Genomic DNA, 115,343 nt, shown 5'->3' with positions numbered 1-115,343 from the left:
AAATTCCTTTGGCAATTTTTTTGAAAAATATTTAGATTTCTTTTGGGATATTTTTCCTTTTCTGGTACAGTATAAGAAAAGCCAGAAAAATGAGTGCCTTCAAACCCGAGAAAGACTTAAACGATATTGTCAAACGCTATCTATCTGGCAGGGCAAGTGCTGAAGAGATTTCCTTTATTGATGAATATTATAATTTTCTTGGAAAAAGAGATGTTTCCGGACATCTGCCGAACGAAGAACTTCAATTTTTAGTAGATCAGAGCTTCAAGGCTATTCAAAATAAAATCGCTGCTGATAAAAAATCTACTCTAATTGCAGTTTATAAATACATTTCGATCGCCGCCGCATTGATATTGGTTTGCGGAAGCATATTTTTCCTGAGAGATCAAAAAATATTATCCGGTTCGAGTACAACGAAAGCCAAGGTAGAAGATTTAGATGTGCTTCCTGGTTCAGACAAGGCCATTTTAACATTAGCGAATGGGAAAAAAGTGGTCCTTGATGCCAATACAGCTGCAAACATCAGTGATACAAACGGAATTAGCATCTCGAAAACTGAAGACGGGAAATTGATTTATACTGTTCTTAACCGTGAAAGTTTTGATGAATCGAGTGTTTCTTTTAATACCATCGAAACCCCGAATGGTGGTCAATATCAAGTTGTTTTGCCCGACGGGACGAAAGTTTGGCTAAACGCTGCTTCCTCATTAAGATACCCAGAAGTGTTTGTTGGTGATGAGCGTTCGGTTCAATTAACGGGCGAAGCTTATTTCGAAGTGGCTAAAAATAAAACGAAACCATTTCACGTAAAAAGCAAAAACCAGGATGTGGAAGTATTGGGAACACATTTCAACATCAACAGTTATATGGATGATAAAACCATAAAAACAACACTGTTAGAGGGAAGTATTAAAATAACTAATCAAAAATCCAGCAAAATTTTACAGCCCGGCGAGCAGGCAATAGCGGGAATAGCAGAAAATGCTTTTATCCATGTATCAACTGATGTAGACCTTGATGACCAAGTAGCCTGGAAAAATGGACTATTCCGCTTTAACGATTCGGAGCTGCGGGATGTTCTGATTCAACTGGAGCGGTGGTATGATGTAAAAATCGACTATTCATCGCTTCCCAATAAAAGATACAATGGCATGGTGCCAAGAAAATCTAAGTTATCACAAGTTTTGGCCATGTTGGAGAAAACCGGTAACATCAAATTTCAACTCACCGAAGGGAAACGACTAAAAGTGATTTCCAAAACATAATTAAATACAATTAATGGCTTTGAAGCCAACCAAACAATAACTAATCAATTTAACCTTAAACCAAACTGAATGTATGAACTTTTACACTCGAAGTAGTAATCTCTTGTCAGAAAAAACAAAGGGCTTTACTGCAAACTATTTAAACCAAAAAATTATTAGAACTATGAAAATATTTGTTTTTCTAATGACTATTTTATGTGTTCAGGTAAGTGCGAATGCATTTTCTCAACGCATTAACATTAGCCAAAAGAATGTTCCATTGGTACGTGTTTTAAAAGAAATTAAACGCCAAACTGGTTATTTCTTTTTGTATGATACCGATTTGGTTCAGCAAAAATCAAAACCAGTTACAATCGATCTGAAAAATGCAGAGCTAAGTGAAGTATTAACGCAAACGCTAAAATCACAACCATTTGGTTGGGAAATTAAAGACAATACCATTCTGATTTTTCCTAAATCATCCAATAACGAAAACTTAAAAGCTATAGATGTAACCGGAAAAGTTGTTGATGAAAACGGAAACCCTATGCCAGGTGCATCGGTACGGGTTAAAGGACAATCGGCCAGTACCGTAAGTGATAGCAACGGTAACTTTACCATCAGAAATGTAGATGAAAACGCAGTTCTAGTAATTTCTTACATAGGATATACCGACAAAGAGATTGCGGCAAAATCGCAAATGGGTGCTGTTAAATTATCGCCATCTGCCGGAACATTGAGCGATGTAGTGGTAACCGGTTATACCAATTATACAAAAGCTCAGTCAGCCGCCGCAAGTTCTTTAGTTAGTGCAGATAAGATTAATCAAGTACCTGGCTTAACCCTGGATCAGATTTTACAGGGGCGTGTTCCAGGGATGAGTGTAATTTCTACATCCGGACAGCCAGGCCAAAGCGCATCGGTTGTAATTCGCGGTATTGGAACTGTTAACGGCGTAAGAGGTCCTTTGATGATTTTAGATGGAGTGCCGGTTGAACCAGGATATTTCCAAACCATCAACCCTGAAGATATCGAGAGCGCTACCGTGTTAAAAGATGCTTCTGCCACGGCATTATATGGCTCAAGAGGGGCTAATGGCGTAATCGTTTACACCACAAAAAAGGGTAAAGCAGGCAGAGTTGCGGTAAATTATAACTCGCAGTATGGTTTTTCTAATTTGAGCAGACCAAACTTCACTATGATGAATACTGATGAACGTTTACAATTTGAGGAGGAAATTGGTTTAACCGGCGTAAATATTGGCCCAGGATGGACTTATTCACCAAAAAATCCATCATATTCCGCCGGAACAGCAGCAACACGTTCCCGTGCAGATTATATTTTGGATAGCTTAAGACAAATTAATACTGATTGGAGAGATGTTTTCTTTCGTAATGGTAAGTTTCAGGAGCATCAGGTGAGTATAAGTGGCGGAAATGATAAACTGCGCTTTTATAATTCACTCAATTATTATGATCAGGAGGGTGTTGCGATCAATACCGGACTAAAGCGTTATGCACTACGCAGTAACGTTGATTTTAATGATGATAAATTCAGTGGTAATGTAAACCTATCTTTGGGCTATTCTCAGTCTACATTTATAAATGGTGAAGGTACAACCGGTGCGGGTACACCAATGTCGGCAGTTTATTATGCTTTACCTTACGAGAAACCATATGCCTCTGATGGAGTTCTGGTTCACCCCGGATTAAGTGGACTAGCTAAATACAATATTTTAGATCAGCGTGAAGGTACTCTTGCCTTGGAGCGGGTTTTAAATTCGAGTAATAAAACAGATCAGTTTAAATCGGTAATTAGTAGTGCATTTGCTTACCAAATTCTTCCTTATTTAAAAGCAACGACGCGTTTGGGTATCGACTACCGTAATTCATCTGATGAGAACTATATCAATCCCGATTCTTATTATGGATCGAGATCTAACTCCACTACCTTAGGGGGTAGAGGCCGTTTAGATGAGGCAAGTCGACGTAATCTTGGCATTGTTTCGACGAGTGGGTTAACATTTACTAAAATTTTTAATGATAAGCATGATGTAGAATTTTCAGGCTTTTACGAATATATCTACAACGATTATAAATCATTTGGTTATAGTGGCTTTGGTATTGATAGTCGCTTACCGGAAACGCCGGCAGGTATTACAGTGAACGCTACTTTTCTTCCATCATTATCAGGGGGCAAAACCAGAAATGCCATGGCCTCTTTTATGGGAATAGGTCGTTATACATATGATGGTAAATATACACTGACTGGTAGTTACCGTTATGATGGTTCGACAACTGTAGTAGAAAAAAACAGGTGGCATGGTTTTTATTCCTTAGGCGCAAACTGGAATGCGAAACGGGAGGAATTCTTAAAAGATGTTGATCTGATCGCTGATTTAAAAGTTAGGATCAGTTATGGTACTGCAGCCAGCCCTTTTGGAGGTAACTTCGAATATCAGCAGGCTTACGGAAATACCACCTATGGCGGAAATACCGGTATCAGGGCTACTGCAGCAGGCAATATAGATTACGATTGGGAATATACAAATGCGTTCAATGCGGGATTTGATATCAATTTATTTAAAAGCAACAGATTTCGTTTAACTGCTGATTTCTATAACAAAATCACCAGTAACATGTTCATAAATCAACCTCCATCTGCTGTTGCTGGCTATGCAACGTTGCCGCTAAGTTCGGGTAAAATGAGAAATAGAGGCGTTGAATTTGAGGTTAGCGGAGATGTAATTAAAACCCAAGATTTCATTTGGTCTGTAGGTGCTAATGCAGGTTATAATAAAAATATGATATTAAGGGTAAGTGATGTTACGGATTTCTTCCCTGATGGCGATTCACGCATTATTAAAGTTGGCCTTCCGTACGGAACTTATTTCGCTCCGGATTGGGCAGGTGTTAATCCTCAAACAGGTGAAGCGCAATATTATAACTTGGATGGGAGCATTACTACAACATATAATGCCAATACTCAAAGTACAACAAATTCTGGCAGTATGTTTCCAACCTTTACCGGTGGCTTTAATACTTCTTTAAGTTATAAAGGAGTTACGGCCTCTGCTCTATTTTCTTTTGTATCTGATGTAATGCGTTGGAACAATGAAGATTTTTATAATGAAAACCGTACTTACCGCACCAGTAATCAATCGGTAAGAATGTTGTACAACCGTTGGCAAAACCCGGGCGATTCAGGAGACGATGCAATTTTGCAACGTTTCGATATTCCCCGAAACTTTACATCAAAAGACATTCAGGACGCATCTTATCTGAGATTGAGAAACGTTACAATTGGATATGCGCTTCCTCAGAGCATTTTAAAGAAAACCAAAATTATGAAAGGCGTAAAAGTTTTTGTGCAAGGACAAAACTTATACACCTGGACAAGCTGGAGAGGCCTTGATCCTGAAAATAATGACGTGTTTGGAAGGTTTCAATATCCAAATACCAGAACATATACCGCAGGAATTAATGTTAACTTTTAATAATTACCGATATGATTAATAATATATTAAAGAAATATACCGTGTTGTTGTTTGCAGTGGCAGTCTCTGCTACATCATGCACAAAACTGGATTTCAAACCAACAGATTTGATTTTACCTGATCAGGCTTTCAGAAATATTTCAGATATCAATTTAGGTGTAATCGGTGCTTATGCCCCGGTTGATTATTCTACTTTAAGTTATAGTTCAATCGTTTCTGATGAAGCTATTTATCCACAGGAAAATACCGTTGGCAACAGCGACGCTTACAGGTGGTTGTATAACGGTTCAAATGGTTCGGTCACCAGTTTATATTATACCAATTATCAGGCTATTGATCGAGTAAACAGGGTTTTGGAAGCACTGAACAAATTAACTTTCACCGGAACCGATATTGCGTTGGCAGATCGTTACAAAGGAGAATTATTAGCATTAAGAGCCTATTTACATTTTGAGCTGCTTAGGGCTTATGCATCATCATATCAAACTGGTGCGCTGGGGATAACTTACATGGTGCAATCCGCAATTATCTATCCTGCAAGAGAAAGCTTTGAAGCGGTAATAGCTAAAGCTAAAACCGATTTAATCGCTGCCAAGGCTTTAATTCCGTCGACCTTTACTGATAAAACCAGAATTACAAAAACCGCCGTATCGGCCATACAGGCACGTGTTGCTTTGTATGAAAAAAACTGGGCTGATGCCGAAACATACTCAACAGAAGTAATTAATGCTGCCCCATTGGCAACAAAAGCTCAATTCCCTGGTATCTGGACAGATTTAAACGATGCCGAGGTGGTCTGGAAATTGAAACGCGTTAGCGGGGATTCCAGAACCGGGGATTTCTTTTTTAGACAGTCTGGAAGTTACGTACTATATGCTCCATCATTTAAATTGATCGCAACCTATGACCAGACAAACGATATTCGGTTTGTGCCTTATATCAAGTTTGATAATACCCGTACAGGTACAAAGTCTAAATATTTGGTTAATAAGTACATCGGTGGAACTTCATCAACCCCTGGGCTAGCAGATGTTAAACAATTCAGAACAGGCGAAATGTATTTAATCAGAGCCGAAGCAAGAGCAGAAAGTACGGGAGATGCGGCAGGAGATATTAATACGCTGAGGGCTGCAAGAATAAACGGGTATGTTAGTGCCACTTTTGCAGATAAAGCTGCATTAATTAATGCTGTATACGATGAACGTTATAAAGAACTTGCATTTGAAGGTCATCGTTATTTCGATTTAAGAAGAAGAAACCTGACTATCCAAAGAACAACAGCAGATGTTGCTGCGACCCAAAGCGCGCTCTCATTAGCACCATCCCAGGCACAATATGCATTGCCAATTCCCGCAACGGAAATCTCTGTTAATAAAAATATTGTGCAAAACCCTAATTACTAGGCCAATTACCAGAGGGATTCTTGCATCCCTCTGGATTAATGTACTTACCATGAAACAATCTTTTCTTATCATTTTAGTCGCTTGCTGTTTTTCTGTAATGGGCTGCAGTAAAACAACTGAAAGTCCAAAACCTCAACCGACAGGTGGCGGTACAGCCACACCGGTGGCTAAACGCCGATCCGCCTCAATCGGCATTGTTGGCGATAGTTCCAATGTGGTAAAATCTACAAATGGTGGAATGGTTTTAATGGGAGGCGGAGCCGACGTTGATGCCGCCTTTAAATGGATGATAGAAAGAAGTGGAGGAGGAGATGTGGTAGTTTTACGTGCTACCGGAACTGAAGCTTACAATCCATATATCAATGGTTTGGGCAGTGTAAATTCCGTTGAAACTTTGTTAATCAACACGAAAGAATTGGCGAATAATGACACAGTTGCTTACATCATCCGCAATGCTGAAATGGTTTTTATTGCCGGTGGCGATCAATCTGATTATATGAGAAACTGGAAAGGAACAAAAACCGAGCAGGCATTAAATTATCTGTTAAATGATAAAAAGGCACCAGTTGGTGGAACAAGTGCGGGTTGTGCCGTTTTGGGTGGCTTTTACTATAGTGGTGAAACGGGAGGCGTTATTTCTGCACAAGCTTTAGCAAACCCTTATAATGCCAACGTTACGCTTTACAACAACGATTTTTTGAAAGCGCCATATTTGCAGAATGTAATTACCGATCAGCATTATTTAACCCGAGATCGGGAGGGAAGATCGGTCGTGTTTTTAGGAAGGATAAATAAAGATTGGAAAACACCGGCTAAATGCATTGCTGCCGATGAGCGTACCGCGGTTTGTATTGATAAGGATGGAATGGCCAAAGTTTTTGGCGATTATTCGGTAACCAGACCTTACAGTTATGCTTATTTCATTTCTTCTGATGCTGGTAAACAACCCGAGCAAATGGAAGCATTTAAAAAGGCAATCTGGAACAATGGTGAAAAAGCGTTGGCAGTTTATGAAATTGCTGCCTCAGTTAATGGTGGAGGAAGCTTTAATGTTGCTAACTTTAAGGCAAGTGAAGCCACCGGTGGAAAATGGTATTGGTGGTGGATTGATAACGGAGTTTTAAATAAAAAAGATCAATAAAATAAAATGAGAACATTGAAATTATTTACGGTATTGCTATTCTCTGTGTTAGCCTTGAATGCTTCTGCGCAGCAGAAAAAATATGTAATGGTTATTCATGGCGGTGCCGGAACCATTTTAAAAAAGAATATGACGCCTGAAAAAGAGGCTGCTTATATTGCCGTTTTAACGCAGGCTTTGCAGGCAGGTTATGAAAAAATTAAATCGGGCAAAACCAGTTTAGATGCAGTGGAAGCAACTATTCATGTGATGGAAAACGACCCACATTTCAATGCTGGTAAAGGTGCGGTTTTCACCCACGAGGGTAAAAACGAACTGGACGCCGCCATTATGGATGGAAAAACATTGATGGCAGGAGCGGTTGCCGGAGTGACCACAGTGAAAAATCCAATTTCTGCCGCAAGAGCGGTGATGGAAAAATCCGAGCATGTAATGATGGTTGGCGCTGGTGCGGATCTATTCGCAAAAGACGCTGGTTTGGAAATTGTTGATCCAAAATATTACTGGACTAAAGAGCGTTGGGATGGCTTGCAGCAAGCGATTAAGGAAGATTCAACCAAAGCGGTTTTGGATCATGGAAGTAAAAAATCAGAATTATTAGGAAGTAAAAACCACGATTACAAATTCGGTACAGTGGGTTGCGTGGCGCTAGATAAAGCAGGTAATTTGGCTGCCGGTACTTCTACAGGCGGAATGACCAACAAAAAATATGGCCGTGTAGGCGATGCGCCAATTATTGGCTCTGGGACTTATTGCAATAATGAAACAGCTGGTGTCTCTTGCACTGGTTGGGGAGAGTTTTACATCCGGAATGTAGTAGCCAAAACCATTTCCGATCTAATGGAATACAAAGGTTTGTCTGTTGCCATAGCATCTAAAATGGCACTAGACAAAGTTGGTAAAATGGGTGGCGATGGTGGCTTAATTGCATTAGACAAAAAAGGAAATATTGCGATGCCTTTTAATACTGAAGGTATGTATCGCGGTGCAATTACTGCTGATGGAAAAATTGAAGTAAACATTTATAAATAATGAAAAAGTTATTTCTACTATTTGCTTTAGTTGGCCTTTCCTTAATGCTAAATGCACAAAGCAAAGCTGCAAAAGGAAATCTCTTTATCATCGGCGGAGGCAATCGTTCTGATGAATTAATGAAGCAAATGCTTAATACAGCCGAGTTAAAACCGAGTGATTACATTATTGTTCTGCCAATGGCCAGTGAAGTTCCTGATGTTGGTTTTGGCACACTTTCCACTCAGTTGCAAAAGCTTGATCCCAGAGTAATTAAAAACTTCAATTTCGCAAAGCATGATGTAAATGATAAAAAATGGACTGATTCTGTAGCTGGAGCAAAGCTGATTTATATCCTGGGCGGCGATCAAAGCCGTTTTATGAACGTGGTTTTGAATACCCCAATTTACACAGCCATTCATAAAGCCTATCGAAACGGCTCTACCATTGCCGGAACAAGCGCTGGCGCTGCGGTAATGAGCAAGTATATGATCACCGGAAAACAACTTTTAGATACAGTTTACAAAGAAACTTTTAACAAGCTTTGGGATAAAAACATTGAATTTTTACCGGGCATGGGTTTGTTGGAAAATACAATTATTGATCAGCATTTCTTAAAAAGAAACCGCTACAACCGTTTAATTTCTGCCCTTGCGGCCCATCCTGATTTGGTTTGCGTCGGTATCGATGAAAGTACAGCAATTATTGTTCATGGCAATAAAGCCACAGTTGCTGGCGAAAGTCAGGTTGTTAGATTGGCAAATCCAAAAGAATTAAAAAAAACAGATAAAGGTTTGATGAAATTTAAGCAAGCCGAATTTGGAATTTTTACCGCAGGAGATGTAATTGATATTAAACCTTAAAGCTTTTCAGAAAGCTCAACGTGAGAAAGATATAGGAGGTATATGTCCACTTTGTCATCCTGGGCTTGTCCAAGGACTTATTAAAACCATATTTGACGCTTCTCGAAAAAAGCTAAACAAATAAGCCTATTTGAATTTTCTTCAAATAGGCTTATTTGTTTTATAGGTTGTGCGTTTTAATTCTTAAACATTAACCGAAACAAAAAAATAAGTTATATTTCAATCCTCAAAATATAACAATGAAGGCAATCTTTTCCAATTTAACATTTCAGGTTATCATCGCAATTATCATCGGGATCTTTGTTGGGACCTACTTTCCTGAGTTCGCATCGACAGCCAAATTAATTAGCCAGGGTTTTATTAACCTGATTAGCATGCTCATTGCACCTATTATTTTCTTTACCATTGTTTTGGGGATTGCCCACATGGGTGATATGAAAAAAGTTGGCCGAGTGGGAGGAAAGGCACTGTTCTATTTTGAAATTGTGAGTACCGTGGCCATCGCAGTCGGTTTGCTGGTTGCAAATGTGCTTAAACCCGGAGCAGGTGTAATTGCGAAAACAGGCGACGCATCGAAAATTTCGGGTTATGCCGAGCAGGCAAAAGATATGAATTGGGCTGAGTTTTTCTTGCATATCATTCCCCATAATGTGATTGCTGCCTTTGCTGAAGGAAATATTCTGCAAATTTTGCTTTTTGCCATCCTATTCGGATATGGTTTAAACAAACTAGGAGGGGAGGGTACTTCTGTGTTAAATGCCTTCGATAAAATTTCAAAAGTGCTATTTAAAATCATGAAAGTGATTATGCGTTTGGCACCAATCGGTGCTTTCGGCGGTATGGCTTTTAGCATCGGCACACATGGTTTGCAAAGTATTTTCGGGATGGCTAAACTAATGGGTTCGGTTTATCTAACTTGCATTTTATTCATTTTTGTGGTGCTCAATGGCATCTGTAGGTATTATAAGTTCAGCTTATGGGCTTATCTTAAATTTATCCGGCAGGAGATTTTAATTGTTTTGGGTACCTCTTCTTCTGAATCAGCTTTGCCTAGTATGATGCAAAAAATGGAAGCCATTGGTTGCGATAAATCTGTGGTGGGTTTAGTTATCCCAACAGGATATTCTTTTAATTTGGATGGTACTGCAATTTACCTGGCCATGGCGGTTATTTTTCTTTGTCAGGTTTTTCATGTTGACTTATCTCTGGGTCAGCAGATTACTGTTTTGGGTGTGTTGATGGTTACCTCAAAGGGTGCTGCGGGCGTTACAGGAAGTGGTTTTATCGTGTTGGTTTCTACGCTTACGGCTTTAAAAATAATGCCCATCGAGCATATTTCTATTTTGATTGGTGTAGATCGTTTTATGAGTGAAGCACGAGCCATTACCAACGTTATTGGAAACGGTGTGGCGACAATCGTAATTGCCAAAAGCGAAAATCAGTTTGATCAGGCGAAGTATTTAAGAGCAATCCAGCCAGCAGCGATTGAGAAAAATGAGGAAAGTTAAAGTGTTGCGGGTTACCAGTTATCTGTTGCCAGCCTGGATTCTAGCACCCCAATCTTTCAGAGGTGTATTCATTAGACTTCTCGAGATGCTAATACCAAAGTGAGCGATAGCATCTTTTACTTTTTATTGGAACTATGACAGGTAACATGTAACAGGCAACTCACAATACATAAACCAACTATTTAACTTACCTTTGTGCCAGAAACATGCACACAGCATGTTTAGTTAAACCAGATCACATTGGCTCAAGAAGAACAAAATAACCGCAAAGAAAAAAGCGAGTTACATCCACGCAACAAACACCGTTCGCGTTACAATTTCAAACAACTTACTGCTGCATCAAAAGAATTGAAACGTTTCGTTTTTAAAAACGAGCATAATGACGATTCTATTGATTTTGCAGATCAAAATGCCGTTAAAGCACTTAACAGGGCTTTATTAAAATATTTTTATAATATTTCTCAATGGGATATTCCTCAGGATTTCCTTTGTCCGCCAATACCGGGCAGGGCTGATTACATTCACTATGTTGCCGATCTTTTAGGGTCGAGCAACAAGGGTAAAAATCCAAAGGGGGCAAATATAAATGTGCTTGATATTGGCGTGGGTGCAAATTGTATTTACCCAATTGTTGGTCATCAAGAATATGGTTGGAATTTCGTAGGTTCTGAGATTGATCCGCTTTCTGTTGATTCTGCCAAACGAATTATTGAAGCAAATAAACCGTTGCAGGGTGCGGTAGAAATCCGTCAGCAATCTTCTAAAATGGGTATTTTTAGAAATATTGTGGGTGCAAAAGAGCGTTTTGATGCTGTGGTTTGCAATCCGCCTTTTCACGCATCTTTAAAAGAGGCAGAGCAAGGAACCCGCCAGAAATGGCGTAACTTGGGTGGCAACGAAAAAGAAGTAAAACACGTTTTAAACTTCGGTGGAAACAAGGCTGAGCTTTGGTGCCCAGGAGGTGAACGAGCTTTCGTGGAGCAAATGATTATTCAAAGCGCACAAATTAAAAACCAAGTGTTATGGTTTACTTCATTGGTATCTAAAAGTGCAAACTTAAAAAGTATTTACAGTGCTTTGGTTAATGCAAACGCCTTTGAAGTGCGTACGGTGCAAATGAGCCAGGGACAAAAAATTAGCCGTTTTGTGGCTTGGACTTTTCAAGATGATGCTGCACAAGCAGAGTGGGCGAAAGGATGGAAGTAAGTTTTTAGTCGTTAGTCTGGAGTCGAAAGTCTTGGGTCTCTTGCCAGCGAGTTGAAATAAAAATTAACCAAAAGTCGGATAAATTCTCATTTATTCGGCTTTTTCTTTTCGTTAGGATTTTTGTTCCGAATCTGAAGCATTGCGATCCTTATATTTATTTTTTCTCGTAAACAATTAATATCGTTAAATCATTATCATCGTTTGGCTTAATGCCATGCGAACTCCCCGGACGCGTTAAAATCGCATCGCCAGGTTTAACCGGAAATGTTTTTCCATTCATTTGCATGGTGCCATTTCCACTGATCACGTAATATATTTCATCTTCTTTTTGCAAATGATAGCCGATGGATGAACCGGGTTTTAAAATCCTTTTACGGAAAGCCGTTTTAAGATTTTTGGCATCACCAAAGAAATTGTATCCAATGGTTTCGCCACCACCCTTGTGTGTGCCGGGTTCTTTTTTCGCCACTTCGATATCGTTTTGTAATATGTATTTCGACGTGTCGTTACTTTGGGCTTTGGCGCCAAAAGCAATGGTTGTCAATAATGTAAGAAGGATAAAAACCTTGTTTTTCATGTTACACTCTTTTTGGCTGTATTATTTTGCATCATGCTTTTAGCTTTAGTCTTTCTACTTTCAGCTTTAGGCTTAAGTAAAATTAGGCGTTTTGTTTCGGGTTGCCAAAGGCGAAGAAATTTTGTTAAATAAACCTGATAGCAAAGAACAGGGAGTGCAACGGAGTAAAGTGAATAGCAGGACCACAGCTGCCATAGGCGAACTCCTTACATTTTCATGAAAAAATGGGCTAAATAATCTATTTTTAAGCTTGACTTTCCAGTCAATAATATTAGCTTTGCACAAAAAAATATTGATACATGAGCGTTTTAGTAAATAAAGATTCTAAGGTTATCGTTCAGGGTTTTACCGGAAACGAAGGAACATACCACGCAGAACAAATGTTGGCGTACGGTACAAACGTAGTTGGTGGTGTTACGCCTGGCAAAGGTGGGCAATTACATTTAGAAAAGCCTGTTTTTAATACTGTTAAAGATGCTGTTGATAAAACAGGAGCAAATGTATCTATCATTTTCGTTCCACCGGCTTTTGCTGCTGATGCGATTATGGAAGCTGCCGATGGTGGCATTAAAGTGATTGTTTGTATTACTGAAGGTATCCCAACTAAGGATATGATTCAGGTTAAAGAATATATTTCTGACCGTGATGTTACGCTTATCGGCCCTAACTGCCCAGGTGTAATTACTGCTGATGAAGCTAAAATTGGTATCATGCCAGGTTTTATCTTCAAAAAAGGTCATGTAGGTGTGGTTTCAAAATCAGGAACTTTAACTTACGAAGCGGTAGATCAGGTTGTTAAAGCTGGTTTAGGTATTACTACTGCTATCGGTATCGGTGGTGACCCAATTATTGGTACGCCAACTGTTGAAGCGGTAAAATTATTAATGAATGATCCTGAAACTCACGGTATCATCATGATTGGTGAAATTGGTGGTGGAATGGAAGCTGAAGCTGCTCGTTGGATTAAAGAAAACGGTACTAAGCCTGTTGTTGGTTTCATCGCTGGTCAAACTGCTCCTGCAGGACGTAGAATGGGTCACGCTGGTGCAATTGTAGGTGGTGCTGACGATACAGCTGCTGCTAAAATGAAAATCATGCGTGAGTGTGGTATCCGTGTAGTAGAAAGTCCTGCTGAAATTGGCGCTGCAATGGCAGAAGAATTAGCAAAGTAAGATTTTAGAATTTTATATAAATGAGAGCGTTTCGATTAATTTCGGGACGCTTTTTTTTTGTCCTCACCCTGTGAAAGTTTGTGATTTGGCTAATTTTTGCTGTCCCTCTCCTGGAAGAGAGGGTTGACGGTTTAGGCGGTAATCCATTTGTTTAGGATCACAATCTTATGTTTCCCTCTCTTTCAGGAGGGATGGCACTACAAAACCATTATCACAAACTTTGATAGGGTGAGGTTTTATCATCGCTTTGTAAACACTATTCGAATGTATTAAACCTGTAAACCAAATTGCAATCTATCACGTATATTGATGTATGAAAACGATGTTAAATAAACTATTTTTGATCTCGGCTGTTGTTTTAATTGGAAGTCTTTCTGCTTGCGCACAAAAGCAAGAAAAGAAAGAAACAAAATCAGCGCAGTCATCAGAAAATATTATAAAAAAGAAAATGAACTGGAACACATTAACACCTGAAGAAGAAAGAGTAATTGTTAATAAAGGAACAGAATATCCTGGCACAGGGAAGTATGAGCATACCACAGATAAAGGAACATATACTTGTAAACGTTGCAATGCGGAATTGTACCGTTCGGAAAGTAAGTTTGATGCCCGTTGTGGTTGGCCGGCTTTCGATGATGAAATTAAGGGTGCTGTAAAACGGATTCCTGACGCTGACGGATCGCGTATAGAGATAGTTTGTGCCAACTGTGGCGCACACTTAGGTCACGTTTTTACAGGAGAAGGGTTTACTGCTAAAGACACTCGTCATTGTGTAAATTCTATCTCGATGAACTTTGTGCCAGACAAGAAATAAGGTGGGTGTAGTGAGGTTAGGTAGAGGCGTACAGCGACAAGTTGTACGCCTTTTTTGATGTTGAAAATCAGGCTGTTTTTCCACAAATTATTGATTATAAACTAAATGCTTATATTTGCAGGCTCGATATAAAAATTTTAGCCTATGAAGTATCTTCTGTTATTAAGTTTTTGTTTCCTGTTTTTACAAGGTAAAGCAAAGCAATCCGGTCCCTCAAATGAACCAGACAGCGTTAGCAAAACAGTTCTTGCAACTTACTATCACAGAAAATTCGAAGGCCGCCGCACTACTAGCGGCGCCAAATACAGAGCCAAAAAATTCACCGCCGCTCACCGCACTTTGCCATTCGGCACAATGATCAAAGTAACCAATCCCGACAACGGAAAATCGGTAACGGTAAAGGTAAACGATCGTGGTCCTTTCTCTAAGAGATTGGCAATAGATCTATCAGAAAGTGCTGCTAAAGAGATTGGTATCTATCGTAAAGGCATAGCTAAAGTAAATCTAAGTTATAGTGTGGAGTAATATTCCTTTTTGCTCTATTATGTACTTGCTATACACCTCAAATTTAAGTTATTAACACTTATTTTGGTTTGCTAAACCCTTGAAAAGAAACGATTAGCTTTTTTTTCGCTTGAAAATGATATTTAGCTGATCGTTTTCTCCACCAGATTCAGCGTAGTGTTAACAACTTTGGTTCACAAAAAAGCCCCCCGGTGTATATATTTGTTATAACAAAGTTCTTTAACTTCTTGCGTTTGAAAACAAATATAAAAGCTTAGTTTTTAGTAATTTACAGGTGTATCACTCTGATAACAAATCTAAATTTTCCCGACTAAAGACTCTGTTGTTTGTCATTCGCCAAGGGTTAGCACTTGCACTAGAGTTTTAAGACAAAACATTTCAATCACTATATAAATTGGTGGATGCGTGGTTTTGTTGGCTCTAACTAAATGGAATAAAATATTAAAGTATCAGATATGGAACAGGAATTATTACTACAAGAAAACAAAGATAGATTTGTGCTTTTGCCGATTAAATACCCGGCAATTTGGGAGATGTATAAAAAGACCGAAGCTAGTTTCTGGACAGCAGAAGAGATCGATCTTTCTGATGACCAAAAGCACTGGGATAGTTTAAATGATGGCGAAAGACATTTCATTTCTCATATCCTTGCTTTCTTTTCTGCTAGTGATGGTATTGTTAACGAAAACCTGGCGGTAAACTTCATGAGTGAAGTGCAGTTGCCAGAAGCTCGTTGTTTTTATGGTTTCCAGATTATGATGGAAAACATCCATGCCGAAACCTATGCTTTATTAATTGACACTTATATCAAAGATCCGGAAGAAAAAGATCGCTTATTCCATGCTATTGATACTGTTCCGGCAGTAAAGAGAAAGGCAGAATGGGCGCTTCGCTGGATTGAAAACGGAACTTTCGCTGAGCGTTTGGTAGCGTTTGCTGCTGTTGAAGGTATTTTCTTCAGCGGAAGTTTTTGTTCTATCTTCTGGTTGAAAAAACGTGGTTTAATGCCTGGATTAACTTTCAGTAACGAGTTAATTTCCAGAGATGAAGGTTCGCACTGCGAATTTGCTTGCTTGTTGTATAGCATGTTAAGCAATAAATTGAGTGAAGAGCAAGTTCATTCTATCATCAGCGATGCGGTTGAAATTGAAAAAGAATTTATTACCGATGCATTACCGGTTGCTTTAATCGGGATGAATGCGAAGTTGATGAGCCAATACATCGAGTTTGTTGCCGACAGATGGTTACAGGAATTGGGTTATAAAAAAATCTATAATGCAACCAATCCTTTCGATTTTATGGAAATGATTTCATTGCAGGGTAAAACCAATTTCTTCGAAAAACGTGTTGGCGATTACCAGAAAAGTGGTGTGTTAACTTCTGCTGATAACAATAAACAAGCGTTTTCTTTAGACGAAGACTTTTAGTTAAAATTTTGAATTAAAGAATGATAGAATGCTCTTTTATCATTCGGAAAAATAAATAAAACATTACGAGTTGGTTCGAAAGGTTGATAAGAAAATCACTCATTCAAAACTCACTCATTCAATCATTAAAGAAAAATCTCATAAATTATGTTCGTACTAAAAAGAGATGGCCGCAAAGAGGCGGTGCAATTTGACAAAATCACAGCCCGTATTCAAAAGCTGTGTTATAGTTTAAATTCAGACCTTGTAGACCCAATCGATGTTGCCAAAAAGGTAATCGAAGGTTTATATGATGGTGTAACTACATCAGAGTTGGATAACCTTGCTGCGGAAACTGCCGCATCGTTGACTACGAAACATCCTGATTATGCTTTGTTAGCTTCGCGTATCGCGGTTTCTAACTTGCATAAGAACACTACCAAGTCATTCTCGGGTACGATGAAAATGTTGTACGAATATTTCGACCCGAAAGCGCAGAAAGCGGCTCCGCTTATCGCTGATGATGTATACGAAATTATCGAAAAAAACAAAGATATTTTAGATAGCTCTATCATTTACGACCGTGATTTTGGTTTCGACTATTTCGGTTTCAAAACGCTGGAAAAATCATACCTTTTAAAAGTGAACGGTAAAATTGTTGAGCGTCCGCAACACTTATTCATGCGTGTTTCTGTTGGTATCCATAAAGAGGATATTGAGAGTGCAATTAAAACGTATAACTTAATGAGTGAGCGTTGGTTTACACATGCTACTCCAACTTTATTCAACGCCGCTACACCTAAACCCCAAATGTCTTCATGTTTCTTGTTAACTATGCAAGATGACAGCATCGAGGGGATTTATGATACATTAAAACAAACCGCTAAAATTTCTCAAAGTGCTGGTGGTATTGGTTTAAGCATCCACAACATCCGTGCAACAGGTTCATATATTGGCGGTACAAATGGTACGAGTAACGGTATCATTCCAATGTTACGTGTATTTAACGATACTGCCCGTTATGTAGATCAGGGTGGAGGTAAACGTAAAGGTGCTTTCGCTATTTATTTAGAACCATGGCATGCAGATGTTTTCGAATTCTTAGACTTACGTAAAAACCACGGTAAAGAAGAAATGCGCGCCCGTGATTTATTCTATGCGCTTTGGATTAACGATTTGTTTATGCAACGTGTTAAAGACAATGGCGATTGGACATTATTCTGCCCACACGAAGCTCCAGGTTTAGCAGATTGTTTTGGTAAAGAATTTGAAGATCTTTATGCGAAATATGAAGCTGAAGGCCGTGGACGTAAAACGATTAAAGCTCAAGAACTTTGGTTTGCTATTTTAGATTCTCAAATTGAGACAGGTACACCTTATATGTTGTTTAAAGATGCAGCGAACAGCAAATCTAACCAACAAAACCTCGGTACAATCAAGTCTTCTAACTTATGTACGGAGATTATTGAGTACACTTCTAAAGATGAGGTTGCGGTTTGTAACCTGGCATCATTAGCTTTACCACGTTTTGTAATCAATGGCGCTTTCGATCACCAAAAATTATACGATGTAACTTATCAGGCTACTTTAAACCTGAATAAAATCATCGACCATAACTATTACCCGGTGCAAGAAGCTGAAAATTCAAACATGCGTCACCGTCCGGTTGGTTTAGGTGTTCAAGGTTTAGCCGATGCGTTTATTTTATTGCGTTTACCTTTCGAAAGTGATGAGGCAAAACGTTTAAACAAAGATATTTTCGAAACGATTTATTTCGCATCGATGACAGCTTCTAACGATTTAGCGGTGAAACACGGCCCTTACCAAACTTTTGAAGGTTCGCCATTATCAAAAGGTAAATTCCAATTTGATTTATGGAACGTAACACCAGATAGCGGAAGATGGGATTGGGATGCTTTACGCAAGAAAGTAGTTAAAGATGGTGTATACAACTCTTTATTGGTTGCGCCAATGCCAACAGCATCTACTTCTCAAATTCTAGGTAACAACGAATGTTTCGAGCCATATACTTCTAACATTTACACCCGCCGTGTATTAAGTGGAGAGTTCGTAGTGGTGAACAAACACTTATTGAAAGACTTAGTAGCCCTAGGTTTGTGGAACAACGATATGAAAAACCAAATCATATTGGCTAACGGTTCAATCCAAGGTATTGCTGCTATTCCTGATTATATTAAAGAATTGTACAAAACTGTTTGGGAGATCAAGATGCGTAACATCATCGATATGGCTGCAGATCGTGGCGCATATATCTGTCAATCACAATCATTGAACTTGTTCGTAAATGCACCAAATACTTCGAAATTAACCTCAATGCACTTCTATGCATGGGAGAAAGGTTTGAAAACTGGTATGTATTACTTACGTACTCAAGCAGCATCTCAAGCAGTTAAATTTACTGTAGAGAACCAAGGTGGTAAAGCAATTGAAGCAGTTATTCCTGCTGAAATGACTCAAGACCAGGTTGCAGAAGAAATCATTGACGGACCAGTTTGTTCAATGGAAGAAGGCTGCATTAGCTGTTCAGGTTAAACCCCTAAATCCCCTAAGGGGGACTTTTAAAACGATCGTCTTGCTGAATTTATTTCAGCATCTGTTCGAATATTTCCTGAAATAAGTTCAGGATAATGAATCTAATAATATCGTAAGGTTTTGGGCAAACGCTCAAAACCTTATTTTTTGTCCTTACTTTTGGTTTTTAGTTTAATAGTTCATCTGTCAATGGTTCATTACTGTAATGCGCCAAATACCAATGAACTAATGACCACTGACCCAATGAACACCCAAAAACATAGCAAACACGAAATCATTCCCTGCGAAAGATGCGGAACGGCTATTGAATGCAAGGCAAACTCATACACTAAATGTCAGTGTAGCGTGGTGCAATTGAGCATTAACGAAGTTCAATACATCTCCGAGTTATACGATGGTTGTTTATGCGCTAAATGCCTTTTCGAGTTACAACAGGAGTACAGGGAAGAGATAGGAGTGTAATTAAATTGCGAAATCTTAAAAGCATCTGTGTATACTAAATTCCATCTGCTTCGATTTTTTTGAAAAGCAATGTTCTGCACTTTTGGCTATATCAGCCCCGCTTTTGTTGCTGCCATTTAGAAAAAAAATGGCATCCATTCAATCGGGTTTATCTTACTTAAGTAAATACGTAACCCCCAACAAAAGTAAACTGTCTATTTTATTAGTCAAATCACAAGGTCTGAAATAGGACAGCTTAAAGTAAGAAAAATTTAAGTTCTGCCAGGTTTTCATTGGAACAAATCACTCCATATCTAAACCTTAATTTTTGACTCTTTTTCTTTTGTCTATTCGGTCATTTTCCGAAATGTCAAGTTCAGGTGGTATTTTATCAATGCACTATCTCAAATCAGATCTGAGCCCTTAAAATGGAAAGAAATATATATTCTCGGATTGAGTGTTTTTTGCAAATAGTGCACTCCTTTTGATAACAATATGCTAGCTGATAAATGGTTTATCAACAGAAAAAATAGAAAATACATATTATTATGGAAGCGCTCATTTCTAATTACTGGTGGGTTTTAGTGGCACTGTTGTGCATCGTTTTATACAAATACATTTTGCGTTTCTTATTTGGGATGGTCAATGTTCCCGAAGATAGAATCGGGTTAATTACCAAAAAATTCGTGCTATTTGGTTCAGACAGAGAACTGCCCGACGGGCGCATCATTGCCGTAAAAGGCGAAGCGGGTTTCCAGGGTAAAACATTGGCGCCTGGATTATATTTTGGAATGTGGTTTTGGCAGTACAGCGTAACTATGGAACAATTTACCATCATTCCAGAAGGTAAAATTGGTTTAATCATGGCCAAAGACGGTTCGGAAATTCCTACCGGAAATATCCTCGGACAACGAGTAGAATCTGATAATTTTCAGGATGCTGTAAAGTTCCTGGAAAACGGCGGGCAGCGAGGTCGGCAGACTTCGTAAATCACTTCTGGCTCTTATCGTATCAACACGATGCTTTTTCAAGTTTCGGTTACCGATATGATTCGTATTCAGGAAAGTATGGTAGGTATTGTAACAACACTTGATGGTTTGCCGATTGAAGCTAACCAGATTGCTGGTAAATTGGTAGAAGGACATAACAATTTTCAGAACTTTGATAATTTTATCAAAGCTGGGGGAAATAGGGGTTTACAGCCACAAGTAATTTTGGCAGGTTCTTACAACCTTAATCCTTGGGCTATTCAGTTGGAGGAAATTCCGATGACTGAAATCGCGATTGGCTATGTTGGCGTGGTGATCTCATTTATTGGTACTGATGGAAACGATTTAACCGGTGCCGATTTTAAACATGGTAACATTGTTGGGAAAGGTTCGAAAGGGGTTTGGCTAGAACCACTTGGCCCAGGTAAATATCCAATTAACAAGTACATTATGAAAGTGGAATTAGTGCCTACAACAAACCTGGTTTTAAACTGGGCATCTGCAAGAAGTGAAGCACATAATTTGGATAAAAATTTATCTACCATTACAGTACGTTCCAAAGACGGTTTTCCCTTCAATTTGGATGTGGCTCAAATTATTCACGTTCCAACAACTGAAGCGCCAAAGGTAATTGCCCGTTTTGGTAACATGGTAAACTTGGTTTCGCAGGTTTTGGAACCAACTATTGGTAACTATTTCCGTAACTCGGCACAGGGAAGCGATGTGATCGCTTTCTTAAGTACGCGTAAAGAGCGTCAAGAATCTGCAAAAGAACATATCCGAAAAGTGCTTGATGAATATAATGTAAACGCAGTTGATACGCTGATTGGCGACATTGTTCCACCAGAATCGTTGATGAAAACCTTAACTGACCGTAAAATTGCAGAAGAACAAAAGGTAACTTATGAAACCCAGAAGCAAGCACAGGAAACACGTCAGGGAATGGAAAAAGAAACTGCTATTGCTGATATGCAAAAGGATATTGTTAAGGCGCAACAAAGTGTGGAGATTGCCGAGCGTACCGCAAGTGCAACGGTTAAAAAATCGGAAGGTGATGCAGCTGGTGTGAAATTAGCTGTTGGTGCAGAAGCAGAAGCAACCAAAATGAGAGCACATGCCGAAGCCGAAGCAACAAAAGCAAGGGCGCAAGCAGATTCTGAAGCGATTAAGTTAAGGGCTTCGGCAGAAGCTGAACAAATTTCTTTAACAGGTGGAGCCGAAGCTGGTAAAATTTTAGCTATCGGTAAATCTACGGCCGAAGCCTATGAATTAGCTGTTAAGGCTTTGGGTGGCGAAAACTTTACGCGTTATAAAATTACCGAAGAATTATCTAAAGGTAATGTAAAGCTAATTCCTGATGTGTTGATTGGTGGAAATGGGGGTAATAATGGCGGCTCAGCAATGGATGGTTTATTAGGCTTGAAGTTAATGGAGCTAATGGACCCGCAACAACGAAAAGAGGTGATAGCGGTTGCCGGAGTTGTAGAAACAAAACCGATACCTAAAAGGGATAACATTAATTCTTAATTTTATTTTAAAGGTGAAAGGCCTCGATGAAAATCGAGGCCTTTCTAATTATCCATTCGCTGAAGCCGAACGGCAATGTAATGCGATGTGGCTATTAGATTGACTGTTCATTGCAGGCTGCTTTAGCTGCATGAATAATGTAGAATTTTTAAAGGCTTCAGCCACATTTACACGCTATGCAACCCAAGATAGTAGCAAAAGATTCCCCACCTAAACGGGATAGGAGTGATATCCTTTTTGTTGCACTTCGACAAGGTTAATGTGTAGCAATCACAAAAAAGATTTAACGGATAGCCCGACCAACGATGATTTCGATACTGCCTCTGCTTTTCAAAAAACAATTACATAATTATGCCCTTCTACTTTTAAACAAAATAGTAACTTTGCAACCTAATTTAGAGTGAAGGAATTTTGTGCCAAAGGCATCCCTTTGGGAAATGGTTGAATGCTTTACAAATTCATTCATTCTATCATTCTTTCATCCAATAATTTTAAGAAATGAAGAAAGTAAAAGTTGGCTTGGTACAAATGACTTGTACTAAAGATAAGCAGGAAAATTTAGATAAAGCGATTGTAAAAGTAAGAGAGGCAGCCGCGAAAGGTGCGCAAATCGTATGCTTGCAAGAGCTTTTTACTTCTTTATATTTCTGCGATGTAGAAGATTACGACAACTTCGATTTAGCTGAAAAAATTCCTGGGCCATCTACTGATGCTTTACAGGAGGTAGCTAAGGAGCTTGGCGTTGTGGTAATTGCTTCTTTATTTGAGAAACGTGCTGAAGGTTTGTACCACAATACAACCGCTGTTTTGGATGCTGATGGTTCATATTTGGGGAAATACCGTAAGATGCATATCCCTGATGATCCAGCTTACTATGAAAAATTCTATTTTACTCCAGGCGATTTAGGGTACAAGGTTTTCGAAACCAAGTTTGCCAAAATTGGTATCTTGATTTGTTGGGATCAATGGTACCCAGAAGCATCACGGATTACTGCTTTGATGGGCGCTGATATTATGTTTTATCCAACAGCAATTGGTTGGGATACAACACAGGATGAAGAAACCAATAGAGACCAATATAATGCATGGCAAACCATTCAACGTTCGCATTCAGTAGCTAATGGCGTTCCTGTTGTGAGTGTAAATCGTGTTGGTTTTGAGCAGGATGGCAGAATGAAATTCTGGGGCGGAAGTTTTGCAACAAACGCACAAGGTAAGCTGCTTTATTTGGCTTCACACGATCAGGAAGAAACCGAAGTGGTGGAACTGGATTTAGATCAAAGTGATTTCATGCGTAAACACTGGCCGTTTTTGAGAGATAGGAGAATTGACTCTTATCAGCCGATTACGAAAAGATATATTGATAACGATTAAGCTGAAAGGTTAAAGGCCAAAGCTTAACCTATATTCCTAGGTGTCATCCTGAGCCCGTCGATGGACATAACATTTCGACAAGCTCAATGTGACACCTCTAATTTATAAGACAAAACGAAATGTCAAATTTCCCACCGAAAGAACATTTAAATATCAATCAATTCGATTATTCTCCGAAAAAACAGGGCTATGTTTTTCCTGCCGAATGGGCGAAACATGAAGCAACCTGGTTAAGCTGGCCGCATAAAGAGGCGAGTTGGCCGGGAAAAATCGAAACTATTTACAAGCCATACTGTGAATTCATTAAAGCTGTGGCAAAAGGCGAAATAGTTCGTATAAATGTTAAGGACGAGGAAATGAAAGCTTTTGCTGTTGCTGAATTAACAAAATTTGATGCAGATTTATCGCAGATTGAATTCTATTTCAATGAAACGAACGATGCCTGGTGCCGTGACCATGGACCTGCATTTGTGGTTAAAGGAAATGAAAAGGCGGTAGTAGATTGGGGTTATAATGCCTGGGGTGGAAAATATCCTCCTTTTGATTTGGACGATGTAGTGCCAACCAAAATTGCTAAACATTTCAATTTGCCTTTATTTATTCCTGATATCGTAATGGAAGGTGGTTCAGTAGAATTTAATGGTGCAGGAACCATTTTAACCACAACGGCTTGTTTGCTCAACGAAAATCGCAATCGGCATTTAACTAAAGAGCAGATAGAAAAATACCTGCTTGAGTATTATGGACAGGAGCAGGTTTTATGGTTAGGTGATGGAATTGTAGGCGATGATACTGACGGTCATATTGATGATATCACACGTTTCGTGAATGAAGATACTGTTTTAACGGTTATAGAAAGCAATCCTCTGGATGAAAACTATCTCCTGTTGCAGGAAAACCTGGAAGCTTTAAAGGCGATGAAACTGAAAGATGGTCGCTCGCTAAACATTGTGGAGCTTCCGATGCCATCGCCGGTAATTTATGAGGATACTCGATTGCCTGCTTCTTATGCTAATTTTTATATTGCAAATGCAGCTGTAATTGTTCCCGTTTTCGATGATGTGAATGACCAAAAAGCATTGGATATTATTCAAGGTTGTTTCCCAGACAGAAGGGTAATTGGCATCAATTCAGTAGATATTATTTGGGGCTTAGGCAGTTTTCATTGTTTGAGTCAACAGGAGCCAGCGGTTTAAGTCGTTAGTCTTAAATCGAAAGTCATTAGTCAATTTCGTTTTAAGTATTAACTTTACAACAGTTTAAATTTTTATACATTATATAAAAGTCCCCTTTAGGGGATTTAGGGGTTATGAAATTACTAGAAGGAAAAACAGCTTTAATTACAGGCGCATCGAAAGGTATTGGTCGTAAAATAGCTGAAAAATTTGCAGAGCAAGGCGCTAACGTTGCTTTTACATATTTATCATCAGTAGAAAAAGGGGAGGCTTTGGAGCAAGAACTGCAAAGCTTTGGCACAAAAGTAAAAGGTTACCGTTCTGATGCATCAAAATTTGATCAGGCGGAACAATTAATCAAGGATATTGTAGCCGAATTTGGAGCAATCGACATTGTTGTAAATAATGCCGGTATTACCAAAGATGGTTTATTAATGAGAATGAGCGAAGAGAATTGGGATGATGTCATCAACATCAACTTAAAATCGATCTTCAATGTAACTAAAGCTGCTTCTAAAGTAATGATGAAAGCCCGTAAAGGTGTTTTTATCAATATGAGTTCTGTGGTTGGTATTACTGGCAACGCAGGACAGGCGAACTATGCGGCATCAAAAGCCGGAATTATCGGTTTCACAAAATCAGTTGCTAAAGAATTAGGTTCAAGAAATATTCGTGCTAACGTGGTTGCTCCAGGTTTTATCCGTACCGAGATGACTGAGGTTTTAGACCCTGCGGTTGTTGCTAGTTGGGAGAAGGATATCCCATTAAAACGTGCTGGTGAAACGGAAGATATTGCAAATGTTTGTGTGTTCTTGGCATCGGATATGAGCGCTTACGTAACCGGGCAAACGCTTTCTGTTTGTGGCGGGATGCTGTAAAAGAAAGGCAGCGGGTTTAAAGGTTTAAGGTGGAGGGTTTACTTCCACCTTTTTTGTTCTCGGTAATTTTTATTTAGCTTAGTTCTATCAATTAAATCACATGAAACGCTTAATCTCAATATCGCTAATGTTATTTTTCTGTTCAATTGTTTTCGGGCAGCAAAATCAAAACGAGAGCCAAATAAAAATAACTATCATAGATTTCTTAAAGTGGTATAAAGAAAATGAAGCAAAATTGATGAGATATCCAATAGTCAATGGTTATAATGAAGATACTATCAAAAAAAATAGCGTATTGAGAATTGATATGAAAAGTGTTGATGAGTATTTGTCTAATTTTAAGAAGTCTAATTATGTTTCTGATTCGTTCTTAGGAAACTTAAGAGCGATATATAAAAATGTTTCAGATACATTAATAAAGCATCCTACTGTCGACTATTTTGGTCCAGTCCCTGGATTGGAATGTGATTTGCTTTTTGGCTTTGAGCCGGAAGAAATACTAGACCACATTGAAGAAGGCCACCTGTCAGAAATCTATTTGATTTACAATAAGGCACTGGTCAAATTTGATATTTCAAAATTTAATCAGCTGATTTTTTCTTTAACAAAGATTGATAATAAACGTTGGGTAATCGATAGTTTGGATTATGATGGGACTAATGCTGATAAAGCAATTAGTAAGAAATCACATACTTCCCCTTAACTTCCTTAATATTTACGGTAGTTTTATTTTTCTCAAAGGCCAAATAGCCTGGCTGTAAGATTTTCCAAAAGCTAAGCTGTGCAGGAAATTGAGCTAAATACTTTTGCATATTGGCATTTGTCATTTTAAACGGATAAATATTAACTGGAATTTTATTCTGTCCGTTATTTCTTGCCTCCACACCTAAAACATAAACTTCTTTAATTTTTTCATCCGTAAGCGGAATACAACCCACGGTTACGCAATTGCCATGGATGTAAATGTCGCCGCCAGTTTTTCTATTTTTGCCTGTCCTGGCTAAATCAACTGCATTTGGATAATTAATCCCGAGCGATAAATGGAAATTACTCATCGGATTAAAGACATTGATGTAATAAAAGCCTTCGGGTGTTTGTCCATCCCCTTCTATAACTTTCGGACCAAGAGTGCCAGAATGCGCACAGAAATCGTAAGTTCTGAATAAAGAATAGCTTTTGGCTGATTTAGATTTTAACCAAACTTCTAATTTTCCCTCGGTTTTATAGGCGTTGATGAGCATAGAAAAATCATTGCCAAAATCAGCAGCTTTCACGAATTTTTCTAAAGTTCCCCATTTCTCATTGTAGGCTTTTTCTACTCGTTCGAATTTAATTTGGGTCGCTTTGAAATTGTTTTGGGCACTGGCCATTATACCGATAGATAAAAGAAACGTTAAAAAGATTAATTTCATGAAATTTGGTTTGGCTAAAGCTAATTATTTATTCGTAAAGCATGCCACGGAAACACAGATTTACACGGAATGAAAACCATTCTTCCGTGCTTTCAGTATTTCCGTGGCAAAATTTGCAAACTTTAAATCTCCATGGTAAAAGCTTTCATACCTTTCTTTGCGGTTAAATACAAAATTAGCATCTTTATAAAATATGAACAGTTTTTTTGCCGGTACTTCTATTTTGTATTTCATAGGTTGCCTCGCTTTGGGATTTTTATATGCCTGGCTGCTATATCGGAGTAATAAAAATCTTGATAAAAAACTGAAATATGGGTTAACTGCCGTCAGAATTATTGCTGTTGCCGCTATTGCCTGGCTAATATTTGCTCCTTTAATCAAAACACTTAATTACAATTTAGATAAGCCTGTCATCATTATCGGCCAAGATAATTCACTTTCAGTCGGCCAGGTTAAAGCAGCTGGTTTCGACCAAAAATTATACGAACAAAACCTAAAGGCCCTCTACGATAAACTTTCAGATAAGTATGAAGTAAAAGCCTATAACTTTGGCGATTCTGTTGGCGACGGTTTCAATTTTAAGAACCAGGGGAAGCTAACCGATGCAAGTGCTTTTTTTCAAAAAATAAGAGATGAATATACCAACAGAAATGTTGGAGCAATCATTCTGACAACGGACGGGATTTTTAACCACGGCGGGAATCCTTTGTACAATATCAATCAGATCAATTCACCAGTATATACCATTGCTTTGGGCGATAGCATTCCGAAACGGGATATTTTAATTTCGAATGTAAACTATAATAATATTGTTTATTTAGACGATGATTTTACGATAGAAGTTCAGGTGCAGGCGTTCCAAAGCGATCGAGAAAATACGGCTTTAACGGTCAGTCAAAACGGTGCTAAAGTTGAGCAACAAAGTATTGTAATTACTGGAAATTCATTTGTTAAAACGGTTTCTGTTAAACTACATGCGGGTAAAATTGGTGTGCAAAAGTATACCGTTCAGGTTGGTGCACTGCCTAATGAAATTACGACGAAGAATAATTCACAAACGTTCTATGTAGAAGTAATTGATGGCAGGCAAAAGGTATTGTTAGCTGCTGCAGCTCCGCATCCGGATCTGGGGGTTTTAAGAGAAGCGATTTCTCTCAACAAACATTACGAGGCTAAACTCGCATTGGCGGATGATTTGAATGCGATAGATCCATCGAAATTTGATTTGATTGTGTTGTATCAGTTGCCGGATGCGCAGAATATTTCTGCTTCATTTTTGCAAAAAGTGACGGCTTTAAAGAAGCCAATATGGTATATTTTAGGTGCACAAAGCAATGTGAATGCTTTCAATCAACTTCAGAATCAAGTTAATTTAAGCGCTGCTAGCGGCTCTGTTCAAGAGGTTTATCCAGATTTTGCAAATGGCTTTACCAGCTTTAATTTATCAGAGGAAGATAAAAGGCAGTTTTCGGGTTTCGACCCATTGTTGATGCCTTTCGGGCGATTGACAGTAAATGCAAGCGCAACCCCAGTATTTAATCAGCGCATAGGCAAGGTGAGTACGCAACAACCCTTATTGTTTTTTACTAATGACAATGGTTTAAAAGCCGGTTATTTAATGGGTGAGGGCCTGTGGCGATGGAAGTTATCAGCCGCTGAAAATGAGATTGAACAATCAAGTATAAATAATTTAATTTCTCAAACCGTTCAATATCTTTCGGTAAAGGATGATAAGAGAAGATTTAAAGTTTTTACATCTAAATCTGCCTACGATGAAAATGAATCGATTCAATTCAACGGAACACTTTACAATGAAAGTTATCAGCCTGTAAACGAGCCTGAGGTGAACTTGCAAATAAAAAATGATGCAGGAAAGCTTTTTAACTACGTTTTCTCGAAAACAGACAAAGGCTATCTACTCGATGCAGGAGCAATACCTGCGGGGAATTATTCTTATGTAGCCAGTACCTCACTAGGCGGTCAAAAATTTACCGCTGCAGGAAGGTTTTATGTAAATGCGCTCATAGCAGAATATCAGCAAACAACAGCTAATCACCAATTGCTGAATACCATTTCAAAACAAAGTAATGGTAGACTTTTTATGCCAGCAGATTTATTAAAAATAGCCGATGAAATCCTGAAAAACGAGAATATTAAAACCATCAGCTACGAAGACCGTAAGTATGACGAACTCATTAATCTTAAATGGTTATTTGGGTTAATCTTGATTTTGCTAAGCGTTGAGTGGTTTTTACGGAAAAGAAATGGGGAATTATAAGTTCTGAATTGAGCGTTTGGAGTTTGAAGTTTTGGGTGTCAATGAACCGCAAAGTACACAAAGAAAGGGCGCAGAGGGTCACAAAGTTGGGTATCTAATTCACTCTTGTGCTGCTTTAGTTTTGCATAAATTTGGAGGGCCTTGTTTTAACTCAGAACTGATAATTACAAACTGAAACTAGTGCCATTCTTCCTTATATACGAATTTGGGCATGTGCCATTTATATTTTATCGAAAGTAATCTTAGCGTTAAACCTATTAAAGCTGCAAGGATGGTCGCTAGAATTTCACTTCCATGGAAATGTTCCACGCCGATATAAACTGCTCCAGTAACGATTGCCGCACTGGCGTAAATTTCTTTCCTGAAAAGAAACGGAACTTCATTACAAAGCACATCTCTCAGTACTCCGCCTGCACAGCCTGTAATCATTCCGCTGAATAAAACGATTAGATAAGGCAAATGCATTTGCTGTGCAACCTGGCAACCAATAATTGTAAACACAACCAAACCCATTGCATCGAGGTATAGAAATAGCTTTTTAAGTTTCGTCATTACTGATGCGATGAATGCAGCAAGCAATGCAGCGGCAGCGGTAATAACCAGGTATTCGGGATGTTCAACCCAACTCATCGGATAATGACCGAACAATACATTTCTAACTGTTCCACCGCCTAAGGCCGTAACCCAGGCAATAATACAAACACCAACCCAATCCATATCTCTTCTGCCAGCAGAAAGCGCAGCGGTCATGGCTTCGGCAGTAATAGCGATGATATATAAAATGTGGAGCATATCGGGAGAAATTTTAGTTACAATACCCCGTAAAAATTTTCTCGGAGATTATTGAAGAAAGGCGTCTGAATTAATATTGAAGGCAATTATTTTAATCTGGTTCTTTTCCATTACCAACCTAAAAGATTCTTTGGCTTCGAATTTATCATATTTATTGTCATATAACAAAGCATAATTTGACGAGGGATTGCTGCTCTCAATTCTTTTAGTTTCCCACTTAGCGAGTAGTTTAGTATTAAGCTTGCCAAGTTTTTCACTCTTTTTAATTAAGAGATTATGAAGTTTTTCTTTGGAAGTAACTTTCCAAAATTCTGAGCTAAAAAGCGCATCGACAGCTTCATATTTGCCTTCGGCAACCCGATCGTAAAACTGATCTACAACCTTTACAGCCTCCTGTTTATCTTCCTCCCGATTTAAGTAGGTTCGGCTAAAGTTACAGCTGGCAGATAAAATAATAAGGACAAGAGCGGAGGCAAGTAATTTAGAAGTGCGCATTGGTTGTTGTATAGGTTAATCCTTCTTTTCCTCACGAATAATAACAAAAACATCTTCGTTATCTTTTTTCATGAAATACTTTTCGCGGGCGAATTTTTCAGCGGTATTTAGATTGGTACTCAGTTCGTTTAGATCTTTTTTAACCTGAGCAGTTTCTTTTTCGAAATACTCCTTTTCTTCTTGTAATTTATTCGCCTGACTGCGGTATTCGTACTGCGACATCATGTCGTTTTTATCAAAAAACAGCATCCAAACCGCAAAAGCAGCCGTTGCAAGGAAATATTTATTACGGAAAAGGTCTATTAAACGTTTCATAATTCTCTGGAAAAAATCGTGATATAAGGCACGATGCAGTCTGTTATACTGGGGAGATTGCTTTCTACCTCACAATGACGTAAATGTATAAAAAAACATCCGAAGATTTTAAATCTCCGGATGTTCTATATATAAGTTTTTCAACTTGTTAATTCATTGCCGTCGGTTTTAACCGACGGAATATTATTTCTTAGCGTATTTGAATTTAGAACCGATGAAACGAGCGTTTTCGCCTAACTCTTCTTCAATACGTAATAATTGATTGTATTTTGCAATCCTGTCAGAACGAGATGCAGAACCTGTTTTAATCTGTCCGCAGTTTAATGCAACAGCTAAATCAGCAATGGTGACATCTTCAGTTTCTCCAGAACGGTGACTCATTACTGAAGTATAACCGTTGTTTTGAGCCAAAGTTACTGCGTTGATGGTTTCGGTTAAAGAACCGATTTGGTTTACTTTTACCAAGATTGAGTTTGCAGTAGTTTCGTCGATACCACGTTGTAAACGCGTAACGTTTGTAACAAATAAATCATCACCAACCAATTGTACGTGGTCGCCAATTTTATCTGTTAAGCTTTTCCAACCCGTCCAGTCGTTTTCATCCATACCATCTTCAATAGAGATAATTGGATATTTTGCTGAAAGATCGGCTAGATATTGCGCTTGCTCTTCGCTTGAACGAATTACGCCAGTAGCGCCTTCAAATTTAGTATAATCGTATTTACCATCTTTGTAAAATTCAGATGATGCGCAATCTAATGCCAAACAAATTTGAGAACCTGGTTTGTAACCAGCCGTTTCAATTGCTTTTAAAACCGTTTCAATTGCATCTTCAGTACCATCAAAAGTAGGAGCGAAGCCACCTTCATCACCTACAGCAGTTGATAAACCTCTATCGTGAAGAATTTTCTTCAAGCTATGGAAAACTTCAGTTCCCCAACGTAAAGCCTCTGAGAAAGATGGTGCGCCAACTGGCATAATCATAAACTCCTGGAATGCGATCGGCGCATCAGAGTGAGAACCACCATTGATGATATTCATCATTGGGATTGGCAAAGTGTTTGCATTAACGCCACCAATGTAACGGTATAAAGGCTGACCAATTTCATCGGCAGCAGCTTTAGCAACAGCTAAAGAGACACCTAAAATTGCATTAGCGCCTAAATTTCCTTTATTTTCAGTACCATCAAGCTCCAACATTAATTTGTCGATAGCGTTTTGCTCGAAAACATCAACACCTCTTAAAGCAGTAGCAATTTTAGTATTTACATTTTCAACAGCTTTTAAAACACCTTTACCTAAATAGGTAGATTTATCTCCATCACGTAATTCAACAGCTTCATATTGCCCGGTAGATGCACCGCTTGGTACAGCCGCACGGCCAAAAGCGCCTGCTTCTGTAACTACTTCAACTTCTACTGTTGGATTGCCTCTCGAATCGAGGATTTGTCTGGCATGGACATTAACGATTATGCTCATTTCTATTTGATTTTTTGTTGATTTTTTAACCTGCTTAGTGTATAAAGTACAATTACTAAGCTTAAATCAAAGTTAGTATATTTTTTAAATAAATAAAGGGTTTCAGGCGTTAATGTTACGATCGTTGATCTGGCCAATTTGTCGCCATTTTAGATAAAAATTATTTAAATAAAAACCCCAAAGCTTTTGGCTTTAGGGTTAGATTATGACTATCGTTTTAACTAAAATTTATATGAAAGCGTGGTTAAGAACTGACGTGGTGCAATTGGGTTAACACTATAATTCTCATGAACGAAATAATTCAACTCGTTTGTGATGTTTGATATTTTGGCCAAAAGTGAGAATTTTTTCCAGCTGTATCCTGCCGAGAAATCTAAAGTAGTAAATGCGCTTAATGGAATAATACCCGTTGAGGAATTATTTTTTGTTGTGTTTCTTCCTCCATTTCTATCACCTGTATAAAATGCGGACGCACCGAGCCTTAAGCCTTTAAGATCTCCATTTTGAAAGGTATAAAACAATGTAGCGTTGGCTGTATTTTTTGTGGTACCTACTACCCGCTCTCCCTCAACAATACCAGTTGCAATTGTAGATGTATAACGCATATAGTTGTAGCTATAACCTGCTAGAAAATTCAGTCCTGACACTATTGTTCCTGATAAATCCAGTTCTACACCATCGCTAGCGGTTGCTCCTGAAAACTCTCGTTTTGTTGGATCTGCAAGTGCAGTTTGAGCGAACTTATCATTCTTAATTCTGTATACTGTTAAATTTGCTGAGAGTTTTCCTTCGAGGAAATCGTTTTTAACGCCAGCTTCATACTGATCAATTATAGATGGACCCATCGGGCCATTTGTCTCTATATCAATTCCGGTATTAGATGTAAAGTTATTGGAGTAACTAACATAAACAGATGTGTTTTTTAACGGTTCATAAATAATCCCGAATTTAGGAGAGAATGCTTTATCAATTTTATCTGTTGCAGTACCTTTAGTTACCCCGCCGCTGGCTATAGTCGTGATATCAGTAGTAGGCGTTTTTTGAAATGACCAACGGATACCTGCCAAAACTTTAAATTGCTCTGTAAGGCTTACCAAATCCTGAACAAAACCACCCATTCTAAATACAGATGCCTCTGTATTCGTTAATAAAGTAGTTGCAGGCGTATTGTAGTTGCTTGGTTTATCAAACGATAAGGGATCTAGTAAATTTACAGTGTCGTAATAGGTAGGGTTATTACCTGCAGGTAGTATTGCTGTTGGCGAAAAGCCTCCTGATTTAGTACTAGCCTGATCTGCATCGGCTCCAACAAGTAAGGTATGTTTAATACTCCCTGTTTTAAAAGCGCCTGTCAAATTGATCTGTTGATTAAAGGTGAATTCTTCAATATCCGATCGAGTTAAAGCACGATTCCAAACCCCTGTTGCGCTCGCTGCAGGACGTTCAGCAGAAAAATAATCGCGGTTATAAGATTGTAATGAAGCACTGACATTTAATTTCCAGTCTGCATTAAATTTATGATTGATAACTGCCTGTGCAGTTGCGGTGTTGGTTTTATTATATGCCCAAGCAGTATTTATAAAAACATTTCTTCCTAGAGGTGATAATTTATTGCCGATAGTGCCTATACCAAAATCGGGGGTAAAGTTACTTTTTAGATAATCTCCTTGTACAATTACTTCAGTTTTATCGTTTATTTTGTATAATAATGAAGGATTAACATAAATTCTTTTCGACGATACATTATCCCTATAACTTCCAGCAGATTCATACGTTCCAATAACTCTGAAGGCAATTTTATCAGAAATGGGACCATACAGATCTACAATTGGCTTGTACAAATCATAACTACCTACACGCATAGAAACCTCGCCGCCATATTCGAATTTCGGTTTTTTAGTCACCATGTTTACCACAGCACCACCACTCACGCCACCATACAATAAGGCAGCACTACCTTTTAAAACTTCAACTGATTCTAGTGTGCTGGCTTCAGGACTTCCACCAATGGTAGTTCTGGCACCGTTTTTAAAAACATTGTTCGAACCCAGACTATAACCTCTTGCATAAAAATTTTCTCCAACCGAGCCACGGTTGGCACCCAACGCCACTCCGTTAATATTCTTCATTACATCGCCCAAACTATTTACTTGTTGATCGGCAATAACTTGTGTGCCGATAATTTGAACTGCCTGCGGCAGATCTCTTGGCGCAATTGCAATTTTACCTAGGTTTACTGGTTTTGTATTGGGTGTTCTATATCCGTTAATAGCCACTTCTTTCAATTGCGAAGACGTTTCTGCAATCGAAAAAGATACCGTTGCTGTTTCGCCAGCTGTAACTGAAACTTGCTTTTCTTGAGCTGATACGCCAACAGCAGATACTTTTAAAGTATAATTTCCAGGAGCTACATTTTTGATAGTGAAGTTTCCGCTTTCATCGCTTTGCGTTGTTTTCGATGTGTTTTTTAGGCCAACACTTACGAAAGCCGCCGGATTTCCATCACTCGTTTTTACGGATCCAGAAACAGATCCGTTTTTTGATTGGGCTAATACTGCTCCACTTGTCAAGAAAACCAGCATTACCAAAGTAAAAAATAGGGTAAATTTTTTATACATCTTATTTAGATTAATTCTTAGTTGGCGCAAAAGAAAGAAATTAAAATGAGATTAGAAAATTATTTTTAATTATTCTAAATAACAATTGGCCGAAATGCCAGTGGCGAAATATTTTGATATTTTTGAAAATAAAAAAGGGCTTGTTCAGTTAAGAACAAACCCTTTGCAAGGATTTTTATGAATTTATTTTCTGTAAAGCGGACATCTTTTAAGCAAATATTCTAAGGGTGCGCCATAAGATCCGTCGGTGTTGCTAAAAAGCGCTTGATGGTTTGCATTATAAATACTAGCGTTATTATCCATATAAATTTGAAGGCTTACCCGTACATCAAATCGCTGTGCGGCGTTGCTACTTGATGAGCCATAAGTCGAAACTTTCTTAATTTTATCATCATCATCTCTTTTCACACTCGTATTGTCACTTGTCGATGTATAACTTGTTTGATAAGCTTTGTTCTGGGCTACTGTACCATCAATAATATATTCTACCCCTAAAACATCAGCCAAATTTTTCATGGTAAATCCAATCATTTTTTCTTTGGTAATTCCAGCCTGCACAAGTTTTGCATTTGTTGTCCGTGGATCAAGAATGGTGTAACCAGCAGCATGTTGGCTTAATAACGCATAAGTATCTTGTTGCGCTTTCATACCAATGGCATCAGCTCCGGGCTGGTTATCCATCAGAAATGTGAAGGGTAAAATCGCTATTTTGTTATGATGATCTGCAGGGCTCGCAACCATGGTAATTTGGTCGTTCTGCCTGATTTGAGAGGATTGCACTTGCTGTGAAATAACTTCAGTTCGCCCACTGGAATGAAGAATTTGAGCGATATCTGATTTTTTGATGATGTATTCTGCGGTTTCTCCAGTGTACACAAAAGATACATCACTATCAGTTACACGAATAAGTCTTCCTTTGAGCTCATCACCATTAATTTTTTTAATAACATCTTCCTTCTGTGATCCGGTTTGAGCGAGACTACAGAAAGCCATCATGGCACAAAGTAGCGTTAAATAAATTTTCTTCATAAGTCTGATTTTTAATAAAATTAGTAAAAATAAAGAAGGGGTGCCTTAAAACGATGTGTTTTTTATTGATATTTAGATTTGTGGGGTTAATTATTTCGTCGATTTGGATAGCTTTTAATTTTTAGCTAATATTGATAGCGCCCTACATCATTTATACACCAGATATTTTAACACTGAGTTTTAATAACATAGGTTTAATTCAAAAATTGACATACGATTTAAATATTTGGAGAATTTATCTTAATGATTTGCTAACCATATGAATAAACTGAAATTATACGGCATTCCCGATTCTCCTGAGATTTATCCGATAAGAGATTTTTTAAAGCGAAGTGTGGTAGATTTCGATTGGTTTGATATTACACATGATGATTTGGGTTGGGGGCAAGGTATTACCTCTTATAACAATCCACATAAATTGCCGGTAATTAAATTCCCTGATGGGAAGGTAATTGTCGATCCAACGCTGGAGCAAATTGCCTGTAATTTGGGCTGGATAACCCAACCGAAATATGCAGAGTATGATTTGTCAATTTATGGCGCTGGTCCTGCAGGTTTAAGTGCTGCAGTTTATGCGGCATCCGAAGGTTTAAAAACTATTTTAATTGAGCGTGAAGCTATTGGAGGGCAGGCGGGTACCAGTTCTTTAATTGAGAATTATCTCGGTTTTCCAGAAGGTATTTCGGGGGCAAACCTTGCCGAAAGAGCAAGACAACAGGCACTAAAATTCGGTGTGGAAATTTTGCTGTTAAAGGAGGGTATAAAAGGAACTTTTTACGATAATAAAATTCATGTCGATTTTGCTTCTGGAGAAAAATTAGTGGCTAAAACCAATATTTGTGCAACGGGAGTAGAGTATGCAAGGTTAAACCTTCCCGATGAAAATCGTTTTTTCCATAAGGGGGTTTACTACGGGGCAGGTGCGAGTGAAGCCTTCTTTTGTCAGGATAAAGACCTTTATATTATCGGTGGCGGAAATTCTGCCGGACAAGCTGCCACCTATTTCTCTGGTTTCGCCAAGCGTGTTTTTATGGTGATAAGAAAAGGAAATCTTGCCGAAACCCTATCAGATTATTTGATTCAGCGTATTGCCAGCATCAATAATATTCATGTGTTGTACCATTCGCAAGTTATAGCGCTTGAAGGGGATGATTATTTGCAACGCATTAAAATTGTAAACAGTGAACAAGGAACCGAAAACTGGCATGATACCTCCAAGCTTTTCATTTGTATAGGTGGCAAACCCAATACAGAATGGGCTGCTGAAACTGCGATTTGTAGAGATAAAAATGGTTATTTATACACTGGTAACGATGTTGTCAGCTTAGATCAATATAAAAATTGCTGGAATCAGGATCGATTACCTTATCATTTAGAAACCAGCGTACCAGGATCTTTTGCGGCGGGCGATGTTAGGGTAAATTCGGTCAAGAGAGTGGCATCGGCAGTAGGCGAAGGCGCTATGGCTGTTACTCAAGTTCATCAATATTTATCAAAACTTTAACTATGGGAAACAATGGAATTTGTCAACACATCAAGGCGACAAAAACGCTTAAAGTGGCTAAAGAATATGCTTGCGAAGAGTGCATCAAAATAGGAAGTGACTGGGTACATTTACGTACCTGCCAAACCTGTGGGGTTACTTTGTGCTGCGATTCTTCACCCATGCAACACATGTCGCACCACTGCAAAAAAGTAAGCCATCCTGTCGTAATTTCTTCAGAACCCGGAGAAAGGTGGCTGTATTGTTATGTCGACGATGAAATGGATGGCTATTAAGATAAGTGATCATTGGTTTAGTCTGTTTCATCGCCTATTAAACCAATGAAGTGTTTCTTTACATTTTATCTTTTCTTTAAAAACTAAATATCGCATAGCTCTACTTTCCTCTCGTGGAGCGTAAATATTAGCGCTCTTCCGTATCTCTATTCTTTTTGTGTGTTTTGCATTTCAAACTGCAATAAATAACATTATCCCAATTTAGCTTCCATTTTTTCCGCCAGGAAAATGGGCGTTCGCAAGTAGGGCAGGTCTTTTCCGGGAAGTTCTCTTTTTTCAACTTAAGGTGTTTATTTCAGAACGTTGAACGTCATTTTTTATTTTTCTCTATTAAAATTGCCGAGTAGAAATCCATACCCGGCTCTGCGAAAGTTCAGTACTTAATCTTGTCCTTAAGGTGGCTTAATCGTCAATTATTCCAGTTGTTTCACAGTTTTAGAATGGCTTACAATAACTACGGGTTACTTCCTCGGGAAATACTTGTTTTAGTAACGCTTACCGAAATGATAAAACTTTTGCAATCAAAAAAGGCTTTTTCATTAGTAACCCCTTAACAAAGAAACGATGAAAAACAACTTTTTTTTATTAGGCACGCTAGCCATATTAGCGGTGTCTTGTAACTCCGATTCAAAATTAGATAATGCAGATTGAGCAAGTCCTGATACTTCTATGAGTTCGATGGATGCAACTTCGCCAATGCAGGATACTACCACAACAGATAGTAGCATGCAAGATACAACTACCCCAACGCCGTAGTTTGTACTAAAAATTGATTTAAAAATTCAAGCAAGGGATAGAGATGGTATTCTCTGGTTTATCCCCTTTGAAAACTTGATTTAAAAAGTTCCACGTTAGTTTCGTGGAGCTTTATTTTAACAAGAAAAAATAATGAAGAATATTTTTACTGAGCGATTAAGAATCTTCACCTGGGACATTAACGGCAGTTATTTGCTCTATCTTTTTAAAGGGGATTATGAGATATATATTTCTATTGATAGCGAAAGATATGGAGGTTAGGTAGGAAGCGGACTACTTAAGCTTTTGGCGATAACGTGATTGAGGTTGATTCTGTAGGGATTAATCATCTTGATTCATATTGAAGCGCTATCGGTAATAGGGATAGAAATTGTGGATGATTAGATTTTCATCTGCTCAACAGAATAGAGTGAGACAGTTTTTATAGAAAGTGAGCTTCATGAGGTTAAATGTGTCCTCCTGGCATAATTAGCCTATTAACCATCCTGGTTAATTTATTATAATCGAAAGGTTTAAAAATGATGCCATCTGCTTTGCAAGAAATGTCCTCTACCTGCGATTCTAACAAAGCAGTGATCAACATGATTGGAATATGCCCGGTATCTCGATTTTTTTTGACGAGGTTGCATAAATCTCTGCCATCAGCTACATCCAGAATAATATCCATCACAATTAAATCTGGCTTGAATTTTTTAATAGATTCATTTAGCAGATCAGCCTGATTAATATTTTTAACTTGATGGTTCTGTTCCTCCAGTGCAAGTTGTATTACTTCAGCATTGCCTAAATCGTTATCTAATACTAATATTTTCGACATTTACTTCTATTTGGAATATAAAAATAACGAATTATCCGCTAAATATACCCCTTGATATAACATTCACTATTTATCCCAAAAGATTGCGTATTTAAACTTACTTATAAATCTTGAAAACGAGCTATTGAAATGTCAATAAACTTAAAACGAGATGCTTTTATAGAATAGAGGTGTGGAGGCACTTTTCAAAAATTTTTATGGCTGGCGTAACTGAATTTATTTCGCCGCAAAGGAAATTAATTATAGTCAGATTGAGACCAAAAAATCCTTGAATTTTGAAGCTAACAGAATACCAGAATTTTACCTCATAAATATTTGTTTGCTTGCTGTTATATGTTCATTAATCGATTCACAATTTTGACAGTATCGGCAGGGAGGAAGTGTTGTAGTGACTAGACTTCCATATTTTTGCCAATATTGTAAATGGTGCCAATACTCTACCCTTTTTTTAATAGCACAAATAAATAATCATCGTCAGCGTCCTGTTAGCAAACAACTCTCTGTTTTGCCTCAATTCTTATAGCGATAATCGATTCGTATTCTATTTAATTTCTTCATAGTGGTAATGCAAAAATAACAATAGGTATTATGAAGAACAACCGGTAGTGGGGAATCGCTTGTCGAGTAACCTAATAAAATATAACTTAAAATAACCTTCTAATGTGATTTTTTTAAAACCTTTCTGTTTTTTATCGGGTTTTTTAAACGATGTATAATCCGTTTATTAAATAATAAAGATGATGACAGAAGAAAATAAAAATTCGCAAGATCCATCCGATCAGTATCCGAAGCCACCATTTCCTAAACAAGATCAGCAGCCACCCGGGACAGAGTCTAATCTTGAGCCCAAAGCCGATCATGGAGAAGAATCATATAAAGGCAGCGGTAAATTAATAGGTAAAAAGGCTATTATTACCGGTGGCGACTCAGGAATTGGCCGAGCTGTGGCCATTGCTTTTGCCCGCGAAGGCGCTGATGTGTTAATTAGTTATTTAGATGATAGTGAAGATGAAGATGCAAAAACTACAGCTAAATATGTAGAAAAGGCGGGTAGAAAAGCAGTTCTGATTAAAGGAGATATTCAGGATGAAGCTCATTGCCAGTCAATTATTGATAGCGCCGTAAGCGAATTGGGTGGCTTAGATATTTTGGTTAATAATGCCGCTTTTCAAATGGCAAGAAAATCATTAAGCGAGATTCCGAGTGAAGAGTGGGAGCGTACGTTTCGCACCAACATTACCGCAATGTTTTTTCTATGCAAGGCTGCAGAACCTCACCTCAAGCCAGGTAGTAGTATCATCAATACCACTTCGGTAAATGCTTATTCGCCAAGCGAGCAACTTTTACCCTACGCTGCGACCAAAGGTGCTATCCAAAATTTTACGGCAAACCTCAGCCAGATTTTACTGATGAATGGAAAAGGAATTCGGGTAAACGCGGTAGCCCCAGGTCCAATTTGGACACCGTTGATTCCATCAACTATCCCCGAACATGAAGAATTTGGAAAAGATACACCAATGGAACGTGCCGGACAACCTGCAGAGGTAGCGCCAGCCTATGTATTCCTGGCTTCCAATGATGCAAGTTATATTGCCGGTGCCACTATTCCGGTAACCGGGGGTAGAATAACGATTTAAATAATTAGATTTAATCATAATTAAAAATAGGCCTTAAAAAGCCAGTCATGGTCGGAAGAAATTCCGGCCATTTTTTAAAAAATAGTCCTGGATCTCCACCACATTACACAACGATCATAGCAATTATTAGGTCTCTAACCTCCATAGCGAAACGCCTTTTAGCAGTCTTGTAACCGATTTTATAGCTTTTTTGTACATCATCAGCATAATTGCAACGATCAGCGTCATGTACAGCACTACCTGTATCCCATTTTTGTTAAGCGAAATAACTTGGCTGACATTAGGTTCCTGTTTTAGGAATCGGAAGAAAGACTTCTATGTCCCAGCTCCTTCTGTATGCTTGTGAAATTTATTCTTTCTAATCTTCGTCAAATACGAGTAATTGCGATATGGAATGGTAAATAGCGAATAGGGAATGGAGAATAGCGCACCTCTTCGTTTTTAAAAGGTAAACTAGTGATAATTCGTCAAAATTACATATGTACGCCCTTATATAGCGATTTGGTTTCGGTAACCAGCCCAGCGATGATGCGAAAATGAAATGAGTGGCATTTAATTCCAGTATTCGATTAACAAGAAAACAGCGATGAATCTTATCGCTATTTTCTTGTTAATATTATTTATTTTTTTCTTCTGCACCCGCATTTGCCTCGCTAATGGCAATTTCGGTAAGTAAAACATCTGTTTGCTTTTCTTCTTCAAGCGTTTGCCTTAAAAGCTCTTCGGCCTCTGTATGCTGCATTAATTTGGCGTAAGTAACCAGACAACCATAACTTGCAATCTCATAATGCTCCACTTTCTGAGCTGCAGAAATCAAGGCTGCATCCAAAACTTCGGGTTGATCAGAGAAACTTTCGATAATCTCTTCAGCCTCTTCTAAAAGGCCAGCCATTGCTTTACATTTTTTGGCTCGGGCCGTTAAGGCTATTGAACTGAAAACGTTTTTAAGTCGTTCAATTTGCCCTTCAGTTTGTTCATAATGCGTATCAAACACCTGTTTTAATTTTTTACTTCCGGCTGCATCCGATAGTTTTTTCAGTCCTTTTAACAGTTGTTTTTCTGCCCCTAAAATATCTCTTAATTCATCTACAAATAATTCGTGCAAATGCCCGTTCGGCATAGTTGTACTGTTGCTTTGTTTTGCCATAATATCGATTTTATTATTTATTAGTTTTTACTGTTTAAGTTTTATTGCCAGCTTGCCCAATAAGTCTCATTCTTTACAGTTTTCCCTTATGTCCACTATTTGCTTATCGCCGGGTTCTATAAACAAAACATTAAAAATTATTCAAGGTTTGGAGAAAACTACCCGCTTTATGTAGTAATAGTACGTAATTATATACGGCATTTTTTGCATTGGTTTTTATCGAACTGAGCATGAAACTAAATAATATATTAATTTAAAACCCGAATAAATCGAATTTTGATATTCGTGCTCTACAGGAAATGTTTGGGTTCTAATGGGGAAATCATTTTTTAGCAAAGGAAAATCATAGATAAATTAACGTGGGAAAGATATTTGAAGAGGATTTCTATGATAGAGGTAAGGTAAACCAGAAAGAACTTCCGCTACCAATGCTGCTATTTACGCCTATCTCTCCTCCATGTTGCTTTACGATCTCGGCGCATATAAATAGTCCTAAACCAAGGCCCGAATATTTCCCTCCTGTTGTATTAATCTGGTAATAACGGTCGAAAAGGTGTGGTGTTTTCTCTGCAGGTATTCCTGGTCCTTCATCACTTACTGTGATGCGCACAAAGCCTTCAACGTTTTCAATATTGATTTTGATGAGATAACTTTCTGGAGCATATTTCATCGCATTGGTAATAAAATTAGTTACCACTTGCTCTATCCGGCTTTCATCTGCATACACCGATATAGATTTATCTCCTTCGGTGATGATTTTGTAATGGTCTTCAACCCGAATGTGATGTACACAGCTGCCAATCATTTCAACCACATTGAAATTGCTCTTGCTTAATCGCAACTGGCCATCATTCATCTGGCTGGTATTTAATAAATCCTCCACCATTTCGGTAACTCTCGAAATATTGTGATTAGCTTTTTCAATAAGGCTCAACATGCGTTCGCTGGTTTCCCCCTTCATCCGTTGCATAAGTTGAAGAATGGCCTTTAAACTGGTAAGTGGTGTTTTTAATTCATGACTGGCGATATTGATGAACTCGTCTTTCTTTTTTAACTGACTAATATGCTCCTCTACATTGGTACAAGAGCCGAACCAATTGATTTGTTCGCCGTGATTATCTACAAATAGTGAAGCTTTGACTTGATGCCATTCATAATTGCCTTCCTGATTGACTAACCTAATTGTTTCATTTAAATCTGAACCGCCTGTTTGGCAGGTATACCAACTCGTAAGTAATGTTCTTAAATCTAGTTGATGAATTTTTGAGAGGATGAACGAAGATCGGGTCTCATTTTTTGTACAATTGAAATATTTGCAGAAGCGGGCATTAACATAACTTATCCGGCCAGTAGAAGATGCCGTCCAGATCATTTCTGGAGCAAGATCTGCCATAAATTCAAGCCGTTTTTGTTCGTTTTCGGCTAAACTTTTTGCATTAAGCAGTTCTCTTTCGTAATTTTTGCGTTCTGTCACATCAACCACTACTACGTTAACCGCTTTAATGTCGCCGTTTTTATCACGGATGGTACTGGCGTTTAGTAATGTTGATAAGGAGTTGCCATCCTTTTTTAGCAGTTCGTAACTAAGTTCTTTTACTCCACCATCTACTTTCACCATAGGTAGAAAGAACATTTCAAAATGCATTTGGCCACCCTTTGGTAAAAGAGCGGCGAACTTTGTTCCTGATAATTCCTGTTCTGAAAAGCCCAACCAATGAAGTAGGGTATGGTTTATTTTGATAATTTCACCCTTCGTGGAGAGCGAAAAATAGCCACATGGCGCTGTATGATATAACTCATCTGAATTAATAAGGGTTTCTAGTAAATGATTTTTGCCGCTCATTGATTCATCAGGATAGCTCATGTTAGGTAATGAACGTTTTAATAGCCCGAATTGTTTCCTCGGGTTCACTAATATGTGGGCAGTGGCCAGTCGCCTCTAAGAAAACGATCTCGTTTCCAGGGGTATGCTGATAAACAAATTCCCCAACACTGTTAGGTGCTATAATGTCGTCGGCACATTGTAAAGTCAAACTTTTAATTTTTAATTTCGACAGATCTGCCCGATTATCAGAGAAAAAAGTAACCCTGGCGAAGTCTCTGGCTACTTTTGGATCGGTAGAACAAAAACTCTGTGTTAAAAATCCTCCGAGTGCAGGTCGCTCAGGATTGCCCATAATGGCTGGGGCCATTTTACTTGACCAACCCAGGTAATTGCTATCCATAAAATCAAAAAGATTTTCCAGGTCATTTTTCTCAAAGCCGCCGAAATAATCGCCTTCGTTTAGGTATCTGGCCGAGGGACCCACAAAAACTAACTTCGAAAAGTATTCAGGCTTCTGGTTGGCGGCTAAAAGTCCGATCATACAGCTCACAGAGTGCCCTACAAAAATAACGTCTTTTAGCGCTAAGGCCTCGCAAATTTCAAGCACATCTTGCGCATAACCATCTAGCTTGCTGTATTTATTAGAGTCGTATTTTCCAATATCTGATTTACCCGAACCCGTGTAGTCGAATAGCACAACTTTATAATCTGCTGTAAAGCCATCTATAATAAATTGCCAGGCGTTCTGATCGCAACCAAAACCATGTGCGAATAGCATAACCTGATTCCCTTTTCCGATAACATTTACATTGTTACGGATTAAGACTGACTGTTGCATGTATAATAGGAATTGATTCGATAAAGATATGGAAAATATGGTATTTGCAAATAAACGGACAAGTATTTACACGGATATCGAGGTAAGTATAAAATGCAAACGAATAATTGATAAATCATTCTAAAACACTGCTAATGAACAACAAGCTTACAATCTACCTGTATCTTTTGATAATTGTTTATTTCAATATTTCTATTTAAAAGTTGCAAGAGAAGTTTCATTGCATTTTCGCCTACAGATTCCGGGTTTTCTTCAATAGAGGCAATTGGTGGTGAGTTAAAATAGTTTATAAACGAATTATTGCCAAAACCGATGCATTCCAATTGTTCAAAGTTTGGAAGGTTTACGGAGCGCAGATATTTCATGGCGTCGAATAAAATCGGCTCTTTGAAGGCCACTAGTGCAGTAGGTATTGTATCTTCGGATGAAAACAAGTTTTTGATTGCGGTAATGGTACTTTCTTTATCAAAATCTGTATAAGCCACCAGTTCTGCAGAAAAGGGAATACCATGGTCTTTAAGCGCATGAATGTAACCATTAAACCTATCGTGGGTAAAACTGATCATTTTTGGTCCACCTAAATAGGCAATATTTTGATGCCCCCGCTCGATTAGAAATTTGGTAGCTTGATAGGCACCCTGAAAGGTATTGCACAAAACTTTATGGCAACTCCCGTTAAAACTAGGGTTTCGAGTGTAGTAAACCACCGGCGTCCCTATTTTTTCAAAATCGTTAAAATGAGTAAAATCTTGGGTGTGCTTCGAAATGGCTACAATTAATCCATCCACTCGGGTCTGTAACAACATATTCGCAGACTGGATTTCCTTTTCTAAAACATCGTGCGATTGACTAATAATTACATTATATCCATGTTTCGAAGCAAGCTGTTCCAGGCCATAAATACTTCTGGTAAAAAAATGATCTAACAGATTTGGCAAAATAATGCCGATAATTTTCGACCTTCCTTGTTTAAGATCAATCGCTGATTTATTTGGCGTAAAGTGTAATTCACTTGCCAGATCCTGAACTCGTTTTTTGGTAAACTCGTTTATAGTAGGGTAATTATTTAATGCCTTAGACACTGTTGATATTGACATCTTTAATTTTTCTGCCAAATGTTTTAAGGTAACTGGTGTGTTTTGCATATAAATGGATAGTAGGTAATGCATAGTTAAGCAAAAACAGCTATTATTTCAAACGTTTGAAACATCGTTTAACACTGTTTTAAAGGTTTATTGCTAAGTAGGCTTGAAAATTGTAATTTGCTTCCATAATTTAGATTGTTAGATAGTATCGACATATCTGCTATATTCCACCCTTATCATATTCACACATTTTAAGTAAAATTGGTGATAACTATGGTTTTATTTTGGAGCATAGTACTGGGCATCGACCAGCTAAATCAGAAATCGATGTGCCAATCAATTATGCTGACTATTATTATTTAGAGGCACTGCTTAGAAGTAAATAGGCTTGTCGTATTTCAACTAATTACATACATAATATCCAATTTGACTGGTCCGAATGAGGCCAATGAAAATAAACGAATAAAGAATGGAAAAAAATATCGAGCACCTGTTTTCGCTCAAAAATAGAGTAGTGGTGGTAACCGGGGCAACCGGGGTTTTGGGCGAAGCATTTATAAACGGAATTGCCTCCGCCGGGGCAACCATTGCAATCATCGGCAGAAATGAGGACGTTGCCCGTTTAAGGGCCGAAACGGTTACAAACGCTGGTGGCAAAGCAATCTACATCCTTGCCGATGTACTTAATGAGCAAAACCTGATCGATGCGAACGCGGAGATTATCAACACCTTTGGGCGTATAGATGCTCTGGTAAATGGTGCAGGCGGTAATATTGCCGAAGCCGTAGTCCAGCCTGGCAGCGATGTCTTTAATTTGAACATCTCAGCTTTGAAACAGGCCTTCGATCTGAATCTTTTTGGAACACTGATACCCACACAGATCTTCGGTAGAGAAATAGCGAAGAACGGCGGAAGCATCGTGAATATTTCATCTGTTTCGGCAACACAGGCGGTAACCAGGGTTTTGGGTTATTCACTAGCAAAATCATCGATAGACAGTTATACCAAATGGATGGCCGTGGAGCTGGCCAACCGCTATGGCGACAAGGTCAGGATGAATGCCATTGTTCCGGGCTTTTTTATTACCAACCAGAACAGAGCCCTTTTAACCAATGAAGATGGTTCATTAACGGCAAGAGGTAATGCGATTCTTTCAAAAACACCTTTCAAAAGGTTTGGTGCGCCCGAGGAACTGATCGGGGCATTGATTTATCTTTTAAGTGATGCCTCAAAATTTGTAAATGGGGAGAATATCACCGTTGATGGTGGTTTTGGTGCTTTTTCGGGAGTTTAAATTATGGAAATGAAATATAAGAAACTGGAACAAACGTGGCGCTGGTATGGTCCGAACGACCCGGTAAGTCTGCAGGATGTTAAACAGGCCGGTGCCACCGGAATCGTAACTGCTTTGCACCACATTCCACACGGCGAGGTATGGCCTTTGGAAGATATCAGGGAACGCAAAGCGATTATTGAAGCTGCAGGTTTAACCTGGTCGGTAGTGGAAAGTGTACCGGTTCACGAGGCGATCAAAACCCGTAGACATGATGCGCAACACTACCTGGAAAATTACCGGATTTCACTACGCAACCTGTCGCATTGCGGCATCAAAACGGTATGCTATAATTTTATGCCTGTTCTGGACTGGACACGTACCCAGCTCGATCTGGAAATGGCCGATGGATCAAAGGCACTTTATTTCGACTGGATCGATCTGGCGATCTTTGATCTGCATATCCTGAAGAGAGAAAATGCGGAGGCTGATTACAATTCCTCCATCCTTAAAAGGGCAAACGAAAAATTCGCCACGCTGAACGAAGCGGAACTTCAGGATCTGCGGATCAATGTGCTGATGGGCATTCCCAACGAAAAAGAAATTGAGCTGGAAACCCTGAGGGCCAGCATAAACGAATACGCGGCAATAGGTACGCAGGGACTGAAAGAAAACCTGAAATTTTTCCTTAACGACATTGCCGGAGTTTGTACCGAAGAGGGGATAAAGATGACGATCCATCCCGATGACCCGCCCTATCCAATTTTGGGTCTGCCCAGGATAGCGAGTACGCTGGAAGATTTTGAATATATCATCAACGAGGTAAACCAGGCTTTTAACGGCGTTTGTTTTTGTACCGGATCTTTGGGTGCGGGAATGAAAAACGACACCCTGGCCATTTTTAATGCAGTTAAAGAGCGGGTCTATTTTGCGCATCTGCGCAACGTTAAAAAAGATGATGACGGCAGTTTTTACGAGGCCGACCATTTGGGCGGCGATGTAAACATGTTCGAGATAATGAAGGCATTAACGGAAGAAAATGCCAAAAGGGAACAGCCCATTCCTTTCCGCCCGGATCACGGACACCAGATGCTGGATGATCTTGCAAAGCAGACCAACCCGGGCTATTCGGCTATTGGGCGTTTACGCGGCCTTGCAGAACTGAGAGGTTTGGAAGTAGGAGTAACCGGAAATTATTAGTAGCAGTTAATGAATTTGGAACGCATTTTAATTGAAGTATTTACGCGAAGACTTACACAAATTACCTCGAAAATTAATTAAGAAAAATGGCAGAAGTAAAATTAAACATTCAGCAAGGCGAACCAAGTTCATTTGATATCTATGATGAGGATGGTAAGGTTGGAGAGATGATCTTCGATATTACCGGAAAAGATCTGACCGTTTATCACACAGAGGTTGAGCCAGAAAAAGAAGGAATGGGTTATGCCAAAATGTTGCTCGATGCAATGGTAGCCTATGTTCGGAAAAACGGATTGATGATTATCCCAATGTGCCCTTATGTGCATGCTCAGTTTAAACGCCATGAAGATTTGTACAAGGATATTTGGAATAAAATTAAAGAAGAGTAAAATTAATCGCATAATAAAAACCGAAAGAAGCCATGATTGGGCAAAAAGCCAGGATTAAATTCACGGCAGGGGCGGCAGCGTAGGGATATCCAAACCATCAGGATGTCTTGTTTTTCATGATTACGGTGGTCGCCCCCCAGGTTTATCAAAATGTCTTGGCACATATTCTAATGCGAATCCGCATCAATTAATTCAATACCGTTAAAGGTGTTTTTGAAAAACAGACAAACGTTTGCGTTGATTTTCTTCAGATCTTTTTACCATCTTACAACAAGTTATTTCAAAAACCTAAATCATCCGCTTTTTCTTGGTCAGCATTTTTGATTGGAGTGAAGCGTATTTATTTGAAATTTGCGGTGATCCCTAGCTTTGGCTTTTTTGTAAACAGTTTTACTGGCGTCATTGAGCAGGTAAGTCGTTGGGTGCTGGTTTCAATATTCAGACCCTATTAAGGTATTTGAAACAGCTTCAAATAAAACTTAAAAGATGACACCTATCCCTAAACAGGTTGACGACAAGCGTTTCTTCGAAGTCTTAGATTTATGCTGTAAGAAGATCGAAGAGAAAATGGGTTTAAAACCAATTGCAGATTGGCGATCTGCAGATTACAATAATTTAAACAGTCAGTTAGGCCGGCAAACCAAAGTTTATTTAAGCGAAAATACACTCAAAAGAATCTTCGGAAGGTTAAAAACACCAACACGGTACTATCCTCAAAAAGCCACCCGTGATGCCCTTGCACAATTTATTGGCTACAGAGATTGGCAGGAGTTTGAGCTGATTAATCGTTTCTCTCCGTTGGAACCACCGGCAGCTAAGGCAGCGCTTAGCGGAGATACAAAGGCTGTTGAAGCCACATCCCAAAATAAATTTACTACACAAAGATTTCGGTTTTATCTTAGCCTGGCTGTCCTGCTAACGGTTTGTTTAACTATTGCACTCCTCTATTATACCAAAAGTGAAGAAATTGCACCTGGAGAGGTGAAGCTGTTTTGCGAAAATCCGAATGGGGAAGTGCCGCATACGGCTGTGTTTAAATTATCCCATAAGGGAACTTTAAGCGAGGATAACCAGTTTGCCATAGATTTTATGGATGAGGGACCCATCACGCCGATAAAAGTAAACCAGGAGGTGGTGCAGTTTTTCAAAAATCCGGGAGTAGTTCATGTGCGCCTTTTGCACCATAATAAAGCGATTGATACCCTCACCGTTTCTATGCAAACTAAGGGTTGGGTGGCAAATTCGGGAAACGACTCGTTGAGTGCTTTTCCAATTGCCAAGCTCAAGCCACTGCCGAAAGATAGTCTGTATGTTTCCACCAACCAATTAGATTCTGCGGGCCTCAACCTTTCTAAACCATTTTTAATAGGTTTTAGTAATATTCATACCAGTGGTGTGGATGGCGATAACTTTTCATTTAGTAGCTATTTGCGAACTGAGGAAAGCAGACCCGGCATAGCCTGTATGCAGACGAGCATTCTCATTCTTGGAAGTGAAGGCCGGCACAGGGTGTTAATGGTAAAACCCAGTTGTGCGGCTTTTTCTGAGTATCACTTTTCTGAAGTTAAAGCCATGGGAAGTTCTAAAAACCTCAATAGAATGACTTACGATTTTGCCAAGGGTGGAAATGTCAGGCTTTTGGTAAAAAATAAGAAAGTCTCTTTATTTATCAACAATAAGCTGATGCTCAACAGTGCTTATAATCAGTCAATTGGTAGAATACTGGGCATTAAAATTCTCTTTAACGGGGTGGGAATCGCAAAGTCTCCACAATTGTTCGATCTCAAAACTGGTGTTTCTTATTAATTCGTCTCCTGCCATGGCCCAAATCCGTTCTCGCTTTACCCATCTTTTCCATTTTCAGCGGAGCATTTGCCGTACATTCTATTAAATATGCTGACCTAACTAGTTGTTTTTAAATGACTTATTTGTACATTCTTTTGTCTTAAGCTTTGTATGTTCACTTTCTAGCTTTTCGCTTCAATAGCTTCTAGTTTTATAAATACTTCACAGGGCAAGTATTTAAAATAACAACATAACAAGAAAAAATGGAGCGTAGAGATTTTATTAAAAACAGCACGTTGACTGCCGCTGGGCTTACGATTTTACCAGGCGGAACACTTTTTGCAAAATCAGATAATAGTAAGGTAAAGCTTGGTTACATTGGTGTAGGGGCCAGGGGAATGAGTCACATTTCTGAAGGACTTTTACGCGACGATGTAGAGATTGTAGCGATCTGCGATACACAGGAAAGCTCATTGAAAATATGTAGATCTGCAATTGCTAAAGCAGGCAGGCCGGCAGCCAAAGAATTTACCGGCGGTGTTGATGCTTATAAAAAACTTCTGGAGATAAAAGATATCGACGCAGTAATTATTGCGACCCCTTGGCAGTTTCATAAAGACCAGGCAGTTGATGCGATGAAAACCGGTAAATATGTGGGTTGTGAGGTGATTGCAGGCCTAACGGTGCAAGACCATTGGGACATTGTAAATACATCTGAAAAAACAGGGATGCCATACATGACCCTGGAAAACGTGTGTTACAGGCGGGATGTAATGGCTGCTTTGAACATGGTTAGGCAGGGAATTTTTGGAGAACTGGTTCACCTGGAAGGCGGCTACCAACATAACCTTAGAAATGTGCTTTTCAATAATGGAAAAGACTATTATGGCGGGGGAGTAGAGTTTGGACCCAATGCCAGAAGTGAAGCCCAGTGGCGTACCCAATTTAATATCGATCAGGATGGAGATCTCTATCCAACCCATGGTGCTGGTCCAATAATACAATATGCAGATATCAACCGAGGCAATCGCTTCACCAATCTGGTGTCATTCAGTTCAAAAGCCAGAGGTTTAGCTGCGTATGTTGAAGATATGTCTCCAGGGCATCCAAACGCTAAAATCAATTACAAAAATGGAGATGTTACCACTACGCTCATCAACTGCGCCAATGGCGAAACAGTAATGCTTAGCCATGATGTGCACCTGCCTCGCCCATATTCTATCGGTTTTAGGGTACAGGGTACAGATGGAATTTGGATGGATGTGAACAAGTCGATCTATATAGAAAAAAACTCCAAAGGCAATCATAAATGGGAACCAGTAAAAGAATGGTTTGAAAAATATGATCATCCACTTTGGAAAAAATATGAAAAAGAAGCCGTTGGAGCTGGCCACGGAGGAATGGATTGGTTTGTGTTCAATGGATTTATTCAGGCGGTAAAACAAAAAAGGCAAACGCCAATTGATGTTTACGACTCTGTAACCATGAGCGTAATTACCCCGCTTTCTACCAAATCTTTAAAAGAAGGTAATATGCCTCAAAAATTTCCTGATTTCACAAAAGGAAAATGGAAAGATCGAAAAAATGTTTTCGCATTAGATGATAGTGGTTTTTAGTCACTTGAGCCGGTCTTTCAGTCAATAATAAAAATTCAGTAATACATAATATGATATTAGAAGTTCTCAAGGCGTTTGGTCTGGACGGATCTGAAACAATCTACCGTCTGTTCGGCGGAGGTTTAATTAATAACACCTGGAAGGTTAGTACCGCTGATGGAGATTTCATTCTTCAGCAAATCAATACTGATATTTTTGCTGCCCCCGAAAAAATCATCGATAACATTGTTCGTTTGCAGCATTATCTGAAAGAAAAGGCACCAGAATATTTATTCGTGGGGCCAGTTAAAACTACTGCCGGCCAATCCGTGCTGCGTATGGATGGATTTGCTTTTAGGTGTTTCCCTTTCATTCAGAAATCAATCACTATTGAGAAAGTGGAGCATCCTAAACAAGCCTATGAAGCAGCGAAGCAGTTTGGGAAATTTACCTGTCTGCTGAACGATTTTGATGCCTCGAGTTTGAGTGTTTCTCTTCCAGACTTCCATAACTTAAATCTGCGGGTGAGTCAGTATCAAAAAGCTGTAGAACTTGCCGATGGGAAAAGATTATCAGTGGCAGAAGGTGCAATTGCAGAAATTAACAGGCACATGGATATTGCTAATCGGTATAATGATATTCTAACAGCTGATATTCTCAAAATCAGGACATTTCATCATGATACCAAAATAAGCAATGTATTGCTACACGAAGACACTGGACTTGGAATGTGCATTATTGATTTGGATACGCTAATGCCAGGCTATTTTATAAGCGACGTAGGAGATATGATGCGGACCTATCTCTCACCGGTAACAGAAGAGGAAACCGATTTTAACCTGATTGCTGTTCGCGTTGACATTTTCAAAGCGATTTATAGTGGATACATGAGCGAAATGGGCCCTGTATTAACGCCTTCAGAGCAGCAGTTATTCATCTATTCGGGTCAGTTCATGATTTTCATGCAGGCACTACGCTTTTTAACCGACTTCTTAAACGGGGATATTTATTATGGTGCCGCTTATCCAAATCATAACCTGAACCGGGCACAAAACCAGATCGATTTATTGAATCGATATATCGATAGCATTCCTCGGTTCGAAGAGATTACTCAAGATAAAAACTTCAGTCAGCAAAATATTAACGGAAATCATAATGAAGAAAATCAAACCTAAAATGAAATGTAATCCTAGAAATTGATTAAACCATTCCAACAAAACCCTAACTTAATGAAACTAACAACTAACCAGAAACCAGACAAAATGCGATTTTTTGCCATAGTGGTGATACTGATCCTATTTAAATTGGGTACGTCCATTACCGCTCATGCAGAAACGCCGTTAACTGCAAAATTAAATCCAGCGAACATATCGCATCAATTTGCATTTTACAAGGAACCAAATGATTTAGAACATACCTTAACCAATTCCATTGAAACTTCAGCATTTGAAGCCATTACCGGAACGGTGAAAGATGCGAAAGGAGGAGTTATCCCAGGTGCAAGTATCACAGTAAAAGGAACAAACCGTGTAACCTCATCAAATAATTTAGGGGTTTTCAGTATCGAAGCAAAAGCGGGGGAAACGCTGGTAATCAGCTCAATCGGTTTTGCAAGCAAAGAAGTCACCATCAGCGGAACCTCTATTGGTGTAGTTACGCTTTCTGAATCTGCAGAAACGCTTAGCGAGCTTGTAGTGGTAGGGTATAGCGTACAGAAACGCCAAAGTTTAACGGGCGCATTAAGTACCATCAGTGCGGACAAACTAAAAAATGTGACTTCTCCGAATGTACAAAACCTGTTGGCCGGAAAAGCGCCTGGTTTATTTGTTGCACCAGCTTCTGGTAAGCCAGGAGCAACAGCTTCGGTAATTATTCGCGGTCAGGCCACCTTGAATGGTACAACCAATCCATTATGGGTACTCGATGGAGTTATTGTTGGTTCAAGCCCAGGAGAACTTAACCCGGAAGATATCGAATCGATCACGGTTCTAAAAGATGCTGCGTCAACAGCAATTTATGGTTCTCAGGGCGCTAACGGCGTTATTGTAGTCACTACAAAAAGGGCTAAATCTGGTCAGATGACAGTTGATGTGAGTTCACGAACAGGGGTAAACCAGTTAACCAACGGAAACCTGAAAATGATGGATGGAGCAGAACTGTATGATTATTTTGCTTCTTTCGCAAATGCGAACACCATCAGCTTTCCACGGTGGAAACCCGATTTGCGTGACAGTAATTTTGACTGGTGGGATTTAGCTACAAAGACCGGCTTCAATCAAAATCATAACGTTTCGCTTCAGGGAGGTACAGAAAAGCTGCAATCGTTTTTGTCTGTGGGTTATTACGATGAATCTGGCGCAATCAGAGGTTACGACTATGAACGTTATAATTTCAGATTAAATACCACTTATATGCCTTTTTCATGGTTAACGGTAAAGCCGTCTCTGGTAGGGTCAAGACGTAGCGTTTCTGATCAACAATATTCGGTAACCTCTATTTATTCAAATTTACCTTGGGATAGTGCCTTCGATGCTAACGGAAATTTAGTGCCTCACCGTTCACCACTATGGGTAAACACTGCCAGCACAAATTATTTATACGATTTGCAATGGAATAAAGGCTCGAATGTGAATTATGAATTCATGGGGAATTTAGATTTCGATATCAAAATTACCAAGAACCTTACTTTTGCATCGGTTAATAATTACCGCTACAACAGTTATGCTGCCGCAGGTTATACCGATCCACGATCTAATGGGGGTTTAAGTGTAAACGGAAGGGTAACCGATTACCGTTCGGAATACACACGCAGGTATACCAACCAGATTTTGCGTTACACCAATAACTGGGGAAAGCATAACCTAAATGCATTGGCAGGCTATGAGTTTAACGACTTCAGCAGTAAAACCTTGGATGCTTATGGTACAGGTATTGTTCCTGGATTTGAAGTGCTGGATGTAACCGCAAAACCAGAGCGAACCAGAGGAGGAATCAGTCAGTGGGCGGTACAATCTATGTTGTTCAATTCCAATTATGATTATGATGGCAGGTATTTGGCACAGGTATCACTGCGTAGAGATGGTGCTTCAAATTTTGGAAAGAAATACGGCAATTTCTTCTCTGTAAGTGGTGGATGGAACATCAGCAGAGAGGAATGGTTCAAAGCGAAATACATCGACATGCTGAAAATTCGTGCTGCCTATGGCTCGGTGGGTAATCGTCCGGCCAGTTTGTATCCGCAGTTTGATTTGTATGCCGTAAATCCAGCAGCTGGTTATAATGGTATTCCTGGATTGTTAATCAGCCAAATAGGTAATCCAAATTTAACCTGGGAAGAAACGTACACCAGTGGCTTGGGACTGGATGTGAATGCTTTTAACAATAGAGCTAGACTAACGGTAGATTACTACATCAAGAAAACAGACAACATTTTATACAACGTGCCCATCTCTGGATTGACAGGTATTACCAGTATCACACAGAATATCGGTAAAATGAGCAACAAAGGTATTGAGGTTGCCCTGGGAGGAGATATTTTCAGAACTAAAGATTTTACCTGGAGCTTGGATGTAAATCTTGGTCACAATAAAAACAAATTGACTGATATTTATAAAACCCGCAACGCAGATGGAAGCTATACTGCAAAACCGCTAATAGTGGGCGATGGTGCAGGCATTGCAGGTTCAGCAAACCGGGTAATTCAGATTGGCCTGCCAGTAGATACTTATTATATGAAAGAATGGGCGGGTGTAAATCCGGCTGATGGTAAGCCAACTTGGTATACCGTAACAAGAGATGCGGAAGGAAATGAACTTTCCAGAACAACCACTTCAGATTATTCAAAAGCTACTGATGAAAAGTTGGATAAGGCTTCTCCCGATTTATTCGGAGGGATTACTACTTATCTGAAGTATAAAAACTTTGATTTAAATGCAGTTTTTGGTTACTCATTGGGCGGGAAGGTTTATAACTATTCCCGTCAGGAATACGATGCTGACGGTACTTATACCGATAGAAACCAAATGGTATTGATGGAAGGTTGGTCGAGATGGCAAAAACCAGGAGACATCGCCACACATCCGGTTGCCCGTTACAACAATCAGGACAAAGGGAATTTAGTATCGTCAAGGTATATCGAAAGCAATGATTTTTTCAGAATGCGCTCGTTGGCTTTGGGTTATAATTTTGATTTGAAGAAATATAAAATCAAAAATTTAAGGGCTTTTATTTCCGGAGAAAACCTGTTCGTCATCACAAAATATTCAGGCGTAGATCCTGAGATACCTGTTAGTGAATCTGACGGAAGCGTTTTGTTTACCGCGGGGCCTTCGGTGTACCCAATGACCAGAAAATTCATGTTTGGTATTAATGTTTCATTCTAATCATTACAAAATGAAAAAGATCATAATCATATTGTTGGCAGTGATTGCCATCTCATCCTGCAAAATCGATAGAGAACCTTTTGGTTCCTTGCAGTCAGAAAAGATAAATAATAATCCGGAAGAGTCGATAGATGCACTACTCAATGGAACCTATGCCCAGTTAAAGGCCTGGTCTGATCCGATGCATCGTTTAGGTGAATATGCCGGAGACAACATCATGATCCGCGGATCTTCTACAGATCCTTTTTATGAATTTATCTCCTTTGCCAGAACGCCCAATAACGCAAGATTATCTACTTTTTGGGATAGTGGATACAAAGCTATCGCCCAAGCTTCAAATATTATTAATATCATCCCTCAGGGCAAAAGCACAACTTTAGATAGTAAGCTAGGCGAATGTTATTTTATTCGGGGCATGGTATATTTTTACCTTGTTCGGGCTTATGGCCGACCATATTACCAAAATCCAGAAACCAACCTGGGTGTGCCAATTGTAAATGGAACTCCTCCGGATGTAATTAACTTAACTTTGCCGGACAGATCGACCGTTAAAGCTACTTACGAGCAGGTTATTGCAGATTTGAAAAAGGCAGAAGAGCTGATCAACATCAATAAAGGATCTATTTTTGCTTCCAAAGAGGCTGCTCAGGCTTTGCTTTCCCGGGTTTATTTGTACATGAGCGGAACCTATCAAAGTCCCAATCAAACTTATGCACAATTGTCGGTAGATTATGCCACAAAAGTGATTAACGCTACCAGCCGATATAGTCTTTTGCCTAGAGCAGATTTTATGAAATACAACACCTTTTTACCCGAAAACAATAGAGAAACCATCTTCGCAATTAAAAGGGTAGCGTCTGAATTTTCCGGATCAGATCATTACTATGGCATTGGCGGGATGTATGCCAATATCGGTGGTCAGGGTTGGGGCGAGATGTACGCCAGTGCAAATTATATCGATTTGTTAAATGAAACCGGTAGAAACGACTGGCGGCCAACTAAATATAAAATTGTAGATGCCAGAGCAGCTTTTATTGAGCCCACTTATGCTACCAATGCTTCAGGGGCTTATACAGAAGTTTTTAGGTTTATCAAAGATGATGCGGCCAATACCCTAAATTATGTTCAGGCAAACATCACCCGAAACGGAGGCACAATTACCTGCACCGAAGGGACGGATGTTTATACTTTAACACCAGTAGATGCTGCTCAGGAAATTTACAGTATCAATTACAAAAACGGCAAAACTTATACCGGAGTGATCGATTTCTTTATCAGCTTAAACCGGGTATATCCACAATTCTACATAGTAAAGGATTCTCGAGAGGGAGAAAACTCACACCTCCACTCGCCAGTGATTAGCCGGCTTGGAGAAATATACTTGAACCGGGCAGAAGCTTACGCTAAATTGCAGCGTTATAATGATGCCCTTGTGGATTTAAATCTGATCAGAACGCGTTCGATTGTTAATGGTGGCTATAGTGCATTAACATCGGCTAACGCCGGAGATTTGATCGATAAAGAGAGACAACTGGAATTGGCTTATCAAGCCGAAAGAAGCTTTGATGTATTTCGCAATGGTAAACCTTTGGTACGCAGATATCCAGGACCTCAAAATCAGACGGTTGATGTACAGGCAAGCGATTTTAGAGTTGTTTATTATATCCCTCAAAGTGCAATAAATTCTTACCCAGGTAAGTTGACACAAAATCCAACGCAATAAATTGGATGATAAAAACATGCTTTGGTCCTAGCCGAAGCATGTTTAGCGGAATCTATTTACTAAACCTCGAAAGCCTGATATTTTATCGGGCTTTTGAGGTTTAGTTTAATTTGGTAATAATACTCTGGATGATTAAGTATTCATAACGCTTTGACATCTCGAATCTACTGCAGAGAATCGGTAAGCCATAGGTGCTTGGTGAAATCTTATCGAAACTTGATCTCAAGGCTGCAACTTTCTTCATCTTGGAGTTTAAATAAGGAGTTACTAAGCAATAATCTGTCGGCTGTACAAAAACAAACCCTTTCTGTACAAAAATGAACCCTCCTAAGCTGTGTTTGTATTTAGTTTTGGGCACACCAAATATTAAATCACACGTAAATGAGCCATCATCCACAGGCCAATAATTTTTTTGATAGCAGTGTCAGACTGAGGTTAGCATTCTGTGCTGGCAGAGCAATATACGTTGTAAAGGCAGTTACTCCGCTATATGCTTTTTCAATTACATCTTTTTACGCCGAAGATATCTGCTTCAGTCGTGTAGTGAATGATACCCTGGCAATTGGGAATTTCTCGACAGAGATCTTTAATAAGGGAAATCTGATCAATCTCAGCCTAAGTAAAATTATTCAAGCCTCGAAACCAAATTTTTCTGTATGATCTTAAACAAGACTTTAATTATCTTCATGATTTTGCTTGCGCCCTTTTGTTCGGAATTGTGGGCTCAGGATATGATAACAAACGTTTACGGAAGGAATATACAGTATCTTAACGGAAAGTGGAATGCCATTATTGATCAGTACGATCAGGGAAGAAAAAACAAAATATTTCTTAATAAAAAGCCTGAAGGTAAAACGGATTTTTATGAGTATTCTTTTGAAAGCGGTTTACGCTTAAATGTGCCATCTGATTGGAATAGTCAACTTTCAGAACTCAAATATTACGAGGGTACTATTTGGTATGCTCGTCGTTTTGATGCTGCCAAAGCGGACAAGAAACGGCAGTTTCTATATTTTGGTGCAGTAAGCTACCGCTGCAGGGTATACCTGAACGGAAAGGAGATTGCACAACACGAGGGTGGTTTTACGCCTTTTCAGGTAGAAGTAACCGATCAGCTAAAAGAAACGGATAATTTTTTAGCAGTTGAGGTAAACAACACACGTACAGTTGATGCCATTCCTGCTAAATCTTTCGATTGGTGGAACTATGGCGGAATTACTCGTGATGTAATGTTGGTATCTACCCCTATAACATTTATTCAGGATTATTTCATTCAACTGGATAAGCATAAACCTGACCAAATTAATGTTGAGATTAAGCTTTCCAGCGATCCGAATACTCACGTTTCAATCGAAATTCCTGAACTCAATATTAAGGAGAAGATGAATACAAATGAAGAGGGTATTGCCAAAACGTCAATCAGAAACATTAGGAAGTTAGTGCGGTGGTCGCCAACAATGCCCAAACTTTACAGTGTAGTAGTTTCCACACCTGATGACCGTGTTGAAGAATTGATTGGTTTTCGCAATTTGGAGGTTAAGGGTACAGAAATACACCTTAACGATCAGCCCGTTTTTTTAAAATCTATAAGTTTTCACGAGGAAATTCCCCAGAGAAAGGGAAGGGCATTTTCTGAGGCCGATGCCAGCATGCTTTTATCGGAGGCCAAAGCACTTGGCTGTAATATGATTCGTTTGGCGCATTATCCGCAAAATGAGTACACCGTTCGCATGGCAGAAAAGATGGGCTTCTTGCTCTGGGAAGAAATTCCGATTTGGCAGGGAATAGATTTCGAAAATGAAAGTACAAAACTTAAAGCAGGTGCTATGATTAAGGAGCTGGTGATGCGGGATAAAAATCGTTGCGCCCTGGGCTTTTGGGGCGTGGCAAATGAAACGCAACCCTCTGCACCTCGAAACGAATTTTTAACTTATTTGATCAAATGCTGTAAGGAAATTGACAGTACCAGATTAATCACGGCAGCCTTCGATTTGGTGAAATTTGATCGCGATAAGCAGGTTTTTGTGATGGATGATCCTTTCATCAAAGCGCTCGATGTGGTTGCTATAAACAAATACTTGGGCTGGTATCACCAATGGCCTGTTGCACCCGATAAAGCAATTTGGGATGTGGCTAAAAATCAGCCTCTTATAATCTCTGAGTTTGGAGGTGAGGCCTTGTATGGCCAAAAGGGCGATGCAAATACAGCCAGTTCCTGGAGTGAAGCTTACCAGGCAAAGTTATACCGCGATAATATCGAAATGTTTAAACATATCCCCAATCTGCGGGGCGTTTCACCTTGGGTGCTATTCGATTTTCGTTCGCCTTTCCGTTTTCATCCCACAAATCAAGATGGTTGGAACAGGAAAGGACTTATTTCGGATCAGGGCTTCAGAAAGAAAGCCTGGTATATCATGAACGATTATTTCAAAAACATAAAATAATATAATGAGAAAGTATCTATCACTTTTATTCGCATTAAGCTTATTATCTATCAATAAAATTAATGCTCAAAAAATAGAAAAAATAGTTGATCAGGCATTGCAATCAGCAGAAAAGCAATGCCTTCTAATGGCAAAGCATTATGAAAATCAGCAGGGAAAACTACCTCGATCTTTTGAGAATGGCAAAAATACCAGCTCTGATTCAAGATGGTGGTGCAGTGGTTTTTTTCCTGGAACATTATGGTATTTATACGAAAACTCCAAAAACGAGGATGTTTTAAAATATGCCAGAATGTATACAGATAGGGTAGAAAGAGAAAAATACACTACAGATAATCATGATGTTGGCTTTATGCTTTACTGCAGTTTTGGAAATGGTTTACGGATCACAGGCGATAAACATTACAAAGAAGTTTTACTAACAGGTGCAGAATCCTTGTCCACACGCTACGATCCTAAGGTGGGGCTTATCCGTTCGTGGGATCATAATAAAGACATTTGGCAATATCCAGTGATCATTGATAATATCATGAATCTTGAATTGCTGTTATGGGCAGCAAAAAATTCAGGGACGGAAAGTTTTAAGAAAATTGCTTTATCTCATGCTGATAAAACTATGATCCATCATTTTCGTCCCGATTATAGCTCATATCACGTGGTCTCTTACAATCGCGAAACTGGATTGCCGCATAAAAAGCAAACTCATCAAGGCTATTCAGATGATTCGGTATGGAGCCGCGGTCAGGCTTGGGGGCTTTACGGTTATACGTATCTCTATCGCGAAACGAAGGATAAACGTTTCCTGGAGCAGGCTAAACACATTGCCGATTTCTTGATTAACCATACAAAAATGCCCGCTGATTTTATTCCTTATTGGGATTACGATGTTCCCCCAACGGCAAACACTCCACGCGATGCTTCAGCAGCTTGTATCATGGCCTCTGCGCTAATCGAACTGAGCGATTTTGTAGATGCCCAATCAAAAATAGCATATATGCGGGTAGTAGATAAACAGATAAGAAGCTTAGCCTCTAAAGAATATACTGCAAAGCAAGGGCAAAACGGCAATTTTATTTTAAAACATAATACTGGCGCTTATCCTTTCAAATCGGAGGTAGATGCACCACTCACTTATGCGGATTATTATTATTTAGAGGCACTAACCCGGTTGAAGAAAAGATTATAATTAATCCCTGATACTAAATCCTGACAAGAACCCATGCTTTTGCTTGGGTTGAATTATTCTAAGCTGTATTAGATGGCTATCGCACATAGAGCATTTGAGTTGACTACTCCTTCTGCTAAATAAAATATACAATGAAAACTATAAAAACCCCAATTAAACTGCTGATATCAGCGCTGCTTTTACTTTTCGTTCTCGATGCAAAATCTCAAACTAAAGAAATTAATTTATCTGGAAAGTGGGGATTCCAGACCGATGTAATGGATTTTAGAAGAGGATCGCTCTCTCCGAGATACAATCACCAATTGCAGGAAACCATCCAATTGCCAGGTATTACGGATGATTATCAAATAGGTTATAAAGTTCCTTACAGGTACATCGATAGGCTTACCCGAAAGTACGAATACATGGGGCCGGCATGGTATCAGCGGGATATAGAGATTCCGGCAGACTGGAAAGGAAAACAGGTTTTTCTATATTTTGAACGTACACATTGGTTAAGTTCTATTTATGTAGATACCAAAGAAGTAAGCAAGATAGATTACATCAGTGTACCACACAATCATGATCTTACTGCTTTTTTAAAGCCTGGCAAAAAACACCGCATAACGGTTTGCATTGATAATCGCTTTCAGTACAAGACCCATAGGTGGGATCATGCGCATACGGAATTTACTCAAATTAACTGGAATGGAATTTTAGGAGAGATCAAAATGGTGGCGGTTGATCCCGTTTACATTGAAGATTTGCAGGTGTATCCAAATATCAATGAAAAATCAATTAGGGTTAAAATGCAAATTAAAAATAATACGAATAAGCCCATTTCAGGCATCGCCACTTTTAACATTGCAGGCAAAAATTATGGCATTAATAAAGTGCTAAATGTATCTGGAACCGATTCGCTGATTAATTTTGAAGGCACCATAGCGCTTGGAAAAAACATCAAGCTTTGGGATGAGTTTACCCCTAATCTCTATAAAATTACCTGTAAACTGAACACAGAAAATAACGGATTGGAATATCAACACGAAAAATCGACTTCGTTTGGAATGCGTGAAGTGAAACAGGGTAAAAATCACATCATGATCAACAATCACCCTGTTCACTTGCGAGGCAATGTAGAGAACGCGGTCTTTCCAAAAACCGGACATGCGCCGGTAGAAGAGGCCGAGTGGGAGCGAATTATGGTGGCAATGAAAAGTTACGGACTAAATCACCTCCGTTTTCACTCATGGTGTCCTCCCGATGCTGCTTTTCGCATGGCTGACAAATATGGAATTTATTTTGAAGTGGAGATGCCGATGTGGGGCAAAGATGCGGAGCCAGACCAGGCCCGTTATGATTTCTTCAGGAGAGAGATGAAAGCGATACTTAAAGAATACGGCAACCATCCATCATTTGTGCTGTATTGCAATGGAAATGAGATTACTGGCAATTTTGATTTTATTGAGGAACTTACTGCCAATGGCCGAGCAATGGACGATCGACATTTGTTTTGCGGATCTACCGCTCGGACTAGGGTAAAATCAGATCAGTTTTATGTTTCTCAGCAAACCAATAAAGGCCCTGTTAAGGTTTACGAAGGTTTGCCTAATACCAATTGGGATGTAAGCAAGCAATCTGATGTTGATGTTCCGGTTATTTCCCATGAATCTGGCCAGCGTGATATGTATCCCAATTTCGATGAGATTAAAAAATATGCCAACAGCCCTGTCGAACCCCGTAATTTTGAAATATTTAGGGCGCAGTTAGAAAAAAACGGTATGCTCGATCAGGCAAATGATTTTTTTAAAGCCTCCGGTGCGTTAACTGTTCTGGAATATAAAGCGGTGATCGAGGCTTTGCTCCGTTCCTCTAAGTCAGCAGGTTTTCAGCTATTGTCTTTAAATGATTTTCCAGGCCAGGGCTATGCAACGGTAGGGATTTTGGATCCTTTCTGGGATTCGAAAGGCTTAATCACGCCAGAAGAATGGCGGCAGTTTTGTGGGCCCACAGTGGCTCTGTTACGTTATGCTAAAAGTTCTTATTTTAATGATGAAACCTTTTCTGCCGATGCTGAAGTGTATAATTTTAGTCAATCAGCATTAAAAAATGCAAAAATAAAATGGTGGTTAAACGATGATGCTGGTAAAACGCTAAAGCAGGGAAGACTGAAAACACAAGCAATCGGAAAAGATGACGTGTTTCCTGTTGGTCAATTCGCCTTCGATCTCAGCGAGATAAAAAAAGCACAAAAATTAACCGTTAATCTATCGGTAAACGACAGCATCAGAAACAGTTGGGATATTTGGGTTTACCCAAGAAACCAACAGGTGGCCAAATCTACCGATGTAGTTTTATACACTAAAGTCTTCGATGAAAAAGCAAAGCAAAAGCTGACAGATGGTGGAAAGGTAGTGCTTTGTCCATCACCTGATCAGGTAAAGGGGCGAAAATCCACTTTTCATAATCACTTCTGGAACCCAATTATGTTTGCATGGCCACCAATGACGCTTGGCTGCCTTATTCAAGATCAACATCCTGTTTTTGAAAGTTTTATAACTGAAAATCATACCGATTGGCAATGGTGGGACATATTGAACTATGCCAAAGTAATTGAAATGAAAGATGCGCCAAAATCACTACGCCCATTTATTCAGGTTATTGATGCCAATGATAACAATGAAAAACTGAGCATTGGTTTCGAAGCTAAAGTTGGAAAAGGAAAACTATTGGTACTTGCTGTAGATACAGAAAAAGACATTGAGAAACGCCCTGCTACCCAACAATTATTTAAAAGTGTAAACGATTATGTAAACGGAAGTAAGTTTAATCCACAAGTAGAAGTTGATGAAAGTTTCATTGAATCATTTTTGACTAAATAGAGATGGTAAGAAAAATAAATTTATTCGTGTTGGGTTTATTAGCTGTTTCTTCAGCTGTTTGGGCCCAGCATATCGATTTTAATAAAAGCGCAGATTTGGATCAGGTTTATTTAAAACCGCATCAATCTAAGGGGTTAGTGCCGATGAATGATTTAGATATGGAATTTGGATATGTGCTCTATCAGGCAGAGATTGATATACCATCAGATAATGCAGTGCTAGCATTGGAAAATGTAAGAGATTACGCGGTGGTATTTATTGATGATCAGTTGACGGGAACCTTAACTGATCAAAAAAAAGAGCTCTCATTAAAGCTTACCTCAGGAAAGCACAAATTGAAACTTTACGCCGAAAATATTGGACGAATTACTTACGGGCCGGAAATTTTAGACAACTCAAAAGGTTTGTTTGGAAGTATTACCATAAATAACGAAGAAATCGAAAACTGGACCATTACTCCACTGAACATCAAAGGACACGAGATATCTACAGTTGTTTTTGAGCCGCGAAAACAGGTTGCACTACCTATGTTTTTTAAGGCAGAATTCGAACTTGCTCAACAGAGTGATTTCTATCTCGATATTTCGGGTTGGGGAATGGGAGAAGTTTGGATTAACAATAAGTATGTCGGTTCTTTTTGGGAGGAAGAAAAGCAGCAATCCATTCAAATTTCTGCAGACTTGGTTACTAAAGGCAAAAACGAGATTGTTGTGTTCGAGATGAAAAATACTCAACAGAAAACGATGAAAATAACCGATAAACCAGTATTTCAAAAATAATAATCAAATGAATAAGAGAATTTCATCTCTAGTTGCTTTTATAGTGATTTGCAACAGTTTGTTTTCACAAACAAGGACGCAAAGTTTTTTATATAAAGATGCAAAAAAGCCGATTGAAGAGCGTATAAATGATTTAATAGTTCGAATGACCTTGGAAGAAAAGGTGATGCAGTTGAATCAATATACGTTAGGAAGAAATGATAATGCCAATAATATGGCCGATCCTGTTAAGGATATTCCAGCTGAGATTGGTTCTTTAATTTATTTTAGCAGCAATGCCGATTTACGTAATCGGGTACAGCACAAGGCGATGGAGAATAGTCGCCTAGGCATACCCATTATTTTTGGTTACGATGTGATCCATGGTTTCAAAACTATTTACCCCATTTCTCTGGCCCAAGCTTGTTCCTGGAACCCGGATTTGGTAAGGCAAGCAACAGCAGTAGCCGCTCAGGAATCCAGAATGTCGGGTGTTGATTGGACCTTTTCACCGATGATCGATGTTGCACGCGATGGGCGTTGGGGCCGCGTAGCAGAAGGATATGGTGAAGATCCATATACAAATGGTGTATTTGCTGTGGCATCTGTTAAAGGTTACCAGGGCAATAATTTAGCGAGTCCAAGAAACGTAGCGGCTTGCCTTAAGCATTACATTGGTTATGGCGCATCAGAGGCGGGGCGAGATTATGTGTACACAGAAATCTCAGACCAAACGCTTTGGGACACTTATATGCCGCCTTATGAAGAAGGTGTTAAAGCCGGAGCAGCGACCTTAATGAGCGCTTTTAACGACATAAGTGGCATACCAAGTACAGCCAATAGATACATCCTCCGCGATATTTTGAAAGAACGATGGAAGCACGATGGTTTTGTGGTTTCTGATTGGGGTGCTATTGAACAGCTCCGTCCGCAAGGCGTAGCAAAGGATAAAAAAGAAGCAGCAATGAAAGCTTTTAATGCAGGCGTTGAAATGGATATGATGAACCAAAGCTATAATAAATACTTGGGCGATTTAGTGAAAGAAGGCAAAGTAAGCACTTCGTTATTGGATGATGCTGTAAAGCGGGTGCTGCGGGTAAAATTTCGCTTGGGTTTATTTGACAAGCCCTACACGCCCAATAGCACCGAAAAGGAAAGATTTCTTTTGCCCAAAAGTTTAGCCGTTGCAGAAAGTTTGGCGCAAGAATCTATCGTATTGCTTAAAAATGAACATAAAACTTTACCACTATCAAACAACGTGAAAAAAATAGCGGTAATCGGCCCAGTGGCCAATAGTAAATGGCATTTATTGGGTTCCTGGAGGGCGCAAGGAAATGCCGATGATGCCACCACAGTTTACGATGCATTAAAAACTGAATTTGGAAAAAAAGCAAGCATAGTAAATGCGCCCGGCTGTGATTTTGAAGGCAGCGATAAATCTGGCTTCGAAGAGGCAAAAAATGTATCTGCTGACGCTGATGCGATTATCGTTTGCTTAGGTGAAAAGGCACAGTGGAGCGGCGAAAATGCATCGCGATCTACACTTGCGTTACCTCAAATTCAAGAAGAACTTTTAATAGAACTTAAAAAAACAGGAAAACCCATTATTTTATTGCTCTCAAGCGGCCGACCTTTAGAATTAAATCGACTAGAACCTTTATGTGATGCGATTTTAACGATGTGGCAACCGGGAACTCCTGGCGGTAAAGCAGCAGCTGCTGTTATTTTCGGCAAAGTAAATCCATCTGGAAAGTTAGCCATGACCTTTCCTTACTCCACTGGTCAAATTCCGGTTTATTACAATCATCGCCAAAGTGCGAGGCCAAACCAAGGTAAGTATCAGGATATTCCGAGTAAACCTCTTTATGATTTTGGTTATGGACTGAGTTATACCAATTTTGAATATGGCGAGTTAAGAGCATCCACCCAAAAGGTTAAAAGCAATGAAGTTTTAAGGATCGAAATTCCTGTAAAAAATACTGGCGATATGGATGGCCTAGAAACCGTTCATTGGTTTATATCCGATCCTGTAAGTAGCATTTCCCGCCCGGTTAAAGAGCTTAAGTATTTTCAAAAACAATTGATAAAAAAAGGGGAAACTAGAATCTTCTGGTTTGATATTGATGTTAAAAAAGACTTTGGTTTTGTTAATGGTCAAGGTGAAAAGTTTATAGAATCAGGAGACTTTGAGGTAATTGTAAAAGACAAAAAAATAAAGGTTGTAGTAGAAGAATAGTTTACCCTGCATGCGCACTTATTTTGGGAAAACTAGCAAAAAAAGTGCTCCTGTACAAAAACAAACCATTTCTGTACAAAAACGAACCCTGGCAAGCGCTGTTTCTATTTAGTTTTGAGCATACCAAATATGTAATAAACTGATATGAGAACTAAGCTAATATCAATTTCAAAGCTCATCAACTTTGGGCAGCTTTCAAGTTTGGCCTTTCCAATTTACACGAAGCGCTATCTGACTAATCACTTTAGCCAAATGGTGATATGCGTGTGTTTTATCAAGAGAGGAGATGAAATTTAAAAAAAATTAAAATAAACCTGCACTTGTGTAGGTGCGGTATCAGGCAACAGATCATTCTAAGGTGTATCCATAATCATCATTTAATTACAACAACCCTAATGTCTGTAAAGAAACAGCTAACCATAAATCCTTAAGCCTATAGAAAAAAGAACTAATGTTTTCCTTCTCCATGAAGATGTAAAATGAAATTTTTAATACTAACCAAATATAAAACTACATGATAAAAGAATTACAAACTAAATTCAAGAGCAGTATAACCGCTTTCATGTTGCTCTTAATTACAGCGAGCATGAGTTATGCACAAGACCTTATTAAAGTAAATGGAAAAGTAACCGATGAAAAAGGCGATGTACTTGTCGGCGTTTCTGTCAAAGTAAAAGGAAGTAATACAGGTACCTCAACAGATAAAGATGGCAATTTTGCACTTCAAGCAGCTCCATCAGCAACACTGATCTTTTCTTACGTAGGCTTCAACAATCAGGAAGCTAAAGTTACCTCAACTGGCATTGTAAACGTAAAAATGGCTGGAGATAAGCAGTTAGATGAGGTGGTGGTTGTTGGCTATGGTACAGCAAAAAAGAAAGATTTAACCGGCGGTTTGGCCGTTGTTGGAAAAGAACAGCTAAACATGGTTTCTACGCCAAATTTAATGGACCGCTTGGTTGGGCAGGTTGCAGGTTTCAATATTACAACGGGTAATGCGGCTCCTGGTCAGGATCAGGCTTTGCTTATTCGTGGTGAAAACTCCTTATCGGCCAACAACTCTCCATTGATTGTTTTAGATGGTATTCCTTACAGCGGCTCGTTGGTTGATCTTGATCCAAATAACATCGAAAATTTAACCATTTTAAAAGATGCCTCTGCTGTTGCCATTTATGGTGCACGTGGTTCAAATGGTGTAATCCTCATTCAAACAAAAAGAGGAATTTTGGGTAAGGCACAGGTTTCTTACAAGGGCCAAATCGGCTTTGCAGAACCTATGCAAAGGATCGATGTAATGGGGCCAAATGAATTTATCAAATTCAAGCAAGACATTGGTCGATTGAGATCAGGCTACACCGGCGATCAATTAGATCCTATTGCTGGCAACATTATCAGCGTTACCGAACGCGAAAACTACAAAAATGGAATAACCAACAACTGGCAGGATTATATTTTCCAAAGGGGTGTTACCATGGATCATCAGGTAAGTATTCTGGGTGGAACTGAAAGTACCAAGTATATGGCCGCGGCATCTTCATTAGAGCAGGAAGGCGTGGTGTACAACTCCAAACTTTCCAGGTTAAACATCACGGCCAATATCGATCAGACTTTCAATAATTGGTTAACGGTTGGTATCGGAACACAGTTTTCGCAAAGAAGCGATGGTGGTGTTACACCGAATATCGAACATGCTATTAAACAAAGTCCGTATGGAAAATATAAAGATGCAGCGGGCTACTACATTCCTGAACCGATGGAATATTCTCTTATCGTTAACCCAATGCGTAACGTAAATGCGGATCAGGATCGCATGAACCGAAATTTTTTCCTTACCGGATATGCCGATGTAAAATTACCGCTAAAAGGTTTATCACTAAGATCGAATTTTGGATATAACTATAGAAGCAGTTTTACTGGTACATATTACGGCCGCGATACTTTCGATGGACGGGAACAAGCCGGTTTGGTTGGTGGTCGGGCCAGCGTAAGCAACGGGCACTACAACGATTATACTTGGGAAAATGTACTCAAATACGAAAAAACATTTGGCGATCACCGCATAGATGCAACTGGATTATTCAGTATGCAGGAAACCAAAAGCGTAAGCGCATCGCAAAGTGGAGAAGGTTTTGTAACGGACAATACCAGTTATTTTATGATGAATACAGCCGCTAGAAATTTGGCCGTATCATCCGGCTTAACAGAAACAGCCTTGTTATCTTACATGGGCCGTTTAAACTATTCTTACAAAGGCAAATATATCGCCACATTTACGGGCCGTTCTGATGGTGCTTCAGTATTCGGAGAAAACAATAAATACGCATTTTTCCCATCAGCGGCCTTAGCCTGGAATATTGGTGAAGAAAGTTTTTTAAAGGATAATGCAAGCTGGATTGATTTGTTAAAACTTCGTGTTTCCTATGGTGCGAATGGTAATCAAGCGATTACCGCTTACAGAACACTCGATCGTTTATATTCAAATGTGAAATATATCTGGGGCGATGGCGGAACGGCAGTAAATACAGCATATCTGGCTGGCGATGGCATTGGAAACCCAAACCTGAAATGGGAAACCACCTATACGAAAAATATAGGTTTGGATTTTCAATTGTTCAAAAACCGTTTAAGTGGAACAATTGATGCCTATTTATCAAACACAAAAGATTTGCTAATGATTCGTACTGTTCCCATTATGAATGGTTACAACAGAATTTGGGATAATATCGGGCAAACACAAAATAAAGGTTTCGAGGCAACTTTAAACTCACTAAATATCGATTCTAAAACTTTTAAATGGAACTCCACTGCAGTTTTTTCTTTAGATAGAGACAAAATTGTCGAGCTGAGAGGCGATGGGCTTGATGATATCACCAATAATTGGTTTATAGGTAAGCCTTTAAGGGTTTTTTATGATTACAATGTAGTTGGGATCTGGCAAAAAGGCGAAAACTATTTTTATACTGATGCCACTGGCAATCAACGCGAAATTCAAACCGGAGCTGCTCCTGGTTCAGCCAAGCTTGAAGATGTAGACGGAAATGGTTTTATTAATGCCAGCGATAGAAAAATTATCGGTTCACGAGTGCCCCGCTTCACCGCTTCGTTAAGCAACAGGTTTAGCTACAAAAATTTTTATATGTCGGCTCTTGTAACTGGCGTGTTTGGGGTTTGGCGTGATGATAACATGGCCAATATAGGCTCTTGGACGTTTGGAATTACCAACTACGTTCATGGCGCTAATTACTGGACACCAGAAAATCCAGATGCAACCATTGTTTCGCCGGGCTATACCAACGGTTTTGGGCATGGCTATTACAAAAAAGTGTCGTATGTGCAAATCAAAAACATCACGCTAGGGTACAGAATTGCACAACAATTGGCCAAAAAACTTGGCTTAAGCGGAATCGATGTAAATGTGAGTGTAAACAACCTCGATACATTTTCCAACATCAGGCAGGTGCTTAACTACGATAATACCTGGATGGCATCTTATCCTACCGCACGTTCTTACATGTTCGGTTTAAATGTAAACTTCTAACCAATTAAACACATGAAAAATATTATAAAAACAGGTGTGGCGCTTATTATCCTAACCTCGGTAATTGGATGTAAAAAATTTCTTGTAGAAGACTTAAAAACAGAATTAGCTCCAACAAATACTTATACCAGCACCTACGGGTTTGAAGTAGGAAGCGCTGGATTATATGCGCTCACACGTTCAGAATACAATACCTTCGGAGAGGGTGGCGCTTACATTCATAATGGTGCCTGTCCATACGAGGCATTACAGGCAGCTACCGATATTGCCGATGTAATTAATAGCGATGGATCATTGCTGCCTTTTGCCAATCTTACCCTCACCTCAACCGAAAGGTTTGTCGGGAGTTATTGGAATTGGGCATATAGCATTATCTCATCGGCCAATTTAATGTTGGTTTACTCTGAAGAAAACACCAACTGGGATAGCCCTGCCGATAAGCAACGTTTCCAGGCAGAAGCGAGATTTTTTAGGGCATACGCTTATCGTACATTGGTTTATCTATACGGAGATGTTCCTTATGTAGAAACCATCCTTTATGATTTTAAGCTGAATTTCACCCGTACGCCGAAAGCTGAGGTAATTGGCCACATTGTGGATGATTTAAACTTTGCGGTTCAAAACCTGCCGGCAAATCCAGATCAGGTTAAAGATGGTAAATTAACTAAATGGGCAGCATCCCATTTGTTGAGTGAAATGAATTTATTAAAAGGTGACTATGTAGCTGCAGAACAGGCTGCTTTGGCAGTAATCAACAGCGGTTATTACAGTTTAATGAAAACCCGTTTTGGTACAAACAAAGATAAAGCAGGTGATGTGTTCAGTGATTTATTTATCGAGAACAATCAAAATAGACTAAAAAATGCAAATAAGGAAAGCATTTGGGTTTTGCAATTCGAGTTTAATGCCATTGGCGGTGGTACCAACTCTGATGATTGGACACGAAGGGCGTGGATTCCAAATTATTCCTCAATAACAGGATTTGTTTTAGCCGATACTTTAGGCGGACGTGGTTTAGCACAACTTACACCAATGAAATGGTGGGTTGGTACTTCCGGAACAAATGCAACAGGGAATGTACCTGGTATTTTCGAAGGTTCTGATATCAGAAATTCTAACTTCAACATCAAGCGTAATTGGTATTACAATAATCCAGGCGAAACTTCTTTAGTGGGTAAAAAAGCAAATATCACCGAACAAACCTGGTTTTCTACCAAAACACTTTTTCCTGCACTTACCAAGTTTTTTTACGGAAGAGCCGAAAACCTTAGCTTAACAGGAAGTTATAAAGACAGGATGAAATTTCGCCTGGCGGAAACCTATCTGCTATTGGCCGAAGCATATTTAGGACAAAATAACCCTGCAAAAGCGGCCGATGCTATAAATGAAGTACGCAAACGTGCGGGTGCATCAGTAGTTACAGCAAATCAGGTAACAACGGATTTCTTACTCGACGAGCGAATTCGTGAATTGGTAGGAGAAGAAAGTCGACGGTTTACATTGGTGCGAACAAACAAATTGGTTGATAGGGTAAAAGCTTACAACACGGCAATTAAGGATAAGATAAATGTCAATCATGCTTTGTGGCCAATTCCACAGGCTATCATTGATGCTAACCGTGATGCGGCCTTTCCGCAAAATCCAGGATATGGCAAATAGTCTATAAGACTGAAAATCATCAATTTAAAAGTTAGAATAATGATTTTGATTATGAATAACGTTATGAAAAAAGCAAAATATTTATACAAATTAATGCCTGTGTTGATACTGGTGAGTACCTTTTTATCATGCAAAAAAGGCATTAATGATATTGAAAAAGTGCAAGAGAAAATGACGCTCAAGCCATCGTCGGCAACTATTGCGCTCGATGAAAATAATCCGGCAAAAGATATTGTTACTTTTACCTGGGAAGCTGCCAGGCCACAATCTAACGATCATCTGGTTTCTTATACCACCAAATTAGATGTGGTTGGCAATAACTTCGGTTCCTCGACCGCCATTTTAAACTATGAGGATGACGGCACTTTAAGTAGGAGCTTCACCTCGGAGCAGTTGCAAAATTGGGCCAACCAAAAATGGGGTATTCCTGCAAATAAATCTTTTACGCTCGAATTTAGAGTGGTAGCACAATGGGAGGGCGGCGCAACTTTCGAAGCACCAGAAGTTAAGACAGTTCAAATCAATGTAACACCGATAAAAACGGTTGTTTTCGATGCTGATAAGGTATTTTTGGGTGGAAGTGCAGTGCCCGGATTAAGCAAGGTAGAAATGCCTAAAACCTTAGAAAATCTAAATCAATACGCCTATGTATTAAACCTTCAACCCGGAGAATTGCAAATTCCGGTAGATTTTAACGGGGCTACAAATTATATCTCATCAGCCGATGCCAGCACAACGTTGAAAGATGGCGAAGCAATAGGAATAAAAATGCGTGAAACCGCTTTCTCCTGGAAAATAGAAACCGCTGGACAATATCGTGTTATCGTAAATATGCAAAAGGCTACGGCTACCATTTATTCTCCGGCACAAGCGCTTACGCCAAAAGTAGTAAACTGGAATGGCGATGGGGCTGTGCCGCAGGTAACTACAATAAGCGAGCTTTGGATGCACGGGGCCATTAACAGTTTTGGAACGCCAATTAAAATGGATTGTAAAGTGAGTTTGGCCGATCCTCAGATATTGGTATACACAGGCGGAAGAACCGGCAAAACCAAGTTTATTGTGTATGGTGGCACTGATAACAGTAAAAACCTGGCCTATGCGTTCAGTTGTCCGCTTACCTCGACCGGAACGCAGCAGGAGCAAACGCTTCCTCTAGGTACTGTATCTGCATTATCCGGCGGTTCAACCAGTGCCCAACGTAATTCATACTACACTATCCCATCAGGAACAAATGTGATTGTTTTCGATTTAAGAAACATGACCATTCTTGCAGAAAAAAGATAGAAAATGGGTAAGGTCAGGGCAATTGTCCGATGTAAGATCGTGCCCTCTTTAATAAATTATTATACCGTTACGGATATGAAAAAATTAAGCAAAATGAGATTATTTTATCATCTATCGATGTTTTTATTGGTTCTCTTATTGATGGCTTGTAAAAAGAACAGTGCCGATAATGAGACCAAAGCAGCCGAAGGAACCTTGGTAAAGCCTAACTATAATAGAAGTTCTGTGTTTCGCAACCCCTTAAATGGCTGGGTGATGTATGCCGGGGGGGATAACGAAGCCTATTGGGATACTGATTTTTATGTTCCGGATTTGGGCAAAAGGGTAAAAGCATTAGATTATGCATCTGCATGTTACATTCGCACCAGCTGGACAAAGCTTAACCCAACAAATGGGGTATATGCGTGGAGAGATCCGAGTTCGCCATTAGGAAAATTAATTAAGGGAGCGGAGACAAGAGGAGTGCCCATCGCTTTTCGTATTGTTGTGGATGGACGTGATCAGGGCTTAAATACACCACAGTTTGTTTTTGATGCTGGTGCTAAATATTATTTGGAGAACAGTTCTTTTCCAACCCGTAGAACACCATATCCTCAAGATCCAATATTTAAGCAGCATTATGCTAAACTCATAGAAGAGCTGGCAAAAGATTTCAACGATCCGAAAAAAACAGCTTTTATAGATGCCTATGGATTGGGGAAATGGGGAGAAGCGCATAACGTAATTTACGAAGATCCAAATACATCCAACGGGCAAAATACCGAACGATTGAAAGAGGAGGTTTTTGATTGGGTAACCGATCTTTACACTCAAAAGTTTACCAAAGTACCTCTGGTGATTAACTATCATCGCTTAATTGGCCATCCATTAAGCTGGGGAGCTGCAAATATAAATAGCGATAAATTGCTTGTTAAAGCGATTAATAAGGGCTACAGTATTCGTCAGGATGCATTTGGAATGACTGATTACTACCAAAGCTGGGAAAAAAACTTTGCTAAAACCTGGAATTTTAAACGCCCTATAATCATGGAAGGTGGATGGATTACCACTGGCACCCACCGTTACTGGACTGATCCGAGTGGGAAATACAGAGAAGGTCATCCCGAGGATGTAAGGCAAGGTGAATTTGATGCTTCTGCAGAAGCTGCGGTAAATATGATGGATTTCCGTGCCGGGGATATCGAAAGCTGGTTTGCAAAATCGTTCTCCTTAGTTCAGCGATTTGTTTCTGAAGGTGGTTACCGCTTATATCCAGACCAGGTATACCTGCCTGAAAAGATTAACAGTGGTACCGAAACTACCATTACCCATCGTTGGAGAAATATGGGTTGGGGATATTTCCCTAACAATATTCCGCAGTGGAACTATAAATATAAAGTAGCTTTTGCGCTAATCGACGCATCGAATACCGTTAAGAAAGTAATTGTTGATGATAAAAGTGAACCGTCGGCCTGGCTTAAAAACAATCCGGTTTCTTATGAGTTAAAAACTGCTGTAGGTGTTCCAGCCGGAACATATACCTGGGCGGTAGCAATTGTGGATACCACAAATGAAAACAAACCAGCCATAAAACTATCCGTTAATGGCGATATTACAACAGCAGGTTGGTTAAAATTAATGAACGTACAGGTTCAATAAAAAATCAAATTTAAATTGAGTCTTTAACATAATTTGCTAAGGACCCAATTTATCTATTTTGAAGGTAAATAGTTATGAATTAATATGGTACAGCAGATTAAACACCGACATATAATAAAAGTTAAAGGCATCTTGCTGACATTTATTTTCTCATTCTTACTTTTATTTCAACGCTCTTTCGCTCAAAAGACCGATAAATTTATGGGCGAAATTGTTAACTACGACGAAGAGGCAGTACCGAAGTATATTCTTCCAAAAGTGCTGCAAACAACAGAAGGCCGGATTGTCAAAAATAAAAATCAATGGGAGCAAATTCGTCGAGATCAGATTATTTCTCTTTTTAAACAAAATGTTTATGGTGAAACTCCACAGGATTTCGATAGTCTGAGTTTTAAATTAATTCGAAAGGTGCCAAACGCAATGGGAGGCAATGCTACGTTGAAAGAATTGAATATTAGTATTTGGAACAAAAACAAACATGTAGATATTCCCTTGGTACTATTTACACCTAATAATTCGCCAAAACCGGCTCCGGTATTTCTGCTAATTAACAACAGAAGTAAGAGAAATACCGATCCGGATAGAATAGTAAAAAGTACCTTTTGGCCCGCGGAGATGATGATCGAAAAAGGCTACGCCGTTGCAAGTTTTCAGGTAGCTGATGCAGCGCCAGATAAAAAAGATAGCTATCAACATGGTGTACTCGACCAGCTTTTTCCTGAATTGCTTCAAAGAGAAGATGGCATGAAAGCCATTGGTACATGGGCTTGGACAGCCAGTCGCGTGTTGGACTATTTCGAAACAGATAGAGACATAAATGCGAAAAAAGTAGCAATTGTGGGGCATTCTCGTGGAGGCAAAACTGCGCTTTGGGCAGCTGCGCTGGATACAAGATTTGCAATGATTTTTAGCAGTTGCTCGGGTAATTCAGGTGCTTCTCTTTCCCGAAGGCAGTATGGCGAAACAATTAGCTTAATTAATAAACAGTTTGGCTATTGGTTCGCAAATAATTATCGAAATTATAGTAACAGGGAAAAAGACTTGCCTGTAGATCAACACATGTTGATTGCACTGCTTGCACCACGACCGGTTTACACCACAAATGCTACTGAAGATCGCTGGGCTGACCCTCGTGGGTCCTATCTTTCGCTGGTTAATGCACTTCCGGCATATCAATTATATAACAAGAAAACTTCGTTGTCTCCCGAGCCGCCAAAAGTAGATTTTCCAATCATTAATTCTATTATTGGTTATCATTTCAGGAGTGGAAAGCACGATTTAAATACCTACGATTGGGAAAATTTTATCCGCTTTGCCGATTATCATTATAAAGAATAGCATTCTCCTAAATAAATTCTCGCTCGGTTGGATGTATTAGGCAAAAGGAAAAATTATAGTAATTTCAAGGCAAACATTACTGCTCAATAGCTTTTAGAATATTAGAAATGCGCAAATCCGGTTTTTTATTTGTTTGTTTTGTTACCTTATTTTATAGTCATGTTTTCGGGCTTGATATTTCGCGCTACCGCTTTCATATTATGCCCGAAACTTCGTATTATGGTGGCATACAAAGTATTACTAAAGATAAGTTAGGTCGAATTTGGTACACGGGACCCGATGCTGTTTTTATGTATGATGGAAACAGCTTTTACCAGTTAAACGATCTGGCGTCAGCTAGTAATCCAAAGGTGAAGTGGGCGTATGGAACCTTGATTACCGATAAGGCTGGCGCACTTTATTTGGCCACAAATCATGGTTTGCTCAAGTTTAACTATGAAAAATTTTCTTTTGATTTAGTTTTACAAGGAAAAATTCGCTCGATTTGTCAAGACAATGATGGCAAATTATACATGCTATCTAATGATCGATTGATTGTTTATAATCAAAAAAATAAAACTGTAAATAAGCAGTCATTACCTTCAATTAAGTATTTCAATAGCATCATCAGTGCAGGAGGTAAAATTTTTATTTCTCAAGAGAACCTGCTTTATAGTTTAGAACCGAAAACACTTAAGTTTAGCAAATTTGCAGATTTTATTTCACCAAGCCATGCCGTAGTTGATGCGGTAAACTACGAGGACATGTTTTATTTCCTTACTCCGAACGGCGGTATTTTTATAACTGATGTTTTTGGATCAATAAAAAAGAACATACCCATCAATGCACGGAAAAATCAAGCAACCTTATCCAAAAAGATCTTTATTGATCAAGCAGGTATCATTTGGGTGGCCACTCAGGCGGGGTTGTTTTTATACGACCCTTTGAGAGAAATCAGCAGTATGTTGAAGATGAACCTTAATGATGCTTTTTCTTTACCCAATAATTCCATTTGGACTATTTATCGCGACCCTGATCAGGGTGCATGGATTGGTACCTATGGAGGTAAAATTGCGTATTGTTCATTAAACGATGCCTACGTGCGGTATTTTAACCCTAGTACAGGTGGTTTGAATCATCCTGTAGTGAGTGGTTTTCAGGAAGATAAACAAGGTAATATTTGGATTGGAACAGAAGGTGGAGGCCTAAATTATTGGAATAGGGATCAAGATTCGTTCCAACGGTTTATGAAATCAAATACCAATTCGCTAAATTCAAATAGTATTAAGCGGCTGCGGTTTGATAAAGACAAATCGAATTTGCTGGTTTCTGCTTTCAGTGGTGGAATTTCTTCATATAACCTATCTAACAAGACATTTACCGATCTTAATTTTCTGTCGCCCATAAATAGGAAACCGCTTACCGTTTACGATTTTGTTACGGATAGCGACGGCACGTGGTGGATGACAGATCCTGATAAATCTTTCTTTTACAGACGGAAAAACCAAGCCAACGCCGAAAACGTGAGGGTCATCGGGGCGGATAATAAGCAACTAGACTTAGAGATTGAGGCCCTTTACATCGATCAGCAACAACATCTAAGGTTAATTACACATCAGGGTTTATTTGTTGTAGATAGGAATACTTTGAAGGTGGTGAAGCACTATTTTATAAAAAGCGGATCTTACGCAGCCAACCATTTATGCAGTTTTTACGAAACTTCCAATGGTGATTTATGGCTCGGTACCTCGGGCAATGGTGTAAATGTTTTAAAAAAAAATGGGCGGTATTTAAATTTCAACAGCAAAAACGGCTTTTCTCCCAAGGTAGTTTTCGGTATTTTGGAAGATGATCAATCGAAAAATATATGGCTCAGTACAAACAACGGGCTATATTATTTTGATCAGCTAACAGAAAAATTTTACAAAGCCCGGTTTTATAAAGAAAATACATGTGGTTCATTTTATATCCGCTCTGCTTTCAAAACACAAAGGGGCGAAATGCTTTTTGGAGGAACAAATGGTTTTATTTTATTTGATCCGTCTTATTTAAATAAGAACCCACAAAAACCTTTGGTGTTTTTTACAGGCTTGTCCATCAACAACCAGCTGGTTAACACCCAAACGGCGAACTCGCCGTTATTAAAAGATATTTCGAGTTTAAGTAATCAGAAAACTGATCGAATTAGATTAACAAATGATCAATCAAATATAGAGATTCGATTTTCTTCTAACAGTTATTTATCGGCTGATAAAAATCAGTTCGCTTACCGAATGATAGGTTTAAGTGATAAATGGATGCTAACAAATACAGATCAGCGCTCGGTATCATTCTTTAATCTTCCCAGCGGTAACTATGTATTCGAAATAAAAGCTTCTAACAACGACGGCCTGTGGGGAACCAAAATATCGAGGCTTTATTTTCATGTTGATCCTCCGTTTTTTTTAAGTTGGTGGGCCTATTGTATTTACATATTAATTGGATTGGGCTTACTTTTTTTTGTAATCCGATATTATACCAATAAAAAAGTTTTTAAAGAGCGCTTGGCACTCGAAGAGCTTAAGGAGCAAAATTTACGCGATTTAAATCAGGCAAGAACGGAATTTTTTACCAATATTTCTCATGATTTAAAAACCCCGCTCACACTCGTACTCGAACCACTTAAGCAATTAAAACAATCACTTTTGCCAAACGATCCTTCATTAGGCTATATGCAGCATATAGAAAAAAACGTTTCCCGAATCCAGAGAATGATTAGCCAACTTTTACGCTTTCGGGAAATAGAAAGCCAGAAGATAACCTTAAATCCACAAATTGGCGATTTTATCAGCTTCGTAACTGATGTTTTTGGTCTATTTGAATTGTATGCAAACAAAAAGGAAATAGAAACCCATATCGCCACTCATCAGGATCATTTATTTGTGGCCTTTGATTATGACATTGTCGAAAAAATACTAACCAATCTGTTCTCCAACTCCATAAAATATACCACCAACAAGGGATATGTCGGCGTACGCATTTACGAAGCTACAGTTGAAGAAAAGAACAAAATAAAACACGATTCATTTAGGCCAGAGTGTGAATATATTTCAATTGAAATTTCAAATACAGGGGCTGGATTTACCGAGCAGCAAATTGCCAAACTGTTCACTTCTTTCAACCGCTTATCCTCCAATCGCCCAACATTTGAAGAAAGTTCCGGGCTCGGCTTGGCTATCGTTAAAGAGCTGGTAGAGGTAATGGATGGACAAATTTGGATGGTAAATAAAGTGAATAAAATCTCTTTCACTATTATGCTTCCATTTATTAAACAAGCTGCTACAGGCGATATGGATTGGGATGCTTATGATTATACGATTTCAGAGATCGACGATATCATCCTGGAAACCGCAGAGCCAGATAGTTCAAACAAAACCATAAAACGATCAAGCAGTATTTTACTTGTAGAAGATGACCCTGAAATGCGCAACTATCTGGAACAGCGACTATCGGAAAAGTACAATGTTTATACCGCCAACGATGGAGCTGAAGGAATTATAAAGGCAGAGAAAATATATCCTCAGTTAATCATTACTGATTTGATGATGCCTAACAGCAATGGCTTTGAAGTGTGTAGCCGTTTAAGACGGAATTTTAAAACCAGTCACATTCCAATTATCATGATTTCCGGAGTCGGCGATGATAATCAAAATAAAGTTAAGGCACTTGAGTACGGTGCAAATGTATTTATTGATAAACCTTTCGAAGTTGAATACCTGTTGCAACAAACGGAAAGCATTCTGAAAAATCAACAGGAATTGAAAGAAATGTACAGTAAAAGGTTAGTGATTGATCCTGCCAACGTGACCATTACTTCAATGGATGAAGAGCTTTTAACTAAGGCCATGAAGTTTATTGAGTTAAATATGGCAAACCCCGATTATTCTGTAGATGCCTTTGTATCAGACATGAATACGGGCAGAACGATATTGTACCAAAAACTTCATGACATTGTAGGAATGTCTATTAAAGAGTTTATTTTAAACATCAGGTTAAAACGCAGCGCTTACCTGCTCGAGAATGCCGACTTCACAGTGGCCGAAGTGGCCTATCAAACCGGGTTTAATAATGCAAAGTATTTTAGTGTATGTTTTAGAAAGCAATTCGATTTAAGCCCATCCGAATTTAAGAAAAAACACAGCTCTGATAACCAAGGTGTTTAAATGATTAGAATTTCTAGCTCCGGAACAAATGTTTTACCCACTTTAATTTTCCATCTTTTGAACTTTAACTAAAATTTCTTTATTTGTAGTTAAATCGCAGTCCCTGCTTAGTGTGAATTAATCTTATTGCGATATTTTGCTTGTGAACCCGCTATGAAAAGTAACCAAACCACTATTGTCGATATTGCCAACGAACTAAAAATTTCCAAGTCTACCGTTTCAAGAGCGCTTACCGGGCATCCTTCCGTTAAAACTGAAACTAGGGCAAGGGTTTTAGAACTTGCTGAAAAGTTAGATTATCAGCGTAACATGCTTTCTATAAGTTTGATTACGAATAAAACCAAAACCATCGGTATTGTGTTGCCAGAATTTATTACCTCATTTTTTCCTCAGGTGGTTGTTGGCGCCCAGGAAGAAGCAGCAAGACAAGGTTATAGTGTGCTTATTTCTCAATGCAATGAGAGTTATGAAACCGAAGTTGCAAACTCAAAAGTAATGCTCGCCAATCGGGTTGATGGGGTTATGGTATCGCTTACTAAAGAAACTTTAAACTACGATCATTGGAAGGCATTTATCCGAAAACGCGTTCCTGTGGTGTTTTTTAATCGCGTTTGTGAGGAAATGATGGTGCCAAAAGTAGTAGTTAATGATTACGATGCTGCATTTAAAGCTGTGGAACATCTGATCAGTATTGGCAAACGTAGAATAGCACATTTGGCCGGACCAAGTTCACTGGTCATTAGTCGTAAAAGAATGAATGGTTATCTTGACGCATTAAAAAAGCACCACATTTCCGTAGATGAAGAACTGATTATCGGATACGATTTAACCTTGAATAAAGTGAAAATGTATGTTAAACATTTGGTTGAGCTGGATAATCCGGCTGATGCCTTGTTCGCAGTAAATGATCCGACAGCGATTGAAGCGATTCAGGTTTTAAAACAATTGGGAAAACGAATTCCTGAAGATGTTGCCGTAGTGGGTTTTAGCGATAACTACGGATCAAATTTTATCGAACCCAGCCTTACCACTGTGGCGCAGCCTGTTCGAGAAATTGGCAGAAATGCTATGGAACTTCTTTTAGGCTTGATGGATAAAGATATATCAGAATGGAAACCTTTGATCAGAACGCTCGATGCAGAATTGATCATTCGTAATTCTACTGTAAAAGGCAGCTAATCTTGTCTTGCCAAAAAATCAATTTTTAATATTCCAGATCAAATTGGGAATAAAAAACACCTCATCTATTTTATTCTAAAAACATCTTTTTGGAACAAAAATCAAAATCAATAAAGGGAACGTTCCCAAGTTTCGGGAGCGTTCCCATAATATTTTAGCACTTCTCATCGCTATCGCTCACTCAAAATATAAATATCTTCGAAATCAATTACAAATCAAGAATAGGTGGCTGCCCGACCAAATACAGTTACCTAAATACTCGAAAGATATTTCATGAAAAGAGAAGAACCATCTTTAAAAAGATATTTAAATCAGCTCGATTTATCCGCTGACCTTATTGTTGCTGGCGGAGGTTTATCCGGCGTTTGCAGTGCTATAACGGCTGCCAGGCAAGGCGTAAAAGTAATTTTAGTTCAAGATCGGCCAGTGCTAGGCGGTAATTCATCGAGCGAAGTTCGCTTGTGGATTTTGGGTGCAACATCACACATGGGCAATAACAATCGTTGGGCTCGTGAGGGAGGTGTAATCGATGAATTGTTGGTCGAAAACACCTTTCGCAACCCAGAGGGAAATCCAATGATTTTGGATATGATTCTGCTGGATAAGGTTATTCAAGAACCAAATATTCAGTTATTGCTTAATACCGCTATTTACGAGGTAAGTAAAAAAGACAACGACACCATTGAATCTGTTGAGGCTTTTTGCAGTCAAAATTCTACTCAGTACCACCTATCTGCACCGCTTTTTTGCGATGCAACTGGCGATGGAATTGTAGGATTTCTCTCTGGAGCTGCATTTAGAATGGGAGCGGAGCCGAAAGAAGAATTTAACGAGGGCATGGCGCCAACCGAAGAGTATGGCGAGCTTTTAGGGCATTCTCTTTATTTTTATAGCAAGGATACAGGTAAGCCAGTTAAGTTTTTTCCACCCTCTTTTGCTTTAAGTGATATCACCGAAATTCCACGTTTCCGTAATTTTAATGCGAATGAATTTGGTTGCAAATTGTGGTGGGTAGAATTTGGCGGAAGGCTAGATACCGTTCATGATACCGAAAAAATTAAGTGGGAGCTATGGAAGGTTGTTTATGGTGTTTGGAATCACATCAAAAACTCTGGAGATTTCCCGGAGGCCGAAAATCTGACATTAGAATGGGTGGGGACCATTCCGGGAAAAAGAGAGAGCCGAAGGTTTGAGGGTGATTACATGATGACTCAACAGGATTTGGTAGAGCAGCGTAAACACGATGATGCGGTTGCTTTCGGCGGATGGTCAATTGATTTACACCCAGCTGATGGTGTTTATAGTGAGCGCCCAGGTTGTAACCAATGGCACAGTAAAGGGATTTTTCAAATTCCCTATCGTACAATTTATAGTAAAAACATCAAAAATTTATTTTTGGCTGGCCGTATCATTAGTGTAAGTCATGTTGCTTTTGGCGCTACCCGTGTAATGGCTACTTGCGGCTACATCGGCCAGGCTGCCGGAATGGCCGCTGCCATGTGTGTTAAAAATGGATTGCAACCAAAGGATTTACTCGCAGCAGAGAATCTTAAAAACTTGCAGCAGAATTTAATCAGGGAAGGACAATATATCCCTGATTTTTCATTGGCAGACGAAAATGACCTGGCACGAAAAGCAAAGTTAATTGCATCGAGCGAATACCAGTTTAAGGGTTTTAACAAGGTGGATCTGTGGAAATCATTAGCGATTCCATCGGCACAAATGTTCCCTTTAAAAGGCGGAAAACTACCAGCTTTTACCATTCAATTAAATGCTTTGGCTGACACTGAACTGGAAGTAGAGCTCAGAATATCGAGCAAAAAGGGAAATTTTACTCCTGATGAAACTTTAGCGAAAAAAAAGATTATCCTTCAACAAGGAAAACAGCTTATTGAAATAGATTTTGATATTGCACTAGAAACAGATGACTATGTTTATCTGATGTTTGCTGGTCATCCAGATATTGAAATCGGATATACCGAGAAACGTTTAACCGGAGTTTTATCAGTATTTAACTCTAAAAATAAAGCAGTTTCCAACAATGGTAAACAAGTTCCTCCCGTGGGAACGGGCGTTGATGAATTTGAATTCTGGTGTCCGCAACGCCGTCCGAATGGCCACAATCTTACCATTAACCTTTCTAAAACGCAAAGCGTTTTTGGTGTAGAAAATTTATTAACTGGCATTGATAGGCCTGTTTCACAACCGAACGCTTGGGCTGCTGATCCTGATGATGTAAAACCCTCTCTTAATTTATCATGGGAAACCGCACAAGTCATCAAAAAAATTGATCTTTGGTTTGACAGCGATTTTGATCATCCGATGGAGTCTGTTTTAATGACACACCCAGAAAATGTAATGCCTTTTTGCGTGAGGAATTATATCATTAAAAATGATAACAATGAAATCATTTTTGAGCAAAAAAACAATTATCAAACACGTAATCAAGTTATTTTAGAAAAAGAAATCATCACTAAAAATTTAACTATTGAGCTCCAGCATCCCTCAGGAAACATTCCCGCAGCATTATTCGCTGTTCGTTGCTATGCCGATCAAAATAAAATATAATGGTAAGACTCGATTTTATTGTCATGGGTATTTTTGCCCTGTTAATTTTCGCCATCGGGCTAACATTTACCCGAGTTGGCAGTAAAAACGGTCAGGCATTTTTCGAGGCTGGTGGCGAAACACCCTGGTGGATAAATGGGCTTTCGCTATTTATCAGCTACTTCTCTGCAGGTACTTTTGTAGTTTGGGGTTCCATCGCTTATAAATATGGAGTAGTGGCCAATGCCATTCAGTTAACCATGGCCATTAGTGGGTTAATTGTAATGCTTTTTATTGCCGCTAAATGGAAAAGAACTGGTGTTGCCACAGCAGCCGAATTCATCGGTAAGCGTTTTGGCGGCAGAGAAAAGCAGTTTTATACCTACATGACTTTGCTTTTAAGCCTCTTTACAACAGCCGCGGTACTTTATCCGGTTGGTAAAATGGTACATGTAGCTACAGATTTATCGGTAAATACCTGTATTCTAATCATTGGTTTAATTATCGTTCTCTACACAGCAGCGGGCGGACTTTGGGCTGTTCTGGTAACGGACGTGGTTCAGTTTGTGATCCTCTCCGCGGCTGTTGTTATCGTTATTCCAATCGCTTTTGCGCAAATAGGTGGTTTCGATAATTTGATTTCCAAAGCACCTGCACATTTCTTTGAACCGTTTAATGAAGATTATACTTACGGATTTATGCTCTCCTTTATTGTTTACCAAACTTTTTACATTGGTGGAAATTGGTCTTATGTTCAACGTTATACCAGTGTTAAAGATGAAAAAAATTCAAAAAAAGTAGCAGGAATTTTTACCATTCTTTATTTTGTAAGTCCGATTATCTGGATGCTGCCACCAATGATTTACCGGATTATCAACCCCAATTTACAAGGCTTACAAACCGAAGATGCCTACATGATGCTGATTCAGAAAGTGATGCCGGCTGGGTTAATCGGACTGGTTTTAGCCGGTATGGTTTCGGCAACTTCAAGTAAAGCAAATACCACAATTAATATGGCGGCCACGGTTTTTGCGCAAGATATTTATAAAAACCTGATGCGTCCATCGGCCTCTGAAAAGCAGGTAATTTGGATGGCTCGCTTGTTTACTTTAATATTTGGTGTACTGACCATTTTGGTGGCCATGTGGATTCCAAGCGCAGGCGGAATTGTGGAGGTTGTTCTAAGCACAGCCTCAATTGCGGGTGGTGCTTTGTTCGCACCGATTATTTGGACACTCTTTTCGAAAAGACAAACAGGCTTGTCGGTAGTAACCGTAACCATCAGTTCTCTGGTAATTAACCTGTTTTTTAAAGTGATTGCTCCATCGTTACTCCATTTAAAACTAAGCCGTACAATGGAAACCGTTTTAGGAATGGGGATACCAATTACTTTGCTTTTAATTTTTGAATGCTACTACTTAAGCCGTGGGTTTATCTCGGCTAAAGCAATTAAAATGTTGGAGGATATACAATTGATAAAAGAATCGCCTTTGGCTCAAAACAAAGAGGCACATTTTGCAGCCGAAAAACAAAATATTTTCGGCATTAGGGTAATTGCCATATCAATGGCAGTGGTTGGATTGGGTATTATTTCCCTGGGTATATTAGCGAAAGGGTATTCGAATGTGATTATTGGTGTTGGTGCAGTTATTTTTGTTTCTGCATTGGCCATTTACAAGGCAACTATAGATAAAAAAAACGTTAAGGCTTGATGATGAAATTACGAAACTGCATTTTATTTGTACTGTTAACTTGGGTATTCAATGCCAAGGCCGAGGTTAAACTTCCTGCATTATTTGCCAATGGGATGGTTTTACAGCAAAAAACCAAAGTTAAACTATGGGGTTTTTCAACTGGTAAACAATCAATCACTATCAGAACCTCATGGGATAATAAAACTTATCAGGTAAAACCTTTAGAAAATGGCGATTGGCATACCTTGCTAACAACTCCCAGTGCAGCGGGTCCATATACTATCGATGTTGTACAGGAAAATAAAATTGTTTTAAGCAATGTATTAATTGGTGAGGTTTGGGTTTGTTCTGGCCAATCGAATATGGATATGCCAGTGAAAGGTTACGGTGGTTTACCGATAACAAACTCAATGGATATTTTGATGGACGCACCCAATTCCAGTTTGAGATTATTCCATGTTGAAAAAGCATTTTCGGTAACACCAAAAACTGATGTTAAAGGAAAGTGGGAGCAAGCTGATGCCAGTTCAGCAAGCAGTTTTAGTGCGGTTGGCTATCAATTCGCTTCTTTTTTACAAAAGCATTTAGGTGTTCCGGTCGGAATTATTCAGACCACTTGGGGCGGCTCGCCTATTGAGGCTTGGACAGATAGGACGGTTGTCGAAAATCTTTTGGGAGAGCGAGTAGCCGCAGATCGGGCGATATCAAAAGCCAATCATCAAACGCCGGGTAATTTGTACAATGCAATGGTTAAGCCCTTGGTTGGCTACAATATTGCAGGCGTAATTTGGTATCAGGGAGAACAAAACCGGCATAACAACAAAGATTATCTTGCTTTGCAAATCGCCATGGTAAATCTTTGGCGAAAGGAATGGGGTATTGGTGCATGGCCTTTCTATGGTGTACAGTTGGCACCTATGGATTACGGCAAAGAACCTGCGCTATCTGTTCCGTTATTAAGAGAGGCACAGTTGAAATTAACCGATACTTTGGAAAACTCTGGCATGGCCATTTCTATTGATGCCGGCGAAGAACACAACATACATCCAGCCAATAAAACGATTGTGGCAAAGCGATTGGTTGCCCTGGCTCTTGCTAAAACTTACCATAAGCAGGGAATTGCCTCTGAGGGGCCGAGGTATCACTCCATGCAAATCAAGCAGGATACTGTCATCGTTAAATTTTCGGGTAATCCATTAGGGATGACAAGCTATGGCAAGAAAATAACACAATTTGAAGTTGCTGGTAGCGACCAGGTTTTCTGCCCGGCCACTGCGAGGATAAAAGATGATAAGGTGGCCATAATCAGCGCTGAAGTTAAACAACCTGTAGCCGTTCGGTATGCATTTACAGATTGGTGTGTAGGGGAGCTTTATAGCGTAGAAGGCTTACCGGCATCGCCTTTCAGAACCGATGATTGGTAGTCATTATATATTTTGTTTAATCCCTTGTATCGAAAGAGCAAGGGATTTTTTTTTAATCATAATTCCCATTTTGGGGCATTTTTTCTAATGACTTTTCGAAGTGATATTTATGCTTTTGCGCTGATATTTAGCGATTTATGTTATTTATGAGAACGTTCCCATTTTTTGGGAACGTTCTCATAAAATTTAGTCAGCACATTATAATACCAAAAATCAAAAGCTGAATATCTTTGGTAAACAGATTTTAACCAAATCAACTTTAACCAAATAATTATGAGAAAATTTTACTTTTACAATTTATCCGCTTTAGCTTATTTTTCCGCAAAATTTAGGTGTATATAATCTGATAGTTTCCAGATCGAGAAACTATCTAAAGCATCAGTCTTTTTAACTCTTAAAAATTAAACTAACCATGTCGATTTTTATAAAACCATTTATGGTACTGCTGTGCTGTCTTTTTATTTTAGTAGGCAGTGCGGATGCGCAAGAGGTAACGGTGGTTAAGCCATATAGCCAACTTAAAAACGATTCCTTATTAACCGATTCGTTAAGAAATTTGAAACAGCTTATCTATTTCACTACTCCTAAAAAATTATCTACTACATCATCAGCAATGGTGCTCGGCAAAGAATTCAATACAACACCTGTAGTTGCGTACCCATTGGCTCTTGCTGGTCGCCTAGCCGGTTTATCTGTTTCTCAAGGTAATGGCGAACCATTAAACGAGGGTTTTTCCTATCGTTTAAGAGGTCAAAGTCCATTAATTTTTATTGATGGTATTCCACGTTCGGTCACTGAAATCAGTATGGAAGAAATTGAATCGGTTACGGTATTAAAAGATGCAGTATCGCTTGCCATGCTCGGCGTTAGAGGTGCTGGGGGAGCAATTTCAATCGTAACCAAAAAAGGAACTCCTGGTAAACAACAAATCAGTTTTACGGGACAGTGGGGTACTCAAAAGCCATTACAAAATCTAATCTCAAATCCGCTTAGTGCTTTTAATTATGCTCAATTGTATAATGAGGCTGTTGTTAACGATGGTTTATCTGTGGCTAGTAACGGATTTAGTGAGGCAGCTTTAAATGGCTTTCAAACAGGTAACAATCCTTATTTATATCCGAATGTAGATTGGAGGGATCAAGTACTGAAAAATTCTGCCACAATTGCCCGTTACAATTTGAACACCAGTGGCGGGAATAATTATGTGAAATATTTCATCAACCTGGAGCATATTAACCAGGATGGTTTTTTGAAAACGAGTGATATCAATAGCAATTACAGTACAAATGCCGGAGCAAAGGGTTATTTTATCCGCTCAAATGTAGATGTAAACCTGACGGATAAAATTAGAGCAGGAATTTACATTCAGGGCAGGATTTTAAACAAAAATAATCCTGGTAACGCAGCTGCGGATAATATCTTTTCAGCACTACAAGCTACTCCGAATAGTGCTTATCCAGTATATAATGCCAACGGTAGTTATGGTGGTTCGTCTCAGTTTACCAATAATATTTTGGCGCAAAGCATTGGTTCTGGCTATTCGTTAAGCAATACCCGCACCGTTTTAACGGATGTTTATTTGAGGCATACCCTTGATGATTTAACGAAAGGATTATGGGTTAAAGTTCGGGCATCATTTTTCAGCAATTTGAACGAGAATCTGGTTCGGACGAAATCCTTTGCGGTTTTTGAGCCTACCGGAGTTTCTGGTGCAGGCCAGACAACTTACCGTCAGTTTGGTACAAACAGCGAGCAGGGCAATAATAACTCAATAGGTTTTCAAAACCGTTCAGATTTTCAAGAACTCTCTTTTGGTTATAACCGTACTTTCAAAAAACACGGCTTTGATGCCGTTGTTCTGGCCAATCGCGATAATCTGGTAAACGGTACCAATTTACCTTATACCATTCAGGGCATTTCTGTTCATCTGGCTTATAACTACGATGAAAAGTATTTGGTAGAAATGTCATTCGCCCAAAATGGCGCTAACCGCTATCCCAATAATGGCGGTTTCAAATACGGTTTTTTCCCCGCCGCCGGTCTAGGATGGAACATCAATAAAGAATCATTTTTGAAAGAGGTAAGCTGGGTAAACAATTTAAAACTTTATACTTCTTATGGTAAGAGCGGTAGAAATAATACAGCCTATTACACTTATATGCAAGTTTATAATGCCTCGCCTGTTTCTTATTTTGGATCGAGTGCTGCTGCAGGAATAACCGTTGGCGAATCTTATTTAGCTAATCCGAACATTACCTGGGAGAAAGCCAAAATTTTCAATGCTGGCTTGGACGGAACTTTATTCAAAAATCAGCTATCATTTAATGTAGAATATTATGCAAATGAATATAGCGACTTAAGCATCGTTCGAGGAAACAATTCCGGTTTGTTGGGCATTTCTTATCCTGAAGAAAACATTGGTAAACAACGTTATTACGGATGGGATGCACAAATCAATTGGGCGCAAAAATTCAAAGATTTTGGCTATTTCATCAGTGCAAATGCAAGTTTGCAAAACTCTAAGCTTCTTTATTCGGCTGAGGCCAACCAACGTTTTTCATGGATGTATAGAACTGGTCATCCGGTGGGGCAGAACTACGGTTACATTGCAGAGGGTTTGTTTCAAAACCAGCAAGAAATAATAGGTTATCCAACCATTGAGGGGTATAGCCCACAGCCTGGCGATGTCAAATACCGTGATTTGAATGGTGATGGTGTGATCAACCAATTCGATCAAACCACATTTGGTTCAGAGAAAGCGACGGTTTTCCTGGGATCGAGAATTGGTTTTAACGTTAAAGGAATTGATTTTAGTGCCTTATTTCAAGGGGTTTTAAATCAACAAGTTTACCTATCGGGAAATTCATATCGCGAGTTTCAAGGCGGAACGGCGCAGGCTTATGAAACACAGTTGGGAAGATGGACGCCAGCAACTGCTGCTACGGCAAGCTATCCTCGTTTAACTACAAGCTCGGGCCCAAGAAATGGTGCGCAGAATAACTTTGTAAGTTCATCTTATTGGTTAAGAAGTGGGAATTACATCCGCTTAAAAACCATTGAATTGGGTTATACTTTACCAACAAGCCTTACTAAAAAAATTGGCCTACAATCTACCCGGGTATTTTTAAATGGCCTTAACCTTTACACCTGGAGTTCTGAAACGTTCAATGGCGCTGATCCAGAAAATTATACAGGTGCTTATCCGATTGGAAAAGTATTCAATGTGGGCGTAAACATTCAACTATAGTTATGAAAAAGATATTTAGCTTATTCATCATAGCGCTGACGATAGTATCGTCATCGTGCAAGAAATTTGAAACCGAACCTGAGGAGCAAACTAGCGAAACTGATGTTTTCGATCCTGTGGATAAAACAGGTACTCTTTCTACTGCTTATCTTTTAGGAATTTATTCATTTCTGCCAACAGGTTTTAACAGAATAGATGGAGATTTGCTAGATGCTGCAACGGATGATGCAGTGCCGTCTTCCAATCGTTCGGGGATTAGCCTTTTTACGAATGGACAGTTAACTGCATTGAATTATCCAGATAACAATTGGAGTAACAGTTACACCATTATTCGCCGTTGCAATGTCTTTCTGAAAAACATTGGTATTGTTCCGATAGCTGATGCCATTAGACAAAGGCAAGTTGCAGAAGCTCGTTTCTTGCGTGCTTTCGCTTACTTCGAACTGTTAAAACGTTACGGTGGTGTTCCATTAGTGGGAGATAAAGTGTTTGCTTTAGAAGATGATTTGAATTTACCTAGAAATACATTTTCTGAATGTGTAGATTACATTTCTGCTGAATGCGATTATACTGCTGCAAATCTGCCAAATGGATCTACTGTTATTGCGGCAGAATTTGGGAGAGTTCCCTCAGAGGCAGCCTTAGCTTTAAAATGTAGATTGCACCTTTATGCCGCAAGTCCTTTATTTAATGGTGGTGGTATTGAGTCGAATAATACACTAAAATCATTAACAGGTTATTTAAATGCCGATCAAAATAGATGGTTGCCAGTAATTGGTGCTGCCGAGGCGATTATTGCAAGAAACTACTATAAGCTGCCAGCTGGAACTGGAACTGCAGCCTACTCAGCGGTTTTTACTACAAAAATTAATACGGACATCATCCTTTCAAAACAGTCGGCAAACTCAACAATAATTGAAAATGCCAATGCGCCGATGGGTTATGTGGCGCCAACAACTAGTAATGGGCGCACCAGTCCGACACAAAATCTAGTTAACGCTTTTCCAAATTTGAACGGTTCTGCTTATACCGGAACACAAACAACGGCAACGCAATATGAAAACCGCGATCCAAGATTGAAATCAATACTTTTTTATAATACCGTGGCCTGGCTAGGCAGGCCAGTTCAAACTTTCGAGGGCGGCTTGGATAAACCAAATCAAGCTTTTAAAACGCAAACCAGAACTTCTTACTATTTAAGAAAGTTTATGGCAGATTTTTCTACCTCGACAACCTATGCTAACCAAAGCCATAACTTTCCTTATTTCAGGTTTGCAGAAGTTTTATTGAATTATGCAGAGGCTTTAAACGAGGTTAACCGGGTAGAAGACGCTGTTAACCAAATTATTTTAATCAGAGCACGAGCAGGCATAACAGCAGGAAGCGGTAATCGTTACGGCATTAGCGTAGGCATTACTCAGAGAGAGCTAGGGGAGCTGATTAGAAACGAACGCAGAATTGAGCTTTGCTTTGAGGAACATCGTTTCTTCGATGTTCGTAGATGGAAGTTGGGATCAGTTTTAAACGGAAGTTTTCAGGGTTTAAGAATTACGCAGAGCGGAACGGCTTTCAATTACGAACTGCAAAATGTAACGGATAATGTTTTTAGCGATAAATACTACCACATGCCGATTCCGTACAGCGAGATTACCAAAAATACCAAATTGCTACAAAACGAAGGCTATTATTAAGGCTTTGCATGGTTTAATTTTTTAAAAGAACGAAATGAAAATATATATATACATTTTAAGCGTGTTTCTTTTTGTGCTGAGCTTTTCTGCAATGGCACAGAGGAGAGAAATTACCGGCCAGGTTAGTGATAAGGATGGCGGTTTGCCAGGCGTAAGTGTAATCGACAAAACCAACCCTAAAAATGGAACATTAACGGATGCAAATGGCCGATTCAAGCTCTTTGTTGAAGGGAATATACTTACCCTTAAAATGGTTGGTTACACTACAAAAGATGTTTCGGTACAAGGCATAAGCAATGTAACCGCAACGCTAAGCGAAAATCAAACAGATTTGGACGAGGTAGTAATTGTAGGTTTCGGAGAGAAGAAGAAAATAACTCTGACCGGTGCAGTCAGTGCAATCAGTGGCAAGGATATCAAACAAAGTCCATCACCGAGTTTACAAAACACGCTTGCTGGTCGGGTAACGGGGTTCAGCAGCCAGCAACGTTCTGGTCAGCCGGGAAGAGATGGCGCCAGCTTTAATGTTCGTGGTGTAGGCTCTTATGTAGGAAATAACAATCCACTGATTTTGGTTGACGATATCGAATTTACTTACGATCAATTCTCATCACTTAATGCCAATGAAGTTGAATCAGTGAGTATTTTAAAAGATGCCTCTACTACCTCAATTTATGGTATTAAAGGTGCGAACGGTGTAATTTTGGTAACCACAGTTCGCGGTAAAGTGGGCAAGCCTCAAATTACTTTTCAGGCTGAATATGGTTTAAATCAGTTAACGAGAAAACCAGAATATTTAGAGGCATATCAATCGGCATCGATCATTAACCAAGGCGAGGTGAATACGAATGCGCTTAACCCTAACCCAAGTTTTGTACGTACTTTTTCCGATCAGGATTTAGAACTTTATAGAAATGGAACAGATCCATACGGGCATCCAAATAACGACTGGACGGATATTTTACTAAAGAAATTTGCCCCGCAAATTCGTGGTAACTTCGATATCACAGGTGGTACCGAAAAAGCTAGATATTTCGTCTCAGTGGGCTACCTCAATCAGGGTGGTCAGCTCAAAGATTATAGTGAAGACCTGAATAGCGAATTTTATTACAAACGTTATAATTACCGCTCGAATATTGATGTTAAGTTAACTAAAACACTCGATGTAAAGTTCGACTTATTTGGTAACGTTGATGAATTAAACACCAATAATGCCAGTGCAAATAGTTTATTCAGCGATTTAGGGCGCACAGCTGAAACAGCGCCTTTTAACTACCCCATTTACAATCCGGATGGAAGTTTGGGTTACAGCCTGTGGCAAAGAAATTCATCAGGCAGAAATAATAATAACTTAATAGGGCGTTTAATGTACAATGGCTACGCTCGTACCTATTCCAATAACGTCAATCTCGCCTCATCAGCGGTACAGAAATTGGATTTCATTACCAAAGGTTTATCCGTAAAGGGAACTTTTGCTTACCGTAACCTTTATGCTTATTCGCGAAATTTACAACGCCCAACAAGTGGCACAGGGTTTATTTCTTATATCTACGATCCGGTAACTGGCGCATACAATTTTGGGCAGCGGGATAATGTTTATCGAATCAGTATTCCTACACTCAGTTCTCCTGCAAGCAGCACAAACAGCTCGCTCACTTTGCAGGCTATTTTAAATTACAACCGTTCTTTTGGAGATCATAACTTTACCGGTTTGGCTTTGTACAATCAAAACAGCAAAACATTCCAGAACAACGTAGATGGAAACCGCTATAATTTTATTCCCGAAAACTTTAGGGGTTATACGGCTAGATTGGGCTACGACTATAAGCAAAAATATATTTTTGAAGTAAGCGGTGCTTATAACGGTACCGATCGTTTTGCGGTTGGAAAAAGATTAGGTTTCTTTCCGGCAGGATCAGTAGGATGGAATATTGCAGAAGAAAAAATCTTTAAGGATAATTTGAAGTTTATTGACCTATTCAAAGCACGTGCATCGTACGGTTTAGTGGGTGCAGATGGTACAGGAGGAACTTACGCCTACTTACAATCTTACACGGCAGGCTCGGGAACAGGGCTTTTTGGTTTGGCCACGAATAATGCTTATGGCTTGGCAACTGAAGGTACATTAGGTAATGATCAGGTAACCTGGGAGAAAGAAAAGAAGCTGGATGTTGGTCTTGATATCGCTTTTTTCAAACGTAAATTTACCGCATCTTTCGATTACTTTAACAATAACAGATATGATATTTTAACTACCAGAGGGACGGTTTCTGCCGTGTTCGGGCAAAACTTGCCACCTGTTAATTTGGGCAAGGTAAACAACAAAGGCTTTGAAGTAGAATTCGGCTTCAATGATAACATTGGCTCAGATTGGAGGTACTCGGTGCGTGGAACTTACTCTTTTGCGAAAAATAAAATCGTGTTTGCCGATGAGGCTGTTCAAACTTATGAATACCAAACCTTAACTGGCCAATCTATTGGTTCAGTACTAAAATATAACTGGACTGGCGAGTATTACAGTGTTGCTGATATTGCGGATCCCGCTGTTCCAAAACCAATTATTGGGGGCCGCCCAGGAGATTTGAAGTATAAAGACTTAAACGCTGACGGTGTAATTGATGCGAGTGACCGTTCGTATTTCGGGTATACTAATTTGCCAAACACTACTTTGGGTTTAACCTTAAATGCCAGCTATAAAAATTTCAGTGTAACGGTATTATTCCAGGGCGCTACAAACTTTGTGGCCAGTGCGCAGGGTGCTGTTATACACCATAATGCCAGTAAAGCTTTGCCTATTCACTTAGAACATTGGACACCAGAATTGGGAAATAGTGCAAAATATCCGCAGTTGTACACTACGGCATTAAGCCAAAGTCCAAGAGATTTCTATTCTGACTTCTGGGCAGTTCCTGCCGACTACGTTCGGTTGAAAACAGCTGAAATTAGCTACACTGCTGGTCCAAAGTTGTTAAATGCTTTAAAGCTGAAAGGTTTGAGGCTTTACACAAACGGTTATAATTTATTTACCTGGACGAAATTGGATAAACTTTACAACTTAGATCCAGAGGTATTGGAATCAATAGGTGATTTACCATATCCACCGACAAGAATTTTGAATTTCGGTATTAACGTTACTTTTTAATTGAGTGAAATGAAAAAGATAATTACAATCTTGCTACTTGCAACGGTGATGTTTTCATGTAAAAAATCTGGGTTTTTGGATGATAAAACTAATGGTTTAGATGAGAATGCAGTGTTTACTGACAGTATACAGACCATGAATTTTTTGAATAGAATTTATGTTGATGCGGGTTATAGCTTTGGCCCTTCGCGCTTTAACTCTGCTGGAGGGAGCGGTAATACGGAGCTTGCAACTGACAATGCTGAAGGCAATAATAACCTTTCGGTTTGGGCAGATTCCTATGTTCAGGGAGTAATTGGGCCAAATAATGTTTCTACGGGTTTCGGTACAGATAAGGATTTCTGGTCAACGCCTTATAAGAACATTCGCCGCATTAATATATTACTCTCCAAGCTATCAGATGCACCCTTGAGTGGGCCAATGAAAAATAGAATGCGGGCGGAGGCTCGGTTTTTAAGGGCATATTATTACCACTATATGGTGGTGGCTTTTGGTGGTGTTCCGGTAATCGGAGATCAGGTGTTTGGAATCAACGACATTATTAATCTGCCGAGAAATAATTTTGGCGATTGTGTAAATTACATTACCTCTGAGCTTGATGCTGCTGCGGCAGAACTATTCACCGTAGTTTATAAAGATATTGATTATGGTAGAGTTACACGGGGCGCCTGTTTGGCATTAAAATCCAGAATGTTATTGTATGCCGCGAGCCCTTTGTTTAACGGCGGAGCTACAACAAATAGTGCGGCATTGGCTCCATTAATCAGTTATCCAACTGCCGATAATAGCCGATGGACGGCTGCTGCAAATGCTGCGGAGGCTATAATCAATACAGGTTTATATTCACTCAATGTAGACAATGCCACAAGGCCAGGAAATGGTTTCTATCAGCTGTTTTTGAAAAGGATAAATAGTGAATACATTTTTGCTTATAATCGTCCGGCACAAAAAGAGTTTGAAGCTTTTTATTTACCCCCAACAAGATCGGGTAGTAGTGTTATGAAACCTACGCATAGCCTAGCGGAAGCTTTTCCTATGCGTGACGGAAAATCGATTAAAGAAAGTAGCACTTACAATGCCAACGATCCTTATGTTAACCGCGACCCTCGTTTCGAATTTTCAATGATCTACAATGGTTTGTCTTACATCAGTAATACAGGCGTGAAAACCCAGGTGTTTACATATACCAGCACCGGCTCTACAATTGTTAATTCAACCTCTGATGCCTATACACCTCAGAACAAATTTACAGGATATTTTTCCCGTAAAATGCTAGATGAAAATTTAACCAACACCAGTTCTGGTACAACGGAAAGGGCATGGCCATTAATTCGCTACGCCGAAATTTTGTTAAATTATGCCGAAGCGATTACAGAGGCTGGTCAACCAGAAAAAGCTTATGATAAATTAAAACTTCTACGTGAGCGTGCTGGCATTTTACCAGGAACGGATAGCTTATATGGATTGAAAGCTAATATGACGGTTGCTGAAATGCGCGAAGTGGTACGTAATGAACGCCGTATTGAATTGGCTTTTGAAGAACACCGATGGAATGATATCAGACGATGGAAAATCGCATCGACTGTTTTAAAAGGGTTCAACAGTGTGGATATTATAACCAGAACTGCGACTAACACATTTAAGCATACGATTGGAACTTCGCCACGACCGTTAAATTTCAGAGATGCAATGTATCTTCTGCCTTTGCCATTGGCAGAGATACAAAAAATGCCTTTGATGCTTCAAAATCCAGGGTATTAAGGTTAACGCAGTCCGTCCAGCTCTTTTCTTACCATGAGCTTATCGAGCGTTTTCGGATTAGCAAAGCATTTCGACGGGCTCAACGTAACAGACTTGGAAACTAACCATTTGTTCTCCTTTGTACTTTTAGCCGCTTGTCATCATGAGTTTGTAGAGAGACTTTTATAGCGAACTATCTAACTAACTTGATGTGGTAGCTTAAATTGTTATGGAAACGTTCCCAAGAAATGGGAACGCTTTCATTCAATAAGTACACAACATTATGCTACCTTTTTAGATGATAGCCATTATCTTCGAAATACCGATTCAGGATGAGATATATAAGGACTTTAAGTATAAAATCAACTTTAATTCTAAATCGTAATTTAACCAAATAGCAATACCAATGAACAAACCTAAATCCCACCTCATTTTTTCGATAGTTTTTTGTTTTATATCCTGGCTAAGCTTTCAGCATAATCTTTACGCTAATGGTAAGATTAGCGGTATGCATCCACAAAAGCAAATCGACTTCGTTAAAGCACAAGTCAAGAATAAAAAAGAACCTTATTTAACTGCTTATAAAGCACTAATGATCAAAGCTGATTCGGCCTTGCTGGTTAGCCAACACGCCGTTGAAGATTTTAGTATTCCAGGTTTTTATTCTGATAAAGAGGGGCATCGTAGAACTTCATTAGCGCTGCAAATCGATGGTTTTTCTGCCTATAGCTGCGCCCTGGCTTATCAGCTTAGTGGGAAATCCAAATATGCGGTTAAGGCGATTTACTTTCTAAATTCATGGGCAGCAATCAACAAAAAATACTCTCAATTAGATGGGTCTTTAGTCATGTCTTATTCCGGAACAACCATGATGATGGCTGCTGAACTATTAAAAAACAACAAAAACTGGAAGGTTAAAGATCAGGAGCAATTTTCCTGGTGGACAAAAAATGTTTTTCGCCATGCAGCCAATAGCATTCGTTATAGAAATAATAATTCAGGTGATTGGTCGAGGTTCGCATCTCTACTGGCCGATGTTTATTTGAACGATCAAGAGGATTTTCAAAAGAATGTTGAAATGATCAAAGCTGAACTTTTTAACCAAATTGCTTCCGATGGGCATATGGTTGAAGAAGTTAAACGCCAGGGAAATGGTATCTGGTATACCTATTTCTCACTGGCCCCGCTCTCCGCCTCGTTTTGGGTGGTATATAATCAAACTGGAGAAAATCTATTTACGCTTGAAAAGAATGGAACGTCTCTGAAAAAAGCCTTAGATTATCTTTTATATCATAATCAGCATCCCGCAGACTGGACATGGTTTAAAAATCCGGTTACGGGAAATAAAGATACCGCCACGGGTTTTTGGCCAGCCAATTTATTGGAAGCTATGAATGGAATTTACCATAGCAAAGATTTCGATGCCTTTGTAGCGCCTTATCGCCCCATCATTTATCCACGCCATGATTACGCCTGGACTTACCCAACCTTATTCCCCTTGAGCTTAACAGAATACAAATAAATTTAATCTTAAACACATTCATCTAAAGCTGAGATTTAAGCCTCAGTATTAAAAGTATTATGAAGAAAAGAATATTAAGATATCTGCTCATTTCTTGCTGTTTATTCATCGCTGTTTCATCATCTGCACAGCAAAACTTCAGCAAAAAGCCACCTAAATTAAAGAGTGGTGGTTACAAGTTGGTTTGGGAAGAAGAATTCAATTACAAAGGTGCGCCCGATCAAAGTAAATGGAAATACGAACTCGGTTTTGAACGTAATGAAGAGTTTCAGTGGTATCAGAAAGATAATGCCTGGTGTGAAAACGGAAATCTAATTTTGGAAGCGAGGAGAGAAACTAAAACCAATCCAAATTTCGTCGAGGGAAGTGATGATTGGAAAAAAAACAGAAAACAGGCAGACTTTACGTCTTCGAGTATCAAAACGCAGGGTATGAATAGCTGGCTTTACGGTCGCTTTGTAATGCGAGGCAAAATTGATATCCGTGATGGGATATGGCCTGCATGGTGGACTTTAGGTACAAAAGGTACTTGGCCAGCAACCGGCGAAATTGATATGATGGAATATTATCGCAAAAAACTTTTAGCCAATATTGCTTACATGGGCGAAGATAAAAAGGATGCCTGGTTTAGCGTTGAAAAGGATATCGATTCATTGGGAGGCAAAAGTTGGGCTGATCGATTCCATCTCTGGCGTATGGATTGGGATGAAAATAGCATTGCACTCTATGTAGATGATCAATTGTTGAATAAGGTTGAAATGGATAAACTAGTTAACCAAAATGGAACAGGTATTAATCCCTTTAAGCAGCCCCATTATATGTTGCTGGATTTAGCTATAGGTGGCAAACAAGGAGGTGACCCCTCAAAAACTACTTTTCCAGCCAGGTTTGAAGTGGACTACGTAAGAGTTTATCAAAAATAAAAATGCAAAGCAAAATGAGGAGTATCTCCATATTAAATTCTAAAAAAATAATAGTCTTTCTTTTAGCTGTATCTGCTTTTTTTAGTGCTAAATCGCAATCAATTTTAATACCGATTGAAAGCAAAAATAATGTGATAGTTTTAAAAGCCGACAAAAACAGCGTTCCAAAGATTGTCTATTTTGGGAAAAAGTTAAGTAATAAGGAAGAGTATCAAAAAGTAGCTGGTTTGTATCAACAGGGCGATGATTACTCAGGAATTTTAAATTCGGCGTACACAGCATCAGGGTCTCAAAACCTGGTTGAGCCAGCCTTAGCCGTCGTTCATGCTGATGGAAATACTTCTATTGATTTGCATTTTGTAAGTTACGAAACCAAAACATTGGAAAACAATGTTACCTTAACTAAGGTGTTATTAAAAGATCCCTTTTATGCGTTTGAAGTTACCTTAAATTATAAAGTTTATGCAAACGAGGATGTAGTAGAGCAGTGGACAAATATTAGGCATAATGAAAAGCAAGCGGTAAAATTAAATAAGTTCGCATCGGCCAATCTTTACCTCAAAGGAAATGGCTTTTGGTTAAAGCAGTATCATGGCGACTGGGCCAGGGAGATGCAGCCTGAAGAATCTAAACTTACTCATGGAATCAAGGTACTGGATAGCAAACTCGGTACCCGGGCGCATCTCTACCAACCACCAACTTTCATGGTGTCGTTAAATGCACCAGCCGAAGAAGATCATGGAGATGTACTTTATGGGAGTATGGAATGGTCAGGGAACTTCAAAATAGATTTAGAACTTGATCCGCTGAATAATCTGCGGATTATTGCGGGTGTAAATAATCATGCCTCAGACTACGAATTGAAAGCAAACACCGATTTTACAACACCAGCTTTCCTATTTACTTTTTCAAATTTAGGTAAAGGCGATGCCAGTAGAAAGTTGCAGAATTGGGCCAGAACCTATCGCGTTTTAGATGGAAGCGGCTCCCGTTTAACACTACTGAACAATTGGGAAGCTACTTTTTTTGATTTCAATGAGCAAAAGTTAGCCAGATTATTGGGTGATACCAAAAAACTGGGTGTCGATCTTTTTTTGCTTGATGACGGTTGGTTTGGAAACAAATATCCTCGAAATAGTGATAACGCAGCTTTGGGAGATTGGCAGGAAAATAAGAAAAAACTTCCGAATGGGATTGGTTCTTTGATAAAAGAAGCTGATGCAAATGGTGTAAAATTTGGTATCTGGCTAGAGCCTGAAATGGTTAGTCCGAAGAGCGAGCTTTATGAAAAACATCCCGACTGGATAATTAAGCAGCCCCAGCGCCCCGTAAAATTATATCGAAACCAATTGGTTTTAGATTTGAGCAATCCGAAAGTACAAGATTATGTTTATAACATTGTTGATGGACTTTTCACTAAAAATCCAAATCTGGCGTATATCAAATGGGATTGCAACGCGGTTATTTATAATGCCTACTCTAGTCATTTAAACAGTCAAACCCATCTTTATTTGGAATATGTTAAAGGTTTGTATAACGTTTTAGAAAAGATCAGGATGAAGTATCCTAATGTGCCGATGATGTTATGCTCTGGCGGAGGAGGAAGGGTAGATTATGCAGCTTTAAAATATTTCACTGAATTTTGGCCAAGCGATAATACCGATCCGATGGAGAGAGTTTTCATCCAATGGGAATATTCATATTTTTTCCCGGCCATTGCCACTTCCAACCACGTAACAGACTGGGGTAAACAAAGCTTAAAATTTAAAACCGATGTAGCCATGATGGGCAAATTGGGTTTTGATATCGACATTGCTAAACTTGATGAAAAAGAACTCAAATTTTGCCAGCAAGCAGTAACAGCCTACAACGGAATTAAAGAGATTGTTTGGCACGGAGATCAATATCGTTTATCCGATCCATGGCTAAATGATGTGGCCTCGGTAATGTATATCAATAAGGATAAATCTGCTGGTGTCATATTCAATTATCTGGTTAATAATCGTTACCAAAGAGATTCAAAAGAACCGATTAAATTGAAGGGTTTAGAGGCTACAAAACGATATAAGCTTTCAGAAATCAATCTTTATCCAGATACAAAAAGTAATATTAATAGCGATACTATTTATTCAGGAGAATTTCTGACCACGATCGGTTTTAACCCAAAAGTAGACACCAATCGCAAAAGTGTTATTCTAAAAATTGAAGAAGTAAAATAATATCTAAGGATTATGAAAATGAATTATTCTAAAGTAAGGTTAATCTTTTTCCTTATTGCGATGCTTGCCGGTAGTTGGTTTACGGGTTTTGCACATAGTCGAGACTCGTCTTTTAAAACTGAAGATATTTCAAGAATAATGAGACGCGTTGCCGATTGGCAAATCAATACCTGGAATACCAAAGGTTTTAATCATCGGAAGGCAGACTGGACCAATGGTGCCTGCTACACCGGAATTTTCGCTTTTGGAAATATGAAAGGCAATGAAAAGTACCTTAAAACTTTGGTCGATATAGGTAATGACGTGGGATGGAATACAGGTCATATCCGTTTTTATGCAGATGATTATTGCGTTGGTCAAACCTATGCACAACTATTTATTAAGTATAAAAAGCAGAAAATGATTGCTCCATTTACGCTTTTGGCCGATAGTATTGTCGCCGCACCGCATAATGAACCATTAAATTGGAGAAACAATATTCAGAAAAGAGAGTGGGCATGGTGCGATGCACTTTTTATGGCACCACCCTCTTTGGCTTATTTGAGCGCAGCTACTGGCGATCAAAAATACCTGGATATGGCCAGTAAACTATGGTGGAAAACCACGGATTTTTTATATGACCCATCCGAACAATTATATTTCAGAGACGAAAGCTATTTCGATAAAAAAGAGAAAAATGGTGCAAAGGTGTTTTGGTCTAGGGGAAATGGCTGGGTGCTTGGCGGTTTAGTACGTGTCCTGGAAAATATGCCTAAAAATCATCCTGATAGAGAAAAATTCGTTAAACTTTATAAGGATATGGTGAATAAAATTGCCAAATTGCAACAGCCAGATGGAAGCTGGCATGCATCTTTGTTAGATCCTGCTAGCTTTCCAGTGAAAGAAATGAGCGGAACAGGTTTTTTCTGTTATGCAATGGCCTGGGGCTTAAATCAAGGACTGTTGGACGAAACGACTTATCTGCCTGTTGTTAAAAAATCATGGATGGCATTAACTTCTGCGGTTCATTACAATGGCAAGCTCGGATACGTTCAACCCATCGGTGCCAGTCCTGATAAAGTAGATTCGAATAGTACAGAAGTTTATGGAGTTGGTGCATTTTTACTTTCAGGAGTAGAAATACACAAATACATGAAAGCGCACCCAAAAGCAAGATAAAAACAAAAATATATTTCGATGATTACTACTTTTTTAAAGTTTAAAAGCAGCAGCATATTGTTTTTTCTACTGCTTTTTAGTCTTAATGCTCTCAGTCAGGCCGATAAAAATACCTTACGTTTATTTGTCATTGGAAATAGTTTTTCTCAAAATGCGACAACTTTTCTACCTCAGATAGCGAAAGAGAAAGGTAAGGCATTAACCATTGGCAGGGCAGAACTTGGTGGCCATTCCTTGGCGCAACATTGGGGCTATGTAGAAAAATTCGAAATGGATTCAACTGATGTGAAAGGAAAACCATATGGTGGAAAATCGTTGCGAATGCTATTATCTCAAGGGATTTGGGATGTAGTAACCATTCAGCAATATTCATACCTTTCTGGTGATTCGGCCAGTTATAATCCTTACGCACAAAAGCTTGTCGATTACATAAAGAAACTTCAACCACAGGCTGAGATTGTAATTCATCAAACCTGGGCATACCGTGCCGATGCAAATAAATTTGGAAGAATAGATCAGGTACAGCATGCAAAGAACCAAGAGGAAATGTGGCAGAAATCCCGGGCCGCTTATCATAAATTAGCTAAGCAGTTTAAAGCGAGAATTTTGCCTGTCGGCGACGCATTTGAAGAAGTAGCTGTCAGTAAGGGATTTGGCTATAAAAGGGATAAAGATTTTGATTTTGTAAATCCTGTTGCACCAAACCTTCCCAACCAAAAAAATTCTATTAACGTGGGATATTTTTGGAATCAAAAAGAATTGGCTTTCGATCCAAACCATGCGAATGATGCAGGAAAGTATTTAGGGGGCTTAATTTGGTATGGCACCCTTTTTAAAGAATCCCCAATAAAAATAAACTTTAAACCTGTTTCTGTTTCAGAAGATTTTAAAAAATATCTGGTCAAGGTTGCAGTTCGTCATGTTGCCAGTTCTGTCAAATAACCGCAGATCAAAAAACGTGGTTAGTAGTCAATAAGATACGGAGCGCATTAAATTTTCAATAATGCAATACCTTCTATTAGTCTAATCTGGGCTTGCTAAACTTTCAACAAGCCGTATTTATAGGCAAATGAAATTAGTGAAGCACTGTTTCGGGATTTGGTTTTGGACAGCATCTCCATTTTAATCTTTTCAACCGCTTTTTCCGAAAGGGAGAGCTTGTCAGCAATTTCTTTGTAAGAGTAACCGAGAGCGATGAGTTCTAATGTTTTATGGTCTACCTGTGTAAGTCCCATAAAACTTGGTGCATAAACTTGATTCTTTTCCATAGAGATTATTAATAAAGTTAGTTAAGAACTTTATCAATTGGAATGGTACAAAAGGGCTATTCTCGGACTTTGCATCTGACGAGAGCTTTCGGCGGGCTTTCCAGGGCTTGAATGATAGTTACTGCATCTTACATTTTGAGCTTTAAAGAGATGGATTTGCTCGAAAACTTAAACAATTGCTATCTTAGTCTACCCATAAGGCAAACAATAGAAACTTATAACTTATTTCATGACAGAGTTCTCGAAACTTAAGGCACATATTCAAAAACGACACTTTTTTACCGATAGCGAAGCGGATGATTTTTGCCAGAATTTCAAGCTGACCAGAGTAAAAAAGAGGCAGTTTATCGTTCAGCCTGAATTTACAGCAAAAAATAGATTCTATGTTGTGCAAGGCAGTTTCAGGGCTTACGTAATTGGTGACGAGGGGCAGGAACATACCATACAATTTGCGATTGAAGATTGGTGGATCACCGATTATAATAGCTACATCTTTCAGCAGCCGGCCTCTATGTTTGTCATGGCTTTGGAAGACAGCATAGTGCTGCAGATTAACTATGAAACTGAGCAGGAACTAAAAAAACGTAAGCATCTCTATGAGTCTTTCTTCCGGGTACTTGCCGAGCATACCGCTGCGCACATGGCCCGCCGTGTCATCCTCAATCTGACAAAAACAGCTGAACAGCGTTTCGAATTCGTTCAGGAAAGATATCCGGAAATCGTAAATAGGGTACCCCAATATGCACTGGCATCGTTTCTTGGCATCACCACAGAATACCTTTCAAAGCTTCGAAATAAACGGGTTTCGCCAAAAAGTTAATCTACTTCAACATTTCATCTTGAAGCAGTTCATGATGATTTCCTAAACCAGTTCATCGTTAGAGAAGTTAAGACTTGCCAAATTTGTATTGTCACTGAAAGACATTTACAAAAGAAAAAGCTCATCATAAAATGGCAAATCTAACGAAAACCCAGGTATTAATTATGGCCGCCACGGCAGGTATTGCGGTTGCCAACGTGTATTACAGCCAGCCGATATTACAGGCGATGGCAACGCAGTTCCACATCAGCATTGAAAAGGCTGGCCACATTTCTGTTCTCTCACAGATCGGGTATGGATTGGGCTTGTTTCTGTTAACGCCGATAGGAGATATGATTGAACGTAAGCGTTTGATATTATACCTTCAAATCGGATTGATTATTTCTCTTTTATTAGTGGCTTTTTCGCCCGGCTTAGCCTTTCTATATGTAGGGAGTCTTCTTATCGGCGTGTTTTCCGTGGTAGCCCAGGTGATTTTGCCCATGGCTGCCAGTCTGATAAAGGAGAATAGAGGAAAAATTGTAGGACAGATTTTTACCGGTATTTTGGTCGGGATTCTAGTAGCAAGGGTTTACAGCGGGTTTATCACCGGCATTCTTGGATGGCAATACGTTTACATTATTTCTGCAGTGATGGTACTGATCACGGCAATATTAATGCAACGAGACTTTCCCTCAACACAAGAACGCTTTAGCGGTACTTACGCTGGCCTGTTGAAATCGACTTTTGCTCAATTGGGAAGGTTTCCTCTACTAAGGAGAACTGCACTAACAGGAATGTTAGCATTCGGTACGCTCAGTGCGTTTTGGGTAAGTTTGACTTTCTATCTTAGTGGGGCAGCATTTAATTATTCAGCCTCCAGTATTGGTTTATTTGGGTTGCTGGCTGCGGCTGGTGCTTTAATTGCTCCGGTATTCGGCAAACTGGCAGACAAAGGTTCTCATTCAAGATCATTGCTTTTTTCAACGGTTGTAACGCTAATCAGTATATTACTACTTAAATTTTTTCCAGGATCGATCGCTGCCATATGGGTTACGGTAATGCTGCTGGATATCGGTGTACAGGCCACCCAGGTAACAAATATAGCTATCATTTACACGCTCGATCAAAAGGCTAACAGTAGGATAAATACTGTTTACATGACCAGCTATTTCATCGGTGGCGCTTTGGGAGCTTACATCGCAATCCAATTATATCAAGCCGGAGGATGGCCCTTATCAACATCGTTTATGGGGGCATTGGCCTTAATAGCGATTTTAAATGTAATGCTAACAAAACGTTTGTCTAAATAATAAGCAAAATAAGAAAATGAAAATAATCATTATAGGCGGCTCGATAGGTGGACTATGTGCAGGAATTGCACTTCTGGAAAGAGGCTTCGATGTCGAAATTTACGAACGCTCAGCAAAAGGATTGAAAGATAGGGGAGCAGGGCTGGTTATTCAGCCAGATATGATGGAATATCTGATAGAAGCCGGCGTTTCAACAAGGGAAGTTTTTGGAGTTCTTGCCGCTCAGCGCCAGGTTTTGGATGATAACGGGAACCCTTCATTAATTTATCCCAATGATACGGTATTTACCTCCTGGAACTATTTATGGAAGCAGTTGAGGAGTGCATTTCCAAGCTCAAGATATCATCAGGGCTATGAGCTTGCAGGTATTCGAGATGAACAAGAACAGGTTTGGGCTACGTTTAAAAACGGGGAGACGATCCAGGCCGATCGCCTCATCGGAGCAGACGGCGTGAGTTCCGTAGTTCGGGAGTATCTTTTTTCAGGAATTCATCCGCATTATGCGGGTTACATCGCCTATAGGGGGCTTATTCCGGAAAGCGAGCTGAGCGATGAGGAGATCGCCTTCTTTTCAGATAAGTTTTCTATCTATCCCTATGCAAATTCCCATCTGCTCTGCTATACTATTCCCGGTCCTGAAGGTGAACTTGAAGAGGGAAAACGACTGTTAAATTGGGTGTGGTTTCAAAACAAATCATTGGCAGCGCTCCAGAAAATCCTGACCGATAAGGACAGGAGACAACATGAATTCTCCATCCCGGCTGGTTACCTGAGTGAAGAAAATTTAAGTGAGCTAAGAGCAGGGGCAGCGGCAGAGCTTCCGGAAATTCTAAGGAAAAGGGTAAACCAGACAAAAAATCCATTTGTACAGGCGATAATGGATATGGAGGTTCCGAAAATGTTTCAGGGGAATGTGGCAATACTTGGCGATGCAGCTTATCTGGTGCGTCCTCATACGGCTTCGGGTTCGGCCAAGGCATATCGCGATGCCATTACTTTAGCTATGGCTATACAAGATACAGACGATCTTCAGTCATCTCTAAAAATATGGAATGATCAGCAGTTAGGGCATGCTCGGGCATTGGCTATCCACGGGAGACAACTTGCTCTTCGAAGCCAGCTTGGAAAATAACCTACAAATGCAGGGCAATAGGATAACTATTCGCTGATGACTGGAATATGCTTTTTGATCTTTATCCGAACGAACTTTGACGCTGGCATATTACTTTCTCCAACTACATTGTTAACCGATACCAATACATTGGTTTCCGGAAAATAGGTTATCGTGTTGCCCCTGGGAATACTGTAGGAAACGATTACAAATAAAGGCGCAATTCGCTCTATGCCGTCGTCGTAATTGTAGAGATCTACCTTATCGCCATTTTTAAAGCCTGCCTTTTGGATATCCTCTTCATTCATAAAAATGACCCTGCGTTCGTTCTTTATCCCACGATAACGATCTTCCAAGCCATAAATTACGGTGTTAAACTGGTCGTGGGTTCGGGTCGTTGCCATCAGGTATTCTCCATCCTCAAGCTGATTGTTTGGAACTGAGCTGATTGTAAAAGGAGCTTTATCGATATATTTTTCAGTAAGGAATTTGCCCTCTCTGGCAGCATTTGGTAAATAAAAACCACCCTTTTCCCTTACTCTCTGGTTATAATTTTCAAACCCAGGGATACATTTTTCGATAATATCCCTAACCTCGTCGTAGCTATTATGGTATTTGTCCCAATCCACCACTGATCTTTTACCAAGTGTGGCCTTCGCCATTCTGCACACAATCTGTGTCTCATTGATAAGCTTATCGGATACTGGATTAAGTATCCCTTTCGATGACTGAATAACGCCCATCGAGTTTTCTGTAGTGATAAACTGGGCCTCCCCATTCACCATATCCTTATCGCTTCTGGAAAGGGTAGGAAGGATGAGGGCTTCTTTTCCATGTACCAAATGGCTGCGATTCATTTTGATGGAGACATGCACGCTCAGGTCAAGCTTTCTCATCCCCGCTGCTGTGTAAGAGGTATCTGGTGTTGCGGAAATAAAGTTTCCACCCATGCCAAAGAATACCCTAAGCCTTCCATCGTGCATCGCATGGATCGCATTTACAACATCAAAACCATGATTTCTTGGTGGTTCAAATCCGAAAACATCTTTAATCCTATCCAATTGCGCTACAGTAGGCTTTTCGTTGATGAGCATAGTTCTGTTGCCCTGAACATTGCTATGTCCTCTTACCGGACACAATCCAGCACCTGGCTTTCCTATGCTGCCTTTTAATAGAACAATATTCACGATCTCTTTGAGCATCTCTACTCCGTTGGGCTGTTGGGTAAGACCCATTCCCCAGCAGAAAATTATTCTTTTTTTGTATTTAAGTATTTCTACTGCAGCTTCGATATGCTCCAAAGAAACTCCAGCCGATTCAGCAAGCTGGCCAACATCATAATTCTCAAATTGCGAAATATAATCTGCAAAACCCACGGTGTTGGTTTCAACAAAGTCCAGATCGAAGACTTTTCCAGGTTCTGCTTTTTCAGCTTGATGAAGTAAAAGCGATATGGCTTTAAGCAGCGCCATGTCTCCATTAATCTTTACCGGAAGGTAAAGATCTGCAAGCTGTACGCCAGTTCCCAGAACTCCATTGATGTGCTGTGGATTTCTAAACCCCATAAGTCCTGCCTCAGGCAGAGGGTTAATGGCAATAATTTTTGCACCATTTGCCTTTCCTTTTTCCAGCGCACTCATCATCCGCGGGGCATTCGTTCCGGGATTATGGCCAATGATTACGATAACATCAGTGTCGTAAAGATCGCTCAGTTTCACCGTTCCCTTTCCAATGCCGATGGTTGCCGATAATGCAGTTCCACTGGTTTCATGGCACATATTCGAACAGTCGGGCATATTATTGGTTCCGAATTCCTTTGCAAAAAGTTGATAGAGGAAAGAAGTCTCGTTACTTGTTCTACCAGAAGTATAGAACGCTGCCTCATCTGGAGATTTAAGCCCGTTCAGGTGTGTGGCGATCTTCTTAAATGCGTCATCCCAGCTTATTGGCTCATAATGTGTTCCTCCTTTAGGAAGATACATCGGTTCGGTAAGACGCCCTTTTCTACCGATCTCAAAATCGGTGAGTTTTGCAAGGTCATACACCGAATTGGCGGCGAAGAAATTTGCAGTAACTTTTTTCGTAGTAGCCTCTTCTGCAAGCGCCTTTGCACCATTCTCGCAATATTCTCCAACTACCGAACGTTCATCATCAGGATCCGGCCAGGCGCAGCTTGAACAGTCGAAGCCCCCTTTCTGGTTCATGGTCAGTAGCGCCCGCATCCCGCGGAAAGGGATATCTTCTTCTACCAGATCTGCCATAGCGGCCAATACCGCAGGAATACCGGCAGCCCATTTCTTTGCCGGGACGACCTTTAGCTTAAGAAGCTTATACGGGTTCTCCGCTGAAGGTACGCTATCTGTTTTTTTATTTTCCATAACGATACTTAAGCTAAAAGCGGATTTGGATAATTATCACTCTGATCCTCTATTGTGCTGTCAAGACAGGTGAAATCCTTTTCAATCAATAACTTTAATGTTCCTGTATTTCCTGAAAAGCCCACTTGATCTGTCGATACAAGCTCATTGATCATCTCTCTTGGAATTTGAAGTGTAATCCTTCCATTTTCAAACGTTGCAGATAGGTTTTCAACCTCGGTCTGTTCAATCGCATAGGTAAATCTGCCGGTAAGAAAATCTGTATGTTCTTCAAGCGCTCCCTGTGCATCCAGATTTTTCACATCGCTTTGTGTCAATCTAAACCGAATTGATTGTTCCTTGATTCTTATCTTCATTTTATTCAAAAATTATTCTCTCCGGTGAAGTGTATACGTTAAAACGATCTTCCCGCATAAATCCTATAAGTGTAATATTGAATTCTTTGGATAACTCAACCGCGAGACTGGAGGGTGCACCTACAGCTACTACGATTTTGATTCCTGCCATCACCGCCTTTTGGATCAGTTCGAAACTTGCCCGTCCACTTAGCAAAAGTATGCCATCATCCATTGGGACTGATCTGTTTTCTAATCCAGCACCGATTAATTTATCAAGGGCGTTGTGCCTGCCAACATCTTCCCGTACCAGCAATAGTTCTCCAGCGCGATCAAAAAAGGCGCAGGCATGCAGGCCTCCTGTCTTTCTAAATACATTTTGCGCTGCCCTGAGTTTCTCTGGCAGTGCAATCAGCGTTCCGCTATCTATTTGGAATAATCCAATATCTTCTTTTTTCGGCGGGCCAGCTGTTCTTATGGCTTCGATAGAACCTTTTCCGCAAACTCCGCAACTTGATGTGGTATAAAAAGACCGCTCTATTTCCGGTAACTTCGGAATGGCATTTTCAGTTAGATTTACAAGAATGGTATTTTGTTTATCCTCTCTGCAGGCAATGAACAGGTGTTCTACCTTTGAGATCTGGTCTCGGTTTGAAATAATGCCTTCAGTAAACAGGAAGCCCGTTGCCAACTCTTCATCCGATCCTGGAGTACGCATGGTTACCGAAACATTTGAAACTTTGCGATTTCCTGAAGGACCATAGCCTAATCTAATTTCTAGCGGTTCCTCAATCGCAAGAATATCTTCTGTATCTGAAAAACGGCAATTATGGAATTTTTTGAGTCCAATGGTAACAGTAGAGCCACTAGCTATACTTTCATTGTTCATTGGCTCCATATTATATTCATAAAAATGCGATCTATAGTTTATTTCCCAATGTTGTGCCGATAATGAATTTCTTCTATTAATATTTTGAGGCTTTTACAGCATTTTTTAATTAAGATATTTTGCCATTTTGTGATGCGATTCCCCTACATAAATACTGTTTTAAATTTACCTAATTTTATCCGATAAAATTTAATAAATCAGATACTTTCACGACAAGTGATGGTATTTGTGTTTTTCAGCGCGTTACAAAATTTGAAGCTTTACATCATATCGCTAATTAGTATCCGCTCAAATTAGATTTCACATAAACATTGCAAAACCTGGGTTAGAATGTGATGGACCTATTTTTAAAACAACCAATTATAAAGTCCAGTAAAGTGTCAGGAATTGTAGTTTGTGGAGGTAAGAGCATCAGGATGGGTAAAGAATTGATCATCAATGCCTTGAAGATGGAAGAGGAGGATATCCAAGGCTTCGAGAATTTCAATTCTTTTGCCGGAATAGGAGGAGACTACTGCATTGTTTTCTGAAAGCTTGGGCGACAGTAATATCAGTTTTTTATAAATAGTGTATGATTCTAGCTAAGCTACCTCAAGCTCGTTAGCTTCACCGCAGTAAGCTTATCTACTTTATTTTGATTCGGTAATTTTAACGCTGGTATGATCGCGAATGTAATGATGACTGCAGAGATTAGGAATCCATCCTGCAATGCAAAATGCTCTGCAATTTCCCTATTTCTACCCATTTGTAAATAGTATCTATTGATATAAGTATGCATTATACCGCTAATGGCGATTCCGACAGACCCTCCAACTTGCTGTAAAAGGCTGTTTATTGATGTTGCAGTAGCCGTTTGCCCACCATTTATGGAATTTAAAAGTGATGTTGAAACAGGTGAAATCAATAAACTCATGCCAAAGCCCCGTATAGCCATTGCAAGTATGATAAACCCGATGTGGCTGTCTAAATTCATGAAAGCAAATTCAGCCATCGAAATTGCTATCATGACGATGCCCACTACCGAGGGGTTTCTGATCACCCCTCTGTCAGCAAGTTTTCCGGCATAGGGTCTCAATAAAAGCATCATCAATGCGTTGGGTAACAACAATAGACCTGTCTCAATTTCAGAATAGCCCATCAGTCCCTGTAAGAGAAAAGGAAGAAAAAATAATCCGCCATATAACGCGAGAGAGCGAATCAGGATAATAACTGAACAATTTATGAATGTTGCGGACCTGAAAACGGTGAGATCAATCAGAGGATTATCTTTTTTGGATGAACGGATAAATAAAACTAAGGATAAGAGCGAAACAGCCAGACCAACTCCATATTGCCAGGGTGCTACATCAGGATCGGTAATCATAGTCAGACTTAACTGCAACAATACGATGAAGATACCGAAATATGCATAGCCGCCCAGATCGAAAGAAGGCTTGAGCTTAGGTTGCTTTTTTAGAAATCCTAAAAAAAGTACGCTCATTATTACAGTAATAATTCCGATTGGAATATTAATGTAGAATATTGATGGCCATTCGAAGTAATAAGTCAGTACACCACCCAATGTTGGGCCAATCGCCGGCCCCATAACATTGCCTATGCCCCACCAGCCAATTGCAGAACCCCGCTGCTCTTTTGGAAAACTATCGGTCAAAATGGCCAATGATGTTGGCGTGATTGCCCCGCCTCCAATTGCCTGAAATATCCGAGCAGCGATTAAAAAGGATAAATTGGTAGATAAACTGCAAAGTAATGAACCGGTAGTAAATACGATAACGCTTGCGATAAAAAGATTGTAATATCCGATTCTGTTTTTTAGCCAGTTGGTTAGAGGAATAAAAAGACAAAAAGATATCATATAACCCAGGATAACCCACTCTATCCCATTAATACTTGCTCCGAACTGTTTCTGGATTACAGGTAGCGAAACGTTGACAATGCTACTGTCTAGGGCAGCCATAGCTGTTCCAAGCATGAGGGTGATTAAGACGGCTATCCGATTTTTCATTTACATGGATTTAATGATAAGAAGAATTGCTTGTTTTATTCCTATTAAAATATGAGGTCATCCAGCTATATCCTGATTTAAATCCTAAATTTCCGAAAGATATATCAATGCTGTTTGGAATGATCGTCGAATAGACATATCGAATCGTTAGGAAGTGGATATATTTCGATAAAGTATGACTTCATATTTTTCCTTTGATGTCGACCTAGCGATAAATAACTTCAAAATTAACAGCTTTGTTTAGGGGTCGTAAATTTATCGCATTCCGTTAATAAAGAAAAAGTGTTTTTTACATAAAACGCTGGTATTCAACAAATTGTTTTTGGATTGATTTGAGGAAGACATCGCTAGCTTAGCTATAATATAAATAATATATGGCAAATGAAATAACGATCATTAGAAACATTGTCTACAAGGATAATCTAGCCCTTGATCTTTATAGCGGAACTAATTTGATGAGGGAATTATTAATATTCACGCAGGGGGTTGGTTTCATGGCGATAAGGCTAAGGATGAAGATCTGGCTACCAGACTGGCTCAGGAAGGCTATCTGGTTCTTGTTCCCAATTACCGTTTGACGCCAGATGGTGTGTATCCGGCAGGGAAGCAAGACACGCTTTTCGCTCTTGAGTGGCTTCGCCAATCTGAGTATAGTTTCGACCGTACAAAAATAGCGGCCTAGGGGAGTTCAGCAGGGAGGAATATTTCTGTAGAGGTAACTTTGGCTGCCGGGATTCCGGCAATAAGTTGGTCGGGAATAATTGATTTGGAGGGCTTTATATCAGAAACAGATGGAAATTCAGCAGAGAAGAAAGATGATTTGGATTTTGGAAATATTCCAAGTGCTAACATAAATCAAGGGGGGGAGAAATGATGCATTTTTAAGGTGGTGTATTTATGAATTGATCGGTAATGATAGGGATTTATTGAAAGAGGCTACCCCGCTAAACACAGTAAGTTCAAAGAGTGGGCCCATTTCTATGGCAACTTGCATGATGAGGTTGTTCCGGAAAAAGGTGCACTAAACTTCAAAAAATGTTACTAGATTCGGGAATACCAACTACCCTTCAGCTTGTTTCTGGAACATTACATGCTAAAGGATATATGCCAGATGCTATTAAACCATCGTTAAGGTTTCTGGAAACTTTTTTAAACAGAGCAGGTAATGGATTAATTTATTCCTCGATCTCTTGATTATGGTATACTAAAGAGCAGGCATTTTGATGTCTTACAAGTTTTTGTGTATAAAAGTATATCTTAACTAATTATTTTATTAATTTATTAATTCACATCCTCAACAGTAAACCGATCAATCAGTTTTTAATCTGGGGGTTCAATATGAAACCAGTAGGAATTGATATTACGCAACCCGAGATAAATCCGGTCTCCAAAGTGTGAAAAATTCTCTGTCGATCTTGTGATGCGTACAAAGGATCCCAAAGCTTAATATCTCCGTTGTTCCAATTGAGACTAATATCACGAATAACACATTTGCAATTTTTTTGAAATTTTCATAGTTTAACTCCGTAATTTTTAAGGGCTGATTGCTGCAGCCTCTCAACTACGGCTATTTGTCTTGCAAATAGCAAACATTTGACAGGTAGTGGTTTACGTTTATTAAGTGGCATATCTCGTTTATTTACGGTGACAACGGTAAATCAAACACTACCAATCGTGAGCT

81 protein-coding genes and 2 pseudogenes are annotated in these 115,343 nt (G+C 39.3%); 64 read left to right on the top strand and 19 right to left on the bottom strand.

Features of this window, described 5'->3' with window-relative positions; all coding sequences use genetic code 11:
* Positions 1–89 precede the first annotated feature (89 nt).
* From AC3ITD_RS13865 to rlmF, 8 genes are all read left to right on the top strand, one after another.
* Positions 90–1,265, top strand: a complete 1,176-nt coding sequence (locus tag AC3ITD_RS13865) for a FecR family protein (protein WP_489360566.1) — start codon at positions 90–92, stop codon at positions 1,263–1,265.
* A 163-nt stretch (positions 1,266–1,428) separates the two neighbouring features.
* Positions 1,429–4,740: a SusC/RagA family TonB-linked outer membrane protein gene (locus tag AC3ITD_RS13860; RefSeq protein ID WP_489360564.1), complete on the top strand. Its 3,312-nt coding sequence runs from the start codon at positions 1,429–1,431 to the stop codon at positions 4,738–4,740.
* An 11-nt stretch (positions 4,741–4,751) separates the two neighbouring features.
* On the top strand, positions 4,752–6,143 hold the full coding sequence (locus tag AC3ITD_RS13855) for a RagB/SusD family nutrient uptake outer membrane protein (protein WP_489360562.1): 1,392 nt from the start codon (positions 4,752–4,754) through the stop codon (positions 6,141–6,143).
* Positions 6,144–6,192: 49 nt separating this feature from the next.
* Positions 6,193–7,284 carry a cyanophycinase gene (locus AC3ITD_RS13850; protein ID WP_489360560.1) on the top strand — a complete coding sequence of 364 codons (1,092 nt, stop codon included), beginning with the start codon at positions 6,193–6,195 and terminating at the stop codon, positions 7,282–7,284.
* A 6-nt stretch (positions 7,285–7,290) separates the two neighbouring features.
* The gene (locus tag AC3ITD_RS13845; RefSeq protein WP_489360558.1) at positions 7,291–8,316 is read left to right on the top strand and encodes an isoaspartyl peptidase/L-asparaginase family protein; all 1,026 of its coding nucleotides are present in this window, start codon (positions 7,291–7,293) and stop codon (positions 8,314–8,316) included.
* Complete coding sequence (locus AC3ITD_RS13840) at positions 8,316–9,158, top strand: cyanophycinase (RefSeq protein ID WP_489360556.1); 843 nt, start codon at positions 8,316–8,318, stop codon at positions 9,156–9,158. The genes AC3ITD_RS13845 and AC3ITD_RS13840 overlap by 1 nt, the downstream gene beginning before the upstream one ends.
* 239 nt (positions 9,159–9,397) lie before the next feature.
* Positions 9,398–10,666, top strand: a complete 1,269-nt coding sequence (dctA, locus tag AC3ITD_RS13835; RefSeq protein WP_489360554.1) for a C4-dicarboxylate transporter DctA — start codon at positions 9,398–9,400, stop codon at positions 10,664–10,666.
* A 240-nt stretch (positions 10,667–10,906) separates the two neighbouring features.
* Entirely contained in the window at positions 10,907–11,872 is a 966-nt protein-coding gene (gene rlmF, locus AC3ITD_RS13830) for a 23S rRNA (adenine(1618)-N(6))-methyltransferase RlmF (protein WP_489360552.1), read from the top strand.
* A gap of 154 nt (positions 11,873–12,026) precedes the next feature.
* Here rlmF and AC3ITD_RS13825 read toward each other — a convergent pair whose 3' ends face one another.
* Positions 12,027–12,449 carry a cupin domain-containing protein gene (locus tag AC3ITD_RS13825; RefSeq protein ID WP_489360550.1) on the bottom strand — a complete coding sequence of 141 codons (423 nt, stop codon included), beginning with the start codon at positions 12,447–12,449 and terminating at the stop codon, positions 12,027–12,029.
* A 299-nt stretch (positions 12,450–12,748) separates the two neighbouring features.
* Here AC3ITD_RS13825 and sucD point away from each other — a divergent pair, with 299 nt between their 5' ends.
* The 12 genes from sucD to AC3ITD_RS13765 all read left to right on the top strand — a co-directional run bounded on the left by sucD (position 12,749) and on the right by AC3ITD_RS13765 (position 26,006).
* Entirely contained in the window at positions 12,749–13,621 is an 873-nt protein-coding gene (sucD, locus tag AC3ITD_RS13820) for a succinate--CoA ligase subunit alpha (protein ID WP_056848721.1), read from the top strand.
* 313 nt (positions 13,622–13,934) lie between these two features.
* Positions 13,935–14,435 carry a methionine-R-sulfoxide reductase gene (locus tag AC3ITD_RS13815; protein ID WP_265800129.1) on the top strand — a complete coding sequence of 167 codons (501 nt, stop codon included), beginning with the start codon at positions 13,935–13,937 and terminating at the stop codon, positions 14,433–14,435.
* A 144-nt stretch (positions 14,436–14,579) separates the two neighbouring features.
* The gene (locus tag AC3ITD_RS13810) at positions 14,580–14,960 is read left to right on the top strand and encodes a septal ring lytic transglycosylase RlpA family protein (RefSeq protein WP_265800128.1); all 381 of its coding nucleotides are present in this window, start codon (positions 14,580–14,582) and stop codon (positions 14,958–14,960) included.
* 455 nt (positions 14,961–15,415) lie between these two features.
* Positions 15,416–16,387 (top strand): ribonucleoside-diphosphate reductase small subunit, encoded by a 972-nt coding sequence (locus AC3ITD_RS13805; RefSeq protein WP_056848724.1) that lies wholly within the window; start codon positions 15,416–15,418, stop codon positions 16,385–16,387.
* 147 nt (positions 16,388–16,534) lie between these two features.
* Positions 16,535–18,919 (top strand): ribonucleoside-diphosphate reductase subunit alpha, encoded by a 2,385-nt coding sequence (locus tag AC3ITD_RS13800; RefSeq protein WP_489360547.1) that lies wholly within the window; start codon positions 16,535–16,537, stop codon positions 18,917–18,919.
* Between the two features lie 189 nt (positions 18,920–19,108).
* The gene (locus AC3ITD_RS13795; protein ID WP_489360545.1) at positions 19,109–19,381 is read left to right on the top strand and encodes a cysteine-rich CWC family protein; all 273 of its coding nucleotides are present in this window, start codon (positions 19,109–19,111) and stop codon (positions 19,379–19,381) included.
* A gap of 527 nt (positions 19,382–19,908) precedes the next feature.
* Complete coding sequence (locus AC3ITD_RS13790; RefSeq protein ID WP_489360543.1) at positions 19,909–20,349, top strand: hypothetical protein; 441 nt, start codon at positions 19,909–19,911, stop codon at positions 20,347–20,349.
* A gap of 30 nt (positions 20,350–20,379) precedes the next feature.
* Complete coding sequence (locus AC3ITD_RS13785) at positions 20,380–21,876, top strand: SPFH domain-containing protein (RefSeq protein ID WP_489360541.1); 1,497 nt, start codon at positions 20,380–20,382, stop codon at positions 21,874–21,876.
* Positions 21,877–22,374: 498 nt separating this feature from the next.
* On the top strand, positions 22,375–23,250 hold the full coding sequence (locus tag AC3ITD_RS13780) for a carbon-nitrogen hydrolase (protein ID WP_489360539.1): 876 nt from the start codon (positions 22,375–22,377) through the stop codon (positions 23,248–23,250).
* 119 nt (positions 23,251–23,369) lie between these two features.
* Complete coding sequence (locus AC3ITD_RS13775; protein WP_489360537.1) at positions 23,370–24,446, top strand: agmatine deiminase family protein; 1,077 nt, start codon at positions 23,370–23,372, stop codon at positions 24,444–24,446.
* Positions 24,447–24,559: 113 nt separating this feature from the next.
* Positions 24,560–25,303 carry a 3-oxoacyl-[acyl-carrier-protein] reductase gene (fabG, locus tag AC3ITD_RS13770; RefSeq protein ID WP_489360535.1) on the top strand — a complete coding sequence of 248 codons (744 nt, stop codon included), beginning with the start codon at positions 24,560–24,562 and terminating at the stop codon, positions 25,301–25,303.
* A gap of 100 nt (positions 25,304–25,403) precedes the next feature.
* Complete coding sequence (locus tag AC3ITD_RS13765; RefSeq protein WP_489360533.1) at positions 25,404–26,006, top strand: hypothetical protein; 603 nt, start codon at positions 25,404–25,406, stop codon at positions 26,004–26,006.
* On the opposite strand, the gene AC3ITD_RS13760 is transcribed toward AC3ITD_RS13765, so the two are convergent.
* A complete protein-coding gene (locus tag AC3ITD_RS13760) occupies positions 25,978–26,715 on the bottom strand; it encodes a L,D-transpeptidase family protein (RefSeq protein ID WP_489360531.1) in 738 nt (245 codons plus the stop codon). The two genes, AC3ITD_RS13765 and AC3ITD_RS13760, sit on opposite strands and share 29 nt — an antisense overlap.
* A gap of 193 nt (positions 26,716–26,908) precedes the next feature.
* Between AC3ITD_RS13760 and AC3ITD_RS13755 the strand changes: the two genes are divergently transcribed.
* Positions 26,909–28,993 carry a hypothetical protein gene (locus AC3ITD_RS13755; RefSeq protein ID WP_489360529.1) on the top strand — a complete coding sequence of 695 codons (2,085 nt, stop codon included), beginning with the start codon at positions 26,909–26,911 and terminating at the stop codon, positions 28,991–28,993.
* Positions 28,994–29,170: 177 nt separating this feature from the next.
* Here the strand turns inward: AC3ITD_RS13755 and AC3ITD_RS13750 are convergent, their stop codons facing one another.
* From AC3ITD_RS13750 to AC3ITD_RS13725, 6 genes are all read right to left on the bottom strand, one after another.
* The gene (locus tag AC3ITD_RS13750) at positions 29,171–29,785 is read right to left on the bottom strand and encodes a trimeric intracellular cation channel family protein (protein WP_265800117.1); all 615 of its coding nucleotides are present in this window, start codon (positions 29,783–29,785) and stop codon (positions 29,171–29,173) included.
* Between the two features lie 48 nt (positions 29,786–29,833).
* The gene (locus AC3ITD_RS13745) at positions 29,834–30,280 is read right to left on the bottom strand and encodes a hypothetical protein (protein WP_489360526.1); all 447 of its coding nucleotides are present in this window, start codon (positions 30,278–30,280) and stop codon (positions 29,834–29,836) included.
* A 15-nt stretch (positions 30,281–30,295) separates the two neighbouring features.
* On the bottom strand, positions 30,296–30,595 hold the full coding sequence (locus tag AC3ITD_RS13740; RefSeq protein ID WP_047798583.1) for an FtsB family cell division protein: 300 nt from the start codon (positions 30,593–30,595) through the stop codon (positions 30,296–30,298).
* Positions 30,596–30,778: 183 nt separating this feature from the next.
* Entirely contained in the window at positions 30,779–32,074 is a 1,296-nt protein-coding gene (gene eno, locus AC3ITD_RS13735; protein ID WP_489360523.1) for a phosphopyruvate hydratase, read from the bottom strand.
* 221 nt (positions 32,075–32,295) lie between these two features.
* A complete protein-coding gene (locus tag AC3ITD_RS13730) occupies positions 32,296–34,692 on the bottom strand; it encodes a TonB-dependent siderophore receptor (RefSeq protein WP_489360521.1) in 2,397 nt (798 codons plus the stop codon).
* A gap of 183 nt (positions 34,693–34,875) precedes the next feature.
* Positions 34,876–35,721 (bottom strand): hypothetical protein, encoded by an 846-nt coding sequence (locus AC3ITD_RS13725; RefSeq protein ID WP_489360519.1) that lies wholly within the window; start codon positions 35,719–35,721, stop codon positions 34,876–34,878.
* A 259-nt stretch (positions 35,722–35,980) separates the two neighbouring features.
* Here AC3ITD_RS13725 and AC3ITD_RS13720 point away from each other — a divergent pair, with 259 nt between their 5' ends.
* Together AC3ITD_RS13720 and AC3ITD_RS13715 are read left to right on the top strand one after the other, a co-directional pair.
* A complete protein-coding gene (locus AC3ITD_RS13720) occupies positions 35,981–37,225 on the top strand; it encodes an NAD(P)/FAD-dependent oxidoreductase (RefSeq protein WP_489360517.1) in 1,245 nt (414 codons plus the stop codon).
* A 2-nt stretch (positions 37,226–37,227) separates the two neighbouring features.
* On the top strand, positions 37,228–37,500 hold the full coding sequence (locus AC3ITD_RS13715) for a UBP-type zinc finger domain-containing protein (protein ID WP_489360515.1): 273 nt from the start codon (positions 37,228–37,230) through the stop codon (positions 37,498–37,500).
* Between the two features lie 127 nt (positions 37,501–37,627).
* Here AC3ITD_RS13715 and AC3ITD_RS13710 read toward each other — a convergent pair whose 3' ends face one another.
* Both AC3ITD_RS13710 and AC3ITD_RS13705 read right to left on the bottom strand, forming a co-directional pair.
* A complete protein-coding gene (locus AC3ITD_RS13710; protein WP_489360513.1) occupies positions 37,628–37,780 on the bottom strand; it encodes a DUF2256 domain-containing protein in 153 nt (50 codons plus the stop codon).
* 921 nt (positions 37,781–38,701) lie between these two features.
* Positions 38,702–39,073 carry a response regulator gene (locus AC3ITD_RS13705; protein WP_489360511.1) on the bottom strand — a complete coding sequence of 124 codons (372 nt, stop codon included), beginning with the start codon at positions 39,071–39,073 and terminating at the stop codon, positions 38,702–38,704.
* Positions 39,074–39,813: 740 nt separating this feature from the next.
* Here AC3ITD_RS13705 and AC3ITD_RS13700 point away from each other — a divergent pair.
* Positions 39,814–40,710, top strand: a complete 897-nt coding sequence (locus AC3ITD_RS13700) for an SDR family oxidoreductase (RefSeq protein ID WP_056848744.1) — start codon at positions 39,814–39,816, stop codon at positions 40,708–40,710.
* A 616-nt stretch (positions 40,711–41,326) separates the two neighbouring features.
* Here the strand turns inward: AC3ITD_RS13700 and AC3ITD_RS13695 are convergent.
* The 4 genes from AC3ITD_RS13695 to AC3ITD_RS13680 all read right to left on the bottom strand — a co-directional run bounded on the left by AC3ITD_RS13695 (position 41,327) and on the right by AC3ITD_RS13680 (position 45,689).
* Positions 41,327–41,857 (bottom strand): YciE/YciF ferroxidase family protein, encoded by a 531-nt coding sequence (locus tag AC3ITD_RS13695; RefSeq protein WP_489360509.1) that lies wholly within the window; start codon positions 41,855–41,857, stop codon positions 41,327–41,329.
* A 385-nt stretch (positions 41,858–42,242) separates the two neighbouring features.
* On the bottom strand, positions 42,243–43,721 hold the full coding sequence (locus tag AC3ITD_RS13690; RefSeq protein WP_489360507.1) for a sensor histidine kinase: 1,479 nt from the start codon (positions 43,719–43,721) through the stop codon (positions 42,243–42,245).
* Between the two features lies 1 nt (position 43,722).
* On the bottom strand, positions 43,723–44,520 hold the full coding sequence (locus AC3ITD_RS13685; protein WP_265800103.1) for an alpha/beta fold hydrolase: 798 nt from the start codon (positions 44,518–44,520) through the stop codon (positions 43,723–43,725).
* Between the two features lie 131 nt (positions 44,521–44,651).
* Positions 44,652–45,689 carry a LacI family DNA-binding transcriptional regulator gene (locus tag AC3ITD_RS13680; protein ID WP_489360505.1) on the bottom strand — a complete coding sequence of 346 codons (1,038 nt, stop codon included), beginning with the start codon at positions 45,687–45,689 and terminating at the stop codon, positions 44,652–44,654.
* Positions 45,690–45,859: 170 nt separating this feature from the next.
* Here AC3ITD_RS13680 and AC3ITD_RS13675 point away from each other — a divergent pair.
* The 34 genes and pseudogenes from AC3ITD_RS13675 to AC3ITD_RS13510 all read left to right on the top strand — a co-directional run.
* Positions 45,860–45,991 (top strand): annotated as a pseudogene (locus AC3ITD_RS13675) (glycoside hydrolase family 88 protein); the annotation flags it as partial.
* Between the two features lie 83 nt (positions 45,992–46,074).
* A complete protein-coding gene (locus tag AC3ITD_RS13670) occupies positions 46,075–46,899 on the top strand; it encodes an SDR family oxidoreductase (RefSeq protein WP_489360503.1) in 825 nt (274 codons plus the stop codon).
* Positions 46,900–46,908: 9 nt separating this feature from the next.
* Entirely contained in the window at positions 46,909–48,078 is a 1,170-nt protein-coding gene (gene uxuA, locus AC3ITD_RS13665) for a mannonate dehydratase (RefSeq protein ID WP_489360501.1), read from the top strand.
* A gap of 86 nt (positions 48,079–48,164) precedes the next feature.
* Positions 48,165–48,467, top strand: a complete 303-nt coding sequence (locus AC3ITD_RS13660) for a GNAT family N-acetyltransferase (RefSeq protein ID WP_489360499.1) — start codon at positions 48,165–48,167, stop codon at positions 48,465–48,467.
* A gap of 486 nt (positions 48,468–48,953) precedes the next feature.
* On the top strand, positions 48,954–50,273 hold the full coding sequence (locus tag AC3ITD_RS13655; protein WP_489360497.1) for a hypothetical protein: 1,320 nt from the start codon (positions 48,954–48,956) through the stop codon (positions 50,271–50,273).
* Between the two features lie 242 nt (positions 50,274–50,515).
* Positions 50,516–51,868: a Gfo/Idh/MocA family protein gene (locus AC3ITD_RS13650; protein WP_265800095.1), complete on the top strand. Its 1,353-nt coding sequence runs from the start codon at positions 50,516–50,518 to the stop codon at positions 51,866–51,868.
* 50 nt (positions 51,869–51,918) lie between these two features.
* Positions 51,919–53,022: a phosphotransferase enzyme family protein gene (locus tag AC3ITD_RS13645; RefSeq protein ID WP_489360494.1), complete on the top strand. Its 1,104-nt coding sequence runs from the start codon at positions 51,919–51,921 to the stop codon at positions 53,020–53,022.
* 54 nt (positions 53,023–53,076) lie between these two features.
* Positions 53,077–56,229 carry a SusC/RagA family TonB-linked outer membrane protein gene (locus tag AC3ITD_RS13640; RefSeq protein ID WP_489360492.1) on the top strand — a complete coding sequence of 1,051 codons (3,153 nt, stop codon included), beginning with the start codon at positions 53,077–53,079 and terminating at the stop codon, positions 56,227–56,229.
* Positions 56,230–56,239: 10 nt separating this feature from the next.
* Positions 56,240–57,952: a RagB/SusD family nutrient uptake outer membrane protein gene (locus AC3ITD_RS13635; protein WP_489360490.1), complete on the top strand. Its 1,713-nt coding sequence runs from the start codon at positions 56,240–56,242 to the stop codon at positions 57,950–57,952.
* A 381-nt stretch (positions 57,953–58,333) separates the two neighbouring features.
* Positions 58,334–58,612 carry a hypothetical protein gene (locus AC3ITD_RS13630; protein WP_489360488.1) on the top strand — a complete coding sequence of 93 codons (279 nt, stop codon included), beginning with the start codon at positions 58,334–58,336 and terminating at the stop codon, positions 58,610–58,612.
* Complete coding sequence (locus AC3ITD_RS13625) at positions 58,609–60,396, top strand: glycoside hydrolase family 2 protein (protein ID WP_489360486.1); 1,788 nt, start codon at positions 58,609–58,611, stop codon at positions 60,394–60,396. Before AC3ITD_RS13630 ends, AC3ITD_RS13625 begins: the two co-directional genes overlap by 4 nt.
* Positions 60,397–60,400: 4 nt before the next feature.
* Positions 60,401–61,582, top strand: a complete 1,182-nt coding sequence (locus AC3ITD_RS13620) for a glycoside hydrolase family 88 protein (RefSeq protein ID WP_489360484.1) — start codon at positions 60,401–60,403, stop codon at positions 61,580–61,582.
* Between the two features lie 131 nt (positions 61,583–61,713).
* Positions 61,714–64,443, top strand: coding sequence for a DUF8487 domain-containing protein (locus AC3ITD_RS13615; RefSeq protein WP_489360482.1), 2,730 nt, complete (start codon positions 61,714–61,716; stop codon positions 64,441–64,443).
* A gap of 2 nt (positions 64,444–64,445) precedes the next feature.
* Complete coding sequence (locus AC3ITD_RS13610; protein WP_489360480.1) at positions 64,446–65,222, top strand: hypothetical protein; 777 nt, start codon at positions 64,446–64,448, stop codon at positions 65,220–65,222.
* Between the two features lie 7 nt (positions 65,223–65,229).
* Positions 65,230–67,437 (top strand): glycoside hydrolase family 3 N-terminal domain-containing protein, encoded by a 2,208-nt coding sequence (locus AC3ITD_RS13605; protein ID WP_489360478.1) that lies wholly within the window; start codon positions 65,230–65,232, stop codon positions 67,435–67,437.
* A gap of 514 nt (positions 67,438–67,951) precedes the next feature.
* Positions 67,952–70,975, top strand: a complete 3,024-nt coding sequence (locus AC3ITD_RS13600) for a SusC/RagA family TonB-linked outer membrane protein (protein ID WP_489360476.1) — start codon at positions 67,952–67,954, stop codon at positions 70,973–70,975.
* 12 nt (positions 70,976–70,987) lie between these two features.
* A complete protein-coding gene (locus tag AC3ITD_RS13595) occupies positions 70,988–72,634 on the top strand; it encodes a RagB/SusD family nutrient uptake outer membrane protein (RefSeq protein WP_489360474.1) in 1,647 nt (548 codons plus the stop codon).
* 63 nt (positions 72,635–72,697) lie between these two features.
* On the top strand, positions 72,698–73,921 hold the full coding sequence (locus AC3ITD_RS13590; protein WP_489360472.1) for a SusE domain-containing protein: 1,224 nt from the start codon (positions 72,698–72,700) through the stop codon (positions 73,919–73,921).
* A gap of 93 nt (positions 73,922–74,014) precedes the next feature.
* On the top strand, positions 74,015–75,559 hold the full coding sequence (locus AC3ITD_RS13585; RefSeq protein WP_489360470.1) for a DUF4832 domain-containing protein: 1,545 nt from the start codon (positions 74,015–74,017) through the stop codon (positions 75,557–75,559).
* A 201-nt stretch (positions 75,560–75,760) separates the two neighbouring features.
* On the top strand, positions 75,761–76,897 hold the full coding sequence (locus AC3ITD_RS13580) for an alpha/beta hydrolase family protein (RefSeq protein ID WP_489360468.1): 1,137 nt from the start codon (positions 75,761–75,763) through the stop codon (positions 76,895–76,897).
* A gap of 200 nt (positions 76,898–77,097) precedes the next feature.
* A complete protein-coding gene (locus tag AC3ITD_RS13575; RefSeq protein WP_489360466.1) occupies positions 77,098–81,078 on the top strand; it encodes a hybrid sensor histidine kinase/response regulator transcription factor in 3,981 nt (1,326 codons plus the stop codon).
* A 153-nt stretch (positions 81,079–81,231) separates the two neighbouring features.
* Positions 81,232–82,257 (top strand): LacI family DNA-binding transcriptional regulator, encoded by a 1,026-nt coding sequence (locus AC3ITD_RS13570; protein ID WP_489360464.1) that lies wholly within the window; start codon positions 81,232–81,234, stop codon positions 82,255–82,257.
* Positions 82,258–82,530: 273 nt separating this feature from the next.
* The gene (locus AC3ITD_RS13565; protein ID WP_489360462.1) at positions 82,531–84,825 is read left to right on the top strand and encodes an FAD-dependent oxidoreductase; all 2,295 of its coding nucleotides are present in this window, start codon (positions 82,531–82,533) and stop codon (positions 84,823–84,825) included.
* On the top strand, positions 84,825–86,516 hold the full coding sequence (locus AC3ITD_RS13560; RefSeq protein WP_489360460.1) for a sodium:solute symporter family protein: 1,692 nt from the start codon (positions 84,825–84,827) through the stop codon (positions 86,514–86,516). Before AC3ITD_RS13565 ends, AC3ITD_RS13560 begins: the two co-directional genes overlap by 1 nt.
* Positions 86,516–87,922, top strand: a complete 1,407-nt coding sequence (locus AC3ITD_RS13555; protein ID WP_489360458.1) for a sialate O-acetylesterase — start codon at positions 86,516–86,518, stop codon at positions 87,920–87,922. Before AC3ITD_RS13560 ends, AC3ITD_RS13555 begins: the two co-directional genes overlap by 1 nt.
* Before the next feature lie 412 nt (positions 87,923–88,334).
* The gene (locus AC3ITD_RS13550) at positions 88,335–91,169 is read left to right on the top strand and encodes a SusC/RagA family TonB-linked outer membrane protein (protein ID WP_489360456.1); all 2,835 of its coding nucleotides are present in this window, start codon (positions 88,335–88,337) and stop codon (positions 91,167–91,169) included.
* A 2-nt stretch (positions 91,170–91,171) separates the two neighbouring features.
* Positions 91,172–92,860, top strand: a complete 1,689-nt coding sequence (locus tag AC3ITD_RS13545; RefSeq protein WP_489360454.1) for a RagB/SusD family nutrient uptake outer membrane protein — start codon at positions 91,172–91,174, stop codon at positions 92,858–92,860.
* Between the two features lie 34 nt (positions 92,861–92,894).
* Positions 92,895–96,002, top strand: coding sequence for a SusC/RagA family TonB-linked outer membrane protein (locus AC3ITD_RS13540; RefSeq protein WP_489360452.1), 3,108 nt, complete (start codon positions 92,895–92,897; stop codon positions 96,000–96,002).
* A 9-nt stretch (positions 96,003–96,011) separates the two neighbouring features.
* Positions 96,012–97,763 carry a RagB/SusD family nutrient uptake outer membrane protein gene (locus AC3ITD_RS13535; RefSeq protein ID WP_489360450.1) on the top strand — a complete coding sequence of 584 codons (1,752 nt, stop codon included), beginning with the start codon at positions 96,012–96,014 and terminating at the stop codon, positions 97,761–97,763.
* Positions 97,764–98,148: 385 nt separating this feature from the next.
* A complete protein-coding gene (locus tag AC3ITD_RS13530; protein ID WP_489360448.1) occupies positions 98,149–99,264 on the top strand; it encodes an alginate lyase family protein in 1,116 nt (371 codons plus the stop codon).
* Positions 99,265–99,323: 59 nt separating this feature from the next.
* Positions 99,324–100,187 carry a glycoside hydrolase family 16 protein gene (locus AC3ITD_RS13525; protein WP_489360446.1) on the top strand — a complete coding sequence of 288 codons (864 nt, stop codon included), beginning with the start codon at positions 99,324–99,326 and terminating at the stop codon, positions 100,185–100,187.
* A 131-nt stretch (positions 100,188–100,318) separates the two neighbouring features.
* Positions 100,319–102,406: an alpha-galactosidase gene (locus tag AC3ITD_RS13520; protein ID WP_489360444.1), complete on the top strand. Its 2,088-nt coding sequence runs from the start codon at positions 100,319–100,321 to the stop codon at positions 102,404–102,406.
* 12 nt (positions 102,407–102,418) lie between these two features.
* On the top strand, positions 102,419–103,564 hold the full coding sequence (locus tag AC3ITD_RS13515) for a glycoside hydrolase family 88/105 protein (RefSeq protein WP_489360442.1): 1,146 nt from the start codon (positions 102,419–102,421) through the stop codon (positions 103,562–103,564).
* Between the two features lie 18 nt (positions 103,565–103,582).
* Entirely contained in the window at positions 103,583–104,506 is a 924-nt protein-coding gene (locus tag AC3ITD_RS13510; protein ID WP_489360440.1) for a DUF4886 domain-containing protein, read from the top strand.
* A gap of 95 nt (positions 104,507–104,601) precedes the next feature.
* Here the strand turns inward: AC3ITD_RS13510 and AC3ITD_RS13505 are convergent, their stop codons facing one another.
* Positions 104,602–104,832: a response regulator transcription factor gene (locus AC3ITD_RS13505; RefSeq protein ID WP_265800091.1), complete on the bottom strand. Its 231-nt coding sequence runs from the start codon at positions 104,830–104,832 to the stop codon at positions 104,602–104,604.
* Between the two features lie 229 nt (positions 104,833–105,061).
* Between AC3ITD_RS13505 and AC3ITD_RS13500 the strand changes: the two genes are divergently transcribed.
* From AC3ITD_RS13500 to AC3ITD_RS13490, 3 genes and pseudogenes are all read left to right on the top strand, one after another.
* Entirely contained in the window at positions 105,062–105,652 is a 591-nt protein-coding gene (locus AC3ITD_RS13500; protein ID WP_489360437.1) for a Crp/Fnr family transcriptional regulator, read from the top strand.
* Between the two features lie 131 nt (positions 105,653–105,783).
* Complete coding sequence (locus AC3ITD_RS13495) at positions 105,784–106,944, top strand: MFS transporter (protein ID WP_489360435.1); 1,161 nt, start codon at positions 105,784–105,786, stop codon at positions 106,942–106,944.
* Positions 106,945–106,957: 13 nt separating this feature from the next.
* A pseudogene (locus tag AC3ITD_RS13490) lies at positions 106,958–108,076 on the top strand (FAD binding domain-containing protein); the annotation flags it as partial.
* 26 nt (positions 108,077–108,102) lie between these two features.
* On the opposite strand, the gene AC3ITD_RS13485 reads toward AC3ITD_RS13490, so the two are convergent.
* The 3 genes from AC3ITD_RS13485 to fdhD are packed head-to-tail and all read right to left on the bottom strand — an operon-like array spanning position 108,103 to position 111,657.
* Positions 108,103–110,433 (bottom strand): FdhF/YdeP family oxidoreductase, encoded by a 2,331-nt coding sequence (locus AC3ITD_RS13485; RefSeq protein ID WP_489360433.1) that lies wholly within the window; start codon positions 110,431–110,433, stop codon positions 108,103–108,105.
* 8 nt (positions 110,434–110,441) lie between these two features.
* Positions 110,442–110,789 carry a DUF7009 family protein gene (locus AC3ITD_RS13480; protein ID WP_489360431.1) on the bottom strand — a complete coding sequence of 116 codons (348 nt, stop codon included), beginning with the start codon at positions 110,787–110,789 and terminating at the stop codon, positions 110,442–110,444.
* A 1-nt stretch (position 110,790) separates the two neighbouring features.
* Entirely contained in the window at positions 110,791–111,657 is an 867-nt protein-coding gene (fdhD, locus tag AC3ITD_RS13475) for a formate dehydrogenase accessory sulfurtransferase FdhD (RefSeq protein ID WP_489360429.1), read from the bottom strand.
* Between the two features lie 335 nt (positions 111,658–111,992).
* Here fdhD and AC3ITD_RS13470 point away from each other — a divergent pair, with 335 nt between their 5' ends.
* Entirely contained in the window at positions 111,993–112,187 is a 195-nt protein-coding gene (locus AC3ITD_RS13470; RefSeq protein ID WP_489360427.1) for a hypothetical protein, read from the top strand.
* A 56-nt stretch (positions 112,188–112,243) separates the two neighbouring features.
* Here the strand turns inward: AC3ITD_RS13470 and AC3ITD_RS13465 are convergent, their stop codons facing one another.
* On the bottom strand, positions 112,244–113,662 hold the full coding sequence (locus AC3ITD_RS13465) for an MDR family MFS transporter (RefSeq protein ID WP_489360425.1): 1,419 nt from the start codon (positions 113,660–113,662) through the stop codon (positions 112,244–112,246).
* Between the two features lie 463 nt (positions 113,663–114,125).
* Here AC3ITD_RS13465 and AC3ITD_RS13460 point away from each other — a divergent pair, with 463 nt between their 5' ends.
* Both AC3ITD_RS13460 and AC3ITD_RS13455 read left to right on the top strand, forming a co-directional pair.
* Positions 114,126–114,344: an alpha/beta hydrolase fold domain-containing protein gene (locus AC3ITD_RS13460; protein WP_489366683.1), complete on the top strand. Its 219-nt coding sequence runs from the start codon at positions 114,126–114,128 to the stop codon at positions 114,342–114,344.
* A gap of 353 nt (positions 114,345–114,697) precedes the next feature.
* The gene (locus tag AC3ITD_RS13455; RefSeq protein WP_265800081.1) at positions 114,698–114,856 is read left to right on the top strand and encodes a hypothetical protein; all 159 of its coding nucleotides are present in this window, start codon (positions 114,698–114,700) and stop codon (positions 114,854–114,856) included.
* Positions 114,857–115,343: the final 487 nt, after the last annotated feature.

The sequence above is a fragment of the Pedobacter sp. KH_004 genome, from assembly GCF_057840755.1.
The sequence above is the reverse complement of the archived record's forward strand: the minus strand, read 5'-3'. Positions and strand labels throughout refer to the sequence as shown.

Excerpts from the sequence above, each read along its gene's own strand:
- AC3ITD_RS13745 (WP_489360526.1), bottom strand. The coding sequence starts at position 30,280 with ATGCGCACTTCTAAATTACTTGCCTCCGCTCTTGTCCTTATTATTTTA.
- AC3ITD_RS13565 (WP_489360462.1), top strand. The coding sequence starts at position 82,531 with ATGAAAAGAGAAGAACCATCTTTAAAAAGATATTTAAATCAGCTCGAT.
- AC3ITD_RS13765 (WP_489360533.1), top strand. The coding sequence starts at position 25,404 with ATGAAACGCTTAATCTCAATATCGCTAATGTTATTTTTCTGTTCAATT.
- AC3ITD_RS13755 (WP_489360529.1), top strand. The coding sequence starts at position 26,909 with ATGAACAGTTTTTTTGCCGGTACTTCTATTTTGTATTTCATAGGTTGC.
- AC3ITD_RS13670 (WP_489360503.1), top strand. The coding sequence starts at position 46,075 with ATGGAAAAAAATATCGAGCACCTGTTTTCGCTCAAAAATAGAGTAGTG.
- AC3ITD_RS13480 (WP_489360431.1), bottom strand. The coding sequence starts at position 110,789 with ATGAAGATAAGAATCAAGGAACAATCAATTCGGTTTAGATTGACACAA.
- AC3ITD_RS13740 (WP_047798583.1), bottom strand. The coding sequence starts at position 30,595 with ATGAAACGTTTAATAGACCTTTTCCGTAATAAATATTTCCTTGCAACG.
- AC3ITD_RS13660 (WP_489360499.1), top strand. The coding sequence starts at position 48,165 with ATGGCAGAAGTAAAATTAAACATTCAGCAAGGCGAACCAAGTTCATTT.
- AC3ITD_RS13775 (WP_489360537.1), top strand. The coding sequence starts at position 23,370 with ATGTCAAATTTCCCACCGAAAGAACATTTAAATATCAATCAATTCGAT.
- AC3ITD_RS13860 (WP_489360564.1), top strand. The coding sequence starts at position 1,429 with ATGAAAATATTTGTTTTTCTAATGACTATTTTATGTGTTCAGGTAAGT.
- AC3ITD_RS13650 (WP_265800095.1), top strand. The coding sequence starts at position 50,516 with ATGGAGCGTAGAGATTTTATTAAAAACAGCACGTTGACTGCCGCTGGG.
- AC3ITD_RS13465 (WP_489360425.1), bottom strand. The coding sequence starts at position 113,662 with ATGAAAAATCGGATAGCCGTCTTAATCACCCTCATGCTTGGAACAGCT.
- AC3ITD_RS13845 (WP_489360558.1), top strand. The coding sequence starts at position 7,291 with ATGAGAACATTGAAATTATTTACGGTATTGCTATTCTCTGTGTTAGCC.
- AC3ITD_RS13530 (WP_489360448.1), top strand. The coding sequence starts at position 98,149 with ATGAACAAACCTAAATCCCACCTCATTTTTTCGATAGTTTTTTGTTTT.
- AC3ITD_RS13560 (WP_489360460.1), top strand. The coding sequence starts at position 84,825 with ATGGTAAGACTCGATTTTATTGTCATGGGTATTTTTGCCCTGTTAATT.
- AC3ITD_RS13645 (WP_489360494.1), top strand. The coding sequence starts at position 51,919 with ATGATATTAGAAGTTCTCAAGGCGTTTGGTCTGGACGGATCTGAAACA.
- AC3ITD_RS13630 (WP_489360488.1), top strand. The coding sequence starts at position 58,334 with ATGAGCCATCATCCACAGGCCAATAATTTTTTTGATAGCAGTGTCAGA.
- AC3ITD_RS13840 (WP_489360556.1), top strand. The coding sequence starts at position 8,316 with ATGAAAAAGTTATTTCTACTATTTGCTTTAGTTGGCCTTTCCTTAATG.
- AC3ITD_RS13795 (WP_489360545.1), top strand. The coding sequence starts at position 19,109 with ATGGTTCATTACTGTAATGCGCCAAATACCAATGAACTAATGACCACT.
- AC3ITD_RS13635 (WP_489360490.1), top strand. The coding sequence starts at position 56,240 with ATGAAAAAGATCATAATCATATTGTTGGCAGTGATTGCCATCTCATCC.
- AC3ITD_RS13505 (WP_265800091.1), bottom strand. The coding sequence starts at position 104,832 with ATGGAAAAGAATCAAGTTTATGCACCAAGTTTTATGGGACTTACACAG.
- AC3ITD_RS13580 (WP_489360468.1), top strand. The coding sequence starts at position 75,761 with ATGGGCGAAATTGTTAACTACGACGAAGAGGCAGTACCGAAGTATATT.
- AC3ITD_RS13620 (WP_489360484.1), top strand. The coding sequence starts at position 60,401 with ATGAGAAAGTATCTATCACTTTTATTCGCATTAAGCTTATTATCTATC.
- AC3ITD_RS13720 (WP_489360517.1), top strand. The coding sequence starts at position 35,981 with ATGAATAAACTGAAATTATACGGCATTCCCGATTCTCCTGAGATTTAT.
- dctA (WP_489360554.1), top strand. The coding sequence starts at position 9,398 with ATGAAGGCAATCTTTTCCAATTTAACATTTCAGGTTATCATCGCAATT.
- AC3ITD_RS13510 (WP_489360440.1), top strand. The coding sequence starts at position 103,583 with ATGATTACTACTTTTTTAAAGTTTAAAAGCAGCAGCATATTGTTTTTT.
- AC3ITD_RS13525 (WP_489360446.1), top strand. The coding sequence starts at position 99,324 with ATGAAGAAAAGAATATTAAGATATCTGCTCATTTCTTGCTGTTTATTC.
- AC3ITD_RS13570 (WP_489360464.1), top strand. The coding sequence starts at position 81,232 with ATGAAAAGTAACCAAACCACTATTGTCGATATTGCCAACGAACTAAAA.
- AC3ITD_RS13680 (WP_489360505.1), bottom strand. The coding sequence starts at position 45,689 with ATGCATTACCTACTATCCATTTATATGCAAAACACACCAGTTACCTTA.
- AC3ITD_RS13610 (WP_489360480.1), top strand. The coding sequence starts at position 64,446 with ATGGTAAGAAAAATAAATTTATTCGTGTTGGGTTTATTAGCTGTTTCT.
- AC3ITD_RS13785 (WP_489360541.1), top strand. The coding sequence starts at position 20,380 with ATGCTTTTTCAAGTTTCGGTTACCGATATGATTCGTATTCAGGAAAGT.
- AC3ITD_RS13780 (WP_489360539.1), top strand. The coding sequence starts at position 22,375 with ATGAAGAAAGTAAAAGTTGGCTTGGTACAAATGACTTGTACTAAAGAT.
- AC3ITD_RS13800 (WP_489360547.1), top strand. The coding sequence starts at position 16,535 with ATGTTCGTACTAAAAAGAGATGGCCGCAAAGAGGCGGTGCAATTTGAC.
- AC3ITD_RS13750 (WP_265800117.1), bottom strand. The coding sequence starts at position 29,785 with ATGCTCCACATTTTATATATCATCGCTATTACTGCCGAAGCCATGACC.
- AC3ITD_RS13705 (WP_489360511.1), bottom strand. The coding sequence starts at position 39,073 with ATGTCGAAAATATTAGTATTAGATAACGATTTAGGCAATGCTGAAGTA.
- AC3ITD_RS13595 (WP_489360474.1), top strand. The coding sequence starts at position 70,988 with ATGAAAAATATTATAAAAACAGGTGTGGCGCTTATTATCCTAACCTCG.
- AC3ITD_RS13545 (WP_489360454.1), top strand. The coding sequence starts at position 91,172 with ATGAAAAAGATATTTAGCTTATTCATCATAGCGCTGACGATAGTATCG.
- AC3ITD_RS13605 (WP_489360478.1), top strand. The coding sequence starts at position 65,230 with ATGAATAAGAGAATTTCATCTCTAGTTGCTTTTATAGTGATTTGCAAC.
- AC3ITD_RS13550 (WP_489360456.1), top strand. The coding sequence starts at position 88,335 with ATGTCGATTTTTATAAAACCATTTATGGTACTGCTGTGCTGTCTTTTT.
- AC3ITD_RS13815 (WP_265800129.1), top strand. The coding sequence starts at position 13,935 with ATGAAAACGATGTTAAATAAACTATTTTTGATCTCGGCTGTTGTTTTA.
- AC3ITD_RS13625 (WP_489360486.1), top strand. The coding sequence starts at position 58,609 with ATGATCTTAAACAAGACTTTAATTATCTTCATGATTTTGCTTGCGCCC.
- AC3ITD_RS13805 (WP_056848724.1), top strand. The coding sequence starts at position 15,416 with ATGGAACAGGAATTATTACTACAAGAAAACAAAGATAGATTTGTGCTT.
- AC3ITD_RS13455 (WP_265800081.1), top strand. The coding sequence starts at position 114,698 with ATGTTACTAGATTCGGGAATACCAACTACCCTTCAGCTTGTTTCTGGA.
- AC3ITD_RS13575 (WP_489360466.1), top strand. The coding sequence starts at position 77,098 with ATGCCCGAAACTTCGTATTATGGTGGCATACAAAGTATTACTAAAGAT.
- AC3ITD_RS13590 (WP_489360472.1), top strand. The coding sequence starts at position 72,698 with ATGAAAAAAGCAAAATATTTATACAAATTAATGCCTGTGTTGATACTG.
- AC3ITD_RS13715 (WP_489360515.1), top strand. The coding sequence starts at position 37,228 with ATGGGAAACAATGGAATTTGTCAACACATCAAGGCGACAAAAACGCTT.
- AC3ITD_RS13760 (WP_489360531.1), bottom strand. The coding sequence starts at position 26,715 with ATGAAATTAATCTTTTTAACGTTTCTTTTATCTATCGGTATAATGGCC.
- AC3ITD_RS13855 (WP_489360562.1), top strand. The coding sequence starts at position 4,752 with ATGATTAATAATATATTAAAGAAATATACCGTGTTGTTGTTTGCAGTG.
- eno (WP_489360523.1), bottom strand. The coding sequence starts at position 32,074 with ATGAGCATAATCGTTAATGTCCATGCCAGACAAATCCTCGATTCGAGA.
- AC3ITD_RS13810 (WP_265800128.1), top strand. The coding sequence starts at position 14,580 with ATGAAGTATCTTCTGTTATTAAGTTTTTGTTTCCTGTTTTTACAAGGT.
- uxuA (WP_489360501.1), top strand. The coding sequence starts at position 46,909 with ATGAAATATAAGAAACTGGAACAAACGTGGCGCTGGTATGGTCCGAAC.
- AC3ITD_RS13790 (WP_489360543.1), top strand. The coding sequence starts at position 19,909 with ATGGAAGCGCTCATTTCTAATTACTGGTGGGTTTTAGTGGCACTGTTG.
- AC3ITD_RS13535 (WP_489360450.1), top strand. The coding sequence starts at position 96,012 with ATGAAAAAGATAATTACAATCTTGCTACTTGCAACGGTGATGTTTTCA.
- AC3ITD_RS13700 (WP_056848744.1), top strand. The coding sequence starts at position 39,814 with ATGACAGAAGAAAATAAAAATTCGCAAGATCCATCCGATCAGTATCCG.
- AC3ITD_RS13725 (WP_489360519.1), bottom strand. The coding sequence starts at position 35,721 with ATGAAGAAAATTTATTTAACGCTACTTTGTGCCATGATGGCTTTCTGT.
- AC3ITD_RS13540 (WP_489360452.1), top strand. The coding sequence starts at position 92,895 with ATGAAAATATATATATACATTTTAAGCGTGTTTCTTTTTGTGCTGAGC.
- AC3ITD_RS13825 (WP_489360550.1), bottom strand. The coding sequence starts at position 12,449 with ATGAAAAACAAGGTTTTTATCCTTCTTACATTATTGACAACCATTGCT.
- AC3ITD_RS13640 (WP_489360492.1), top strand. The coding sequence starts at position 53,077 with ATGAAACTAACAACTAACCAGAAACCAGACAAAATGCGATTTTTTGCC.
- fabG (WP_489360535.1), top strand. The coding sequence starts at position 24,560 with ATGAAATTACTAGAAGGAAAAACAGCTTTAATTACAGGCGCATCGAAA.
- AC3ITD_RS13500 (WP_489360437.1), top strand. The coding sequence starts at position 105,062 with ATGACAGAGTTCTCGAAACTTAAGGCACATATTCAAAAACGACACTTT.
- AC3ITD_RS13690 (WP_489360507.1), bottom strand. The coding sequence starts at position 43,721 with ATGAGCTATCCTGATGAATCAATGAGCGGCAAAAATCATTTACTAGAA.
- AC3ITD_RS13850 (WP_489360560.1), top strand. The coding sequence starts at position 6,193 with ATGAAACAATCTTTTCTTATCATTTTAGTCGCTTGCTGTTTTTCTGTA.
- AC3ITD_RS13600 (WP_489360476.1), top strand. The coding sequence starts at position 67,952 with ATGATAAAAGAATTACAAACTAAATTCAAGAGCAGTATAACCGCTTTC.
- AC3ITD_RS13615 (WP_489360482.1), top strand. The coding sequence starts at position 61,714 with ATGAAAACTATAAAAACCCCAATTAAACTGCTGATATCAGCGCTGCTT.
- AC3ITD_RS13470 (WP_489360427.1), top strand. The coding sequence starts at position 111,993 with ATGGACCTATTTTTAAAACAACCAATTATAAAGTCCAGTAAAGTGTCA.
- AC3ITD_RS13685 (WP_265800103.1), bottom strand. The coding sequence starts at position 44,520 with ATGCAACAGTCAGTCTTAATCCGTAACAATGTAAATGTTATCGGAAAA.
- AC3ITD_RS13495 (WP_489360435.1), top strand. The coding sequence starts at position 105,784 with ATGGCAAATCTAACGAAAACCCAGGTATTAATTATGGCCGCCACGGCA.
- AC3ITD_RS13485 (WP_489360433.1), bottom strand. The coding sequence starts at position 110,433 with ATGGAAAATAAAAAAACAGATAGCGTACCTTCAGCGGAGAACCCGTAT.
- AC3ITD_RS13655 (WP_489360497.1), top strand. The coding sequence starts at position 48,954 with ATGACACCTATCCCTAAACAGGTTGACGACAAGCGTTTCTTCGAAGTC.
- AC3ITD_RS13555 (WP_489360458.1), top strand. The coding sequence starts at position 86,516 with ATGATGAAATTACGAAACTGCATTTTATTTGTACTGTTAACTTGGGTA.
- AC3ITD_RS13515 (WP_489360442.1), top strand. The coding sequence starts at position 102,419 with ATGAAAATGAATTATTCTAAAGTAAGGTTAATCTTTTTCCTTATTGCG.
- AC3ITD_RS13695 (WP_489360509.1), bottom strand. The coding sequence starts at position 41,857 with ATGGCAAAACAAAGCAACAGTACAACTATGCCGAACGGGCATTTGCAC.
- AC3ITD_RS13585 (WP_489360470.1), top strand. The coding sequence starts at position 74,015 with ATGAGATTATTTTATCATCTATCGATGTTTTTATTGGTTCTCTTATTG.
- sucD (WP_056848721.1), top strand. The coding sequence starts at position 12,749 with ATGAGCGTTTTAGTAAATAAAGATTCTAAGGTTATCGTTCAGGGTTTT.
- AC3ITD_RS13865 (WP_489360566.1), top strand. The coding sequence starts at position 90 with ATGAGTGCCTTCAAACCCGAGAAAGACTTAAACGATATTGTCAAACGC.
- AC3ITD_RS13730 (WP_489360521.1), bottom strand. The coding sequence starts at position 34,692 with ATGTATAAAAAATTTACCCTATTTTTTACTTTGGTAATGCTGGTTTTC.
- fdhD (WP_489360429.1), bottom strand. The coding sequence starts at position 111,657 with ATGAACAATGAAAGTATAGCTAGTGGCTCTACTGTTACCATTGGACTC.